Origin of the sequence: Pseudomonas sp. CFBP 13710 (assembly GCF_014842235.1) — a bacterium.
Taxonomy (GTDB): domain Bacteria; phylum Pseudomonadota; class Gammaproteobacteria; order Pseudomonadales; family Pseudomonadaceae; genus Aquipseudomonas; species Aquipseudomonas baltica.
In genome coordinates this window covers 1-114,481 of record NZ_JACYVJ010000009.1, presented here as the reverse complement: position 1 = coordinate 114,481, position 114,481 = coordinate 1, and the positions used below count along the sequence as shown (strand labels likewise).

The following is a 114,481-nucleotide window of genomic DNA, read 5'->3' as shown; positions in this document are numbered from 1 at the left end:
ACGGCACCAGCACTTCAAGACGCGCCTGGAGCAGATTGGCCAGCGCTACGGCGTGTTCAGCGAAGTCCGTGGCCTGGGCCTGCTGATCGGTTGCGCCTTGAGCGACGCCTGGAAAGGCCGCGCCAAGGACTTTTTCAATGCTGCCGAACGGCACGACCTGATGATTCTGCAGGCCGGCCCGGACGTGGTGCGTTTCGCCCCGAGCCTGGTCATCGACGAGGCCGACATCGACGAAGGCCTGGACCGCTTCGAACGCGCCGTGGCGCACCTGACCCAGGCCTGATCGGCCCGTTCGTGGCGTTGGCTCAAAGCCAGCGCCACCTCTGCAATCGACCCGCTGCAATCGACAAGGAGTGGCACCATGCTGGTAATGCGCCCTGCGCAAATGGCTGACCTGGCCGAGGTTCAGCGCCTGGCTGCCGACAGCCCCATCGGTGTCACTTCGCTGCCCGACGATGCAGGCCGGTTGAGTGACAAGATCGCCAAGTCCGAGGCGTCCTTTGCCGCCGAAGTCAGCTTCAACGGTGAGGAAAGCTATTTCTTCGTTCTTGAAGACCTGGGCACCCAGCGCCTGGTCGGCTGTTCGGCGATCGTCGCTTCCGCCGGCTACTCCGAACCCTTCTACAGCTTTCGCAACGAGACCTTCGTGCACGCCTCGCGCGAGCTGAAGATCCACAACAAGATTCACGTGCTTTCGCAGTGTCATGACCTGACCGGCAACAGCCTGTTGACCAGCTTCTACGTGGTGCCCGAACTGGTCGGCAGTATCTGGGCCGAGCTCAACTCGCGGGCACGCCTGCTGTTCATGGCCAACCACCCGGAGCGCTTTGCCGATTCGGTGGTGACCGAGATTGTCGGCTACAGCGACGAACACGGCGACTCACCTTTCTGGGACGCGATCGGACGCAACTTCTTCGATCTCAACTATGCCGAGGCCGAACGCCTGTGCGGCATCAAGAGCCGGACGTTTCTCGCCGAACTGATGCCGCACTACCCGATCTACGTGCCCTTGCTGCCCGACCAGGCGCAAGAGGCCATGGGCCAGGTACACCCGCGTGCGCAGGTGACGTTCGACATTCTGATGCGCGAAGGCTTCGAAACCGATCACTACATCGACATCTTCGACGGAGGGCCCACCCTGCATGCCCGGGTATCGGGCATTCGCTCGATCGCCCACAGCCGCGTGGTGCCGGTCAAGCTTGTCGCGGCGTCGGACGAGCGCGGCGGCCCTGGCCGTCCCTACCTGGTTTCCAACGGTCTGCTGCAGGATTACCGCGCGGTGCTGCTGGAGCTCGACTGGGTGCCCGGCAAGCCGGTCGGGCTGGACCTGGCCACCGCCGAGGCGCTGGGTGTGGGCGAGGGCGCCAGCGTGCGTCTGGTTGCAGTTTGATACCTGGTTGAACAGGCCGAGTTCTGCAGGTACCACGCGGTGCCTGCTCGAGGAGAAAGCATGATCGTTCGTCCCGTACGCAGCAGTGACCTGCCGGCGCTGATCGAGTTGGCCCGCAGCACCGGCCCCGGCCTGACCACCTTGCCAGCCAACGAAGAACGGTTGGCGCACCGGGTCGGCTGGGCCGAGAAGACCTTTCGCGGCGAAGCCGGGCGCGGCGATGCCGATTACCTGTTCGTGCTCGAAGACGATGACGGCACGGTCGTGGGCATTTCAGCCATTGCCGGTGCCGTGGGCCAGCGCGAGCCCTGGTACAACTACCGGGTGGGCCTGACCGTGAGCGCCTCGCAGGAGCTGAACATCTATCGCGAGATTCCCACGCTGTTCCTCGCCAACGACCTGACCGGCAATTCGGAACTGTGCTCGCTGTTCCTGCGCGAAGGTCACCGCAAGGGCCTGAACGGGCGCTTGCTGGCCAAGGCGCGGCTGCTGTTCATCGCTCAGTTTCCGCACCTGTTCGGGCGCAAGGTGATCGCCGAGATGCGCGGCATTTCCGATGCCGACGGCCGCTCGCCGTTCTGGGAAAGCCTGGGCCGGCATTTCTTCAAGATGGAATTCAGCCAGGCCGATTACCTGACCGGCGTCGGCAACCGCGCCTTCATCGCTGAATTGATGCCCAAGTTCCCGCTCTACAGCTGCTTCCTGTCACCGGCTGCGCGCGAGGTCATCGGCAAGGTCCACCCCGACACCGAGCCCGCCCTGGCCATGCTCAAGGCCGAAGGCTTCAGCTACCAGGGCTACGTCGACATCTTCGACGCCGGGCCGGCGGTGGAATGCGAGACCAGCAAGATTCGCGCGGTCCACGACAGCAAGAGTCTGGTTCTGGCAATCGGCACCCCCGGCGACGATGCCCCACCGTTTCTGATCTACAACCGCGAACGCGAAGAGTGCCGCATCACGGCGGCGCCGGCGCGCTTCGCTTCCGGCACGCTGGTGGTCGATCCCCTGACCGCACGCCGCCTGCAGCTGAGCGCGGGTGACCAGGTGCGCGCGGTACCCATGACTCCGCCCGTTCGGGAGGTGCTTTGATGAATACTTTGTTTATCGACGGCCAATGGCTGCCTGGTGAAGGCGAGTTGCTGACGTCGCTCAATCCAGTGGGCCAGGCTGTGGTCTGGCAGGGGCGCAGTGCCAGTGCCGACCAGGTGGCCCTGGCCGTTCAGGCCGCGCGGCATGCCTTCGTCGGCTGGGCGAGCCAGCCGTTGTCGGCGCGCATTGCCGTATTGCAGGCGTTCGCCGAGCGACTGAAGGCCTGTACCGATGAGCTGGCGCAGTGCATCGGCGAGGAAACCGGAAAGCCCTTGTGGGAAGCGGCCACGGAAGTGACCAGCATGGTCAACAAGGTGGCGATTTCGATCCAGAGCCATGCCGAACGCACCGGCGAGAAGAGCGCGCCGCTGGCCGACGCCACGGCGGCCCTGCGGCACAAACCCCATGGCGTGGTAGCGGTGTTCGGTCCCTACAACTTTCCCGGGCACCTACCCAACGGCCATATCGTGCCAGCATTGCTGGCAGGCAACTGCGTGCTGTTCAAGCCCAGCGAGCTGACGCCCAAGGTGGCTGAACTGACCACGCGCTGCTGGGCCGAAGCCGGGTTGCCGGCCGGCGTGCTCAACCTGCTGCAGGGCGGCCGCGACACTGGCATGGCGCTGGCCGCCAATGCCGGGCTCGACGGGTTGTTCTTCACCGGTTCCAGCGCTACTGGCAACCTGCTGCACCAGCAATACGGCGGCCAGCCGGGCAAGATCCTGGCGCTGGAGATGGGCGGCAACAACCCCCTGGTGGTCGAGCAGGTGCAGGACCTGGATGCTGCGGTCTATACCATCATTCAGTCAGCGTTCATTTCTGCCGGTCAACGCTGCACCTGCGCGCGGCGCCTGCTGGTACCCGTCGGCGAGTGGGGGGACCGGCTGCTCGAGCGTCTGGTGCAGGTGTGTGCCACCCTCGAGGTCGGCGAATACGACCGCACCCCAGCGCCTTTCATGGGCTCGGTGATCTCCCTGCCTGCGGCGCAGGCGCTGCTCCAGGCCCAGCAACAGCTGCTGGACAACGGTGCCGTCAGCCTGTTGAGCATGACCCAGCCCAGGGCGGATGCTGCCTTGCTCACGCCGGGCATTCTCGACGTCACCGGCGCCCACGGGCGTCGCGACGAGGAGCTGTTCGGCCCATTGCTGCAAGTGGTGCGCTACGTCGACTTCGACGCGGCCATCGCCGAGGCCAATGCCACTCAGTACGGCCTGGCTGCCGGACTGCTGTCGGACTCGGAGGCGCGTTACCGCGAATTCTGGTTGCGCAGCCGAGCCGGCATCGTCAACTGGAACAAGCAACTGACCGGCGCTGCCAGCAGTGCACCGTTCGGCGGCGTCGGCGCGTCCGGCAACCACCGCGCCAGTGCCTACTACGCCGCCGACTATTGCGCCTACCCGGTGGCCTCGCTGGAAACCCCCACACTCGGTTTGCCCGCGACCCTGAGTCCGGGCATCACGCTGTAGGCGGTCGTTGCACCCTTGCGTACAAGAACAGATCCACGGAGCCGAACCGATGAAACCCTGTGAAGTGAATTTCGATGGCCTGGTGGGGCCTACCCACAACTACGGTGGGTTGTCCTACGGCAACGTGGCGTCGCAGAGCAACAGTCAGCAAGGCTCGAATCCGCGCGAAGCGGCGCGTCAGGGCCTGGCCAAGATGAAAGCGCTGATGGAACTGGGCTTCACCCAGGGCGTTCTGGCGCCGCAGGAGCGCCCGGACGTGGCAGCATTGCGCCGCCTGGGCTTCGCCGGCAGCGATGCCGAGGTGATCGCCCAGGCCGCGCGTGATGCCATGCCGTTGCTGGTGGCCAGCTGTTCGGCCTCGAGCATGTGGGTGGCCAACGCTGCCACTGTCAGCCCCAGCGCCGACACGGCCGATGGGCGCGTGCATTTCACCGCGGCCAACCTCAACTGCAAGTTCCACCGCAGCATCGAACACCCCACCACCAGCCGGGTACTGCAGGCGATGTTTGCCGACGCCTCGCACTTCGCCCACCATGAAGCACTGCCTGCCGTCGCCCAGTTCGGCGACGAGGGCGCCGCCAACCATACCCGGCTGTGCCGGGACTATGGCGAGGCTGGCGTGCAGTTTTTCGTCTACGGCCGCAGCGCCTTCGACGCACGAGTGCCCGCGCCGCAGAAATATCCGGCGCGCCAGACTTTGGAAGCGTCCCAGGCGGTGGCTCGGCTGCATGGGTTGAGCGAGCAGGGCGTGGTTTTTGCCCAGCAGAATCCGGCGGTCATCGACCAGGGGGTGTTCCATAACGACGTGATCGCGGTCGGCAACGGCGAGCTGTTGTTCCATCATCAGGACGCCTTCCTCGACAGCGACCGCGTGCTGGCCGAACTGCAAACCAAGCTCGCCGCGCGCGGTGGTCGGCTGCAGGCGATCAGCGTGCCGCGCGCCGACGTTTCCGTGGACGACGCCGTGCGCACCTACCTGTTCAACAGCCAGTTGCTCACCCGCGCCGATGGCAGCATGCTGCTGGTGGTCCCGGAAGAGTGCCGCGCCAACCCGCGGGTCTGGAGCTACCTGGAGCAGCTGACCGGGCAGGGCACAGGCATTGCCGAGGTCAAGGTATTCGACCTCAAGCAAAGCATGCGCAACGGCGGCGGCCCGGCATGTCTGCGCCTGCGCGTGGCGCTCAAGGCCGAGGAGCTGGCGGCGGTCAACCCAGGCGTGATCCTGACGCCCGCGCTGCACGACACCCTGAACGATTGGGTCGAACGTCACTATCGCGACCGTCTGGTCGAAGCCGATATGGCCGACCCGCAACTGCTGATCGAATGCCGCGAGGCATTGGACGAGCTGACCCGGATCCTCCGGTTGGGTTCGGTCTATCCTTTCCAGCTCTGATTCAACGAGCTTTGATTTTTTCCAACTCTAAACAGCATCGAGGTACACCTATGTCCGACGCCCTGCGCTTGATTCTCGAAGACACCGACGGCACCCAGCTGGAAACCTCCTGCACGCGCTTCTGCGTGGTCTGGCAGGGCAAGGAAGTCTGGATCCAGCATGACGGCCGTGGCCAGTTGCTGATCGGTGTGGACGTCGAGGAAGGCGACGCCGAATACGCCAACCTGTTGCTGCGCCCGCTGGCGACCAACCTGGTCAGCCTGCAGCTGGAAATGGAGCCGGCCGACGCCGCTGCCGAGGACGAAGACGGCCACGTTCACGGTCCCGACTGCAACCACTAAAACCTCATCTTTCAGGGACGCCGCCCCATGCTCGCTCTTGGCAAACTGCTCGAACTGACCTTGGCCGGCCATGAGCCGACGCAGAAGATCCAGCTGACCACCGGCGGCGTCTGCCTGCGCTGGCTGGGAGAAGGCGCCCTGGAGGTGCGGCCACCTGCCGCCACCGACAGCGGCCTCGACCTGCTGCTGTCGGCCGGTGTGCACGGCAATGAAACCGCGCCCATCGAGCTGCTCGACAGCCTGCTGCAGGCCATCGCCCGGGGCCAGCTGATTCCTCGCGCGCGCATTCTGTTCCTGTTCGGCAACCCCGAAGCCATGCGCCGGGGTGCGCGCTACATCGAGCGCGACGTCAACCGGCTGTTCAACGGCCGGCATGCCGCTGCCAGTGGCAATGAAGCCTTGCGCGCCTGCGAACTGGAACGCCTGGCCACGACTTTCTTCAGCCTGCCGCAACGCACGCGCCTGCATTACGACCTGCACACGGCCATTCGTGGCTCACGGATCGAGCAGTTCGCGCTGTACCCCTGGAAGCAGGGGCGCGAGCACTCCCGCAAAGAGCTGGTACGCCTGCAGGCGGCAGGCATGCGCGCGGTGTTGCTGCAGAACAAGTCCTCCATCACGTTCAGCGCGTTCACCTACGAGCAGCTGGACGCCGAGGCGTTCACTCTGGAACTGGGCAAGGCGAGGCCGTTCGGGCAGAACGCCGAGGTCGATCTGACGCGTCTGGACGCCAGCCTGCGCGAGCTGATCGAAGGCCGCGAGGCGGACCTCGATCAACCGCTGGTGCAGCTGGAGCTGTTTTCAGTGTCGCGCGAGGTCATCAAGCACACGGACGCTTTCCGCCTGCACCTGGATGACGACATCGAGAATTTCACCGAGCTGGCGCCAGGCTATCTGCTGGCCGAAGACGGCGCCGGGCAGCGCTGGGTGGTAGAAGAGCAGGGCGCACGGATCATCTTCCCCAACCCCAAGGTTGCCAATGGCCTGCGCGCCGGCATTCTCATCGTGCCGACTCCGCAGGCCTGAGGCTCAGGCGCTTTTCTGCTGCTGCTGCAGGCGACGCAGGGCGCGTACTTTCTGCACGGTATCGGCCACGGTGCGTGCAGCTTCCGCGCCTTTGTGCAGGAAGTGATTGAAGAAGTAGGTGTGGTGCTGTTCGCCGTCATGGAAGTGATGCGGGGTCAGTACCACCGAGAATACCGGCACTTCGGTTTCCAGCTGAACCTGCATCAGCGCGCTGACCACCGTCTGGGCGACGAATTCGTGACGGTAGATACCGCCGTCTACCACCAGGGCAGCGCCGACCACGGCGGCATAGCGCCCGCTCTTGGCCAGCAGCTTGGCGTGCAGCGGAATTTCGAAGGCGCCGCCGACCTCGTAGAAATCGATGTCGGCTTCCTGATAGCCCAGCACGCGCATTTCCTCGACGAAGCCTTTGCGGCTCTGATCGACAATATCCTTGTGCCAGCAAGCCTGGACGAAAGCGATCCGTTCGTGGGTGTGGCTTTTGCTGTCAATTGCAGTGGGTTGCATCTGTTCACTCCTGTTCAAGAAAAAAACAGGGCATGTGGATCGAAGGGGATCTATGGGTACATGCGCATGGCACGGCCCTGCGTTGGCCTTTTGAAGGTGTCGCAATCCCGTTCTCTCTTCATCCGGACTATGACCGTCGGCCCCGGGATCACACCGGGTCTGCTGACCTTGCAGGCCGTTGCCGGCTTGCAAGCGCTCGCGGGCTCGGCGCATTGCGCGCCATTACCGCCGGTGGGGAGTTGCACCCCGCCCTGAGAACGTTTGCCACCCCAGTGGGTGGCGCAACTTTTGTAACATATTTGCGGGCGAGCTGAACAGCGCGCGAGCAAATGTTTCGACAAGGCTTGATTCATGGCCCTGCAATCCGCAGTAATAGAAGCTGACACGAACCCGAGGCCATCATGTCCATCATCGACCTGCGCAGCGATACCGTTACCCAGCCTACTCCCGCCATGCTGGCGGCCATGCACGCGGCGCCCACCGGCGATGATGTCTATGGCGAAGACCCGACCGTCAACCGACTCGAAGCCGAACTGGCAAAACGCCTGGGGTTCGCTGCGGGGCTGTTCGTGCCCAGTGGCACCATGAGCAACCTGCTCGGCCTGATGGCGCACTGCGAGCGTGGCGAGGAATACATCGTCGGCCAGCAGGCCCATACCTACAAGTACGAGGGCGGCGGTGCCGCCGTGCTGGGTTCGATCCAGCCACAACCGCTGGAGTTCCAGGCCGACGGCACGCTGGACCTGGATCAGGTCAGGGCGGCGATCAAGCCCGATGATTTCCACTTTGCCCGGACCCGACTGCTGGCGTTGGAAAACACCGTGCAAGGCAAGGTGCTGCCGTTGAGTTACCTGGCCCAGGCCCGCGACTTCACTCGCGAGCATGGGCTGCAACTGCACCTCGATGGCGCCCGGCTATACAACGCGGCGGTCAAGCTGGGTGTCCCGGCTGGTGAAATCACCCAGTACTTCGATTCGGTCTCGGTGTGCCTGTCCAAGGGGCTCGGCGCGCCGGTCGGTTCGGTGCTGTGCGGCAGCCTGGACTACATCGCCAGGGCACGACGATTGCGCAAGATGGTCGGCGGCGGCATGCGCCAGGCCGGAATCCTCGCCGCCGCCGGCCTGTACGCGCTGGATCATCAGGTGCAGCGCCTGGCCGAGGATCACGCCCACGCCGCGCGTCTGGCCGAGGGTCTGCTGGCGCTGGGTTACACCGTCGAGGCAGTGCAGACCAACATGGTCTATGTACACCTGGATAGCCGCGCCGGCGCGTTCAAGGACTTCGCGGCCACCCGCGGTGTCACCGTGAGTGCCGCGCCACGCCTGCGCATGGTCACCCATCTGGACGTGGATGCGGCGCAGATCGAGCAGGTCATCGACGTATTCGCCGATTTCGCCCGCACCTGAGCGTCCTGCTGTCCAATTGAGTGGGCCAATCGTATAAACACGCTGTACCCCGGCCGCAGGGCCTATATAATGCGGCCCTTTGCCGTCGCACCGCCTGCCGGGCGTGCGCACTGGCCTCTGGCCGCAGCCTGTCGTGGAAGAACCTATGAAAAGCGCAGAAATCCGTGAAGCCTTCCTTCGCTTCTTCGAGGAGCAAGGCCATACCCGAGTCGCCTCCAGCTCCCTGATCCCGGGCAACGACCCGACCCTGCTGTTCACCAACGCGGGGATGAACCAGTTCAAGGACTGCTTCCTGGGCCAGGAAAAGCGGGCCTACACCCGTGCCGTAAGCAGCCAGAAGTGCGTGCGTGCCGGTGGCAAGCACAACGACCTGGAAAACGTCGGCTACACCGCCCGCCACCACACCTTTTTCGAGATGCTCGGCAACTTCAGCTTCGGCGACTATTTCAAGCGCGACGCGATCACCTACGCCTGGACCTTCCTGACCTCCGAGCTGTGGCTGAACCTGCCCAAGGAAAAACTCTGGGTCACGGTCTACGCCAGCGATGACGAAGCCTACGATATCTGGACCAAAGAGATCGGCGTGCCGGCCGAGCGCATGGTCCGCATCGGCGACAACAAGGGCGCGCCCTATGCGTCCGACAACTTCTGGACCATGGGCGACACCGGCCCGTGCGGCCCCTGCACCGAGATCTTCTACGATCACGGTGCCGACATCTGGGGTGGCCCACCCGGCTCGCCCGAGGAAGACGGCGACCGCTACATCGAGATCTGGAACAACGTGTTCATGCAGTTCAACCGCACCGCCGACGGGGTGTTGCATCCCTTGCCGGCGCCCTCGGTGGACACCGGCATGGGCCTGGAACGGGTCAGCGCGGTGCTGCAGCATGTCAATTCCAACTATGAAATCGACCTGTTCCAGAGCCTGCTCGACGCATCGGCCAGCGCCATCGGTTGTGCCAACCAGGCCCAGGCGTCACTCAAGGTCGTGGCCGACCACATCCGCTCCTGCGGCTTCCTGATCGCCGACGGCGTACTGCCGTCCAACGAAGGCCGTGGCTACGTGCTGCGCCGCATCATTCGCCGCGCCTGCCGTCACGGCAACAAGCTGGGTGCCCAGGGCAGCTTCTTCTACCAGATCGTCGCTGCGCTGGTCGCCGAGATGGGCGATGCCTTCCCCGAACTCAAGGGCCAGCAGGCGCACATCGAACGCGTGCTCAAGGCCGAGGAAGAGCAGTTCGCCAAGACGTTGGAGCAGGGCCTGAAGATCCTCGAGCAGGATCTGGCCGAGCTCAAGGGCAGCGTCGTTCCAGGTGATGTGGTGTTCAAGCTGTACGACACCTACGGCTTCCCGATGGACCTGACCGGCGATATCGCCCGCGAGCGCGAGCTCACCCTGGACGAAGCCGGCTTCGAGCGCGAGATGAACGCCCAGCGCGAACGCGCCCGTTCCGCCAGCTCGTTCGGCATGGACTACAACAGCCTGATCAAGGTCGACGTTCCGACCGTGTTCCTGGGTTACGACGCCACCCACGGCAACGGCAAGGTGGTTGCGCTGTACAAGGACGGTGCCGCCGTCGACGTGCTCAGGGAAGGCGAGGAGGGCGTGGTGATCCTCGACCAGACTCCGTTCTACGGCGAGTCCGGTGGCCAGGTCGGTGACCGTGGCTACCTGCTGGCCGGCGGTTCGCGCTTCGATGTGCGCGACACCACCAAGACCAGCGGCGCCTTCCTGCACCATGGCGTGGCCGTATTGAGCGATCTGGCGGTCGGTGCCGAGGTCAGTGCCGTGGTCGACCAGACCCTGCAACAGGCCACCGGCCTGAACCACTCCGCCACCCACTTGCTGCACGCCGCCCTGCGCCAGGTGCTGGGCGATCACGTACAGCAGAAAGGCTCGCTGGTCGACAGTCAGCGTCTGCGCTTCGATTTCAGCCACTTCGAGTCGATCAAGTCCGAACAGATCAAGGCCCTGGAAGACATCGTCAACGCCGAGATTCGCAAGAACACCCCGGTGCAGACCGAAGAGATGCCGATCGACGAGGCGCGCAAGAAGGGCGCCATGGCCCTGTTCGGCGAGAAGTACGGCGACACCGTGCGCGTGCTGACCATGGGTGGCGACTTCTCGGTGGAGCTGTGCGGGGGCATCCATGCCAAGCGCACCGGTGACATCGGCCTGCTGAAAATCACCAGCGAAGGTGGCGTCGCCTCGGGCGTGCGCCGCATCGAAGCGGTGACCGGCGCGACCGCCTTGAACTACCTGAACCAGGCCGAAGAGCAGCTCAAGGAAGCCGCGCAACTGGTCAAGGGCAGCCGCGACAACCTCATCGACAAGCTGGCGGCCGTGATCGAACGCAACCGCGCCCTGGAAAAGCAGCTGGAACAGTTGCAGGCCAAGGCCGCCAGCGCCGCTGGCGACGACCTTTCTTCCTCGGCGGTCGAGGTCAAGGGCGTGAAGGTGCTGGCCGCGCGCATCGACGGTCAGGACGGCAAGGCGCTGCTGGCGCTGGTCGACCAGTTGAAGAACAAGCTGGGCCAGGCCGTCATCCTGCTCGGCGGCGTGCACGACGACAAGGTCGTGCTGGTGTCCGGGGTGACCAAGGAGCTGACGGCCCGGCTCAAGGCCGGCGATCTGATGAAACAGGCCGCGACGGCCGTCGGTGGCAAGGGCGGTGGTCGCCCGGACATGGCTCAGGGTGGCGGCATCGATGCCAGCGCCCTGGACGCTGCGCTGGCCCTGGCCGTGCCTTTCGTCGAACACGCGATCTGATTCAACCCTCGCAGGGCTCGTGCTGTGCACGGCGAGCCCGGTGTTGTATTTAATGGGCGCCCTTCACGGGCTGAGGCGGCTTTGAAATGGCTTTGATCGTACAGAAATTTGGCGGCACCTCGGTTGGCACTGTCGAACGTATCGAACAGGTTGCCGACAAGGTGAAGAAATTCCACGATGCCGGCGATGACCTGGTGGTCGTGCTTTCGGCCATGAGTGGCGAGACCAATCGCCTGATTTCGCTGGCCAAGCAGATCAGCGACCAGCCGGTACCTCGCGAACTGGACGTGATCGTCTCGACCGGCGAGCAGGTGACCATCGCGCTGTTGGCCATGGCGCTGATCAAGCGCGGCGTGGATGCGGTGTCATACACCGGCAACCAGGTGCGCATTCTGACCGACAGCGCGCACAACAAGGCGCGCATCCTGCAGATCGACGACCAGAAGATCCGTGCCGACCTCAAGGCCGGCCGGGTGGTAGTGGTGGCAGGTTTTCAGGGGGTCGACGAAAGCGGCAACATCACCACCCTGGGTCGTGGTGGTTCGGACACCACCGGCGTCGCCCTGGCGGCCGCGCTGAAGGCCGACGAGTGCCAGATCTACACCGACGTCGATGGTGTCTACACCACCGACCCTCGCGTGGTTGCCCAGGCCCGGCGCCTGGACAAGATCACCTTCGAGGAAATGCTCGAAATGGCCAGCCTCGGTTCCAAGGTGCTGCAGATCCGCGCGGTGGAATTCGCCGGCAAGTACAACGTCCCGCTGCGCGTCCTGCACAGCTTCCAGGAGGGTCCGGGTACCCTCATTACCATTGATGAAGAGGAATCCATGGAACAGCCGATCATTTCCGGCATCGCCTTCAACCGCGATGAGGCCAAGCTGACCATCCGTGGCGTGCCAGACACCCCCGGCGTGGCCTTCAAGATCCTCGGCCCGATCAGCGCGGCCAACATCGAAGTCGACATGATCGTGCAGAATGTTTCTCACGATAACACCACCGACTTCACCTTCACCGTGCACCGCAACGACTATCAGGCGGCCCTGGCCGTGCTGGAACAGACCGCCAGCGAGATCGGTGCGCGGCAGGTGGTCGGCGATGCCAAGATCGCCAAGGTGTCGATCGTCGGTGTCGGCATGCGCTCGCACGCCGGCGTCGCCAGCCGCATGTTCGAAGCCCTGGCCAAGGAAAGCATCAATATCCAGATGATCTCCACTTCCGAGATCAAGGTCTCTGTGGTCATCGAGGAAAAGTACCTGGAGCTGGCCGTGCGCGCGCTGCATACGGCCTTCGAGCTCGATGCCGCCCGACAGGGTGAGTAACAGGCAGTGAGAGAAGGGCGCGGCTAACCGCGCCCTTCTTTGTTTTCGGGCTATGTCCATGGCTTTCCCACCATGGGTTCGTGCCCTTGTTTGCAGACTGTGTTGTCCCTGAAATGAAAGCGTAAGGAGAAAGGTATGCTGATTCTGACTCGCCGGTGCGCGGAAAGCCTGATCATTGGCGACGGCGAAATCACCATCACGGTGCTTGGAGTGAAAGGTGGCCAGGTACGAATCGGGGTGAATGCACCCAAGGAAGTGGCCGTCCACCGCGAAGAAATCTACCTGCGGATCAAGAAAGAGAAGGACGACGAACCAAGCCATTAATTTTTATCGTTTTTTATGTTTGCAAACGGGGAAGAAGGTGGTTAATATACGCCCCGTGTTGCGGAGAGCTGGCCGAGTGGCCGAAGGCGCTCCCCTGCTAAGGGAGTACACCTCAAAAGGGTGTCGGGGGTTCGAATCCCCCGTTCTCCGCCATTATTTGCGTAGTACGTTGAACCTGGTTTTTTTCGTAAGTTGTTGAAATTACTGAAAAAAGTGCTTTACAAAAGAATTCGACGGCCTATAATGCGCGGCAACAAATGCACTCGTAGCTCAGCTGGATAGAGTACTCGGCTACGAACCGAGCGGTCACAGGTTCGAATCCTGTCGAGTGCACCAATCAAGAAGTTGTTTTCAGCAATGTCTGCAGCTTCTGTTTCAACCAGTGGTAGCCTGGTCCAACAAAATACCACCTGCACTCGTAGCTCAGCTGGATAGAGTACTCGGCTACGAACCGAGCGGTCACAGGTTCGAATCCTGTCGAGTGCACCATACAAGTGAAAAGCCCGCATTTATTGCGGGCTTTTTGCTTTCCGCGTTTTGCGTTTTTTGGACGGTGGCGTCTGCTCCCCGGCCAGATACCTGGGCTTTCGCTTTTTCTTCGAACGGCTGGCTTTTTTCGTTGCCGACTGCGACGCCGCGGCTGGCGCAGCCAGGGGCGTGCGCGTTCCGTCTTCGACGATGGTCACCGACAGAGGGCGGGGCGCAGCCTTGCGCGCCATGGGTTTTCTTCCGGACGAGGGATTCAGCGCGCGCTGATAGGCCCAGGGCTGGGTTTCGGGGCAGTTCGAGTGGGTGAACGTGATGTGGCCCTGAGGGCCTTCGCAGCGTTGCACCACGGCAGCGTTGGCCGAGTGATGGGCCGCCAAGGCCAGCAGCAAAAGAGTGGAGGAGGGTATGCGCACCGGTGTTCGTCCTTGGTTGCGGTTCATGTCGTCCTGCAGCCTAGCCACGACTGTCGTTGCACGCATTGTGCTTTGTTTACCGAATGCGTCGTCCCACCCCCGTACTGCGCGAACATCGAGCGCCGCACGCAAGCAGTTGTTTCACTCAGTTTTTTTCACTATGAATCCGTACAAGTTGTGTATGATTGCGCCCGTCAGCCCCGCCGGGGCTTTGGAAAATTTCCATGGACTTACCCAGTAGTTACTCGCTGAAGCTGTATACCAATCAAGAATCGACTGATTGATTCTCCCGGCGTGCCCACTGCTGGGAGTGGAGTTCGCCTATGTCTGAAGTAGAAGCAAAGAAAACGCAAGAAAGCCTGCAGGATCGCCTGGCCCAGGTCGTCGACCTGTTGCAGCGCCAGCGTATCGTCGAAAGTCTGGCTCACCGCCAGGAAGGCCAGCACAACGAGCTGGTCGAGAATCTGGTTCACCGGCAGAACCTGGTCGAGTTGCAGCGCAAGCTCGATGATCTTCACTCCGCCGACGTCGCCTACATACTCGAAGCCTTGCCCCTGGAGGAACGTCTGACGGTCTGGCAGTTGGTCAAGGCCGAGCGTGATGGCGATATTCTTCTGGAAGTGTCCGACTCGGTGCGCGAGACGCTGCTCGCGGACATGGATGACCACGAGATTCTCGCTGCGGCCAAGGAAATGGACGCCGACGAGCTCGCCGACCTGGCCTCCGAACTGCCGCGCGACGTGGTTCACGAGCTCATGGAAACCCTCGACGCACAGCAGCGCGAGCGCGTGCGTTCGGCCCTCAGCTACGAGGACGAACAGGTCGGCGCGCTGATGGACTTCGAGATGGTCACCATCCGCGAAGACGTCAGCCTGGAAGTGGTGCTGCGCTACCTGCGCCGTCTCAAGGAGCTGCCGGGCCACACCGACAAACTGTTCGTGGTCGACTCCGACGGCATTCTCAAGGGCGTACTTCCGATCAAACGCCTGCTGGTCAACGACCCGGACAAGCAAGTGGCCGATATCATGGCCAGCGACACCGTGAGTTTCCATCCCGATGAAGACGGCTACGAAGCGGCGCAGGCGTTCGAGCGTTACGACCTGATCTCTGCGCCGGTGGTGGACAAGCACGGCAAGCTCATCGGCCGCTTGACCATCGACGTGATGGTCGACCTGATTCGTGAAGAAAGCGAAAGCGAAGCGCTGCGCACCGCCGGTCTGCGCGAGGAAGAGGATATCTTTGCCTCGGTATGGCGTTCGCTGCGCAACCGCTGGTCATGGCTGGCGATCAACCTGATCACGGCGTTCATGGCGTCGCGGGTGATCGGCCTGTTCGAGGGCTCGATCGAGAAGCTGGTGGCCCTGGCGGCGCTGATGCCGATCGTGGCCGGTATCGGCGGCAACTCTGGCAACCAGACCATTACCATGATCGTGCGGGCCATGGCCCTCGACCAGGTCAGCCATGGCAACGGCAACACCAAGCGGCTGATGCGCAAGGAGCTAGGCGTGGCGCTGGTCAACGGTGTGGTCTGGGGCGGTGTGATCGGGGTGGTGGCGTATCTGCTGTATGGCAGCTGGTCGCTGGGCGTAGTGATGACCGCGGCGATGACCCTGAACCTGCTGCTCGCCGCGTTCATGGGGGTGTCTATTCCGATGGCCCTGGCCAGGTTCGGGCGCGATCCGGCGATGGGCGCCAGCGTGATGATCACCGCTGTCACCGACAGTGGCGGCTTCTTCATCTTCCTTGGCCTGGCCACTGTGTTCCTGATGTAGCGAGCTGCAGCGACGTGCCTCGACAGCCGGTTTTCATTCGCCGGCGAGGGCGTCGCGCAGCGGTTCATGGCAGGCGGTTCACGCCTGCAATCCCCCGAAGAGTTTCACCGCCAGCGGCTTGCCGATGGGCCCGCGCCAGATGCGCTGTGCATCGCTGCCGTGGGCCTCTTGCCAGCGCAAGCCGAGCGTGCGTTGCTCGGGGCGCTTGATGTGCGCCTTGTCGAACTGCTCGAAGGCAGCCCGCTCCCGACGATAGTGAAAGTGCGCGTACCACAGGGGCACGGGCGGCTGGACGCCGATGTCGCGGATGACGTACTCCTGCAGGAAATCAGCCTCATCCCTCGCGCTCGCGATGTCGCGGCGCGTCCCCACCTGCACGATATCGACCTGGCGCTGTTCGACCAGATAGTCCAGATAACCCTCGGTCGGCGTTTGGCTGTTCATGGCCTGACGAATCCGCAATGCCCGGCCCTTGGCTCGGAGCTCTCTGGCGCGGGCGCGCAGGCGTTGAGCAAGTTCGTGCGCCGGCGCCTGCTGTTCGATCGCGTGGGCACGCAGTTCCAGCTGCCGGCCCTGATTGACCATGAGGTCTTCCAGATTCGCGGGCGCCTCCCCTGGCAGCGCATAACGCTGCACCCGCCGTTCATGGGCGGGGGTGGCGTCGAGCCAGGCCTGGCCCTCGGCGATCAGCGCGGGCAGGGGGCGCGATGGAGTATGCGCCGAACCGTCTGACGGGGCATCTTGCAGGCGCCACTGGCCCGCCACGCGCCGATAGGTTTCGAGCCTGCCGCCCGCACCGGTCAGGGTGAAAATCTGCTCGCCGTCTGCCGCCTGGCCAGCGTCACCGATGAAGAAATCATGTTCGTGGGTTTCGAACACTCGTCGCGTGGCGCGACTCGCGGGTTTCGCCCGCTGCGCCCCACTGCTCAGTTGCGGCATCGTCCGGTCGGCATGTTCGATCAAGCGATTCAGGGACTGGATCATGCCTTCGAACGGAGCAAGCTCGAAGCGATCCGGACGGTTGCGTACCCACGTGTTCAGCTGGTTGCGGTACTCCACGTAGATCTGCCGTGAACTGCGCAGCACATTCTGCCTTTCGCGCAGCCCGGCGGCGGTTTCCAGCAGCTGGAAATGGCTTTCCAGGCCATGGTGGAAGCGGTTTCTCATGGCCTGGGTGTCGAGCAGGTGGAACATCTGCGCAATATCGCTGGCGTTGGCGGTCTTGTGCGCCAGTTGGGTCAGGTTGGAGGCCCGGGCAATCTCCAGGTCGACCTCGGCCGTGCCCTCGAGCACCTCACGCAGGGGCGCGCGTTGGCTGCGCTGGGTCACGCGTTCGGCCCAGCTGCATGCCTGCTGCAGGCGCTGTTCCATGAGGCCGAATTGCTCGTCCAGGGCCAGGCGGCTGCGGCGCTGTTCGAGCATCTGCCGTTGTGGCAGATCGAACAGTTCGCCGGCAGGACGGGTTTGATTGAGGGTGTCGGTCAGTTCGGTGATCCAGCGCCTGGCCAGGTTCGCATGGTTGATCCTGCGCCCGGCAACGATATAGGCCACCTCGCTCTGGAACTGCCGGTTGCGCTTGAGAAAGTCGCGCGACACATAGCCCTCATGCTCTTGCAGCAGTCGGTACAGCGCCTCGCCCCGGGCGATGTCACTGGCGCAGGCGGCTTCGGCACTGGCCCGTTGGCGCGGGTCGGCCGCGTGTTCCATGATCAGCGCTTCGTTGCGGTTCAGTTGCTCGCGCAGCAGCTTGTTGTGGTGGTCGATGCTGCTGGACAGTTCGAAGTGGCGACGGTACTGGCGATCCACCAGCCAGCGTGGCAGGCGTTCGCGGATGGCGGCGGGCCAGAGCGGTTGCAGGCCATCCGCCGCGCGGTGGCCCAGGTAGCCGAGCACGCCACCGCCGCCGGCCAGACCGTGCTCCACCAGTGTGCCGTACAGCGCTCCGTGGGTTTGCCAGTGCCCGGTCGGGTCCAGTGCGATGGGCTGTCGGTAGGTCTTGCCCGTGGTGCCGTGCAGCCGCCAGGTCTGGGGGCTGGCGTGCAGCGTGACCTGGTAGGGCAGGCCGTCGCGCAGGATGAAATCGCCTTTGGCGTGGCGATAGATGCCCCGGTACAGGCCATGGCTGGCGGGCTGCAAGCCACTGAGGTCCAGCGGGAGGGTGTATTGGTAGCCGGCAAATGGGTTGGGCAGGCCGGTCGGGGCGTGCTGGGTCGGGCCGGGGGCGCCTGCACGCCGCGCCAGCATCGACCAGTGGCGATTGCGCGCGAGCATGCGGCCGCCACCAGGTACCGAAACGGCGCCCGGCAGGACGTCCATGGCCGCGTCGATCAGGGCGCAGAGCAAGGCCTCCAGCTGGTTGAGCGCTTCGCCGAGCTCGCCGCCACGCAGCGCCCCGACCGCTGCATTGGCGGCCGTCCAGGCGTCGAACAAGGCCACGGCAGTGCCTACGAACGGCAGCACGCCGATGGCCATTTTCAGGTAGTTGAAGACATTGTCATGGGCCAGCGCCGCTTGCTGCAGATACAAGGCGTCGTTGCTGCGCCCGCGTCGGCGCTGGGCTTCGACCAGCCGGCCCATGTGCGCGTCGAGCAGATGGCTGGCGAGCGAAGTCGTTGCCGGCCAGGGGCGACCGATGCCGATCAAGCGGTCGAAGCCGCGCAGGCCTGCCTGTTCGATCCGCGCCTTGTGGCTGGCGGCGTTGCCGACGATGGCCCGATCGGCCAGATAGTCGGCCATCTTGCCGTCGAACGTCAGGGCGAACAGGCGCAGACGCGCTTCTTCCAGGCTTGCGAACTCGCGCAGGCAGCGCTGGTCGGGGGCGTCGGGCAAGTACAGCAGGGTCTGGCCACCCTTGCGATCATGAATGAAGATGACCCCGGACAACGTGGTGGGGGAATCGTCGGTATCGCTGCCGCCGGCCATCAGCCGAGCCGGCAGCAGTTGCACGTCACGGCCACCTGCCTGATAGGCCAGAGCGCTGCCGGCGTCGGTGGCAAGCAATGCCAGGGCGATGCCGCTGCGGCTGATACTGCCTTGATGGCGCGCGTACTCGCTTTGCATGTGCAGCATCAGCCGCACCGGTTCGAGCAGGCACTCACGTTGATGGGCCAAGGCGTACGGGGCCTGGTCCGTGCGGCCGAGAAACGCTTGGCGGATCTTGTCTTCGCACGCTTGCGCCACATTCAGGTCGGTGATCGTTCGTCGCAGGTAGTTCAGGTCGATACCTGCCGCCACTCGCACGCATTGTTCGTTATCGGCACCGGTCACCTGCACGCGCATGAAGCCCAGGCGCTGCAACATGTCGGCATCGATATTGTGCTGCGCCAGACGGCCGAGCGGCCACGGTGTGCGCTTGGCATCGGGTGTGGGCACGCTGTGCTGGGGTGTGCCGGGCGCCCCGGAGCCGGCCACCGGGTGCCTGCGATGGACTACCCGGTCAGGGATATCGATCACCACCGCGACGTCCTCGGTCAGGTTGAAATCGCTGCGCAGTCGCTGCTGCAGCAGCGCGTCGGCGTACTGGTCCAGGTCCGGCAGATCACGTTCCAATTGACGATTCGACGCGCGTGCGGCGCCGATGTACTCGCTGATCAGCGACTTGAGGCGCAGCCGATCATCGGCCTCCAGGGTTTTCAGCCAAGTGGGCAGGCCGCTTTCCAGGCGGTCACTGAAACCCTCCTGGGTCAGTTGAACATAGGCCCGGTCCCGCGCGGCGTGAGTGGGTACCAGCAGTTGCTCGCAGGTGTGTGTGGTGAGTCGTTGCAAGGCTTCCAGGCGCTGCGCCGAGTGAGTCGCGGCGGGCAGCTTTTCGATGAGCTCGCTGGCCTGCGCCTCGCAGGCGTGCAATTGACCTTGCAGGCCGTAGTCGAAGATATCGCCCGCGACCGGGGACAGCTTCAAGGTGATGGCGTCTGCGCTGCTGTCCAGGCGCAACAACGAACGCTTGAGCTGGGCCAGCGATTGGAAGGCCTGCAGCCCGCCGCCCAGCCCCGGCCAGTACAGCATTACAAAGCCTGTGCCTTCCAGGGCCTGCGGGTGCATGAATGCCGTCACGCCGTGCAGTTCATGGACATGGGTGGTGGTGCCGCTGCCCGTCACGTTCGACATGGACAGGGTCAGGGCGCAGGCAATACCGGCCTCGGCACCGCGCTTGCTGGCTTGCGGATGCGACACCATGGCGCGCATCAGTTGTACCTGAGCCGTGGTCAACAGGCCCAGCGCCTGTTGCACGGCCACTTCGGCGCGCAGACCGTCCAGACGGGCCTGGTAAAGCGTCGAATAGTGCACGTTGGGCAAGTAGCGCAGACGATAGAGGTCCTCCAGCCTTGCAGACTGGAGCAACCCTGCCGCAGCCTGGGCTGCGCGCTGCTGGGTGCCGGTGAGGGTCGTCAGCAATGCTTTCAAGCGCACCCACCCGGGACTGTCTGCGCCCGCGCGAAGCTCATCGCCGAGCAGGTCCAGCATTGACTGGTGCTGGCGCTTGACCTCGGCCCATCGCTGGCTCTGGGGAATGTCCGGACTCAGACTGCCGAAGGCTGCAAAATCATCGCTCGGCTGCGCCGGTTCGGGTGCGTCGAACGAGGCCAGGCGGGCGAATGGCGGTTCGCTGGCCGACAGCATCGCGGCTTCGCCGGGGCTTGCGCTCGAGTTCCGTTCACGGGCGGCGAGGAAGGTGCGTGCCTCTTCCACATAGCGCCTGCCGCAGTCGTCCAGCCATTGCTCGCAGGCGCTGGCCAATTGTGCTGGCGGATAGCTCAGCTCGATCGCGGCATCGGTCTGCTCCGTTGCCCGAGTCCATATCTGCGAGCGGTGTTTCAGCAGATAGGTGTGCAACGCGGGCCGATCAGCGAATGCGATCAGCGCCGGATCGCCGCAGGGCAGATAGAGCAGCTGCGCCGCAGGCCCGTCGCCGACCTGGGTCAGCAGCAGTGCACCAGGCGCTTGCAGTCTCGCGCCCTCGGCCCTGTGCAGAGCAAGGGTGTGCACATGGATCGACGCTGTTGCGGCGGTGTTGGCGCCTTCCAGCAAGGTCAGCAGTGGCAGCAGTTGCGCGTGGCTCAACTGTCCGTGGTAGTAGGCCAGGCGTGCGGCTGCCTGCAGATGGTCGAGGAAGGCCTGCTCGGCTGCAGCGCGGCGCGAGATGGCAGTATGCGCAGCGCGGCCGTTCCAGTAGTCGAGCCAGCGCTGCTGCAGCGCCTGCTCCCGCGCAGGCGCCGCGTTGGGCGTCGAGCGGGCATCGCGGGCGCGCGGGGCGCTGCGCAAGAGTGCTTGCAAGCGTGCGCGCGCGCGTTCCCAAAGCAGGGAGCCTTCCTGCAACAGGTGGTCGTGGCGCATCGGATAGATGCGGTATGCGAGCGGGCGAGTAGTGAAGGTGTGATTGGCATCGCGCATGTAACCCGGTTCCTGAGGTCGAGGTGATGACCGGTGCGGTCATCGCGCTCGACATTACGAACCTTGCGCGCCAGGCCAGGGCGCTACTTAGATAGTCCATTGAGGGGATAGTCCACTGAGGGGATGGCCCGCTGAGGGCGTTTCCAGCAGCAGGCGATCAACGTACCGCGCTGACGCCGTCCAGGGTCGAAAACGAGGTGTCCTTGGCCGTGAGGAGAAAGTCGCGCATGTACGGAGCGTCGAGCATATCGGTACGCACGGCCGCGTACAGCGTGGCGAACAGGCCTTTGTCGCCCAGGCGCTTGGCCTTCACATAGCCCCGTGAACTGTACTCGTGCAACGCCCAGTGCGGCATGCCACACACGCCTCGGCCGCTGGCCACCAACTGCATCATCATCACCGTCAGTTCCGAGGTGCGCACTTGCGCCGGCTCGATATCGGCCGGCTCCAGGAAGCGGGTGAAGATGTCCAGTCGATCGCGCTCCACCGGGTAGGTGATGAGTGTTTCACTGGCCAGGTCTTCCGGCACGATGAAGGGCTTGCCCGCCAGCGCGTGCTGGTTGGCCACCGCCAGCATGGCTTCGTAGGTGAACAGCGGCACATAGGTAATGCCGGGCAGTTCCAGCGGGTCCGAGGTGACCACCAGGTCGAGGTCGCCGCGGGCCAGGGCTGGCAGTGGCGCGAAGGCGAAGCCGGAGGCCAGGTCCAGTTCCACTTCCGGCCAGGCATCGCGGAACTGGTCGATGGTCGGCATCAGCCATTGGAAGCAGCTGTGGCATTCGATGGCCATGTGCAGCCGACCCGCCGTGCCACCGGCCAGCCGGGCGATGTCGCGCTCGGCACCCCGTAGCAGTGGCAGCGTGGCATCGGCCAATTGCAGAAGGCGCAGCCCGGCGCTGGTGAAGCGAATCGGCTTGGTCTTGCGCACGAACAGCTGCAGGCCCAGGCGCTCTTCCAGCTCCTTGAATTGATGGGAGAGTGCCGATTGGGTCAGGTGCAGACGCTCGGCGGCTTCCACCAGGCTATCGGCCTCGCGCAGGGCGTGCAGGGTTTTCAGGTGACGGATTTCGAGCACCGGGGTCTCCATGAGCAGAACTTGTGATCAACACGAAAAGATTGAGTTTGTCTCATGTTGCCCAGGTTGTCGACAATGGCGCCATCATTTACAAGGAGCTGCACCCATGGCACTGGCCCACACCCTCGGCTTTCCTCGCATCGGCGCCGACCGCGAACTGAAGAAGGCGCTCGAAGCGTATTGGAAAGGCGACATCGACCAGGCAGGGCTGCGCCTTGCAGGGCGCGAGCTGCGTGCCCGTCACTGGCAGCTGCAGGCGCAGGCCGGTGTCGAGTTGCTGCCGGTGGGCGACTTTGCCTGGTATGACCAGATGCTCGCCCATTCGCTGGCCTTCGGCGCGGTGCCCAGTCGATTCGCCAAGGCCCTGGGCAGCGACGGCCGGCCCACGCTCGATACCCTGTTCGCCATGGCCCGCGGTGCCAACACCTGCTGCAACGGCGAAGCAGGCCAGGCGCAGCACGCACTGGAGCTGACCAAGTGGTTCGATACCAATTATCACTACCTGGTGCCCGAGTTCAGCGCCGACCAGCGCTTCCTGCTCAGCTGGGAGCAATTGTTCGAGGAAGTCGACGAGGCCATCGCCCTGGGGCACAAGGTCAAGCCGGTGCTGATCGGGCCGCTCACCTACCTGTGGCTGGGCAAGACCAAGGGCCAGCCCTTCGACAAGCTCGATCTGCTCGAACGACTGCTGCCGGTGTACGGTGAAATCCTCTCGCGCCTGGCCAGGCAGGGCGTCGAGTGGGTGCAGATCGACGAACCGATCTTGTGTCTGGATCTGCCCCAGGAATGGAAGAACGCGTTCGAGCGCGCTTATCACATCCTTCAGTATTCGCCGCTCAAGAAGCTCCTGGCGACCTACTTTGGCGGCCTCGACGATAACCTTGGCCTGGCGGTGGGCCTGCCGGTGGACGGCCTGCACGTCGACCTGGTGCGTGCACCCGAACAGCTGCCTGCCGTGCTCGACCGTCTGCCGACCTACAAGGTGCTGTCGCTCGGAGTGGTCAACGGTCGCAACGTCTGGCGCTGCGATCTGGCGCAGGCACTGGTGTCGCTGCACCAGGCCCGCGAGCGCTTTGGTGCCAACCTGTGGGTCGCAAGCTCGTGCTCGCTGCTGCACAGCCCGGTCGATGTGCGCCGCGAGGACCGGCTCGATGCCGAACTCAAGGGCTGGCTGGCCTTCGCCGTGCAGAAGTGCGAGGAGATCGCCGTACTTGGCCAGGCGCTGAACACGCCCGATGCTGCGCAGGTACGCCAGGCCCTGGCACAGAGCCAGGCGGTTCAGGCCAGCCGGCTGCAGTCGCCGCGCATTCACAAGCCTGCCGTGCAAGCGCGTCTGGCTGCGGTCACGGCCGCCGACTGTCGGCGGCCGTCGGCCTTCGCCGCGCGCATCGAAGTCCAGCGCGCGCAATTGCGCCTGCCGGCGTTTCCCACCACCACCATCGGTTCCTTCCCGCAAACCGCGTCGATTCGTCTGGCCCGCCAGGCCTACAAGGCCGGCAAGCTCTCGGCCAACGACTACACCGATGCCATGCATTGCGAGATTCGTCATGCGATCCAGGTCCAGGAGCGCCTGGGCCTGGATGTGCTGGTGCACGGCGAGGCCGAGCGCAACGACATGGTGGAATACTTCGCCGAGCAACTGGACGGCTATCTGCTGACGCAATTCGGTTGGGTGCAGAGCTATGGCTCGCGCTGCGTCAAGCCTGCGGTCATCTACGGCGACATCAGCCGCGACCACGCCATGACCGTGGACTGGATCACTTACGCCCAGCGGCAGACGGCCAAGTGGGTCAAGGGCATGCTGACCGGCCCGGTGACCTTGCTGGCATGGTCGTTCGCCCGCGAAGACCTGCCCCGGGAAGTCCAGGCTCGGCAGTTGGCCCTGGCGGTTCGCGACGAAGTGCAGGACCTGGAGCGCGCGGGGGTACGCATCATCCAGATCGACGAAGCGGCATTTCGCGAGGGCCTGCCGCTGCGCCGAGCGCAGTGGCCTGCCTATCTGGAGTGGGCCGTGCAGGCGTTCCGCCTGTGCTCCAGTGGCGTGGCCGATGCCACGCAGATTCATACGCACATGTGCTACAGCGAGTTCAACGACGTGATCCAGGCCATCGCGGCCATGGATGCCGATGTGATTACCATCGAGACGTCGCGCTCGGACATGGAGCTGCTGGAGGCGTTCGAGGCCTTCGACTATCCCAACGACATGGGTCCGGGGGTATACGACATCCATTCACCGCACGTGCCTGACACCGAGCAGATGCTGCGCCTGTTGACCTTGGCCGCGGCGCGGATCCCGGCCGAACGGCTGTGGGTCAACCCTGATTGCGGGTTGAAGACCCGTGCCTGGCCCGAAACCGAAGCGGCGCTGATCAACATGGTGGCGGCGGCGCGCCAGGCCCGTCAGCGGCTGGCCTGAGATCGGGCGGAAGACCGTATGGCGGAGTTCATCAAACGGTCACAGAACTGTGGCAGCGCGCTGCATGAAAAGTCATCAGACTTGCGCCTCAATGGGGTTCTGCGTTCTGGTGTAAGTCATGCGTCTATTGGTGTTCCTGGCCGCGCTGCTGTGCGGACAGTGGGTTTTTGCAGCTGCGCGCTGCGATGTCGATGTTCCGCTTCAACACGCTCCGCTGGCTCAGGTCAGCCTGGCCTATCAAAGTATCGGACGTGCGCAGGACCCTGCGCTGTTGCTGGTGATGGGGCTGGGTGGACAGTTGATCGATTGGCCCGACGAGGTGGTCAGCGCCCTCTGTGAGCAGGGCTTTCGAGTGATTCGCTTCGATAATCGCGATGTCGGCCTGTCTACCTGGTCACAGGCGCCGCCGTCGGCCAACCTCACATTCGAGGTGCTGCGCTACAAGCTGGGCTTGGCGGTGTCGGCCCCGTACAGCCTGACCGACATGGCCGACGACGCACTGGGGCTGATGGACGCCCTGCAGGTGCAGCGTTTCCACGTGCTGGGCGCCAGCATGGGTGGAATGATCGCTCAGCGTCTGGCCGATCGTGCGCCGCAGCGGGTGCAGAGCCTGACCTTGATCATGTCCAGCTCGGGTGCGCCGGGCCTGCCCGAGCCGCGCCCGGCGTTGCTGCAATTGCTGGCCAAGCGCAGCGCGCCGAACCGTGAACTGGCACTGGAGCAGCAGGCCGATTTGCTGGCGGCGCTGGGCAGCCCGCAGGTCGCCGACGACCGCGCCGAATTGCTGCATCAGGCACAGCTGTCATACGATCGGGCGTTCAATCCGCAAGGGGTGCAGCGGCAGATCCTGGCGATTCTTGCCGAGCCCAGCCGCGTGGCGCTGCTCAATCGCCTGCGGGTGCCGACACTGGTGGTGCACGGCACGGCCGATCCGTTGTTGCCGGTGATGCACGGGGTGCATCTGGCGGCGCATATCCAAGGCAGTCAGTTACGGCTCATACCGGGGTTGGCGCATCGTTTCCAGGAAGCCTTCAAGGCGCCGCTGCTGGGTGCGGTGCTGCCTTACCTGGCGCAGCAGCGCCAGCGCGAGGGGGTGTTGGCGGGGTTGTAGCTGACTGGGTGTCGGGGAGGGCCTCTTCGCGGGCAGAGCCCGCTCCCACAGCGGCTCCGTTTAGTCCAAACCCTTGTGGGAGAGTGCAGCGCCCGCGAAGAGGCCCGCAAGCCAATCACCTATCTCAGTTCAGCCCGTATTTCTTGACCTTGTCGAACAGGGTGGTCTTGGCCATGCCCAGCTCGAGGCTGGCCTGGCTGAGATTGCCCGCCGTACGCTGCAGGGCCTCGGTCAGCAGGTTGCGCTCGAACGCTTCCACCGCTTCGGAAAAGCCCAGGCTGACCACGGTGGCTGCACCGTTCTTCTTGAAGGCCGGCAAACCCAGTGCGTAGCGCTCGGCCACGTTGCGTAGCTCGCGGACGTTGCCGGGCCAGTCATGGCTCATCAGGCGCGACAAGGTTGGTGCATCGAGCTCGGGCGGCTCGCGGTCGAAGCGCAGGGCGGCCATCTGCAGGAAATGCTCGAACAGCTCGAGAATGTCTTCACGGCGCTCGCGCAGCGGCGGTAGTTCCAGCGTCACCACGTTGAGGCGGTAATACAGGTCGCTGCGGAACTGGTTCTGTCGGCTCAACGCGTCCAGGTCGGCCTTGGTGGCGGCGATCAGGCGACAGTCGACGGCAATGCTCTGGTTCGACCCCAGGCGTTCCAGTGTGCGCTCCTGCAGTACCCGCAGCAGCTTGATCTGCAGCGGTATCGGCATGCTTTCCACTTCGTCGAGAAACAGCGTGCCCTGGTCGGCATGCTCGATCTTGCCGATGCGGCGCTTGCCGGCGCCGGTGAAGGCATTGGCTTCATGGCCGAAGATCTCGCTTTCGAACAGCTGTTCCGGCAGGCCGCCGCAATTGAGCGCCACGAATGGCTGTGGCTGGCGCCGGCTGAAATCGTGCAGGCAGCGGGCGACCAGTTCCTTGCCGGTCCCGGTTTCACCCTCGATCAACACGTTGGCCGAGGTGTCGGCGACGTTGGCGATCAGCTCGCGCAGGTTGTGCATGGCGGGCGAGCGGCCAATGATGCGGCCTTCCAGCGAACTGCGTTCGGCCAATTGACGGCGCAGCGAACTGACCTCGCGCGCCAGCCCGCGTCGCTCCAGCGCGCGGCGCACCACGTCCACCAGGCGCTCGGGCGAGAAGGGCTTCTCCATGAAGTCATAGGCGCCGCTGCGCATGGCCCCCACGGCCATGGAAATGTCGCCGTGGCCGGTGATCAGCACCACGGGCAGGCTGGGGTCACGCGCCTTCAGCTGGCTCAGCAGTTCCAGGCCGTCCATGCCGGGCAGGCGGATATCGCTGACCACGATGCCGGCGAAATCGTCGCCGATGCAGGCCAGCGCGGCCTCGGCGCTGGCCACGCCCTGGCTGGGAATGTCTTCCAGCGCCAGGGCCTGCTGGCAGCCGAGCAGTACGTGGGGGTCGTCTTCGACGATCAGGACGGTCAAGGCGTTCATGGCGACTCGCTGGGCGACGCTGCCGCAAGCGGCAGGCTGAGAATGAAAGTGGTGCCACCGTCGGCGGGGTGCTCGACGGCCAGGTTGCCACCGGCGGCCGCCGCCAGGCTGGCCGACAGGGTCAGCCCCAGCCCCAGCCCGTGCTCGCCGGGCTTGGTGGTGAAAAAGGGCTCGAACAGATGCTTGCGTGTCTCGACGTCGATGCCGTGGCCATTGTCGCGCACCTGCACGGCGTAGCGCCCACCCTCCATGCGGCCGTCCAGCCAGAGCGTGGGCTGCGGCTGGCCGGCAGTGGCATCCAGGGCGTTGCCGATCAGGTTGACCAGAATCTGTTCCAGGCGGGTCTGGTCGATCGCCAGCTGCATTTCGCTGCAGTTGCGCTGCACGTTCAGGCCACTGGCCTCGATGCGACTGGCGAGCACCTGCAGCGCACCGTCCAGCGCCTTGTCCAGGCTGGCCTGGCCCTTGTCGTCGCCGCGGCGGGCGAAAGAGCGCAGGCTGGCGGTGATGCGCCCCATGCGGTCGATCAGTTCATTCATGGTGCTCAGGTTGGTGCTGGCCGTGTCCAGCGCACCGCGTTCCAGAAAGCGCACGGTATTGCCCGACAGCGTGCGCAAGGCTGCCAGCGGTTGATTGAGTTCGTGGGCGATACTGGTGGACATCTGGCCGATGGCGGCCAGCTTGCCTGCCTGCACCAGCTCGTCCTGGGCCTTGCGCAGGGTTTCCTCGGCCTGGCGGCGTTCGCGAATCTGGCCCTTGAGGCGTTCGTTGCTGGCGCGCAGGTCCTGGGTACGTTCGGCGATGCGCCGCTCCAGATGGCTGTTGGCCTGTTCCAGCGCTTCACGGGCGGCAAGGCGGGTGGCCAGCACCTTGCGTCGCTCGTTCCAGGCAATCAGCAAGAAAGCTAGCAGGGCAAAGGCCACGGCCACGAGCACGCCCTGCACGATGGCTTCGTGCCGCAGGTCCTGCATGGAGGTCAGCAGCGTGAACCGCCAGGGCGTGTCGGCCAGGCGCCGCGACTGCGACAGGTAGGTGACGTCGATGTCCTTGCCCGGCTTGTCGGTGTGGGTGGTGAAGGTGAGCAACTCCACCCCATCGGCCAGACGCTGGCGAGCGAGCGGTTCGAGCTCGTTGAGCGGCCACCAGTAGTACTGCAGGCTGCGCGCCAGGCGCTCCTTGATTTCCGGGGTCAGCGGGCGCACCGACTTCAAGCGTCGCGCCGGATCGCTGGAAAGAATGATGATGCCGTTCTCGTCGCTGACGAAGGCCTCCAGGCGAGCCTTCTGCCAGCGCTCTTCCAGTGCTTCCAGGCGCACCTTGATCACGGCCACGCCGATCAGCTTGCCGTGCTCCTCCAGGCCGTGGGCGAGGAAGTAGCCGGGCTCGCCGGTGGTGCTGCCGATGCCGTAGAAACGCCCGGGCTGGCCGCGAATGGCGGCCTGGAAATAACCGCGGAATGACAGGTCCTCACCGAGAAAGCTGTCGGCATCGCGCCAGTTGCTGGTGGCCTGTACACGGCCGGTGGTGTCGAGCACGTAGATGGCGCGGCTGCGGCTGCGCCGATTGAGGCCTTCCAGGTAATCGTTGACCGCCTGGCGGTGCTCGCCGTCGGGCTCGTTGAGCAGGGTCGAGACACTGTCCTCGAGTTCCAGCAGGCTGGGCAGGTAGGTGTACTTGGTGATTTCGCTTTCGACGGCGCGCGCGTGCAGTTCAAGCTGCCGTTCGCCGTTTTCGCTCAGGGCGCGAATGCTGTTGTGCTCGCTGACCAGAAAACCCACGTAGCCCAAGCCCAGCGTCAACAGCAGGATCAGCGGCGGCAGGAACAATTGGCGAATCAGGCGGGGCTTCACGATCAGGTCAGGCTTTGTGGCGGGCAGGCATTTCATCACAGTCGCCTTCAAGCAGCCAGCGTCCTGCGCCCGGCAGAGCGGGCGCAGGACGGCCGGTCATCAGTGCTGCAAGATCTTGGCGAGGAACTGCTGGGCGCGATCGGACCGCGCGCTGACATCGCCGAAGAATTCTTCCTTGGGGCAGTCTTCGACGATCTGTCCCTGGTCCATGAAGATCACCCGGTTGGCCACCTTGCGGGCAAAGCCCATTTCATGGGTCACGCACATCATGGTCATGCCTTCGTGGGCCAGTTGCACCATCACGTCGAGCACTTCGTTGACCATTTCCGGGTCGAGCGCCGAAGTCGGTTCGTCGAACAGCATGACCACAGGGTCCATGGCCAGGGCGCGGGCAATCGCCACGCGCTGCTGCTGGCCGCCGGACAGCTGGCCGGGGTGCTTGTGGGCGTGGGCGGAGAGGCCGACCCGTTCGAGCAGCTGCAGGCCCTTTTTGGTGGCTTCTTCCTTGCTGCGGCCCAGCACCTTGATCTGCGCGATGGTCAGGTTTTCGGTGATGGTCAGGTGCGGAAACAGCTCGAAATGCTGGAACACCATGCCTACGCGCGAGCGCAGCTTGGGCAGGTTGGTCTTGGGATCGGCGATGGACGTGCCGTCGACCACGATGTCGCCTTTCTGGAAAGGCTCCAGCGCATTCACGCACTTGATCAGGGTCGACTTGCCCGAACCCGAGGGCCCGCACACCACGACCACTTCACCTTTCTTGACGTCGGTGCTGCAATCGGTGAGCACCTGGAAGTCGCCATACCACTTGTTGATATTCTTGATGGAGATCATACGGCTAACCTTTTTTGCAGACGCTTGACCAGAAGGGAGGCGCTGAAGCTGATGAGGAAGTACACCACGCCGGCGAAGATCAGGAATTCGTTGGCCCGGCCAATGATGTCGCCGCTGGCGCGCGCCGAGTTGAGAAAGTCCACCAGGCCCACGGTGTAGACCAGCGAAGTGTCCTGGAACAGGATGATGCTCTGCTGCAGCAGCAGCGGGGTCATCTTGCGGAACGCCTGGGGCAGGATGATCAGGCGCATGGTCTGACCGTAGTTCATGCCCAGCGCTTGCGCGGCACCCATCTGGCCCTTGGAGATGGACTGCACGCCGGCCCGCACGATTTCACAGAAGTACGCGGCCTCGAACATCATGAACGCCACGAGGCATGAGGTGAAGGCACCGACCGGGGTGTCTTCGCCGGTGATCCAGCGCAGCACGAAAGGCACCGCCAGGTAGAACCAGGTGATGACCAGCAGCAACGGAATGGAGCGGAAGTAGTTGACGTAGGCACCGGCGAAGCGCGACAGCAGCTTGTTCGAAGACAGGCGCATCAAGGCCAGCACCGTGCCCAGGGCAATGCCGCCGATGACGCCCAGCACCATCAGCTGCAAGGTCATGACCATGCCGTTCCACATGCCCGGCAGCGCCGGAATGATTCCACTGAAGTCCATCATTTACCTCCCAGGGAGATCAGCCCAGGCACGGCGAGTCTGCGCTCGAACACGCGCATCAACAGCATCAGGCTCATGTTCAGGGTGAAGTAGATCAGCGTGGCCAGGGTGAAGGCCTCGAACAGGTTGGCCGAGAACTCCGCGGTCTGCTTGGTTTGCGCCAGCAATTCCATCAGGCCGATCAACGATGCCACCGACGAGTTCTTGAACACGTTGAGGAATTCGGAGGTAAGCGGTGGAATGATGATGCGGTAGGCCTGCGGCAGCAGCACGTTCCAGTAGATCTGCGGCAGGCGGAAGCCCATTGCCCTGGCGGCCGATTCCTGACCGTGGGGCAGCGCCTGAATACCGGTACGCACCTGCTCGCAGACACGCGCCGCGGTGAACAGGCCCAGGCACACCACCACACTGAGGAATGCCGAGGTGGTCGGGTTGAGGTCCTGCTTGTACCACTCCTGCATGCCTTCGGGCAGCAGGTCGGGGACCAGGAAATACCAGATGAACAGCTGCACCAGCAACGGCACGTTGCGGAACAGTTCGACGTAGCAGGTCGCGATGCCCGAGACCCAGCGGCTCGGTACGGTGCGCATGACACCCAGCACGGAGCCCAGCAGCAGGGCGATGATCCAGGCGACCACGGCAATGGCGATGGTCCAGCCCAGGCCGGAGATGTACCAATCCAGGTAGATCTCGCTGCCGACGCCAGTGGACTTGAAGAAGACGCTCCAGTCCCAGTTGTAATTCATGGGGAATACCCCTCGGAAATTGATTCACGGGCACAGGCTTTCACTCGAACGCCGGGCGGCGCTCGAGTGAAGGCAGGGTGGTGCTTACGACTTCTTGTCGGGAGCCGGCTTGTCGTTGGGGTTGGCGATCAGCGCCTTGAGCTCGTCGCTCATGGGGAAGCCCAGGTTCAGGCCCTTTGGCGGGATCGGCTGGCTGAACCACTTGTCGTAGATGCCGTTGATGTCGCCGGAAGCGAAGGTGGCCTTGATCGCGTCGTCGACCGCTTTCTTGAACGGCTCGTCACCCTTGCGCACCATGCAGCCGTAGATTTCATAGGACTGCGGCGTGCCGGTGACTTCCCAGTCGGTGGGCTTCTTGGCCTTGGCCATTTCGCCGGCGAGCAGGGCGTCGTCCATCATGAAGGCGACGGCGCGGCCCGATTCGAGCATCTGGAAGGACTCGCCATGGTCTTTTGCCGAGACGATGTTCATGCCCATCTGCTTGTCGGCGTTCATGGACTTGAGGATACGCTCGGAGGTGGTGCCGGCGGTGGTGACGACGTTCTTGCCTTTCAGATCGTCGAAATCCTTGTAGGAGGAATCTTTCTTGCTCAGCAGACGGGTGCCGATCTCGAAAATGCCTACGGAGAAATCGACCTGCTGGGCGCGTTCGGCGTTGTTGGTGGTGGAACCGCATTCCAGGTCGATGGTGCCGTTCTGGACCAGCGGGATACGGGTCTGCGACGTCACCAGGTTGTACTTGACCTTCAGGTCGGGCATGTCGAGGTCCTTTTTCAGGGCCTCGACTACCTTGAGCTGGATGTCGTGCGAGTAGCCGACCGGCTTGCCGGACGCATCGGCGATGTACGAGAAGGGGATGGATGCGTCGCGGTGACCGAGGGTGATGGTGCCCGAATCCTTGATTTTCTTCAGAGTGCCGGTGAGTTCGGCAGCCAATGCTGGAGTACTGATCAGCGCGGCGGCAATGGCGGCGCTCAGGAGTTTTGGAACGATACGCATCAATGAATCCTCGACTTTGTTTTTTTTATCGAGCCCGCAGGCCCTCGGGGTACGGCGAAATCCGGCGGCTGGGTAGTTACCGGCTTCGTTGAAGAGTGTAGAGCATGAGTCGTGCCAAAGGCGGGGATGTGGCTCGCAGCCAAGCCGGCTGGGGAGGTTGGGCATGTAGCAGGGGATGAGGAGCGAAAGCTTCGTTCGGAAAACCGAATATCCTTGGGTGCCATAGACGGATTTCCGAGTCGCTGCAGGCATTGGCGGGCGGCGAGCCATCTACCCGCGAAGAGGCCTTCGGATCACTCCCCCAAAACTCAAAAACGTGGCTTCACGGCCTTCCAGTCCGGCTTGTACTTGGCCATCTGCCGCACATCGTCGCGAGAACGAATCCCGCAGCGCAGAAACTGCTCATGCAGCATGCCCAGCTGATCGCGATCCAGTTCCAGCCCCAGCCCCGGTGTCTTGTTGATCTTCACACACCCGTCGACGATGGGCAGCTTGCCGCCCTTGATCACTTCTTCATCCGGCTCCTGCCACGGATAGTGCGTGTCACAGGCGTAATCCAGGTTCGGCACCGACGCCGCCACATGGGCCATGGCCATCAAGCTGATGCCCAGGTGAGAGTTCGAGTGCATGGACACGCCCAGGCCCCAGGTGTGACACATGCTCGCCAGCACTTGGGTATCGCGCAGGCCCCCCCAGTAGTGATGGTCGGCAAGCACGATCTGCACACTGTTGCGCTCGACGCTGCGGCGAAACTCGGCGAAGTCGGTCACCACCATGTTGGTCGCCAGGGGCAGCCCGGTGCGCTTGTGCAACTCGGCCATGTCGTCCAGCCCGGGGCAGGGGTCCTCATAGTATTGCAGGCTGTCGCCGAGCAGTTCGGCCATGCGGATCGAGGTCTCCAGTGACCAGTTGCCGTTGGGGTCGATGCGCAGCGGGTGGTCGGGGAAGGCTTTCTTCAGGGCCAGAATGCACGCCACTTCACGCTCGGGTTCAAGGGTGCCGGCCTTGAGCTTGATGCTCTTGAAGCCATACTGCTCGATCATGCGCCTGGCCTGGGCGACGATCTGCTCCTCGTTCAAGGCCTCGCCCCAGTTGTCCGCAGGGTAGGGCGAGTCGACGTGCTCGGCATACTTGAAAAACAGGTAGGCACTGAACGGCACTTCGTCACGCACCGCGCCACCGAGCAGATCCACCAGCGGGCGGTTCAGCGAGCGCGCCTGCAGGTCGAGCAACGCCACCTCGAATGCCGAATAGGCGTTGGTCACCGCCTTGCTGGCATGGGAGCCCGGTGCCAACTCGGCGCCGCTCACGCTGGCCGGCTTGTGCCTGGCGACAGTGCTGGCGACGATCTGGCGCAGACCGTTGAGGTTGAACGGGTCCAGGCCTGGCAGTTGGTCCTTGATGGCCATCTGAATGGCCAGCGCCGGTGCGTCGCCGTAGCTTTCGCCCAGCCCCACATAGCCGTTGTCGCTCTCCACCTCGATGATCGAGCGCAAGGCATAGGGTTCGTGGATGCCGCTGGCGTTGAGCAGTGGCGGGTCGCGGAAAGCGATCGGGGTAACGGTTACGCGTTTGATTTTCACAGGCATTCTCCTCGGGATGCAGGCCCCGCCTGGCGGGGCGTTCCTTGTCAGTGCGCAGCGGCAGGTTGCAGTGGCTTGTCATCGGGCTTTTGCCCGCGGGGTCGGGTGCGGGCGAAAAACACCACGATCGCGGCCAGCACGGAGGTGGCGGCCAGGCCATACAGGCCGCCCTGGATCGACCCGGTCTTCTCTTCCAGAAAACCGAACACGGTCGGGGCGACGAAGCCGCCCAGGTTGCCCACCGAGTTGATCAGGGCCAGCACGGCGGCAGCGATGCGTGCGTCCAGATAGGCTTGCGGGATCGGCCAGAACAACGCCGAGGCGGCCTTGAAACCTACCGCTGCAAAACAGATGGCAACGAAGGCGAACACCGGGCCGCCGTAGGTCGACATGAACATGCCTGCGGCTGCGATCAGCAAGGTCGTTGCCACCCACGCCTGCTGATGCTTGAAGCGCGCAGCCAGGGCCGCGAAGCCGTACATGGCGGCAATCGAAATGATCCAGGGAATGGAGTTGAACAGGCCCACTTCGAAGTCGGACACGTTGCCCATCTTCTTGATCATGCTGGGCAGCCAGAACGTGGCGCCGTAGATGGTCAGGGCCACCGAAAAGAAGATGAAGCAGAACACCAGGATCTGGGTGTCGGCGAGCAACTTGAATATCGACGGCTTGACCACGTGCTCGGCTTCACGGGCACGTTGCTCGTCGGCGATGACGCGGCTCAGGGTCGTCTGCTCGGTAGCGGTGAGCCACTTGGCTTCGTGGATGTGCGACTGCAACCAGTAGTAGACGAACCCGCACAGCGCCACCGAAGCGCCGCCCTCGATCAGAAACATCCACTGCCAGCCATGCAGGCCCAGCCCGGTCACGCTCAACAGGGCGCCGGTGATGGGTCCGGAGATGATCGAAGCGATGGCCGAACCACTGAGGAAGATCGCCATGGCCTTGCCGCGCTCGCTGGCCGGCAGCCATTGGGTGAAGTAGTAGAGCACGCCGGGATAGAAGCCCGCTTCGGTGACACCGAGCAAAAAGCGCATGACGTAGAAGCTGGTTTCGCCCTGTACGAAGGCCATGCCCATGGCCACCAGGCCCCAGGTGAACATGATCCGCGTAAGCCAGGCGCGGGCACCGAAGCGTTGCAGGAGCATGTTGGAGGGCACTTCGAACAGTGCGTAGCCAACGAAGAACAGACCTGCACCCAGGCCATAGGCGGCGGCACCGATACCCAGATCGGTTTCCATGTGGGTGCGGACGAAACCGATGTTCACCCGGTCAATGTAATTGACGATGAACATTACGACGAACAGTGGCAGCACATGCCGCTTGACCTTGGCCACCGCGCTGGCGAGCACGCTGGGGTCGATGGCACCGGATTGAACGTTCAAGGGCGACTCCGATGGTTATTTTTTTCTTGGAGGGCTCGATCATGAACTTGGGGTATTGTTTCAGTCCAATTCAAGTTGGCACTTGATTGATACCGAGGTTGAATCAATGTTCGAACTCAGCCAGCTCCGTTGCTTCACCACCGTGGCCACGGAACTCAATTTCCGCCGCGCCGCCGAACGCCTCAACATGACCCAGCCGCCCTTGAGTCGGCAGATTCAACTGCTGGAGCATCACCTGGGCGTGGAACTGTTCACCCGCAGCACGCGCAGCGTGGCACTCACCGCGGCCGGCCGGGCTTTTTTCGTCGAGGCGCAAAACCTGCTGGAGCGAGCGCAGCAAGCGGCGGTGTCGGCCAGGCGTTTTGCCGAGGGCGATATCGGCTCGGTGAATATCGCCTTCGTCGGCAGCGCAGTGTACGAATTCCTGCCCAAGGTCATCGCCGAGGCGCGGCTCAAGCAGCCGCAAGTGAAGATCGACCTGTCGGAAATGAACACCTACCAGCAACACGAAGCCTTGCGTGCCCGGCGTATCGATCTGGGCATCGCGCGCGCACCGTTGCTCGACAGCGGCTACCTGACCGAATGCCTGGTGCGTGAGCCGTTCGTCCTGGCTACCCCGGCCGGGCACCCGCTGGCCGACGCAGGCGTGGTGCGCGTGCAGGATCTGGACGGCCAGCCGTTCCTGATGTACTCGCACTCGGCCTATCCGCCGTTCAACGAGCTGCTCACCGGAATGCTGCGTTCGGCTCAGGTGACCCCGCAATACGTGCAGTGGCTGGGTTCATCGCTGACCATTCTGGCGCTGGTCAATGCCGGCATGGGCGTTGCGCTGGTGCCACGTTGCGCCACCAGCGTGGTGTTCAAGAACGTGGTGTTTCGCGATATCGATCTGGGCGAGGGCGTGCAGAGCGAACTGCATCTCATCTGGCGCGAGAACAACGACAATCCGGCGTTCGCCATGCTGCTCGAGGCCATCAGGAGTGCGGCGCGTAATGGATGGGGCGGCGATATTCACTGATCATAAATTGATCAAGGTCGGCAAAGCCTTGCGGTACGTGGCCTGCGGCCTGTTCTCCCAAGCTTATCCACAGGCAGGTGCACGCCGAATGTGCATAAACCCTTGAAACAGCTCGTTTTTTGAGCAGGCCGTGAAAACGCTTGCGGGCCGTGGCCTGCAGGGCATTGCACCCAGGTTATGCACAGGCTCATGCATGTTTTCAGGGGATAAGCTTCGGCCTGCCGACAGAGCGTCCCAAGTGCCGGCGCACTCGGGACTTCACGCGTCTGTCAGCGGTTGCGTGCGTCCTTCGCATCCATTTCGGCGTTGCGTTCGTGCACTTTCTTGAGCTGCTCATCGGTCAATGGCAGCTTCTGGGCACTTTGCTTGAGCACCATCAAGCCACCGACGATCGAGCCGATGGCCACCAACAATATCAACCAGGCATACCAGGGCATGGGACACTCCTTGCGCGGTGCGCCGAGAATGCGCGGCGCTTGTGAAGGTTGGAGCGACAGTGGGTCGCAGTGGTTCCATCATAGCCCTTGGCGATCGCGCCGGGGCGTTGCTTCGAGCCGGTGGTGGTGGCTGTGCAGGGCGCCCGCGACCGGGCAAAATCCGCTACAATGCGCGCCGATTTCGACCTGCCTCCGAGAACCCGCCATGTCCGTCTGCCAGACTCCCATCATCGTCGCCCTGGATTACCCGACCCGCGAAGCGGCCCTGAAGCTGGCCGATCAACTGGATCCCAAGCTGTGCAGGGTCAAGGTGGGCAAGGAGCTGTTCACCAGCAGCGCCTCGGGCATCGTCGAAACCTTGAACGCCAAGGGCTTCGAGGTGTTCCTGGACTTGAAATTCCACGATATCCCGAACACCACCGCCATGGCCGTCAAGGCTGCTGCCGAAATGGGCGTGTGGATGGTCAACGTCCACTGTTCCGGTGGCCTGCGCATGATGACGGCTTGCCGCGAGGTGCTGGAACAGCGCTCTGGCGCCAAGCCATTGCTGATCGGCGTCACCGTGTTGACCAGCATGGAGCGTGAAGACCTTGCCGCCATTGGCCTGGACATCGAGCCGCAGGAGCAGGTATTGCGCCTGGCGGCGCTGGCGCAAAAAGCCGGCATGGATGGTCTGGTCTGTTCGGCGCTGGAAGCGCAGGCCTTGAAGGCAGCCCACCCGGCCCTGCAGCTGGTAACCCCAGGCATTCGCCCGGCCGGCAGTGCCCAGGATGACCAGCGGCGCATCCTCACACCCCGCCAGGCGCTGGATGCGGGTTCCGATTACCTGGTGATCGGGCGTCCGATCAGCCAGGCTGTCGATCCAGCCCAGGCGTTGGCCGATGTGGTTGCGCAGATCAACGGCTGAGCTTGCCCGCGTTGAGAATCAGCAACGTCAGTACGCCGGCAATGATCCCCCAGAACGCCGAGCCTACCGAAAACAGCGTCAGGCCCGAGGCGGTGACCATGAATGTCACCAAAGCGGCCTCGCGCTCCTTCGGCTCGCTCATGGCCTGGGTCAGGCCATTGATGATGGAGCCGAACAACGCCAGTGCGGCGATCGACAGCACCAGCTCTTTGGGCAGGGCGGCGAACAGCGCTGCCAGGGTGGCGCCGAACGTGCCGGCAATTGCATAGAACACGCCGCACCAGACCGCCGCGGTATAGCGTTTCGCAGGGTCTTCGTGGGCATGCGGGCCCGTGCAGATGGCCGCGCTGATGGCCGCCAGGTTGACCCCATGCGAGCCGAACGGCGCCATCAGCAACGAGGCGATACCTGTCACCGAAATCAGTGGCGAGGCCGCTACCTGATAACCATCGGCGCGCAGTACGGCAATACCCGGCATGTTCTGCGAGGTCATCGCCACCACGAACAGGGGAATGCCGATGCTGATGGTCGCAGCCAGGGAAAAGGACGGCGTGGTCCACTGCGGCACGGCGACCTGCAGGCTGAAATGGCTGAAATCGAGCAGGCCGAGCGCGCCGGAAACCAGCGTGCCGATGACCAGCGCCGCCAGCACCGCATAGCGCGGCGACAGCCGTTTCACCATCAGGTAGGTGAAGAACATGCACAGCACCAGGGCTGTGCGATGCTGCGCGGCGACGAATATCTCGCTGCCGATCTTGAACAGGATACCGGCCAGCAGCGCTGCGGCCAGCGAAGCTGGCAGGCGCTTGAGCAGGCGGTCGAAACTGCCGGTCAGGCCGCAGATCGTGACCAGCACCGCGCAGGTGATGAACGCGCCGATGGCTTCGGGGTAACTCACGCCGCCCAGGCTGGTGATCAGCAGGGCCGCGCCCGGTGTCGACCAGGCGACCGTGATGGGGGTACGGTAGCGCAGCGACAGACCGATGCTGCACACCGCCATGCCGATCGACAGTGCCCAGATCCACGAGGATATCTGCGCGGTGGTCAGGCCGGCGGCCTGGCCGGCCTGGAACATCAGGACCAGCGAGCTGGTGTAGCCGGTCATCATGGCGATGAAACCGGCCACCACGGCAGATGGCGCGGTATCTGCCAACGGGCGCAGCGGGGCGACGGTGGTGGGGTTGGGCATGGCGGTCCGATCCTTGTCCTGAGCAGCGTCGGTCAAGGTTAAGCCAAGGTGTACAGGCGCATGCGGTACAGCGGCGCGATCAATCGGCGATACAGCTGGGCGACAGCACTCAGGCTGCCGCGAAGCGGGTGTTCAGGTAATCGATGATCACTTTGGAATCGTACATCCAGGTGACCTTGCCGGCCTCCTCGATACGCAGGCAGGGCACCTTGATCTTGCCACCCTCGGCCAGCAGGGTATCGCGCGCCACCGGGTCGTTCTTCGCGTCGCGCAGGGGTACCGGCACATTGAGCTTGTGCAGGGTGCGGCGGGTCTTCACGCAGAACGGGCAGGCGTGGAACTGATAGAGGGTCAGCCCGCTGGCAGCGCGGTCGACCTCGGCCTGCGCTTCGGGGCTGCGCTTGCGACGCGGTGGGCGGGTGAGCAGGTCGCCCGCCACGATTACCTGGCCCAGTCCGATACGCAACGCTTTCATCAACATGTGGCAGCCCTCGAGGTTGGGGTACGGCTTACTTGATCAGGCTGAGAAATTCGCTGCGGGTCGCCGCGTTGTCGCGGAACTCGCCCAGCATCACCGACGTGATCATCGAAGAATTCTGCTTCTCGACGCCACGCATCATCATGCACATGTGCTTGGCTTCGATGACCACGGCGACACCCAGTGCACCAGTGACCTGCTGCACCGCATCGGCGATCTGCCGGCCCAGGTTTTCCTGGATCTGCAGGCGGCGAGCGTACATGTCGACGATACGCGCCACCTTGGACAGCCCGAGCACCTTGCCGCTGGGAATGTAGGCAACGTGAGCACGCCCAATGAACGGCAGCAGATGATGCTCGCACAACGAATAGAGTTCGATATCCCTGACCAGGACCATTTCGCTCGCGTCGGAGCTGAACAGCGCACCGTTGGTGACTTCATCGAGAGTCTGCTCGTAGCCGCGGCACAAGTACTTCATGGCTTTGGCGGCGCGTTTGGGCGTGTCGAGCAGGCCTTCGCGGTTAACGTCCTCGCCGAGTTGGCCAAGGATCTCGGTGTAGTTCTGTTCCAGGGACATGATCAAACCTGTGGGGAATATTTCGCAGACGCGAAGGGTACGGCTCCGCTCGCACGGGTGCAAGCGAAGCGTTATTCGTCGCGGCCTTCGAGCATGGTGCGCTTGAGCATCACGTACACCGCGCCGGCGCCGCCATGGCGTGGCTGGCAGGAGGTGAAACCCAGCACCTTCGTGTGCTGACGCAGCCAAGTGTTGACGTGGCTCTTGATCATCGGCCGCTTGCCGTCCAGGCGCACTGCCTTGCCATGGGTCACGCGCACGCAGCGGATTTCGAAACGGGTGGCTTCGGCGAGGAATGCCCAGAGCGTTTCGCGGGCTTTCTCCACCGTCATGCCGTGCAGGTCGAGGCTGCCTTCGAAGGGAATCTGGCCGACCTTGAGCTTGCGCATCTGGCTTTCCTGGACGCCGTCGCGCGCCCAGTGCAGGTCGTCCTCGGGGCCGACGTCGATGACGAACTGATCGGACAGCCCGTCGACCGTCGTGCCCTGGGTACCCACCGTGGCTGCCTGGCGCAGTGCCTGCAGCTTGAGCTTGTCGGCTTTCGGCCTGCCGGTGTCGGCGCGATCGTGCTGGATGCGCCGCACGCCGCGCATCTGGTCCTTGAACAGGGAAAATTCGTCGTCTTGCATGAAGGTCTCCACCACGGGAGCGCTAGTCTACGCGACTCAATCGTGCTTTTTCATCAGGTGCGGGGCCAGGCCGAGTTCACGGCTGCGGCGCATTCCCCGGCGGCTGCGGCGCCAGAGCCACAGGCCAAGATAAAGCACCAGCAGCCCCATGCCAGCGAGTATGGCCGCGCCGCTGGTGGTGGTGTCCAGCCCGATTATCTGCGGCGGATGCCCCAGCAGGGTGGCGACGCCGGCCATCGCCAACAACAAGCCAAGGGTCAGCAGCACGGCGCCCAGCCCCGCGCCCAGCCGATAGCGCCAGCCACCGGGAGCACGTTTCCTGAGTCTGCGCGCATTGAAACCATGGGATGACTTCATTGATTCCTCGGTGGCGATCGGGCCGGCTGGGGGTCAGAGCAAGTCGCCGGTCATGGCAACCGCGGCGAAGTTGTCACGCATGATGGCCATTTCAGCTTCCTGCACCTTGGCCGCGGCAAGCACGCCATCGCCCTGGGGCAGGTCGCGGGTCGCGCAGGCGTCGGCCACCAGGGTGCAGCGATAACCGTAGTCCTTGGATGCACGCACGGTGGTGCTGACGCTGGAGTGGCTCATGAATCCGCAGACGATCAGGTCCAGGTGGCCATAGCTCTGCAGCAGCTCGTGCAGCCCGGTGTTGTTGAAGGCATTGGGCATGCGCTTCTCGACCACGGCTTCGTCGCCCTGCGGTTCGAAACCTTCGATGAACTCGCCGCGCCGGCCCTGGGGATCGAACAGCCCGCCAACGGTGCCCAGATGGCGGATATGCACCACCGGCCGCTTGGCCGCACGTGCCGCAGCTACCAGGCTGGCGATGTTGGCCAGCGCATCGTCCATGCCGGACAGGGCCAGGTCGCCACTGAGGTATTCCTTCTGCGCATCAATGATGATCAGGCTGGCGTTGGCGATCCGGGTGGGCGGGAAACCGCGGCCACTGAGTTGGAACATCGTCTTTGGAACGGACATCTGGGGCTCCTTTGGCTAGGGCTTTTGCCGCATTGTCCTCTGCTCGAGCCGTTCTGTGAATCGGATTGAGCGAACATCGCGAAAATCACCCACGGGCCTCTGTTAATATTCCGGCTTGATTCGACCGAGGAGCTTTTGTGATCACTTCCCGCTTGCGCACCGTGCGCGACCACATCCGTTGGGCCGTCAGCCGTTTTCATGGCGAAGAGCTGTTCTTCGGCCACGGTACCGACAACGCCTGGGACGAAGCCCGTCTGTTGGTGCTGGGGGCGTTGAACCTGCCCTATGAAATTGCCGACAGCTACCTGGATTGCCGCCTGGAAGACGACGAGATCGTGCGTGTGCAGCACCTGCTCAAGCGGCGCATGGAAGAGCGCGTGCCGGCCGCCTACCTGATCGGCGAGGCCTGGTTCTGCGGCATGTCTTTCATTGTCGATGCGCGGGTGCTGGTGCCACGTTCACCGATCGGCGAGCTGATCGAGAACAGCTTCGAGCCCTGGCTGAGCCAGCCGCCAGCGCGCATCCTTGACCTGTGCACCGGTTCGGGCTGCATCGGCATCGCCTGCGCCGACGTTTTTCAGGACGCCGAAGTAGTGCTGGCCGACCTGTCGTTCGAGGCGCTCGAGGTGGCCAATCAAAACATCGAGCGGCATGGCCAGGAAGAGCGTGTCTATACGGTGCAGGGCGATGGTTTCGAAGGCCTGCCGGGGCAGCGTTTCGACTTGATCGTGTGCAACCCGCCCTATGTCGATGCCGAGGACTTCGCCGACATGCCCGCCGAGTACCAGCACGAACCCGAACTGGGCCTGGCCTGTGGCGACGACGGCCTGAACCTGGTGCGGCGCATGCTGGCCGAGGCGGCTGATCACCTCAACGACAGAGGCCTGTTGATCATCGAGGTCGGCAACAGCCAGGTGCACGTCGAGGCACTCTACCCGGAAGTGGACTTCAACTGGCTGGAGTTCCAGCGCGGCGGGCATGGCGTGTTCATGCTCAGCGCGGCACAGTGCCGTGAGCATCAGGCGTTGTTCGCTTCGCGTATCTGAAAACGCATGAACTGTAGAGCGGGTTGCGCTCGCGAACGTCTGCAGCGGTTTGGCTCGATACCGCAGTGACGCCTTCGCGGGCAGAGCCCGCTCCCACACAGTTTTTGCGAGTGCCGCTGTCAGCGGTGGGTGGCGATCCAGATCAGCAGCGCGGCCTGGAAAACGGCGAAGGCAATCAGGCAGGCGATGGTGAAACGCAGGCCGCTTTCCTCGCGCGCGAATTTCCCGATACGTTCCTGCTGCCCATGCAGCTTGAGTTCCATCTCCTGCAACTGCTGCTCGGCCATCTGCAGCATCTCGCTGGCCGCCAGCACCTCGACCACCTGCACTTTCTCCGCGTTCCAGGTGCTCAGCAACTGGCTGACGGCAATCGGGTGATACTGGCCCTTGAGGCGTTGCACATCTGCGTATTCGACGTTCAAGCCTTGGGTGCGCAGTGCGTGATCACGACGATCCAGGCCCGCCGGTTGCAGCGCCTCCTTGCTCGACAGCGCCGCGCCTTGCAGCGTGTAGTGCGGCCAATGACGCTGCAGCCAGGCGGCGGCTTGGGCCATGACGAAGCGCCCCAGGCCACGGTTGACCGGTTCCAGTTGCAGGCCTGCGTCACTGCCCAGGCTGACCTGCCGCAGCTGATGATCGACCCAGACATCCAGCCGGTTCTGCTCGCTGCGCACGCGCTGGGCAGGCAGCTGGATGTCGAGGCGCAACAGGCTCAGGGCAGGGTCGTGGCGCTCGGCCATGCCGAACTGCACGAAACGCAAGGGGCGCGGGCCGCTGGCACGGTCGGCGGGCAGGGGCGCCAGGCGCAGCATCCTGAACTGCTCGGGGGTCACCTCGGCCCACGGCCGCGGCGGCGCTGCAGGTTCTTCGACGACGGCTTCTGGCGGGGCTTGTTCGGTCATGGCGCGATCCTCTTCACGGACCTTGTATCGGCCATGCCTGCCCACTCTTGAACGCTGCCATGGGTCCCCTGGCGCGTTGCGTCAAAGCCCGTCGATGAATTTCACTACTGCCTGACCCAGTTCCGCCGCCAGCGGACGCTTGTGGTCACGATACGACTTGAGTTGCGAAGGCAGGTCCATCGGCACGATACGCAGCACGTGGTTCATGCCAGGAATCAGCGCCAGCTGCGCATCGGGCTTGGCGCGTTGCAGTGCCTGCGCATCGCCAATCCCGACCTGGATGTCGTTGCTGCCCTGCACGATGAGGGCGGGGATCTTCAAGGCGGCGAAGGCCTGCGCAGGGTCCTGGCGCAACAGCGAAATCAGGTAAGGCTGCACGCTGGGGCGAAACAATACCTGCAGGGGCTTGGGCACGTCCGGGTCATACTGCCCGGCTTCCAGCCGCTCGATCAGTTGGTAGCTGCGCGGTTGCAGTTCGGCTGGCAGGCGTTCGCCGATCTGCTCGCGCAACACTTCGCCCAGGGGACGACCGCTGCCCGACAGCGAAATCACCGCATCGGCATTGGCGCGCGGCGCTGCCAGGGTGGCGATCAGCGCACCTTCGCTGTGGCCCAGGATGATCAGCGGGCCGAAACGCGGGTCGCGCTTGAGCTGCGCGCTCCAGGCCACGGCATCGTCGACGTAGCCTGCCACGCTCAGATCACGCTCGTCGGGGGTGGCCTTGCGCCCGGTGGCCACGCCGCGTTTGTCATAGCGCACGCTGGCAATGTTGTTCTGCGCCAGTAGCAAGGCGAGCTTCTTCAGGCTGTCGTTGCGACCCGCCTCGGGATTGTTGCCGTCCCGGTCGGTCGGACCGGAGCCGGAAATCATCAGCACCACCGGCACCGGCCGATCCGCGCGGGGCACCAGCTGCGAGCCGTACAGCTTGCCCTGAGCGGTCTGCAGCTCGATCGGGCGCCTGGCAATATCAGGGGTGGCGGCCAGTGCAGCGGTGCTGCTGACGAACAGTATCAAGGCCACCAATCGGAACGTCATCTGCAACATCATCGAGCCACTATCGAGGGAAGTGCGCTTTGGACTGGGGCGTCCGGCTAAGGTTCAGGGATGAACTGGCCGTCGACCCTGCGTATACTGGCGCTCTGTCTGATTCGGTTGATTTCGCGGAGCGCCCTGCATGTCCGGCAATACCTTCGGCAAGCTGTTCACTGTCACCACCGCTGGCGAAAGCCATGGCCCGGCGCTGGTCGCCATCGTAGACGGCTGTCCGCCAGGGCTCGCAATTTCCGTGGACGACCTGCAGTGCGACCTCGATCGACGCAAGCCGGGCACCAGCCGGCACACGACCCAGCGTCAGGAGCCCGATGAAGTCGAGATTCTTTCCGGGGTGTTCGAAGGGCGTACCACCGGTACCTCCATCGGCCTGCTGATTCGCAATACCGATCAGAAATCCAAGGACTACTCGGCGATCAAGGATCTGTTTCGCCCGGCCCACGCGGACTACACCTACCATCACAAGTACGGCGAGCGCGACTACCGTGGCGGTGGCCGCAGCTCGGCGCGCGAAACGGCCATGCGCGTGGCCGCAGGCGCGATCGCCAAGAAGTACCTGGCCACCCAGGGCATCCAGGTCCGCGGCTACATGAGCCAGCTGGGCCCGATCCCGATTGCTTTCAAAAGCTGGGACGGCGTGGAAGACAACGCCTTCTTCAGCCCCGATCCGGACAAGGTCCCGGAGCTGGAGGCCTACATGGACCAGCTGCGCCGCGACCAGGATTCGGTCGGCGCCAAGATCACCGTAGTGGCCGAAGGCGTCATGCCGGGGCTGGGCGAGCCGATCTTCGATCGCCTGGACGCCGAGCTGGCCCATGCCTTGATGAGCATCAACGCCGTCAAGGGCGTGGAAATCGGCGCCGGTTTTGCCTGCGTCGCCCAGCGCGGCACCGAGCACCGCGACGAGATGACGCCCGAAGGGTTCCTCAGCAACCATGCGGGGGGTGTGCTGGGTGGTATCTCCTCGGGCCAGCCGATCGTTGCCCACCTGGCCCTCAAGCCAACGTCCAGCATCACCACGCCGGGTCGCTCGATCGACGTCCACGGCCAGCCGGCGGACGTCATCACCAAGGGCCGCCATGACCCGTGCGTGGGCATCCGCGCCACGCCCATCGCCGAAGCCATGATGGCCATCGTGTTGATGGACCACCTGCTGCGCCATCGCGGGCAGAATGCCGAGGTCAAGGTCGACACTCCGGTACTGGGCCAGCTTTGAGCGCGGTGCCGCCGCCGGCGGGGCATTCGGTCCCGTATTGGCGGCTGTCCACTTTCTACCTGTTCTACTTCGCCCTGCTCGGGTCGACGGCGCCGTTCCTGGCGCTGTACTTCCACCATCTGGGCTTCGACAGCGCGCGCATCGGCGAGCTGGTGGCGATTCCCATGCTCATGCGCTGCGTGGCGCCCAACCTGTGGGGCTGGCTGGGCGACCGCACCGGTCGACGCCTGGCCATCGTGCGCATCGGCGCGGTCTGCACCCTGGCCAGTTTTTCCCTGATCCTGGTGGACACCGGCTACGCCTGGCTGGCAATGGTCATGGCCCTGCATGCCTTCTTCTGGCACGCGGTACTGCCACAATTCGAAACCCTGACGCTGGCACACCTGCAGGGGCAAACCGCACGTTACAGCCAGGTCCGCCTGTGGGGCTCGATCGGCTTCATTCTGGCGGTGGTGGGCCTGGGCCGGGTATTCGAGAGCCTGAGCCTGGACACCTATCCCTACGCGTTGCTGTTGATCATGGCCGGTATCGTCGCGGCCAGCGCGTGGGTGCCGGATGTGCCCGCCGGCGAGGGCCCTCGCCGCACGACCGGGGAGGGCTTCATGAAACAGCTGGTGCGCCCCGGTGTATTGGCGTTCTATGGGTGTGTGGGCCTGATGCAGCTCAGCCACGGCCCGTACTACACGTTTCTTACCTTGCACCTGGAGCAGTTGGGCTACAGCCGTGCAGTGATCGGCATGCTTTGGGCCGTCGGAGTCGTGGCTGAGGTCTTGATGTTTCTGGCCATGAGCCGGATTCTGGCGCGCTTTTCCCTGCGTCATGTGCTCATCGCCAGCTTCCTTCTGGCGGCCGTGCGCTGGCTGCTGCTGGGCAGTTTCGCCGAACACCTGTGGCTGCTGGTGCTGGCGCAGCTGATGCACGCCGCCACCTTCGGCAGCTTCCACGCGGCGGCGATCCATTTCGTGCAGCGCAGTTTCGGCGCCCATCAGCAGGGTCAGGGGCAGGCCCTGTATGCCGCACTGGCCGGTGTCGGCGGGGCCCTGGGGGCGCTCTACTCCGGCTACCTGTGGCAATCCCTGGGCGCCACCGGCACCTTTGCCCTGGCCAGCCTCGCCGCGTTCGCTGCCGCGTTGATCATGCTCAGACGCACACCCCATGATCTGCCACCTGTGGCCAGTCACTGAAACCATTCGAGGAATTTGCATGAGCCGCCTGAGCGTCTATCACCACAGCACTGCGGACATCCCCAACAAGGTGCTGAGCCATGCCGAAGACATTGCGGCCACTTTGGCCGAGCTCGGTGTGCGCTTCGAGCGCGCCGGATCGACGCTGCCCGTGTCGTTCGAGGCAAGCCCCGAAGAGATCGTCGCGACCTGCCGCGCCGAGGTCGACACCTGGATGGCCCAGGGTGGCTACATGAGCGTGGACGTGCTCAGCCTTGACGATAGCAACGTGCAGCACACCTCAACGCAGGCCGAACTGCTGCGCGAGCATCGTCTTGTCGGTGAATGGGTGCTGTGCGTGCTGGCGGGCCGCGCGCTGTTGAACCTGCACGTTGGGGGTTACGTGTACGCGCTGCTGTGCGAGCGCGATGATCGCGTCGTGGTTCCAGCGGGCATGGCCCACTGGCTGGACATGGGCGAGCGGGGGCGGTTGATTGCGTTGCGTGTGTTCACCGATTCATACGGCTGGTGCCCGGAGTACGTGGTGCAGCCAGCGAACGATCTGTTTCCAGGGTTGGACGACTGATCCGGCTTTTATCGAGGCGAAAAAAAACCCGATACCAGGATGCGCCAGGTATCGGGCTTTAGAAGAAACAGAGGTCAAGCAACAGCATTCAATCAAACAGCAGGGGTCAAACGAACAGCGGTTCAGCGAATACGTGCCAAGCAACGCTTGCCAGGCAGATCAGCTCGCGCTGATCTCGCGTTGATCAGGCCGAGTGGTAGGTCGGCAGGGCGAAGCGGTTCTGGCTTTGCAGCATATTGATCGCTGGCAGCTGGCTGGCTTCGCCGGCCAGGTCGCGACGAATCGCGCTGATGACCCAGGTCAGTTGCTCAGGGGTGTGCAGCTGAGCGTAGGAAATCGAGCGTTTGATCTGTTTGCCATCGGTATCACGCAGGGTCAGCAGGACAGCACCATCCGGACGCGGCTGGGTGGTCACTTCGTACTCGGAGAAAACGGAAACGAATTTTTCGTGGAGGAAGTTCATGTGCAGCTCCTAGCAAGTTGGCAGGCATGTCTAGGTAGTTGCAGCGAGTGTGCCAAGTTTCGTTAAATATAAAATCCTTGTAAATCAACAGCTTGTGAATATCGCAAAATTCGGGCTCCGTGCAATTTGCATGAATGGTCGTCGGGCATGCTGCATTTTGCGCGGCGTGGTGGGTCTGACGGTAAGTCGCCCGAAGGGAATGACAGGCACAGCACGGATTTTTTCCCGCGTCACTACTGTCTATGACCACAAATCGCCAATAAATTCCCGCTTCCAGGGGCGATAGCCAGGCTCTGTTGCAGGCTTGAAGCCCAGCGGGAACACTGCCTACCGTGAACCATTTGCCAGGAGGTTTTGCCATGACCCAACCCGACGCTCGCCAGATGAACGACGAAGAAGCGGCCGAGTTCGCTGAACAAGTGTTCGACGTCGCTCGCAACGGTGATGCACAGATGCTCGAGCGCCTGCTGGAGAAGGGCCTGCCGCCCAATCTGCGCAACCACAATGGCGATACCTTGTTGATGCTGGCGACCTATCACGGCCACCTCGATGCGGCACGCGCGCTGCTGCAATACAAGGCCGACCCGCTGATTGCCAACGACAAGAACCAGCTGCCCATGGCTGGCGCCGCCTTCAAGGGCAACCTGCCGATGGTGCAGTTGCTGATCGAGCAGGGCGCCCCGGTCGATGGTGCATCGGCCGATGGCCGGACCGCGCTGATGATGGCCGCGATGTTCAATCGCACGGAAATGGTCGAATACCTGCTGGCGCAAGGCGCCAACCCGAACGCGGTGGACGCCCAAGGCATCGATGCGCTGGGCGCCGCGCGTGCCATGGGGGCCACGCTGACCATCGAACAGCTGCAGAAGCTGGCGGCCTGATACCCGCCTGGCTGAATTGCGGCTATCCTTGCGGCCTTTTTCCAGCGCCGCAGGGGTTGCCTCATGAAACAGTCACTTGTCGAACTCATCGGTAAAATCGGTTCGGGCTGCATGCGCGATGAAGACATCGAACGCATTGCCGATGAGGCCGCCCAGGCCTACGCCGATCCCCAGGCCTTCCTGGCCGCCAACCCCGACATCAACTACGACGACAGCTTTGCCATCCCGCTGGGCGAATGGGTGGTGGTGGGCAGCCTGCCCGACACGGTCATTTTCCAGGCCGACACCTACCCCGAGCTGCTGCAGCAGATCATCGACTCGTTCGGGCCCGATGTGACCTTCAACATCAAACCCAAGCAGCTGAGCAAGGTCGAGGCGCTGACCGCACTCAATCGTATCCAGGTGCAACTGGGAGCCATGAGCAAGGAGGAGGGCGGCTATGTGCTGTTCAACTTCAGCCAGCCGCTGGACGATGAACTGCAGATGGTGCTGGTGTACGGCAAGGATGTGGATCGGGTGATGGCGCTGGGTGCCGAATTGCACATCGTGGCGGTACCTGCCCTGGAGGCATTGCGCGTCGCACTGCACGTCTGAACGCTAGTTCCAGCTTTCGCTCGGTTGCCACGGAACCCCTGCGACACGCCGCTATCCTAGTTGATGCATGCCATCCACAAGGAGTATCACATGGGTTCCACTTTCAATAGCCTGATCGGCCTGATCATCCTCGCGCTGGACATCTGGGCGGTCATCAACGTCATCAAGAGTGGTGCCTCGACCGGGGCCAAGGTCCTGTGGGTACTGCTGATCATCCTGCTGCCGGTATTGGGCCTGATCATCTGGGCAATCGCCGGTCCACGCGGCAACGTGCGGGTCTGAATACAACAGGTCGAACCTGCAACGGGTTCGACCTGCCAGCCCTACCGACGTATCATCCTCGGCCGGACCGCCGTTTCGCGGCCGCAGCAAAGAATCTGAACGGAATTTTCACCTGTCTTCACGGACAATCCGCGCCCAGATTTCACCTTCGCGTCACGCATAGACCCTAACCGACAGACCTCAACGGACCTTTCCCACACATGGCTACTCCGGACGCCTTGAGTCAAAAGCAGGCCGCGCGCGGCACCCTGCAACCGACCGTCAAATCGCACCTGGCTTATACCCTGCTCAGCGGCCTGGCAATCATGCTGATGCTCAGCGGATTGCGCCTGGCCTTGCTGATGTACAACCGCGAGATGATCGGTGATACGCCTGCCAGCACCTTCGTCGAAGCTTTCCTCAATGGCTTGCGCTTCGACCTGCGCCTGGTGGTGTACCTGCTGATTCCACTGCTGCTGGCGGTACTCAGCGCTCGCGCCATGCGCTGGCGCGGGCTGTTCCGCGCCTGGCTGACGGTAGTGTCCAGCGTGGTGCTGCTGTGCGGCCTGATGGAGATGGACTTCTACCGCGAGTTTCACCAGCGCCTCAACGGCCTGGTGTTCCAGTACGTGAAGGAAGACCCCAAGACCGTGCTGAGCATGATCTGGTATGGCTATCCCGTGGTGCGCTATCTGCTGGCCTGGGTCTTCGTGACCTGGCTGCTGAGCCTGGTGTTCAAGGGCTTCGACCGCCTGACCCGTCCGCGCTTCGCCACGGCGGCCAGCGTCGGCAAGCCGGTGGCGCCGTGGTATGCACGCGTCGGTGTGTTCGTGGTCATCCTGCTGATTGCCGTGGTGGCCGCGCGCGGCACCTTGCGCCAAGGTCCGCCGTTGCGCTGGGGCGACGCCTACACCACCGATTCGAACTTCGCCAACCAGCTGGGCCTCAACGGCTCGCTGACATTGATCGCCGCCGCGAAAAGCCGCATGTCCGAAGACCGCGACAATATCTGGAAGGCGACCCTGCCGCAGGACGAAGCGCAGAACGCCGTCCGTGAAATGCTGCTGACGCCCCACGACACCCTGGTGGACAGCGACACCGCCGCCGTGCGCCGCAACTTCCAGCCGCCTCAGGCCAACACCCTGCCGATCAAGAACGTGGTGGTGATCCTGATGGAGAGCTTTGCCGGCCATTCGGTGGGCGCGTTGGGCGCCGAGGGCGGCATCACGCCGTACTTCGACAAGCTGGCCCAGGAAGGCCTGCTGTTCGATCGCTTCTTCTCCAGCGGTACCCATACCCATCAGGGCATGTTCGCTACCATGGGCTGTTTCCCCAACCTGCCGGGCTTCGAATACCTGATGCAGACCCCCGAGGGCAGCCACAAGCTCTCCGGCCTGCCGGAGATGCTCAGCGCCGCGCGAGGTTACGACGACGTGTATGTCTATAACGGCGACTTCGCCTGGGACAACCAGTCCGGATTCTTCAGCAACCAGGGCATGACCACGTTCATCGGCCGCAACGACTTCGTCAATCCAGTGTTCTCCGATCCGACCTGGGGCGTGTCCGACCAGGACATGTTCGACCGCGGCAACGAAGAACTGGCCAAGCGCGGCGCCGCCGGCAAGCCGTTCTACGCACTGCTGCAGACCCTGTCCAACCACGTGCCCTACGCTCTGCCGGCGAATCTGCCAGTAGACAAGGTCACCGGGCGCGGCAGCCTGGACCTGCACCTGACCGCCATGCGCTACTCGGACTGGGCCTTGGGCCAGTTCTTCGAAAAGGCGCGCAAGGAGCCGTACTTCAAGGAAACCCTGTTCATCGTACTGGGCGACCATGGCTTCGGTAACCAGAAGCAGATCACCGAGATGGATCTGGGCCGCTTCAACGTACCGCTGCTGATGGTCGGGCCGGGCATCCAGGAGAAATTCGGCAAGGTCAACCACACCGTCGGCTCGCAGCCCGATGTGGTACCGACCATCATGGGCCGCCTGGGCGGCGCCAGCCAGCACCAGTGCTGGGGACGCGACCTGCTCAACCTGCCTGCCGGCGACCCCGGCTTCGCCGTGATCAAGCCTTCGGGCAGCGAGCAGACCGTGGCGATCATCAAGGGCGACCGCATTCTGGTCGAGCCCCGTGACATGGACACGCGGCTGTATCGCTATCAGCTGGGCCGTGAATTCGACGCCCAGCTGATCCCCGATGCCGACGATGTGCCGCAATTGCGGGCCAAGCTGGACTCGTTCATCCAGACCGCGACCAAGAGCCTGCTGGACAACACCGCAGGTGCGGTGGAGAGCAAGCAGGAGTAAGTACCTGGTGTACTGTAAAAGGCCCTTCGGGGCCTTTTTTCATGGCCGTGTCGGCGCTGCGTGGCACGCCTCCGGCAATCCGCTGGCCGGAACGAATCCCCGCCGCTGCGAGTCAACGTTGTGTGAGCGTATCAAGCAGATTCCTGCCTGAATTCCGTCGAGGAGATGTACACCGATGAAAGAGTGGAAAATCAGCTTCGTCAACAAGGATGGCGTGCTGGACAGCATGGCTATCCGTGCTGACACCTGCCCGTCGATCGAAGAGGCGGCAACGCTCGTTCGCTCCAAGCTGTACCCCGTCGCAGCCGGACTGGATGAAGTCAATCTTCCCGACAACGTTGCCTCGCCGGTTGCCAAGACCCTCAAGTCGCAGCACAGCGTGGAAATCACGGCCATCACCGAAGTCGCTTGAATTTCATCTGATCCGGGCCATTGGCACGGGCCCGGCCTTCGCGCTACTCTGCGGGCAGGGTCCCCACGGATCCTGCTGCTCGTTTTCGTACCATGCTTCTTGCAACAGGCTCGATTCCAGGCGCCGCGTCCTCGACGCTGCACCGCACCCATTCCTTGTTCCGAGGAGGTTCTGGAAGTACTGAAAGTCTATCCGTCGTTATTGCTGAGGGAGACGATTCATGAGCACAACCTATCAAGAAGACATCAGCAGCAATGTATTGCGCCGCATGAAAGAGGGCGGTTTCGATTTCGCACGCATTCATCCTATCGAGTTCTATGCGGTCTTTCCCGATGAAGACCGGGCGCGGACGGCTGCCGGCAAGTTTCGCGGCGAGTCGCTCAATGCCCAGATAAGCGAGCGCGACGACGGTGCCTGGCACCTGGAGTTGAGCAAGCTGATGTACGCGACCTACGGCGGCATCGGTGAATTCGAGCAGGATTTCGAAGCCGTGGTCGAGCCTCTGGGAGGTGAAATCGAGGGGTGGGGCGTGAAGCACGAGGTCCAACGCCCGCAGGCCTGAAACCAGGTGAACCACGGCAGCGCCGTGGTTCACCTGTTCAGCGAATCACAGGCAAAAAAAAGCCGCTCACAAGGTGGCGGCGAAAGGGAATTCGGTGACTCGCAATGGGGCGCCAAGCTTTTGCCGGTGCCGATGAATTAAATATGCACTAACGCTGCAAGCTATTGAATTCAACTCTGTCTATGCTGGTCATAGCCTCAAGCCGCTTGAAATATCCGCTTCGCAATGAAGCGTATGTCAGCGGCGTTCGGACGTTGCCGCACAATAACGGTGCACGGTTCCCGGCTGGGAATTCCAAGCGCTTGATTTAATGGCACATATGCCGATGGCACGGGCCTTGCGAAGGCTCTTGGGTCCGGGTGACAAGGAGTACGGCATGAGCCGCACCTATTATGATGAGATGTACGATGCCGATGGCCAAGTTCGCCCGCATTACCGGGAGTTCGCCCGTTGGTTGGCCGATACGCCGCAGGAACTGCTTGCCCAGCGTCGACGCGAGGCCGATTTGTTGTTTCATCGAGCCGGCATCACCTTCACCTTGTACGGCGACGAGCAGGGCACCGAACGGCTGATTCCCTTCGACACCATTCCACGCAGCATTCCTGCCAGCGAATGGCGCATCGTGGAGCGTGGCTGTATCCAGCGCGTCAAGGCGCTGAACATGTTCCTCGCCGACCTGTATCACGACCAGCGCATCATCAAGGCCGGGATCATCCCTGCCGAGCAGGTGCTGGCCAACGAGCAGTATCAGCTGGCGATGCAAGGACTGGACTTGCACCGCGATATCTATTCGCACATTTCCGGGGTCGACCTGGTGCGCGACGGTGACGGCTCCTACTACGTCCTGGAAGACAACCTGCGCACGCCCAGTGGCGTGAGCTACATGCTCGAAGACCGCAAGATGATGATGCGGCTGTTTCCCGAGTTGTTCGCCGCGCAGCGCATCGCTCCCGTGGATCACTACCCCAATCTGCTGCTCGATACCCTGAAAAGCTCCAGCGCGATCGACAATCCCAGCGTGGTGGTGCTGACGCCGGGGCGGTTCAACAGTGCGTTCTTCGAGCACGCCTTCCTAGCGCGCGAAATGGGCGTAGAGCTGGTGGAAGGTGCTGACCTGTTCGTGCGTGACGACAAGGTGTTCATGCGCACCACCGACGGACCCAAGCCGGTGGACGTGATCTATCGACGCCTGGACGACGCCTTCCTCGACCCATTGGCCTTCAACCCCGACTCCATGCTTGGCGTTCCCGGCCTGCTGGCCGCGTATCGCTCCGGAAATGTGGTATTGGCCAATGCCATCGGCACCGGCGTGGCCGACGACAAGTCGGTCTACCCCTTCGTCACCGACATGATCCGCTTTTACCTGGATGAAGAACCCATCCTCAAGAACGTGCCGACCTGGCAGTGCCGCAAGCCTTCGGAGCTGTCCCATGTGCTGGCCAACCTGCCCGATCTGGTGGTCAAGGAAACCCAGGGCTCGGGTGGCTACGGCATGCTGGTAGGCCCTTGCGCGAGTGCCGCCGAAATCGAAAACTTCCGGGCGCGCCTCAAGGCCCGACCCCATGCCTACATCGCCCAACCCACGTTGTCGCTGTCGACCTGCCCGACGTTCGTCGAGAACGGCATCGCACCGCGCCACATCGACCTTCGCCCCTTCGTTCTGGCCGGCCGTGAAACCCGCGTGGTGCCAGGCGGCCTGACCCGTGTGGCGTTGCGTGAAGGCTCGCTGGTGGTGAATTCGTCGCAGGGCGGCGGGACCAAAGACACCTGGGTGGTCGAGGATTAAGGATGCCTGCCAATGCTAAGTAGAACTGCCTCTGATCTGTATTGGATGTCGCGCTATCTGGAGCGCGTCGAAAACCTCGCGCGCATGCTCGATGTCAGCTATTCGCTGTCGTTGATGCCGCAGGATGGCCGCGGTGACGGCCTCGACGAAATCGCCATGCCGCTGTTGATCACCGGCACCCTGGAAGACTACCTGGAACGTCACGGCCAGCTGCATGCCGAGCGCCTGCTGCATTTCTTTGCTTTGGATCCGGCCAATCCGGCCAGCATCTACAGCTGCCTGGGGGCGGCACGGGCCAGTGCCCATGCGGTACGCGGGCGGATCACCGCCGACATGTGGGAGAACATCAACTCCACCTGGCTGGAGATCCGCGGGATTGCCGAGCAGGGCGTGGGTCGCTATGGCATGAGTCGGTTCTGCGACTGGGTCAAGGAGCGCGCCCACCTGTTTCGTGGAGCGACCTATGGCACGCTGATGCGCAACGATGCGTTTCGCTTCATTCGCCTGGGCACCTTCATCGAGCGCGCCGACAACACCCTGCGCTTGCTCGATGCGCGTTACGAAATGCTCGGCGACGATGCCTATTCGGTCGACGACAGCTCGGCCCGTGGTTACTACCAGTGGAGTGCGCTGCTGCGCGCGCTGTCGAGCTTCGAGGCCTACACCGAAATCTATCGCGATGCACCGGCCGCCAAGCCGGTGGCCGAACTGTTGCTGCTGCGCGCCGACGTGCCCCGTTCGCTGCGCGCGTGTACCGAGGAGATCAACCAGATTCTCGCCGACCTGCCCGGCGCCAATGGTCGCCCGGCGCAGCGCCTGGCCGCCGAACTGGATGCACGCCTGCGCTACACCGGTATCGACGAGATCCTCGACGAAGGCCTGCACGAGTGGTTGAACGAACAGATCCCGCTGGTGCGCCAGTTGGGCAATGCGATCCACAGTGCCTATCTGGAGGCTGTATGAGGCTTAACATCAGTCACGAAACCGCCTATCACTACGATGACGAGGTGCGCGCCAGCATCCAGTACCTGCGCCTTACGCCGCACGACAGCGAACGCCAGCGCATTCTCAGCTGGCAGCTTGACCTGCCGCGCCCGGTGCGCGCCCAACTCGACCCGTTCGGCAACATCCTGCATGTGCTGACCCTGGACGAGCCGCACGACGCGATCATCATCGGCGCGCGTGGCCAGGTCGAGATCGACGAAACCCGCGAGGCCGAACACGAGACACAGTCACCGCTGCCGTTCCTGCGGTTCACCCGGTTGACCGAGGCCGACGACGCCTTGCGTGCCTTTGCCGCCGAACAGTGCCACACGCGGCGCGACCGCAATGGCCTGATCGACCTGATGCAGGGCCTGCACCAGCACATCACCTATACCAGCGGTGCGACGGCCGTGGACACCTGTGCCGCGCAAGCCTTCGCCAGCGGCGCCGGGGTCTGTCAGGACCACACCCATGCCTTTCTTGCCTGTGCCCGCAGCCTGGGCGTCCCGGCGCGCTACGTCTCCGGCTACCTGTTTACCGAGGACACCGAGCACATGGCCAGCCATGCCTGGGCCGAAGCCTGGCTCGACGATGCCTGGTACAGCTTCGATGTGACCAACCAATTGGCGCGTCCGGAACGCCACTTGAAACTGGCGATAGGCCTGGACTACCTGGATGCGTGCCCGGTGCGCGGCATGCGTCGCGGTGGCGGTTTCGAGCAGATGCACGCCAAGGTACTGGTCGCGCCGAGCGCACCTGTGGTCAGCGTGGCCACTGCGCCGCAGTCCCAGAGTCAGACTCAAGGCTAGATTTCGGACGTGCGCCTGCACAGGCGCCGGTGCGGCGGGAGCGCCCTGAGGTTTGACCGCGAAACGTCAGCTGAACAGCCTGCCCAGATTGGGCAGGATCAGCACCAGCGTCATGGTGAACACGATGAGTCCGGCCTGGCGGATCTTTGGATGTTTGAACATGGCAGACTGCCTATGAGTTATGTTCTTCCTGGCGCCAACCCATGCTGCAACCTTGGTTGAGCTTGGCGAAAAGGTGCACCCCCCACGACTCGATGTGCCCATACGGCCGCATCAATAGTCATGCTTTTACCTTAGAACCCTTGATTGACGGGGCTTAGAACGCTTTGCCACGGTAGGCAGGGTCGTTTCGATCAAACTCGACTAAGGAACTCTTTTGCCGATTTTGAACATGCCGTGCTAGACGCCCAAGAAGGCGAATGCAAGCTCGGGGGTGTGAATTACCGTTCATCGGGCAAATCCGGCGCAGCTTCACTTGCCAGCCAGCGCCGATAACGGGCAGGCTTGCTACCTGCGTTCCCTCTCCATCGAGTGACCTATGACCCTCAACATCTGCATCCTGGAAACCGACGTGCTGCGGCCCGAACTGGTCGAGCAATACCATGGCTACGGCCGCATGTTCGAAACGTTGTTCGCCAGCCAGCCCATTCCTGCCAAGTTCACCGTGTTCAACGTAATGAACGGCGAATACCCACCGGCCGATGCCCACTACGATGCGTATCTGGTCACCGGTAGCAAGGCTGACTCCTTTGCCACCGACCCGTGGATCGAAACGCTCAAGACGTTTCTGCTGGAGCGCTACCAGCGCGGCGACAAGCTGCTCGGCATCTGCTTTGGCCATCAGTTGCTGGCGCTGCTGCTGGGCGGCAAGGCAGAGCGCGCGACCCAAGGCTGGGGCGTGGGCACCCATGAATACAGCCTGGCCAACCGTGCGTCCTGGATGAGTCCGGAAGTCGAAACGTTGACCCTGCTGATCAGCCATCAAGACCAGGTGACGTCGCTGCCGCAGAACGCATCGGTCGTGGCGTCGAGCGAGTTCTGCCCATTCGCGGCCTATCGGATCGGTGATCAGGTCCTGTGTTTCCAGGGGCATCCGGAATTCATCCATGACTATTCCAGAGCGCTGCTCGACATTCGTCAGCAGCATCTGGGCGAGCCGGTGTATCAGAAAGCCATTGCCAGCCTGGACCGTGATCACCACGGCATCACCGTGGCTGAATGGATGATGCGTTTCGTCGCACAGGGCACCCCGCCCGCGGCGTGACGCTCGTGCCCTGTGGCAGGGTCGGACAGCGCGCGGCTACAGCCAGCCGGCGCGCTTGAAGCCGGCGAACAAGCCACTGCAGCCCGACGCGATGACCCCCAGCACGATGTAGTAGCCGTAGTGCCAGGTCAGCTCCGGCATGTTTTCGAAGTTCATCCCGTAGATACCGGCGACGGCCGTGGGAAACGCCAGGATCGCTGCCCACGCGGCAAACTTGCGCTGGGTCAGGCTTTGCCGCGACGACTCCAGCAGCAGGCCGATCTCGATGGTCTGCGTGGCGATGTCACTCATGGTCGCCAGGTCTTCCATCTGCCGATTCACATGAATCTGCACGTCGCGGAAATAGGGGCGCATGTTCTTGTCGATGAAGGGGAAATCCAGCCGCTGCAGCTCTTCGCTGATCTCGACCATGGGCGCCACGTAGCGGCGCATGCGCAGCAGTTCGCGACGCAGCCCATGCAGGTGCTGGATATCGGCTTCATTGAGCGAGCCACCGAGCACGCGGCGCTCCAGCGATTCGATTTCACAGTGGATGGTCTCACTGACCGGCTGGTAATTCTCGGTGACGAAATCGAGCAGTGCGTAGAGCACGAAATCTTCGCCGTGATCCAGCAGCAATGGCCGCGCTTCGCAACGCTTGCGCACCGAGGCGTAGGAAGCCGAGTGACCGTTGCGGCAAGTGATGATGTAGCCGCGCCCGGCGAAGATATGGGTCTCGACGAACTCGACTTTGCCGTCTCGGCGGATCGGCGAATAGGTCACGATGAACAGCGCATCGCCGAAGGTTTCGAGCTTGGGTCGGCTGTGCACCTCGAGAGCATCTTCGATGGCCAGCTCATGCAGGTCGAACTGTTTCTGCAGTTGACTCATCTGTTCGGCGTCGGGCTGTTCCAGGCCGATCCATACGAAATGCCCCGGACGCCGCGCCCATTGCGCGCCTTCGTCGAGGCTGATGTCGGTAATCTTCTTGCCCGCGCTGTATACCGCGGCGGCGACCACTCGGCCCATGATGCTCACTTCTTCGATTGGCAGGGACACCCGGTATGGGCCTGCTGTGGATAGGAGTGTTCCGGCGCGGCGCAGTTCGCGGTTCAGTTCATTGATCGCGCAGTGCACTGCGCAGCGGCCTGTTCACGCCCGCCACAGTGAAGGCCCAACGTGTGGGCAAGGGTCCCTACCGCTCGTACTGACGCGCCTTAGAAGCCTTGCTCCTGGTCAATCCGGATGGCTTCGTCCAAGGTCTCCAGGAACGCTTTGCGTGCCTTGAGCTTGGTCCTGGCGTGGGCTTTCATGTTGAGCTTCTGCAAGCGTTGCGCCGCATCGAGGGCAGCGGCCTGCAACTGCTCGGGCGGCACCACCTCATCGAGAAAACCGGCCTGCAACGCCCCGGCAGGATCGAACATTTCCGCACCGATCACCGAGCGCTGGAAGGCTGAACGGCGCAGGCGATCCCTGGCCAGCTCGATGCCGGCGTGGTGCATGGTCATGCCGATCTGCACCTCGTTCAAACCGATATGGAACGGGCCTTCCACGCCGATCCGGTAATCGGCCGACAGCAGCAGGAACGCACCCTTGGCCACGGCGTGTCCCGGGCAGGCCACGATGACAGGGAACGGATGGCTCAACAGCCGGCGGGCGAGGGTAGAGCCCTGGGTGACCAGACTGATCGCATTCTCCGGGCTCGAGGTCATGACCTTGAGGTCGTAACCTGCGGAAAGGATGCCGGGTTGACCGGTGATGACCACCACGGCGCGCGCCTCTACGGCCCGATCCAGAGCCTCGTTGAGCGCCGCGATGACGGCAGGCGAGATGGCGTTCACCTTGCCGTTGTTCAGGGTCAGGGTGACGATGCCGCCCTCGAGTTGGTAATCGATCAGCTCACTCATGCCGGTATTCCTTGTCGTGTTGTGGCGCCGACGTTACCCAGCCTTGCCGGCCGGGTAAAGCGCCGTGACTGACTGGCCGGTCACGCTGACAGGCCCGAGGGAATTCGGCGCTGGGCTTAAGCGCATGAAAAACTTGCAGAAAAGCTTTGCCATCACGAACGCTATCGACTACATTAGCGCGCCTCGACACACCGAACAGGTGCGCCGAGAAACGGTGAAGTGTCCGAGTGGCTGAAGGAGCACGCCTGGAAAGTGTGTATACAGGAAACTGTATCAAGGGTTCGAATCCCTTCTTCACCGCCATATTCGATACGTCAAAAACCCCCGGAGCGTCCAGCGCTTCGGGGGTTTTTGGTTTCTGGGCAAGTGATCACCCGTTGGGCCGTACACTGCTTTCGATCAAATTCAGGATTCGTTGGTTGGCAACGGTACGTCGTGGTCCGCTCATCCAACACCTCTAGGTAGCGATCATTTTCGCCTGAAAAGGTGGCCGGGGTTGGTAGACCGTTGCACGGGGCTGCATTCCCAAGACGCTTACAGGTGGTACGGCACACGCACGTCCAGCTCGGTCTCGGGGAAATCCTTGGTGTTGCGTGTCACCAGGACTGCGCCTGCCAGACGCGCGCTTGCCCAAATGATCGCGTCGGGCAATTTGATGCGGCGCTGCTGGCGTAGCAAGACAGCCTCATGGGCGATATCGAGCGACACCGGTACCACTTCGAATTGCTGTCCCATCCAATGGCGCAGGGTGTCGGCCTCCTTGGCATCACCTGCACCCACCAGTACCTCCATGTACGTGATCAAGCTGATCATGGGTCTGTGTGCAGCGTGGATAACCTGCTCGGCCAGGGGTCTGCCAGATAGGTGGTCGATCAGAATATTGGTATCAAACAGAGACCTCACCATTCGTTGCGCAGCTCCTGCTCATAAGCCAGGCCGTCCACGGCGCGATCCCTCCACAGCCCGAAAACGTCCGGGGCGGGGTGCTTCAACTCCTCATTCTTGACCGCAACGAAGGTGGCCACCGCTTCCCGGATCAGGGCTGCGCGCGACGTGTCCAAGGCCGATGCCAGTTGGTTAAGGTCTTCAAGTTGCTTGGGGGTGAGGTCGGCAAGAATCCGGCTCATTGGGTAATCTCCCGTGGTTGATATCAGTAGTTTATATCAGCCACGGGAAAGCGGTTGGCTCCGCTGGTCACTTTGCCGAGGGTGGTGCTACACATCCACCGGTGGGGGCCATTGATCCCGGACACTGTGTTGCGTCTTCCCTCAGCAGCGCAAGACGCTAAGGTCTTATTGAATTGATGCGGTCTCCGCCATGCGTACCGTTCCTTCAGTATGGTATTTCGCGCATCCTGCTCGGTGCCGCTGAAGCGGGTTTCTTTCCAGGCGTCCTGCTTTACCTCACTACCTGGTTCCCCAAAGCGTACATGGCACGAATCGTAGCCGTGTTCATGGTCGCAGTACCGCTGTCCAATTTCATCGGATCGCCGCTGTCGGTTCTGTTGCTGAAAATGGATGGCATCTGGGACTACCGTGGGTGGCAGTGGTTACTCATGCTCGAAGCGCTGCCTGCTGTGATCATGGGTATTGCCACGCTGTTTTTTCTCCCCAGCAAACCGTCTGAAGCTCGCTGGCTCACCGATGACGAAAAAAACTGGCTGTCAGGCCGTCTTGAAGATGAGCAAAAAGAGCGCGAGCAAAGCGAGAACAACAAGCCACACAAACACGGTGCGAGCAAGATTTGGGCAGCCACGAGCAACAAGTGGGTGCTGCTGCTCGCCGTGATCTATATGAGCATCTCGGCCACCAGCAATACCCTGTCGCTCTGGATGCCTCAGATTCTCAATGTTCTACATCGGTAGCCAGAACGCAAAGTCCCAGAAGCTTGCCCAAGCCTCTAGATAAAAAGCATGCGCAAAAAAAGCCCGGGTGCTGTGCTCAGCTACCCGGGCTTTTTGCTGCGTGGCAGTGGTATTCACCCACGAGCTTTTTGATGCTCTCGCGGATGAACCGCTAACGTCTAAACCGCCAGAGCGCGCTCACGCAGCTCGTAGTTCAGGATGCGGTCGTTATCGCTGTAGTCGATGGGGCAATCGATCACGTGCACGCCTGGGGTCTTGATGCAGTGCTCCAGAAGCGGCAGAAAACCTGCGGCGCTTTCCACACGATGACCATTGGCCCCGTAAGCCTCGGCATATTTGACGAAGTCCGGGTTGCCGTAGTCCAGGCCATAGTCGGCGAAGCCCATGTTGGCCTGCTTCCAGCGGATCATGCCGTAACCATCGTCACGCAGGATCACCACAGTGATGTGCATGCCCAGACGGACTGCGGTTTCCAGCTCCTGGCTGTTCATCATGAAGCCACCATCACCACATACCGAGACCACCGAACGGTCCGGGTGTACCAGGTGTGCAGCCATGGCCGAGGGCAGGCCCGCTCCCATGGTCGCCAAGGCGTTGTCGAGCAGAACAGTGTTGGGCTTGTGCGCCTTGTAGTTGCGCGCGAACCAGATCTTGTAGATCCCGTTATCGAGCGCAACGATGCCTTCGGAGGGCAGGGCGCGACGAACGTCTGCCACCAGACGTTGTGGGTAGACCGGGAAGCGGTCGTCGTCGGCACCCTCGACGATCTGCGCTTCATTGGCTTCGCGTATGGCCAGCAGGCGGGTGAAGTCCCAGTGGCTGACGTCGGTCAGGGCTTCGCCGATCTGCCAGACGGCATTGGCGATATCGCCAATGACTTCGATCTGCGGGAAGTACACAGCGTCGACTTCGGCGGAGCGGAAGTTGATGTGAATCACTTCGGTGCCGCCTCGGACCATGAAGAACGGCGGCTTCTCGATGACGTCGTGGCCGATGTTGATGATCAGGTCGGCAGCCTCGACGGCGCGGTGCACGAAGTCGCCGGACGACAGTGCAGCATTGCCGAGGAAGCGTGGGTGACGCTCGTCGACAACGCCTTTGCCCATTTGCGTGGTGATGAACGGAATACCCGTCTGGTCGATCAGCTGCTTGAGAACCTTGGCGGTCATTTTGCGATTCGCGCCGGCGCCTATCACCAAGATCGGGCTGCGCGCGCTATTGAGCTTCGCGACTGCAGCTTCGACGGCCTTGTGCTCGGCCAATGGGCGACGTGCGAGGCTCGGCGGGATAGGCAGGCTGTCGGTCTGCTCAGCCGCGATGTCTTCCGGCAGTTCCAGATGCACGGCACCAGGCTTCTCTTCTTCGGCAAGGCGGAAAGCCTCACGCATGCGCGCCGGAACGTTGTCCGCCGAGGCAAATTGGTGAGTGTATTTGGTGATAGGGCTCATCATTTGGCAGACATCGATTATCTGGAACCGACCTTGCTTGGACTTCTTGATCGGCTTTTGGCCTGTGATCATGAGCATTGGCATGCCGCCCAGATAAGCGTAGGCGCCGGCGGTCACGAGGTTGGTTGCACCTGGTCCAAGGGTAGAGAGGCTAACCCCGGTCTTGCCTGTCAGGCGGCCATAGGTCGCCGCCATGAAACCGGCAGACTGTTCGTGGCGGGTCAATATCAACTTGATGGGCGATTTGCGCAGGGATTCGAGGAGGTCCAGGTTTTCTTCGCCGGGAATACCGAAAACGTATTCAACGCCTTCGTTCTCCAGACATTGCACGACGACATCTGCGGCCTTGGCCATTGGGTTTGAACCTCTTTTGGGGGGGGAGTAGAGAGAAACACCTGTCGCAGCCAGTCAGCCCTGCCCAGTGGAGCCTGCCAGCTCCATTACAAGCGCCGGGTTGATTATGGGCTACCGATTGCCGTTATGGCGATGCAGAGCTACGGCGCTGTGGAACACAGCGGCTTGCTTTGTCAGGGAACAGTGACGCCAGTAATGGAATGACGTGAAAGTGCCTGATGGATAAAGCCTTCGGCAATCAGGCCCCTGATGAAATCGTCGAGCCAAATGGATGCTTGCTGCCCTCGCGCCTTGGGCACGCCCATGGCTTGCCGGATCTGCATGAAAGGCTCTTCTATCAGCCTGAGACCAGGATTCGTACTGCGGTCGGCCTCCAATTGCTGGCGAACGCCAGCAGCAATCTCTAGATTCTGCTCAATGAAGGTGTTGACCACAGCCGGTGAAGACGGGGCGCGAACCAGCGTCGCATGCTGTATTTCACGAGTCAGGAACAGGTCATACGCACTACCTTCACCCACTGCGATGCGATTGCCAGCCACATCGATATCGCCCAGTGCGTATGCCGGGAAGTGCTCGCGCACCAAGTAGCAGCCTTCAATGATGACGTAGGGAGAGGTGAATGCGATCTGAGCACCTCTCACAGGATCAATGGCGAAAAAGCCAACGTCAGCCTCGCCGTTCTCGACGGCCTTGACTGCGAACCCTGCGGTGTCGACCGTTACCAAACGCAGACGCAGGTTCAAGGCCTGAGCCAGGCGCCGAGCGATATCGACAGAAACCCCCTGGGCCTCATCGCCCGATACCGGACGATTAGCCAGAATAGGGTTTCCATAGTTGATCACCACCCGTAGCTCTTCCGTGACGGCAAAGGCCTGACGCAACTCGGAGCTGATCGCTTTCATATCGATAAGGTGTCCGAGGGAACCAGAACACTGCCTTCCATGAGACGGCGTGCAGAACGGCTCATGACCGCCTTTAAAACTACCCACGTGCCTTCGGTCTGCCTCGCTTCTGCCCCCACGGCCAGGCTTCCGGATGGATGCCCGAAGCGAATCTGGCGGCCCGCGGAATCTGGCACCAGACGATTGATGACCGTGCCAGGAATGACGGCCGCAACAGCGATTGCAACAGCGCCGGTTCCAGTCATCGCGTGATGCAGCTTGCCCATGGAAAAAATTCGCGCATTGAGATCGAGCGTTGCCGGATCGACAACCTTGCCATCAGACGCCGTGTAACCTTCTGGTGCTGCAACGAAAGCCAATTTCGGGGTGTGAGGGCGTAACTGTGTCGCTTGCTCGGGGGACTCTGCCAAGCCCATTTTCACAGCTGCGTGAGCGCGGATCGCCTCGGCTTTGGCCAGCAATTCGGGGTTGCTGTTGAGGTCTTTCTGCAGCTCGTTGCCTTTTAGGCCCAGAACATCCGCATGTACGAAAATGGCTGGGTTCCCGGCATTGATCATGGTGAGCTCGACGTTACCGACACCCGGTGCAGAGAGAGTGTCCAACGCATTTCCTGTAGGAAACATGCCACTAGCGCCTTCTTCGTCGGCATCGCCACTGGGGTCGAGGAATTCGATTTTTATCTCCGCTGCCGGAAAGGTCACGCCATCCAGTTCGAAGTTACCTTCTTCGACGACCTGTCCGTCACGCATCGGGACGTAGGCAACGATCTTCGCATTGATATTGGCTTGCCAGATTCGGACGACCGCGATGCCATTTGCCGGCGCGTCCACAAGACCTTGTGCGATCGCGAAGGGGCCTACGGCAGACGTCAGGTTACCGCAGTTGCCGGACCAGTCGACCATCGGCCGATCTATCGCGACCTGACCAAAGCGATAGTCCACGTCACAGTCAGGCTCTTTGGATTTACTGACGAGTACGACTTTGCTGGTACTGGAGGTCGCTCCGCCCATGCCATCGATCTGTTGGCCATAAGGGTCCGGGCTGCCAATCACGCGCAGTAAAATGCGATCTCGGATCCCTGGATCGTCTGGCAACCAATCCGTGCGGAAGAAGACCCCCTTGCTGGTGCCGCCTCGCATGTAAACGGCTTTGAAGGACTGTTGCGGCATGAGCACCTCAGGGAACTGTAATAGGTTTATGCGTTTATTCGACAACAAACGCAAAAATACCGCAAGTGGAAATTTTCCCAGCAGTTGCGCTTTGTCCCCGAATCGCTCTGCGGCGTGTATATTCGGCGCTCCGCCAGGCCTATTAAGCTCATAAGACATGACCCAGGATCTGACCAAAAGCCAGCGCAAGGCGTTGCGCGAGATCATCAGCTACGTTCGACGAGAGCGCTTGCCCAAGGGCACGCATCTACCTGAGTGGACGTTAGCCAAACTGATAGGGACGTCTCGCTCACCCGTCAAGGTGGCATTGGAGTGTCTGGTGAGCGCCGGACTGATGCGGTTCGACAAAAACCGGGGCTATCACGTGCATGGGGACGTCGACACGCTGCCACCAGAGTTGCAGGTTCATTTTCAGGAAATCGACGATCCGCTTTACCTGCGTTTGGCAGACGCGCGTTTTGATCGTTTGGTAGCTGACTCTGTAACGGAGGCTGATCTCACCCGCCTGCTGAACGTGTCGAGAAGCGAGATTGGCAAAGTGCTTTCGCGAGCACAAAGCGAAGGTTGGGTTGAAAAGGAAGTCGGTTACGGCTGGCGTTTTCTTCCGATGATTGACTCGCTGGAAGCCTATGAGGACATGTACTCGCTGCGACTGGCAATTGAGCCAGCCGGCATTTTGAATAGCAAGTTCAGGCCTGATTTGGCGCAGTTGCGCCTGCTGCGCGAAGAGCAGCAGGCGATTCTGGACGGCGGCTACCTGACCATGACCGCCATCGAGCGATTCGAGTCCAATGCCCGCTTTCATGAAACGATAGCCGAATGGTCAGGCAACCGATTCGCGCTCCAGACGCTTCGTCGGCTCGACCAGGTGCGCCGCTTGGCCGAATACCGCCAGACCCAGCTGGATCTGCCGCGCCAGGCGCTCGCTGTAGAGCATCTACAGATTCTGGATGCCATCGAAGCGGGTGATAACCTCGGCGCCGCCAGCTACATGCGGCAGCATATCGAAGGTGCTTGGCGCAAGAAGGCGGTTTCCGCCGTATTCCAATCCACTGCAAAGGTGCAATCGGTGCCGGACACGGTCTGACCCTGGCCAACTATCGTACGTCCAGCAAAGCCACCGCATAGGTGGCTTTTTTATGGGGCAGGGTTTTTATTGCGTTTATTAATTGACAAGCGCAATTCAGCGGATCTAGTCTGACTGTACATTCGGCAGACAATAAACAATGTCCAGTTTTCATGGACTCGACGCTGCCGGACGAATGACTCCAGTTCCAACCGTGTACCTGATGAGTTGCCTAGAGAGAACCACATGACCGACGCCAACAAGCTTTCAACAACAAGTCTGCGGTCGTTCAAGACGTCCGATGGCCGTGAACACCACTATTATTCACTGCCTGCGCTGCAGGCGACGGCCTATCCGAACTTGAGCCGTCTTCCTGTCGTGATTCGGATCCTGTTGGAGTCGGTACTGCGCAACTGCGATGGCAGCAAGGTGCTCCAGTCTCACGTCGAGGATCTCGCAGGCTGGCAGCCCCAAGGCAGTCGGGAGCGTGAAATCCCGTTTGTAGTGGGTCGTGTCCTTCTTCAGGACTTCACCGGTATCCCGTTATTGACCGACCTGGCTGCCATGCGCAGCCAGGCGAAAAAGCGGGGTGGTGACCCCAAAGCTATTGAGTCACTGGTACCCGTTCACCTCGTTGTCGATCACTCGGTGCAGACAGAGTTTTCCAATGTGCCCGGCGCGCTTCGCAAGAACATGGAGGTCGAATTCCAGCGTAACCGTGAACGCTATGAACTGATGAAGTGGGGCATGCAAGCGTTCGAAACATTCAAGGTCATTCCTCCAGGCATCGGTATCTGTCACCAGATCAATTTGGAGTATCTGGCTCAAGGTGTCATCGAGAAGAACTCGCTCGTGTATCCCGACACGCTTGTGGGCACTGATAGCCATACGACGATGATCAATGGCATTGGCGTGCTGGGCTGGGGCGTGGGGGGTATCGAGGCCGAAGCTGGCATGCTGGGGCAGCCTGTGTACATGTTGATGCCGGATGTGGTCGGGGTTGAACTCAGCGGCAGCCTGCGTCCTGGAGTCACCGCCACAGATGCTGTGCTGCAGATAACTCAGACGCTGCGTGCTGCCAAGGTGGTAGGCAAGCTGGTCGAGTTCTTTGGTGAGGGGGCAAGCTCCCTCAGCGCGACCGACCGCGCAACGATTGCCAACATGGCGCCCGAATACGGCGCAACGACGGGGTTTTTTCCGGTCGACGACAAGACACTCGACTACTACAGCCAGACTGGGCGTAGTGCCAAGCAGATCGAGCTGATTCGCAAGTACTTCGAAGCCCAGGACATGTTCGGTACACCTGCTGTTGGCAGTGTTGATTACTCGACAGTGATCACGATCGATCTCGACCAGATCGTTCCGTGCGTATCTGGCCCCAAGCGTCCCCAGGATCGCGTTGACCTTACGGGCCTCGGGCGTCGGTTCGATGAAGTCATGGTTCAGGATGCCAAGAGCGGTGGCTATGCCAAGAGCAAGGACCAGCTTGAGCAGCTGTACCCAGTCACTGCCCAGCCTGCCGGCGCGGTTGGTCCGCAACAGACTTACGAAGTAGGGCACGGTCATGTGCTGGTCGCAGCGATCACCTCGTGTACCAACACCTCGAATCCCGAGCTCTTGATCGCCGCTGGCTTGCTGGCCAAAAAAGCCGTCGAGAAGGGCCTGGTCGCCAAGCCGTGGGTGAAGACGCTTTTCACACCGGGTTCGCGCGTCGTGACCGCGTACCTGCAGGATGCCGGCCTGACCCAGCCCCTGAGCCAGCTTGGCTTCGACATCGCAGCGTATGGCTGCGGCGCCTGTGTCGGCAATATCGGCCCGCTTGATCCTGCCTTGGAAAAGGTAGTGGTTGGCGAGGACTTGGTATGCAGCGCAGTGCTGTCGGGCAATCGAAATTTCGAAGCCCGTATTCACGGCAACCTGCGGGCAAACTTCCTTGCCAGTCCACCTTTGGTGGTTGCATTTGCGTTGGCGGGCTCCACGCGCTGTGACCTGACCACTGAACCATTGGGCTATGATCGCGATGGGAAGCCCGTACTGCTGGCCGATCTCTGGCCAAGCAATGATGAAATCAAAGCGCTGAGCGTGAAGGCTGCAAACGCTGAACTGTACAAGAACCTCTATGCCGATTTGACCAAGGATCACGACCTGTGGAACTCAATCAAGACCAGCGAGGGGGAGGTGTACGATTGGCCTCAATCAACCTACGCCGCCGAGCCCGATTTCTTCGACACCACTCAAGCGGCTCGTCCCATCCTTGGCGCGCGTGCGCTGGCCATCCTGGGCGACTCCATCACCACAGACCACATCAGCCCGGCCGGCTCGATCACTCCTGATTCGAGTGCTGGAAAATGGCTCGCCGAACACGGTGTAGAGCGCAAGGATTTCAACACCTATGGTGCTCGCCGTGGTCACTTCGAGGTCATGGTACGTGGCACGTTTGCCAACGTTCGCCTGAAGAACCTGATGCTTGCGACGAAGGCAGATGGATCGGCAGACGAAGGTCCCTACACGTTACTTCAGCCTTCAGGTATTCGGACAACCTTGTTCGATGCGTCGCGCAGCTACATCGCTGCTCAAACGCCAACATTGATCTTTGCCGGCGAGGAGTACGGGTCGGGCTCCAGTAGAGACTGGGCGGCGAAGGGTACACGCTTGCTGGGCGTACGGGCTGTCATTGCCAAAAGCTTCGAGCGTATTCACCGCAGTAACCTGGCTGGACTTGGCGTACTTCCATTGCAATTCAAAGGCGCTGACGATGTGAGGTCCCTCGCGCTGGATGGCACGGAAACCTTCGACCTTCTCGGTGTGGAAAGCGGCGTAACGCCTACTCAAGATGTCACGCTTCGGATCACCCGCCAGAACGGCAGCCAGCAAGACGTGACTCTATTGGCCCGTATCGATACCTCGATCGAAGCGACCTACTTCGCCAATGGAGGCATTCTGCCTTTCGTATTGGCGGGCCTGCTGTCCTCCGCGAACGGGCAGTTGGTTGAAAAGACAACCGCAACGCAAGCTTGATCGCCTTCGGGCGTCGATTGGCTCGGCATTGATTTTTGTTCCGTACGTTTGAACCACAAAACAGTGCGAGCCTGATGGAGGTCGGGTTCGTCGCATAAGTAATGAGTCTTGGCGGTCAATACGCTATCGACAGCCTCCAATGATAAAAACAATGAATGAGGAAGTTTCAATGATTGCTATCAAACGATGCAAGTCGTCCGGTCATGGGTGTTGGAAAGAAATCTTATTTTAATGGGTCGCAACTTAGTCAGCTCGCGACTAAATGCCGGTGCGCCGTGCGCCTGAGCAATTCACATTAAAGATAGGGTATCGCCATGCTCGCTATTCTCGGCTTTTCGATGGTTTGTTGCTTCATGTATTTGATCATGACCAAGCGCATGACTGCCCTTATTGCACTCTTGTTGGTGCCTATTGTATTTGCGGCGATCGGCGGTTTCTGGACAGGGCTGGGCGCAATGATGTTGGATGGCATCAAGGCGCTTGCCCCGACAGGCGTGATGTTGACGTTTTCCATTCTGTATTTCGGCATCATGATCGATGCAGGCCTTTTCGACCCGCTGGTTCGTTTCATACTGCGGCTGGTCAAGGGTGATCCACTCAAGGTCGTCGTCGGTACAGCGGTGTTGACGCTGTTCGTTTCCCTGGACGGTGACAGCTCCACCACCTACATGATCGCCATCGCTGCCTTCCTGCCTCTTTACCAACGGCTGGGCATGAGTGTTCTAGGGTTGACGTGCGTGGTCAACATTGCGAGCGGGATCATGAACATCTCGCCGTGGGGAGGCCCTACTGCGCGGGCAGCTGCAGCGCTGCACGTCGATGCCCTGGATATTTTCCTGCCCATGATTCCAGCCATGCTGATGGCTTGCGCTGTGCTGATGCTCACCGCAGTCATCATCGGTCGCCGCGAACGGGCCCGGCTTGGCATCGTCGATGTCGAGGACTTTGCCAATGGTGAACTTGCGCTGGGTAACGGCGATGCAGAGGAATGCGCGAGGAATCGGCGTCCGAAAATGTTCTGGCCAAACCTGATACTGACCATTGGATTGCTGACCTGTCTGGTGCTGGGCCTCATGCCCATTCAAGTACTGTTCATGGTCGCTTTCGGTATTGGCGTGACATTGAACTACCCCCATTTGCAGCAGCAGAAGGAGCGCATCGCTTCACACTCCGCAAACGTGTTGGCCGTAACGTCGGTGATTTTCGCTGCAGGTATTTTTACCGGCATTCTTTCAGGCACCGGCATGGTCGATGCCATGGCGCAGAGCTTGCTGCATGTCATTCCAGACAGCTTCGGCCCGTACCTTGCGGTATTCACAGCCGTGGTCAGCTTGCCTTTCACGTTCTTCATGTCGAACGACGCATTCTATTTTGGCATCCTGCCAGTGCTGGCCCAAACGGCTACCACTTACGGGTTCACGACGCTGGAAATCGCGCGGGCATCCATCGTCGGTCAGCCGGTGCACCTGCTGAGCCCTCTGGTGCCATCGCTTTACCTGTTGGTCGCGCTTGCCAAGGTCGATCTCGGTGACCACCAGAAATTTGCCCTGAAGTGGGCAGTGCTTGCGAGCCTGGCGCTGTTGGTGGGAGGGGTGTTGTTCGGAGGGTTTCCGTTCCACCGCGCGCAATGATGCCGGCCAGCATCGTTTGCAAAGCTTACTGAATTGCATCTGGAGGACGTCACGGTGTCCAGACATGGAAAAGTCATATCTGGACACCTGGGGTAGGGATTCTGAGCGGGTGACTGGCCTCACTGCCGTGGTGCCTTCACGCTGATAGTCCCGACTTGGGAGACAGCGTGCTCGGTCAAATGCGGCCAGTGACAATACCAGGATGATGTACACCGCTGCCCGGCATCGAGCCGGGCATTACATCTCACTTCAATGTGATGGTCGTATTGACCCCCTCGCTGACGCTTTTGTCATCAAACCAGCGGCTTGTGATGGTTTTGGTTTGCGTATAGAACTGAATGACCTGCTTGCCATAGGGGCCAAGGTCACCAAGTTTCGAACCACGCGAACCGGTAAAGCTGAACGATGGTACGGGTACCGGGATCGGAATATTGATACCCACCTGACCGACGTCGATCTCGCTTTGGAATTTGCGGGCTGCGGCGCCGCTTTGGGTAAACAATCCCACACCGTTGCCGAAGGGATTGGCATTCACCAGGGCAATGGCATCGTCCAAGGTGTCGGCTTCGAGGACGACGAGAACCGGACCGAAGATCTCTTGGGTGTAGATATCCATGTCGGTGGTGACGCCTGAGAACAGGGTCGGCCCGATGAAATTGCCGTTTTCGAAACCCGGGACATTGATATTTCGGCCATCGAGTTCCAACTTCGCGCCCTGACGTACACCGCTTTCAATCAGATCCAGGATCCTTTGTTTGGCACGCTTTGAAATGACTGGACCGATGTCGGTACCCGGTTCAGAGCCGGCGTTGACTTTCAGTTTCAGAGCCAGTTCCTTGATATCGGGCAGCCAAGTGCGGGCTTCGCCTACCAAGACGATCACCGAGGTCGCCATGCAGCGCTGACCGGCTGCGCCGAAACCTGCGCCAACCAGTGCATTCAATGTGTGTTCGCGGTTCGCATCAGGCAGCACCACGGCGTGGTTCTTGGCGCCCATCATCGATTGAACACGCTTGCCGTGCTGGCTGCCCAGGTTGTAGACGTGGGTACCCACGTGCGTGGAACCTACGAACGAGATAGCCTTGATGTCTGGGTTGGTGCAGAGGGCATCGACGACTTCTTTACCACCGTGCACCACATTAAGGACTCCGGCCGGAATACCAGCCTGCAGTCCCAGTTCGACCAGCATCATGGTGGACAGCGGATCCTGTTCCGATGGTTTGAGTACGAAGGTATTACCCGTAACGATCGCCATCGGAAACATCCACAGTGGAATCATGGCGGGGAAGTTGAAGGGCGTTATACCGGCACATACACCAATGGGCTGCCGCAGGGTATAAGTGTCCACACCCCCTGCAACGTTTTCGGCAAACTCGCCCATTTGCAGGCTGCCAATTGAACACGCGTGCTCCACGACTTCCAGGCCTCGGAAGATATCACCTTCAGCATCCGCGATGGTCTTGCCTTGTTCGGCGCTCAATACCTCAGCGATGCGCTTGGAGTTATCACGGATGAGCGCTTGAAGCTTGAGCATGATGCGCATGCGTGCGCCAAGCGGTGTTTTTTTCCAGCTGTGAAACGCATGCTCGGCGGCGTCGATGGCAGCTTTGACTTCCTCCTGAGTCGCCATCGGCACTTTCGCCAATACGGCTTGGGAGGCCGGGTTCACCACATCGAGCCACTCTTTCGTCTTGGAGTCGACCCATTCTCCGTTGATCAGCAACTTGACCTGAGCCACTGTAGTATTGTTCTTGTTCAATGAAGCATTCATGATGTCTCCTTGTTTACAGTTCTAAAGTCAATGCTTACTTCGAAGTTTCTACGGCATCGAGATCAACGTTTTTGGTCTCTCTGAGTGCAATGACGCCAATGACGAGACTGACGCCTGTGATGAGGACGGGGTACCAGAGGCCGTAGTAGATATCTCCTGTGTAAACCACAAGTGCGAAAGAGATGGTGGGCAGCAGTCCCCCGAACCAACCGTTACCGATGTGATAAGGCAAGGACATCGAGGTGTAACGTATACGCGTCGGAAACAATTCCACCATCGTAGCTGCCAATGGACCGTAGGTCATGCAGGCGATCAGAATCAGAGCGACGATGATCGCGACTACCATGGGTTGGTTGACCTGCGCCGGATCAGCGCTGGATGGGTAACCCGCCGCCACGGTCACGTTCTTGATGGCTACAGCATCAAAACCCTTGAGCACCGTGCTGCCGACGGCAATCTCGATCTCGCTGCCAGCCGGGCTGGCAATGGTTTCATAAGGAATACCCATCTTGGCCAGGTAAGCCTTTGTCTTGTCGCAGGGGCTATCAAACTTGGCTTTGCCAACCGGGTCGAATTGGAAGGTGCACGATGCAGGGTCTGCAGTCACCGTGACGGGTGCCGTCATGCTGGCTTGCGAGATCTGCGGGTTTGCATAATGGCTCAGGGCTTTGAACAACGGGAAGTACAGAACGGTAGCCAGTAGCAATCCCGTCATCAGAATGGGCTTGCGGCCAACTTTATCGGACAGCGATCCGAATATGACGAAGAACGGGGCGCCGATGACAACGCTGATGATCAGCAGTGTGTTGGCCTGTGCGGGGTCCATCTTCAAAAACTGAGTCATGAAGAACAGGACATAGAATTGCGAGGTGTAGAAAGTCACTGCTTGACCGGCATTGATCCCAAACAGCGCAATCAGTACAACCTTCAAGTTCTCCCACGAACCGAACGAATCCCGGATAGGCGATTTACTCGTGGTGCCTTCTTCCTTCATTTTCTTGAAAGAGGGCGACTCGTGCATGCTCATGCGAATCCAGGCGGAGATACCTACCATGATCAGAGACAAGAGGAATGGGATCCGCCAGCCCCACACTTCGAATTGGTCACCGGTGAGTTTGCGACAGATCAAGATGACCAGCAGTGAAAGCAATAATCCAAAGGTCGCTGTTGACTGAATCCAGCCAGTAAACATTCCACGTTTGTTTCTTGGTGCATGCTCTGCGACATAGGTCGCGGCTCCGCCATACTCTCCGCCGAGCGCCAGGCCTTGAAGCATGCGCAGAACGACGAGAAGGATCGGAGCAGCTATACCCCAAGACGCATAAGTGGGAAGGATACCTACGAGGAAAGTTGATACACCCATGAGGACGATCGTCACCATGAATGTATATTTCCTGCCGATCATGTCGCCCAAACGACCAAACACAAGTGCGCCGAAGGGCCTTACCAGGAAGCCGGCAGAGAACGTCATCAGAGCGAAAATAAAGGCAGTAGTGTCGTTGACGCCGGAGAAGAAGTGCTTGCCGATAATGACCGCCATGGCGCCATACAGGAAGAAATCGTACCACTCGAATATAGTCCCGAGGGACGAGGCGAAAATAACTTTTCTGTCTTGGCGTCCTATTTCGGACGCGCCGACGCTTTCGGTGTGCGCAATATCACTCATTTGCAGTTCCTCGGCCCGGTGGGCTCATTTTGTTTTTGTTCTTGACTGCCGGCCAATTGGATAGGCCGCCATCGTTGGATCATTGGAGTTCAGCCTCCAACAATTTAACTTTCAACCGATGGTTCATGCTTCTTACAACGGATGATTTGTCTTCAAGCGCCAGCAGTAATGAGGCCGAGTCTATGAGCGCCTTATAGCGTGGCACAGAGCAGAATGTGCTCAACGGATGTGCAAAAAAGGCGGGATGGCCGGCATGTGACCCTCTATCCCTCGCACAGCCCAATGCAACGCGGCAGCGTCGTTATGGGCCCTGTGATCTCGCATACGGAGCAGCTACGTGAGACACAAAATAGGTGCGCGTTGCTCGAGGTACCCAAGCCTGGTGAGGAAGGGCGGTGTGCAGTTCCAATGCGGCTGGATCATGGCGCAGACTCCGGCCGCTACCTAGCCAAGCTTGCACCTGCGTACACTCGCGCGACCACAGACGTATTCATGAACCACACATTGCTCCGGCTTTCAGCAGGGAGTTGATGGCAGGAACCTCAAGAGGTTCGCACCAAGACCAGGAGCCGAGTGATGGCAAAGAAACAAAAAAAAGAGAACTGGGATGATTTTCGGTATTTTCTAGCCGTTGCCCGAGCCGGAACCTTGTCGGGCGCTGCCGAAACGCTGGGAACGGAACACACTACCGTTGCAAGGCACGTTTCTGCGCTCGAGGATGGGTTGAACATCAGACTTTTTCACAAAAGCAATTCGGGCTACGAACTCACCCCTGAGGGGGAACGTGTGCTGAATGCGGTTGAAAGTATGGAAAGCATTCTGCTGTCCTACAAAAGTGACGAGAGTGACCTGGGGCAAATCTCCGGTCTGGTCAGAATCGGTGCCCCGGATGGTTTCGGCAGCGTATTCCTCGCCCCGCGCATGGCCGAACTGACACGGAGACACCCCAATCTTGAGGTCGAGATCTATGCCGCCGCTCGCGTGTTCAGTCTTTCCAAACGCGAAGCTGATATCGGCATCAGCCTGGCGACAGCGGAACACATGCGTGTAGCTTCTCGCAGGCTCACGGATTATCGCCTGCAGATCTACGCCACTCGTGAATACCTCGATAAGGCTGCTCCAATACGGACGCAGGAGGATCTGCAGCAGCACTCGTTCGTGGGGTACGTTGAAGAACTGTTGTTCGCACCTCAGCTCAATTTTTCGAGCGGTCTGAAGGTTGATCTGGTGTCGCGCCTGCGCAGTACCAATTTGTTGACTCAGTTGCACACGGTGCTGGGAGGGACGGTCCTGGGCATCCTGCCTGCCTACATCGCAAACTCCTTCCCCAAGTTGATTCCCGTGCTGGCTGACGAGGTCAACATCAAGCGCTCGTTCTACATGCATGTGCATGAGGACCATCGCAAAGCTGCGCACATACGCGAAGTCGCCAGGTTCATCGCGGACGAGGTCGGTGCCAACCAGCAGCTCTTCCTGTAGTAGCACGGGTAGGCACCTTTGGACGTCAGTGATTTTTTGCACGCCGGATGTGTATTTATTGTGTTGTGAAGGCACAACCGGCGGGCGTAACGTCATTCCATCGAGCAGGATACTTCCTCGGAAGTCTGGCTTCGTTGGAACGTCTAAAAACAATAATAGGTGCAGCATGCTCTACGTCATCTACTGCAGAGATAATCCATCTACACCCACCTTGCGTGATGAGTTCTACGACGCGCATCGTGCTTACCTTAAAAGTGCATCGATCAAGATTCTGGTCGCCGGGCCCTACACGTCCACCGACAGCGAAAAGAAGATTGGGAGCATGCTGGTGGTGGAAGCAGAATCTCTCGAGCAAGCTACAAATTTTCAGAAAAATGATCCGTTTGCTCTAAACAATGTTTGGAGTGAAGTCAGCATCAACCCCTATATCAAAGCAATCGATCAGCGTTAATCCAAGCGTGCAGCGTAAACGCCTGTACTTGGACAACCTACGATAATCGCGCCTGACTGTTTGGCATAACCCTTGTAAAGCAATGGAGAACAAAAATGAAAACTATCGCTTGGATCGGTCTTGGTTTCATGGGCATCCCTATGTCCAAACATATGTTGAATGCCGGCTACACCGTGAGGGGTGTGGATATTGACGCTGCTGCCCGTGAAGCGGCTGTAAAAAACGGCGTCGAAGTTTGTGCGACGGTGGCTGAAGCCTGTAAGGGTGTCGATGCCGTATTCACCATGTTGCCTACAGGTACCGAGGTCAAGGAAGTCCTGACCGGTCCGAACGGTGTATTTGCCAGCATTGATCCAAGCACCGTGGTCATCGACTGCTCCACCATTGGCATTGAAAACGCCCGTGCTGTACATGCGTCTGCCAGGAAAGCCGGTCGAATCTTTGCCGAGGCGCCCGTCTCCGGTGGTACCGAGGGGGCCATAGATGGCAGTCTGACCTTCATGATTGGTTGTGAAGACCCGCACGTGGCCCGCGTCAAGGAGCTGCTGGGCCCGATGGGTGGTTACATCGCCCATGCCGGTGGTCCGGAGGCTGGCCAGGCAGCAAAGGTCGTCAACAACCTGATCATGGGGGGTTGCGTCGCGGTCAACTGCGAAGCCACTGCATTGGCCGAGCGCCTGGGTCTGAACCTGAAAGAGTTTTTCGAAATTGCCATTCGATCCACTGCCGATAACTGGACGTTCCGCGTCTGGAATCCTGGTGTGGGTGTAGTTCCAACTGCCCCCGCATCGAAGGGCTATAAAGCAGGCTTCAAGACCTGGCTGCTGGCCAAGGATCTCAGCCTTGCCATGGAGGCAGGCCGCGAAGTGGGTGCCACGATCGCCACAGCCGAAGCTGCCCACGCCATCTTGAAAAAACACATGGATAACGGCGGCGCAGACATGGATGCTACTTCCTTGGTGCTTAGCCTGAAAGACGCCGCTGAAAAAGCCGTACCACAGAAAGCTATCGCTTGATCGCAAGCGCTGTCCTGGAACATTGCGACATCCGGCCCGGAGTCTCAGCTTCGGGCCATTTCTGATTCACCTGTCATATGCAAATTTAAATAACCATCGCTGGTGTCCCTAAGTAACTGCGGTCTCATGAGGGCTGGCGCTTGGCGTTCGGCTGCGGCCTCGGTTTGCCGCATGAAGTCGCCCATAATAATAAGTGAGGTCGATATGACGATAACCTCTGCCGGTCAGCGCTTCCGTCAAGCGGTAGCGCAGGAAAGTCCGTTACAGATTGTAGGCGCGATCAATGCGAACCACGCGCTACTGGCGAAACGCGCTGGCTTCCGCGCCATTTACCTTTCTGGAGGAGGGGTAGCAGCTGGATCTTTGGGCATACCCGATCTCGGAATCAGCAGTCTGGATGATGTTCTGACCGACGTTCGCCGTATCACCGATGTGTGTGATCTTCCATTATTGGTCGACGTCGATACCGGCTTTGGTTCGTCGGCGTTCAATATTGCGCGAACGGTAAAGTCGATGATCAAGTTCGGCGCCGGTGCAATCCATATCGAGGATCAGGTCGGTGCCAAACGTTGCGGCCATCGCCCCAACAAAGAACTCGTCAGCCAGCGGGAAATGGTCGATCGAATCAAGGCTGCTGTCGATGCTCGAACAGACGAGGATTTCGTCATCATGGCCCGCACCGATGCGCTGGCGATCGAAGGAGTAGCGTCGGCTCTGGACCGTGCAGCTGCGTACGTCGAAGCGGGGGCGGACATGATCTTTCCCGAAGCAGTGACCGAACTTGCCATGTATGAGCAATTCGCTGAACGGGCGCGGGCGCCCATCTTGGCCAACATCACGGAATTCGGCTCAACCCCACTCTATACAACTGACGAGCTGGCTTCGGTCAATGTGGCAATGGTGCTGTACCCGCTCTCGGCCTTTCGAGCGATGAACAAGGCGGCGGAAAACGTCTATCGAATTCTTCGTAGAACGGGCACCCAGCGAGGCGCTGTGGAAACCATGCAAACCCGAATGGAGCTGTATGAGTCAATCGGCTACCACGAGTACGAGCAAAAGCTCGACGCGCTTTTTGCGCGGAGTCGGGCGTAACGACCCGCTTTGTCGGTGGGCGTCGATGAATCCTGCGGGTCAGAGTCGACCACTCGCTGGCTGTGGAATGCGGGGGATACGACCCCGACGCTTTCATCAAAAACCGTGCGATTGAAGATCGCCGCAATGAAGACCGGTTTCACTTCATCGAGTGGACAAAGAAAGCGTTCAAAAATGTGGAGATCATACCCCCCGGCAACGGGATCATGCATCAGATCAATCTGGAGAAAATGTCCCCGGTGGTTCAAGTGAAGGATGGGGTGGCTTTTCCCGATACCTTGGTAGGTACCGATAGCCATACTCCCCATGTCGATGCGCTTGGCGTCATCGCGGTGGGTGTAGGTGGTTTGGAGGCTGAGAACGTCATGCTGGGTCGGGCCTCGTGGATGCGGCTGAACCTCCCTTGAGGTGCCTGTCACCTGTCGTCTGGATACGGCCGAGGAGGTTTCGATCTATGAGGCCGGTGGGGTGTTGCAGCGCTTTGCAGAAGACTTCTTTGAAAATGCACCGGCATAAGACGGGAGTAGCGTCATGAGTCATCCGGCACAGTTGCGAATCCCCGCTACCTACATGCGAGGCGGAGCCAGCAAGGGCGTTTTTTTCTCACTCGACGATCTACCCAGAGAGGCCCAACGACCCGGTGTCGAGAGAGATGCCCTGGTTCTTCGAATCATCGGAAGTCCCGACCCCTATGGCAAACAGATCGATGGAATGGGAGGAGCCACTTCCAGCACCAGCAAGGTGGTGATCGTCAGCCGCAGCCAAGTCCCTGATCATGATGTCGATTATCTGTTTGGACAGGTGTCGATCGATGACGCCCTCGTCGACTGGTCTGGAAGCTGCGCAGATCTATCGGCTGCGGTGGGCCCATTTGCAATCAGCAACGCATTGCTACCGTTCGCACGCGTTCCCCTCGACGGTATCGCTACCGTTCGCATATGGCAGAAGAATATCGGCAGGACCGTGCTGGCGAAGGTTCCCATCAGGGATGCCGAAGTGCAGGAGTTGGGTGATTTCGAGCTGGAGGGTGTGACGTTTCCAGCAGGAGAGATTGTCCTCGAGTTCTTCGACTCCGCTTCCGGCGCAGATGGCGATGGCAAATCGATGTCTCCCACCGAAACCTTGCAAGTGGACCCGAGCGTTGAGCGTCACCATGAGGTGGGGCACATCGATCGCATGGTGACGAGTCGCAGTGCCCGAGTGCTCATGAACGGCTTTGTTCGCGTACCTAAAACCTGGTAGCGGTGAACTGAGTGTCCGATTTTCAGGGCTGATGCCAACGGCATTGCCTACAGCTGGTCGATGTCCCACGGCCCCAGATCAGGAATGACAACGTGCTAGAGAAATACTTCGATCATGTACGTGAACGAGCGGCGCTCGGTTTGCCCCCGTTGGCTCTGAACCCGGAACAAACGTTGGCGCTGGTGGAGCTTTTGAAGTCGCCACCCATTGAGCATGAGCAACTGCTCTTGGAGTTGATCACACACCGTGTGCCGCCTGGGGTCGATGAGGCCGCGTATATAAAAGCGGGCTTCCTGTCGGCCATTGCACACGGCACCGGGCACTCTCCTTTGATAAGCCCACTGCAGGCCGTTGAACTGCTTGGCACCATGCAGGGCGGCTATAACGTCTCAACCTTGGTCGAATTATTGGATAGCCCCACTCTGGCTGCAGAAGCAGCGGCGCAGCTCAAGCACACACTGCTCATGTTCGATGCGTTTCGTGATGTGGCGGACAAAGCCAGAGCGGGAAATCACTATGCCCAGAAAGTGCTGCAATCATGGGCCGAGGGTGAATGGTTTTCCAGCAGACCGGCTATTGCAGATAAATACACGCTGACCGTCTTCAAGGTAGCGGGGGAGACGAACACGGACGATCTTTCTCCAGCGCCAGATGCTTGGTCGCGTCCGGACATTCCACTGCATGCCAGGGCCATGCTCAAAATGACCCGTGACGGTATCGAGCCGGAATGCCCCGGTGAAATTGGTCCGCTCAAGCAGATCGAAGACATACGTGCCAAAGGCTATCCCGTTGCCTTTGTGGGCGATGTGATTGGGACCGGCTCGTCGCGCAAGTCGGCTACCAACTCGGTGCTGTGGTTCTTTGGAAATGACATACCTCACGTACCGAACAAGCGTGCGGAAGGATTCTGCTTCGCAAACAAGATCGCCCCCATTTTCTACAACACAATGGAAGATGCCGGTGCGCTTCCGATTGAGTTCGATGTCTCGGCTTTGAGCATGGGGGATGTCACCGATGTGTACCCCCTGGCAGGGAAGGTCTGTAAGCACGACTCGGACGAAGTCGTAGCAAGGTTTAGTCTGAAGACCCCTGTTCTACTCGACGAACTACGAGCCGGCGGTCGAATCCCTCTGATCATCGGTCGTGGATTGACAGAAAGAGCTCGGGTCGAACTGGGGCTCGAAGCCTCTGTGCTCTTCCATAAGCCAGAGCAGCCAGCGGATTCTGGAAAAGGCTTCACCCTTGCGCAAAAGATAGTGGGCCAGGCCTGTGGCGTTGCAGGCATTCGGCCAGGAACGTACTGCGAACCGAAGATGACCACGGTGGGCTCGCAAGACACGACAGGGCCCATGACGCGAGACGAACTCAAGGATCTGGCATGCCTGGGCTTTTCCGCAGACCTGGTAATGCAGTCCTTCTGCCATACCGCCGCGTATCCCAAACCTGTAGACGTTATGACTCATCACACCCTTCCGGACTTCATGAGGAACCGAGGAGGCATATCACTGCAGCCAGGCGACGGGATCATCCACAGCTGGCTCAATCGAATGCTTCTGCCTGACACGGTCGGCACCGGCGGTGACTCCCATACGCGTTTCCCGCTGGGCATTTCGTTTCCGGCCGGCTCAGGTCTGGTGGCCTTCGCGGCAGCGACGGGTGTGATGCCTCTGGATATGCCTGAATCGGTTCTGGTTCGGTTCAGAGGGACATTGCAGCCAGGCATCACCCTACGGGATCTTGTGCATGCCATTCCGTACTACGCGATCAAAGCAGGGTTGCTGACGGTCGAGAAGAAAGGCAAGAAGAATGTCTTCTCCGGCCGGATTCTTGAAATTGAAGGTCTCGATCACTTGACCGTCGAGCAGGCATTCGAGCTGTCCGATGCCTCGGCCGAACGCTCTGCAGCAGGTTGCACGATCAAGCTCCCAGAGAAAGCTGTCGCTGAATATCTGAACTCGAATGTCACGCTGCTGCGCTGGATGATATCCGAGGGCTACGGTGATGCCCGTTCACTCGAGCGGCGTGCAGCCGCGATGGAGGACTGGTTGAGTACCCCGTCGCTGATGTCCGCCGATCCCGACGCCGACTATGCGGCCGTGCTCGAGATCGATCTGAGCGACATTATCGAGCCGATCGTTTGTGTACCTAACGATCCTGATGAAGCGCAGCTTCTTTCACACGTGAGTGGTAGCAAAGTCGATGAGGTTTTCGTCGGTTCGTGCATGACCAACATTGGCCATTTCCGAGCCGTCGGCACACTTTTGAATCGGCAGGTCGGTTCGATTCCGACCAGACTTTGGTTATGTCCACCCACCAGAATGGACGAGCACCAGCTGAGAACGGAAGGGTTCTACGATGTGTTCAAGCGTATTGGTGCTCGAACCGAGATTCCCGGGTGTTCGTTGTGCATGGGCAACCAGGCTCGCGTCGCGCCAGACTCGACCGTTGTTTCGACCTCGACGCGCAACTTTCCAAACCGTCTGGGAGACGGGGCCAATGTTTACCTGGCGTCTGCAGAGCTTGCCGCCGTGGCTGCGATCCTTGGCAAGCTTCCCAGCCTGGATGAGTACATGCAGCACGCAGAAGTGATCGCGAAAATGTCCTCTGACATTTACAGATACTTGAGCTTTGATCAGATTGCGAGCTTCAAGAATGCAGCGCAGAACGCCCGGATAGCTGTCGCGTCAGCTTAGACCCGGCAGCAATAGGAAAGGCGTACAGGCAAATGGCGTGCTGCGCACTACTTGGTTAACACGGCGATGGGCGAGCAGGGAGATGAGCCATTTTACTTCTCATGAAGCCCATCTTGCGCAGAGACCGGTAGCGCCCAGCCAGTACGCAAGACCTCCTGCAAGGCCTGACGCGTATCGATGGCCCCGCCAGTATTGGCGCCTGCCCAGGCAATGGCCAACGCCGCAAGAAAGATGTCGCGTCCGGTCAGCGAAGGTCGCGCATCACCATTGCGCTGCGCAGCTTCAAGAAATACGGCGGAAGCATCGACGAGTGATTGACAGGTGGGGCGGAGAACAGAACTCGGCTGGGACCAGGCCGCACGCAAAGGTTCCGGTAGCCCTTCGTATGCATTCATCCAGGTTCCCAAGGCTTCGATCCAACGGTCCAGCGCAATTCCAGGATCTGGCTCATCGGCTTGGATGGCCATGCGTGCTTGATCGAGATACGCATAGTGCACCTCCATCAGAGCAGCCAGCAGGGCGTCGCGCGTCGGAAAATGGCGGTACAAAGTCCCGGGGCCGACCCCTGCACGTTTGGCGATACTGTCCATGGAGACGTCGACGCCCTCATCGGCAAAGGCGAGGCCTGCGACTTCCAGAATATGGTTTCGGTTGCGCAATGCATCGGCCCGTGGGGGCCGTATCGAGGGTTGTGTAGGCATGGCTGTGATTTGGCTCTTGATATCCGGAGTGCATCTCCATATATTAGCTCAAGACAAGCGGAGGAGCTTTCCGTTTTTATGCAATGGCTAATACTGGAGCGTTAGGACGGCATGATAGATCCCTATCTGTGGCATTCGCCATACCAAGGTGTCCGGGTGGACACAGTCAGGCTCACCGGCACTGCCTATCTCAAGACCGGTGGCCGCAAGGCGGGAAGGTTATGAGCATGATGATCATCGGCCTGCATCTGGGTAACGGTTACGGTTCACAACCCGGCGCATGGCGCATGCCGTGGGTCGATCCTACAAATTACGTGAGCTTCGATGCGCGAGTACGTCAGGCGCGAGCGGCAGAGCGTGGAAAATTTCAGTTCATTTTCCTGCCCGATGGCCCTGGCGCGGTGGCTGATATTGAAAACGAGGCGCCTCATTTCAACCTTGATGTGATGATGACACTGGCAGCCGTGGCGCGTGGTACCGAGCGCATAGGCTTGGTAGCCACTGGATCCACGACGTTCAATGAAGCATTCAACCTCGCGCGGCAATTCAAGGCGCTCGACATCATGAGCCATGGTCGCGCGGGTTGGAACGCCGTCACCTCAAGCGGCAATGACGTGGCCGCAAACTATGGCCAGCGAATCCCGTCCAGTGCAGATCGTTATGCGCGTGCCAACGAGTTTGTACAACTGGTGCAGTCTTTGTGGGGGAGTTGGGGCAAAAACGCGTGGGTTCACGACCAAGTCAGCGGGCAATTCGCAAAGGCGGATCAGATCGCACCCATAGCGTTTCAGGGCCAGTACGTAGGCTCTCGCGGACCTCTTTACATCCCTCCTTCCGAGCAAGGACAGCCAGTCGTTTTTCATGCGGGCGGCGGCCGCAATGCCTTTGAGTTTGCCGGTCGGTATGCAACTGCGGTGATCGGTGCGTGCTTCACAGTGGAAGATGCCCAGGCGCAAAGGCAGGCTTTTCGCAACGCAGCTGTAAACGCTGGTCGGCACCCGGATGAAATCAAATTCCTTCCCGGTTTGATGACGACTATTGCGAACACCCGTCGCGAGGCGCTGGATCGTCGGACGATGCTCAACGAGCGCTATTTTGCCCAGCAGGCTGCTTACCTGGGGCAGATGTTAGGCCTGAGTTTCGATCTCGCGCTGATTGACCGACCGCTGTCGCCAATGCAGCTGGCGACAGCGCACCCATCGCCATTCGACCCGCGCGCGCTGCACGCGTTGGAGATTGCCCGCGAGGGTTGGAGTGTGAAAGACATATTGGCCCACGGAGTGATCGATTATCACCCGGCCATCGTCGGCCCACCCGTTGAAGCGGCAGACCATATGCAGAAATGGTTTGAGGCCGGGGCAGCTGACGGCTTCTGGATTTCACCCGACATCAACGACGACGGTATCGACGCATTTGTCGACGGCGTTGTCCCGATTCTTCAAGAACGTGGTCTTTTTCATCGAGATTATGAAGGTGCCACCCTGCGCGATCATCTGGACGCAACGGCCCAGTATGGCACCGATCCGCGCATTGCCACCTGACTCAACATCTACCCTAAACCCATGAGGACAGTATATGAAAATAGGTATTATCGGCGCAGGCAACATCGGCGGAACCCTCGCACGTAAACTCGTCGCCGCAGGCCATAAAGTCAAGTTGGCAGGATCCAAGGGGCCGACTGACATCCAGCAGTTTGCCGATCGAATAGGTGCCATCGCAGTCGCTTCGCATGAAGCCACACAAGATGTAGAAGTGATCATCTTGTCGATCCCGTTTGCAAGCATCCCGCAGGTTGCTGGGATCGTTGCCAGCGCTTCCCCAGAGGCCATTGTGATCGACACCTCGAACTATTATCCGCAGTTCGGTACACGTGTTGCGGAAGTCGATGCAGGCACGCCTGAAAGTGTGTGGTCGAGCGAGCAACTGGGGCGACCTGTCATCAAGACGTTCAACGCTGCACTGGCTAAAACATTGGCCGACGGCGGCAAGCCCAAAGGGACCATAGATAGGATCGCCATGCCTGTGTCCGGTGACTCCCAGGCTGGAAAGGCAGTGGCATTTCAGCTGATCGAAGACGCCGGATTCGAGCCATTTGATGCAGGAAGCCTTGCGCTGTCATGGCGTCAGCAACCAGGCACGCCTGCCTACTGCACCGAACTGACGCTGCCAGAGCTCAAGTGGGCAGTGGCTCACGCCGTGAAAAAAATCGCTCATCATCATCGTGACAGCCTGATGGCCGAGTTTGCAGCAAGCACAACGTCGCTCGACCACGACACTGTCATCAAGCGAAATCGAGAAGTTACGGCTCCCCACTGATGGCATGTCCCAAACACATGCAGATCTTCAGTGTGAGCGTCCAGTTATGCAACTCAAACAAAGCTTTACTTCATCTAAGGACACCCTCATGAAAATTGGCATTCTAGGAACCGGAAACATCGGCAAAACACTGGTTGTGCGTCTGAGCGAAGCAGGACATGACGTCAAGGTAGCCAATTCTCGAGGTCCTGACTCCATCGCTCCAGAACTGCTGGCGTCGGGTGCTCGAGCGGTAACGACCGAAGACGCACTGGTCGATGTTGAGGTCGTCATCCTGTCCATCCCTCTCAACCGCCTGCCTGGGATCGCCCCGCTTATCGCTAGTCTTCCGGCAGAGACGGTCGTGATCGACACCTCGAATTATTATCCTTTCCGCGACCAGAAGATCGATGCCATTCAGCGCGGCCAGGTAGAGAGTCTGTGGGTCACAGAGCAACTAGGCCGCCCGATAGCCAAAGCGTGGAATGCAATCGGATCGGCCTCGCTGGCCAAAAAAGGAAAGCCTGCCGGAGCAGCCGATCGGATCGCCATTCCGGTATCAGCCGATCGCGATCGTGATCGCGATGTGACCATGTCATTGGTCAATGATACGGGGCTGGACGCCGTTTACGCCGGTCCGCTGGCGGACTCCTGGCGCCAGCAGCCAGGGGCGCCTGTCTATTGCACGGATCTTTCGAACGCAGAAATCGAGCCTGCCCTGAAAGCCGCTGAGCGCGAGAGATTGCCAAAGCGCCGTGATCTGGGCGTAGCGGTTATGCAAGAACGGCTAGGAGATGGGACAACCAACCCCGACGAGGACTGGGGCGTGCGGCTGGTTCGGGCCATCAATATGTAAGCCTGGTTTCTGCGCCGGGTCGGGTACTCAATGCTGCAAGATCTTCGACAGAAAGCTGCGAGCACGATCGGAGCGGGGCGCGCTGAAGAACTCTTCGGATTTCACGTCCTCGATGATTTCGCCGCCGTCCATGAACACGATGCGGTCGGCGACCTTACGGGCGAACCCCATCTCGTGGGTGACGCACATCATGGTCATGCCTTCGCCTGCCAGCTCTACCATCACATCCAGCACTTCGTTGACCATTTCCGGGTCCAGCGCCGAGGTGGGTTCATCGAACAACATGGCGATGGGGTCCATGGCCAGGGCGCGGGCAATGGCGACTCGTTGCTGTTGGCCACCGGACAGCTGAATGGGGTACTTGTGCGCATGGGCCTTGAGGCCCACGCGCTCCAGGAGTGCCGTGCTCTTGTTGGTGGCGGTGGTGACATCGCGCTTGAGCACCTTGATCTGCGCCAGGTTGAGGTTCTCCACGATAGTCAGGTGCGGGAACAGCTCGAAATGCTGGAAGACCATGCCCACTCGGGCACGCAGTTTCGGCAGGTCGACACCGCGGCCGGTGACGGGTTGGCCGTCAATCGAGATCTGTCCTTCCTGCACCGGCTCCAAACCGTTCACGCACTTGATCAGGGTGCTCTTGCCCGAGCCGGACGGCCCGCACACGACCATCACCTCACCGCGCGACAGCTGGGTCGTGCAGTCTTTCAGGACCTGGAAATCGCCGTACCACTTGCTCAGGTTTTTCATCTGGATCATGCGGTTCTCTCCGTGCTTCTTTTCAGGCGTTTACTGAGCCGCGACAGCAGGTAGCAGATCACCAGGTACACCAGGGCCACGAACAGGTACAGCTCCACCAGGCGTCCGTCGCGCTGGGCGAATTTGCTGGCTGCGCCGGTGAAGTCCGCGATCGACAGCACGTACACCAGCGAGGTGTCCTGAAACAGGATGATGGTCTGGGTCAGCAGCAACGGCAGCATGCGCCGCAGCGCCTGCGGCAGGATTACGTAAAGCATCGCTTGCGACGGGCGCAGGCCCAGGGCCTGGGCTGCCTGCTTCTGGCCGCCGGAAATACTCTGGATGCCGCCGCGGATGATTTCGCTGTAGTACGCCGCTTCGAACATGCAGAACGTCACGAAGGCAGTCATCACCGGGCCGATCTGCACGGGGCGTTCGGTGTGGAACGTCATCTGCAGCAGCAGCGGCATCAGAAAGTAGAACCAGAAGATCACCAAGACCAGCGGAATGCTGCGCATGACCGTGACGTAGCCCAGGGCGAAGCCGCGCATCACGCGGTTGCCGGATAAGCGCATCAGTGCCAGCAGGGTGCCGACCACGATGCCCACCGACATCGCCACAAGCGTCAGCAACAAGGTGAACTTCAGGCCGTTCCACAGTGCGGGCATGGCTCGCACGATGACACTGGGGTCTAGATCGAACATGACTTACCTCGTCGCGCCGCGAACGGCCAGGGAGCTTTCGATACGACCCATGACGAACGTCATCAGCAGTGAAATGGCCACGTAGATCACCGTTGCCGCGGTAAAGGCTTCAAAGGTATTGAACGAGTATTCGCTGACGTTGCGTGCTTGCGCGGTCAGCTCCATCAAGCCAATGGTCAACGCCACCGAAGAGTTTTTCAGGGTGTTGAGTGCCTCGGACGTCAGCGGCGGGAACACCACGCGGATCGCCTGCGGCAGCAGTACGTTCAGGTACATCTGGGTGGGCCGCAAGCCGAGGGCGAGCGCCGCGCCGCGCTGGCCGTAGGCGACCGACTCGATGCCCGCCTTGAACAGCTCGGAAAGCTTGGCCGAGGTGAACAGGGTCAGGGCCACGACGGCACTGAAGAAAGACGGGTAGGGCAGGTCTTGCTTGAGGTAGTCGCCCCAGGAGAGGGGTAGCAGTTCGGGGACCACGAAGAAGCAGATGAACATCTGCACCAGCAGTGGGATATTGCGGAACACCTCGGTATACAGGTTGCCCAGCCATACCAGCGGGCGCACCGTACTGGTACGCAACGTACCCACCAAGCCGCCAATCAGAAACGCCAGGGTGAACGCGAGGAGGGTGGTCGCCAGGGTCCAGCTCGTGCCGGTGACCAACCAATGCAAATACGAGGCGGATTCTCCGGGAGCAAAATCCCAGAACACGCTCCAGTTCCAGTTGTAATCCATGCCAACACCAACGTTCAGGGAGAAGCACTGCATGCAGCCAGGCGCGCAGCGGCGCGGCGCATGTGCGCCGCGTCACTGCCTGGCGTGAAGGGGGCGGGTCAGACGCCGGTGTCGTTCGGGTTGGCGATGGCTTGCTTCAATGCATCGCTCATCGGCAGGTTGATCGTGGCGTTTTTCGGCGGGATCGGCTGCTGGAACCAGGTCGGGTACAGCGTATCGATCACACCGGTGCTGTACAGGTTGCGCAGCACATCGTCGGCGAAGGTCTTGAATTGAGGATCGTTCTTGCGGATGCCGATGGCGTAGGGTTCGGCCGACATCGGCTCAGGCAGCAAGGCGTAGGCGTCCGGGCTGCGGCTTTGCGCGATGGTTGCCATCAGTTGCACGTCGTCGTTGATATAGGCCACGGCGCGGCCGGTTTCCAGCATCAGGAAGGCTTCGCCGCCGTCCTTGGCGTTGAGGATTTTCAAGCCCAGCTGTTTTTCGCGGTCCAGGTTCTTGGTGATCCACTCGCCGCTGCCACCGGTGATCACGACTACCGACTTACCTTTCAGATCGGCCACGCTGTTGATGCCAGCGGTTTTCTTCACGGCGTATTTGGCGCTGGCGATGTAGCTGGTCAGCAGGAAACCGATCTGCTTCTGACGCTCGACGGTGTTGGTGGTAACGCCGCACTCCATGTCGATGGTGCCATTGATCAGCAGCGGGGTACGGGTGGCGGCAACGACCGATACGTACTCGGTCTTGAGGTTGGGCTCACCGACCTTGACCTTGATCTGGTCGACGATTTTCTTGCACAGCTCGATGCTGTAGCCGATAGGCTGCTGGGCGTCGTTGAGATAGGAGAAAGGCAGCGACGCATCGCGGTAGCCCAGCGTGACAGTGCCCACTTCCTTGATCTTTTTCAGTGTACCGGTCAGTTCTTCAGCCTGCGCAGCGCTGGCGCCCAGGCAAACCGCGACAACCAGGGCAAGCAGCTGTTTCTTTTGATCGAGCATGTAGATCTCCGATGTTGTTATGGCAGCTTTGGCACAACGAAAAGCGATAGCGTCAGCGCAGGGCCGAAAGCGCTTCGCGAATGGCAACGACAGCTTTGGTTATCTGTTCGCGTGAAGTGGCAAATGACAGTCGGAAGTACCCTGGCATGCCGAACGCCGCGCCCGGCACGACCGCGACACCGGCGTGATCGAGCAGGTAGGCCGACAGTGCTACGTCGTCCTCGAGCACCTGGCCTTGCGCCGTGATGCGGCCGAACAACTGGCTGCATTCCGGAAAAGCGTAGAACGCACCGGCCGGCGCGCTCAGGCGCAGGCCCGGGCATTGGCTCAGGCCGTCTACCAGCAGCTTGCCGCGCTGGGCGTATTCCCTGGCGCAACGGCTGACGAAATCCTGCGGGCCTTCGAGCGCTGCGCGGGATGCTTCCTGGCTGATGGCGCTCGCGCCAGACGTGCTCTGTGACTGGATCTTGCTGATGGCGGCGATCAGACCTTTGGGGCCTGCGCCGTAGCCGATACGCCAGCCCGTCATGGCGTAGGCCTTGGCCACACCGTTGATCAGCAGGGTGCGTTCGCGCAGGTGCGGGCAGGCGCGGGCAAATGACACGAAAGGCTGGTCGGCGAGCAGCACGTGCTCGTAGATTTCATCGGACATCACCAGCACATTGGGGAAGTCCTCCAGCACCTTGCCCAGTGCCTGCAACTCGGCTTCAGAGTAGATCGCCCCGCAGGGGTTGGACGGCGAGTTGAGAATCAGCCAGCGACTCTTGTCGTTCAACGCGCTTTGCAGGGCCTGCGGCGTAAGCTTGAAGCCTGCATCGATGCCACAGGGAATGATCCGTACCACGCCGCCGTTCAAGGTGACGATGTCGGAGTACGACACCCAATAGGGCGCGGGTATGACCACTTCGTCGCCGGGCTCGAGCGTTGCAACGAAGGTGTTGTAGATCACCTGCTTGGCGCCATTGCCGACGGTGATTTCGTCAACGCTATAAGTCAGGCCGTTGTCGCGCTGAAACTTGGCGACGATGGCCTTGCGCAAGGGCAGGGTGCCCTGCGGTGCGGTATAGCGAGTGTGCCCGTCGAGCATCGCCTGATGCGCGGCCTCGATGATATGAGCAGGGGTGTCGAAGTCGGGTTCGCCCAGGCTCATGTCGACGATGTCGCGACCCTCACTGGACAGCTGCTTGGCACGCATGGAGATGACCATGCTGGGGGACGAGGAGATTTGGCGGACGCGTTCGCTTTCAAAATTCATGAAAAACAGCCTTCCTTTGGTCGTGCGCCAGGGCCTTTGAGACATCCTGTCGTTCTAGTTGTAGGACGTAGTATGACACGGGCGACGCCCTCTGCAATCGCTCAAATGCCTAAAAGTTCAGTGCGTTGAAAAGGGCGCTGCGAACGTCACGCGAAGCTCTCAAACGTTTAATTTGCGCGGTCTATTCATCAGTGTGCTCGATTCTTCTCGCCGCTCATTTGACCAACGCGTGCTCCGCGCGCACCGAGTTCATGAACGCCTGCATCGCTGAGGATTGGATGCGATGGCGTCGGGTGATGAGCCCGAACGGTGGCAGGCGTGCTTCGAACTTGATTGGCAACACCGCCAGCAGATGTCGTCCGGGATAGTCCTCGACCACCGACACCGGGGTGACGCCGAGCATGTCGGTCTGCTGTACCAAGGACAGCAAGGTCATGATCGAGGTGGTTTCGACGATGCTGCTGGGGATGTCCACGCGCGCGTTGTGAAACACCTGATTGATGATCGAGCGCATCGGGCTGGGGTGTTGTTGCAACACCCAGGTCATGTTCTGCAACTCGGCCCAACTCAGCTGTTTCTCCTTGGACAAAGGATGTTGTGCGCCGGCGATCACGCACAGGGCTTCCTCACCCAGGCTGTCGAACAACAGTTCTTCGGCCCTGGCGCCGGCCGGAATCCGCCCCAGCACGATGTCCAGTTGATCCTGCAACAGCGCCTGCACCAGCACGTCGCTGGTGTCGACCTGAATGCTCATCGACAGGCGAGGGTGGCTTTGTTTCAAGGTGGCGATGGTGCGGGTCAACAAGCCCGAGGCCAGTGCCGGAATCGCACCGACGGCGACCCGGCCGAGGTTGCCCGATTCCAGCGCCACCAGTTCCTCGCGCATGCCGCTCAATTCAGCGAAGACCATGCGCGCGTAGTAAGTGACGGTTTCGCCGAACGGCGTAGGGCGCATGCCGCGTGGCAGGCGCTCGAAGAGTTCGACACCGAGCAGATCCTCGGCCTCGTGCAGCATCTTGGTCGCGGCGGGTTGAGTCATGCCGATGTGATCGGCGGCGCGGCGCAATGAACCGAATTCCTGCAGCGTCAGCATCAGCCGCAGTTGGCGCAGGCGCAGGCGGCCGTGGATCACGTTGGCATCAGGAATTCGGGTCATGGGCCGGGCTCGCGAAAATGAACTGCGGCAAGCCTGACAACAAATGCCAGGCGTTGCCAGCACGGCGTGTCACAGCACCGATTTTGCCTTCGGCAATTGGGATTTGCGCAGGCCCAGCACGGTTTGCAGCGCTTTGGAGATCAGCGGCCAGAACAGCATCAGCAGAGCCGCCGTGGTCAAGCCGCCCACCAACGGGTTGGACCAGAAGATGCCGATGTGACCGTCCGAGAACAGCATCGACTGCCGGAACGCATCTTCCGCCTTGTCGCCCAACACCGCTGCCAGCACCAGCGGCGCAATCGGGTAGCCCAGCTTCTTGAACAGGTAACCCAGGGCGCCGAAGCCCAGCATCAACACCACGTCGAAGAACGAGTTGTGCACCGAGTACGCGCCGATGGCGCAGACCATGATGATGATCGGCGCGATGATCGAGAACGGAATGCGCAGGATCGAAGCGAACAGCGGCACGGTGGCCAGCACCACGATCAGACTCACCACGTTGCCCAGGTACATACTCGCAATCAGCCCCCAGACAAAGTCATGCTGCTCGACGAACAGCGTCGGCCCGGGGTGAAGGCCCCAGATCATCAGGCCACCGAGCATCACTGCCGCGGTTGCCGAGCCGGGAATGCCCAGGGTCAGCATCGGCAGCAGCGCGCTGGTGCCTGCCGCGTGGTCGGCGGTTTCCGGGGCGATCACGCCTTCGAGTTCACCCTTGCCGAAGTTTTCGCGGTTTTTCGAGAAGCGCCGCGCCAGGCTGTAGCTCATGAACGAGGCGGCCGTCGGCCCGCCCGGGGTGATGCCCATCCAGCAACCCACCAGGGTGCTGCGCACGATCGTCCACCAGTATCGCGGCAACTTGGCCCAGGTGCGCAGGATGACCATCGGTGTGATACGCGCATGTTCGCCGCGAAACACCAGGCCTTCCTCGACAGTGCAGAGAATCTCGCCGATGCCGAACAGGCCGATCACCGCCACTTCGAAGCTGATCCCGGTCATCAGGATCGGTTGGTCGAACGTCAGGCGCAGGTTGCCGGACACCGTGTCCATGCCGACGGCAGCCATGGCGAAGCCGATCATCATGGCGACCACGGTTTTCAGGGGTGGATTCTTGCTCATGCCGATGAACGTGCAGAACGCCAGCAGATACACCGCAAAGAACTCCGGCGAACTGAAGGACATGGCGAACTCGGCGATGCGTGTCGACAGGAACGTCAGCAGCAGGACACCGGCAAGGGCACCGATGAGCGCCGAGCTGAAGGCGGCGGTCAATGCTTCTGCCGCGCGGCCTTCGCGGGCCATCGGGTAGCCGTCGAAGGTGGTCGCCACCGATGACGGCTCGCCGGGTATGTTGAACAGAATCGAGGTGATCGAGCCGCCGAACAGCGCACCCCAGTACATGCACGACAGCAGAATGATCGCCGACACCGGCGACATGGTGAATGTCAGCGGCAACAACAACGCCACGCCGTTGGGCGCGCCGAGACCGGGTAACACCCCCACCAGAATACCCAGCAGCACCCCGATCACCATCAGGCCGATGTGGCCCGGGGTCAGGATCAGGTTCATGCCCTGCAACAAGGAATCGAATTCGCTCATTTGAAATATCTCACGGTCTGGGCAATCCATTCGCCCAACGGACCGCCATCCAGCGGGACCTTGAACCACAGCGCAAAGATCAGGTAGCTGGCAAGCACTGCACCGAGGGAGATGCCTGCGATCTTCCATTTGCTGTAGGGCGTGGCGCGTGCCTTGTCACTCCACATGAACCAGGCAATGAAGCAGGCCGATGACACGTAGATGCCCACCAGCGGCATCGCGCCGACGAACAGGGCAATCGGGATGAACACCGACAACACCTGGCCAAAGGCGCTACGGCTGACGAACGCAACACTCAGGGCTTTCCAGCGCACCAGGGTCAACACCCCGTTGCCCAGGCTGGCGGCGCTGAGCAGCAGGCCAATGTAGAAAGGAAAGTAACCCGGCTCGGGGCCGGAGTCGCCCCAGCCGATACCCTGTTCGACGCTGCCGAACATCACCACCACGCCTATCAGCGTGGTGAAGAGAGTCAGGCCAAGTTCGACCCAGCGGGTGCCGACCAGCGCCGGTGAATCCGAAGAATGGGACATGAAACACCTCCAGCAGATGACGGCCGTACGTAGGCGGACGGCCGCAGGCGACTCAGTTTTTCAGCCAGCCGGCTTCCTTGAACACCGGTGTCACGCGGGCGGTGTCTTTTTCGATGTAGGCGGTCAGCGGCTCGCCTTCGAGGAAGGTCGGTACCAATGCGTTCTGCTTGACGTAGGCCTTGAACTCCGGCGTCTCGGTGACCTTGCGCATCAGTTCGACATAGAACGCGCGCTGTTCGGCAGTGACGTCGCCTGGCATGAACACGGTGCGCGGGAAGCGATATTGATCGATGCCCAGGCCTTGTTCGTAACAGGTCGGCACGTCGGCCCAGGATTTGTCGCCGGCCACTTTGTCGGTGTAGGTCATGCGTTCTTTACTGAACACGCACAGCGGCTCGATCTGATCGCCGCGCCATTGGCTGATGCTTTCGCTGGGGTTGTTGACGTTGGCGGCGATGTGCTTGCCGGCCAGTTGGGTCGCGGCTTCGCTGCCACTCTTGAACGGGATGTAGACCAGCTTGCTGTTGTTGGTCTGGTTGAGCAGCAAGGTCAATGTCTGGTCGACATCCTTGGATTGACTGCCGCCCATGCGCATTTTCGCAGGGTCGGCCTGGGCCGCCTGGTAGAAGCCTTTCGCGTCTTTCCATGGCGCGTCCTTGTAGCTCCACAGAATGAAGTCATCCTCGGCGACGGCCGCCACGGGCGTCAGTTCCTGCCATTGGTAACCGAGCTTGGCCACCAGTGGCAGCAGGTAGATGTTGTTGGTGCCGATCACCAGTTTTTCCGGATCGCCCTTGTTCATCTTCAGGTCGAGAAACGCTTCGGCGCCATTGCCGCCGCCCTTGTTGAGGACGATGGTGTTGACGTCGAGCAGCTTGTGCGTGGAGATGATCGACTGAATCAGGCGCCCCAACTGGTCGGTGCCGCCACCAGGGCCCCCCGCGACGACGATTTCGACATTCTTGTCCGGTTGCCAGGCCGCCGTGGCGAGCGCTGGAAGAGCGCCGGCAGCGGCCAGGGAGCAGCCGAGCATGAGAAGGGATGTGCGACGGACGAATGCATTTCGCATGGAAAGAGCCTCGTTTTCTTGTAGTTGTTATAAGTGACTTGTCTGAGCGGTCGAACCGCAAGCCTGGAGTGAGTGTGGGAAGGTGCAAGCTCCGCGTCTAGTCAAAACAATACATACACCGATAACCAGGGGTTATAGCTAGCCCCGCACTAAGCTGCGCAGCAGGGTGTAAGTGCCGGTCCAGAGCCATTTCATAAGAAAGTCCGGTTCGCCGCAACCCATCTGCAGACCTGCAAAAACCCCGTTGAGATAACTCCAGGCTATCGCTCTATTCCAAGTTTTGATTGGACGGTTATCGGGGAGCCTTCGATAGTGCACACCAACGCCGTGTTTTGCGGTGGATTGCACCCAGAAGAACGATCAATCAAAAGAACAATAAATCACCAATGAGGTGCGCCATGGCCGAGCTGTGGAACGGTCCGATCATCGATGCCCATCATCATTTCTGGGATCCTGCGATCAACTCCCATCCGTGGCTGGCAGCCGATGCCAGTGTCGCGTTCCGCTATGGCGATTACAGCGCGATCAAACGCAGCTACCTGCCCGACGATTACCTCGCCGATACCGGTACTCACCAGGTCGTGCAGACGGTGTACATCGAATCGGAATGGGACCCGCAGGACCCGGTGGGCGAAACCCGCTTCGTCGAACAACTCGCCCGCCGCTACGGTTTGCCCAATGCAATCGTCGCGCAAGCCTGGCTGGATCATCCCGAGGCCGCCGCCGTACTGGCCGAGCAAGCCTCCTACAAATGCGTGCGCAGCGTGCGCCACAAGCCTGGAGGCCCGACCACAAGGACGCAGGTCGGGCACGTCCGCAGCCTGATGAGCGACGAGCGCTGGCGGCGCAGTTATGCCGTGCTGCAAGGGCTGGGCTTGCATTTCGACCTGCAGACACCGTGGTGGAATCTGCATGAGGCGGAATGGCTGGCGCGGGATTTTCCGGGCACCACGCTGATTCTCAACCATGCCGGCTTGCCCAATGACCGCAGCGCCGAAGGCCTGGCCGCCTGGCGCCTGGCCATGGCGCGGCTGGCCCAGTGGCCGAACGTGCAGGTGAAGGTGTCAGGCCTCGGCCAGCTGCGCCAGGCGTGGCGGGCCAAGGACAACGCCTGGATCGTGCGCGAGGTGATCGCGATGTTCGGCACCCACCGCGTGATGTTCGCCAGCAATTTTCCGATGGACAGCCTCTGTGGCTCGTTCGATGTCATCTACAACGGTTTCAAATCCATCGTTGCCGATCTGCCACTGGCCGATCAGGAGCGTTTGTTCTACAGCAATGCGCAGCGCGTCTATCGCTGCGAGCCGGGCACCCTTGACCGGACACGGCCTGAACCCTTGAGGAGTGAAGCATGAACAAGACATCCATCGCCATGGTCCTTGGCGACCCGGCGGGCATCGGCCCGGAACTGATCGCACGGCTGCTCGCCGAGCCCTCGGTGCGCAGCCAGGCCAACGTGATCCTGATCGCCGACGAAGCGGAAATGCAGCGCGGCATGCGCATTGCCGGAATGGAATTTCCCTACCGCCGCGTGGAGTCGCTCGAACAGTTGTCGTTCGTCGATGACACGCCGCTGTTGTATGACTTCCGCGGCGACACGCTCGGCGAGTTCGCCCGCAGTGAAGCCAGTGTCATCGGCGGTCGCTACAGCCTCGACACCCTTGAACAGGCGTTGCGCTTGACCGAAGCCGGCACTACCAACGCCGTGCTGTTCGGCCCGTTGAACAAGACCTCGCTGCACATGGCCGGCATGGCCCACAGCGATGAGCTGCACTGGTTCGCCGAGTTGCTGGGCTTCGATGGGCCGTTCTGCGAATTCAACGTGCTCGACAACCTGTGGACCTCGCGCGTGACCTCGCACGTTGCCCTGGCCGACGTGCCGGGCCTGCTCTCGCAGACCAGGGTGATCGAAGCGATTCAGCTGATCGACACCGCGCTCAAGCGCAGCGGCCTGGCAAAGCCGCGCATCGGCGTCTGTGGGCTGAACCCGCACAACGGCGACAACGGCTCGTTCGGTCGCGAAGAGCTGGACATCATCGGCCCGGCAGTGCGTTCGGCGCAGGCCATGGGCATCGCCGCGGAAGGCCCGTATCCGGGCGATACGATTTTCCTCAAGGTCCAGGGCGATGCCAGTGCCTTCGACGCGGTGGTCACGATGTACCACGACCAAGGACAGATCGCGATCAAACTGATGGGCTTCTCCCGCGGCGTAACGGTGCAGGGCGGCTTGCCGATCCCGATCACCACCCCGGCCCACGGCACCGCGTTCGATATTGCCGGGCAGGGCAAAGCCAATGTCGGCGCCATTCGCCAAGCGTTCGAAATTGCCTGCCGGATGGGCGGGCAACAGCTACTGAACACGACTCGACAATTACAAGAAACCGGCAGCGCAAGGAACCTGAATCCATGAAAATCAAAGCCATCCGTACCCGCGTTTTCGAGTGGAAAGGCAAAGTCGTTCCGCCCCAGGCGCACTTCTGCACCAACGCCAGTGACATTCTGTTCGAGCGCGGCGACGCCATGGGCTCGTTCCGTTTCCACGGCTGGCTGGTGGTGGAAGTGGAGACCGACACCGGTCTGGTCGGCATCGGTAACTGCGCCTTGGCGCCACGTGTGGCCAAGGAAATCATCGACACCTATCTGGCGCCGATCGCCATAGGTGAAGACCCGTTCGACAACGAGTACATCTGGCAGAAAATGTACCGCCAGAGCCACGCCTGGGGCCGCAAGGGCATCGGCATGGCGGCGATCTCGGCAATCGACATCGCGATCTGGGACATCATGGGCAAGGCGGTCAACAAACCGGTGTTCAAACTGCTGGGTGGCCGTACCAAGGAAAAGATCTGGACCTACGCCTCCAAGCTCTATGCCAATGACAACCTCGACCTGTTTCTCGAAGAGGCTCAGGGCTATTTGAACCAGGGCTTCACCGCGCTGAAAATGCGTTTCGGCTATGGCCCGAAAGACGGCCCGGCCGGCATGCGCAAGAACATCGAACAAGTGCGCGCCCTGCGTGAACTGGCCGGCCCCGACGTCGATATCATGCTCGAGTGCTACATGGGCTGGACCCTGGAATACGCCCGACGCATGCTGCCCAGGCTCGCCGAGTTCGAACCGCGCTGGCTCGAAGAGCCGGTCATTGCCGACGACATCGAAGGCTACATCGAGCTGAAGAAGATGGGCATCATGCCGATCTCCGGCGGTGAGCACGAATTCACTTCCTACGGTTTCAAGGACTTGCTCGAACGCCGTGCGATCGACGTGATCCAGTACGACACCAACCGTGTCGGTGGCATCACCGCTGCCCGCAAGATCAACGCCATGGCCGAAGCCTGGTCGGTGCCCGTCATCCCGCACGCCGGGCAAATGCACAACTATCACCTGACCATGTCGACCACGGCGTCGCCGATGGCCGAGTTCTTCCCGGTGTTCGATGTCGAGGTCGGCAATGAACTCTTCTATTACGTGTTCAAGGGCGAGCCACAACCGGTCAACGGCTACATTCAGCTCGACGACAATACCCCGGGTCTGGGCCTGGAAATCTCCGATGAATACCTGAGCGACTTCAACATCATCGAGTGACCCTTTGGCGCCGCTTGCGGGCGGCGCCAACCATGACGTTCCGGAGGCCACACATGCGTCTGATTCAATTCGAAAACACCGACGGGGGACGCCAGGTTGGCGTTGTCGAGGGCGCCCACGTCCAGGTGGTCAATGATACCCGCACGACCCGAGAGCTCGCTCTGGCGGCCATTCGCGGTCACCACGGCCTGGCCGATGAAGTGGCCGCCCGTGGCACGCGACCGGGTCCGGACTATGCGCAGTTGTTGCAAGAGCGCCGCGTATTGCCGCCGCTCGATCACGAAGACCCTGCGCATTGCCTGATCAGCGGCACCGGCCTGACTCACCTGGGCAGCGCTTCGGCGCGCGACAAGATGCACCAGCAAGAAGGCGCCGTCGAAGCCGGCATGACCGACACCATGCGCATCTTCAAATGGGGCCTGGAAGGCGGCAAACCGGCAGAAGGCCAAGCCGGCGCGCAACCGGAATGGTTCTACAAGGGTGACGGCAGCATCGTCGTGCGGCCGGGGGCCGATTTCCCTGTTCCACCCTTCGCCGAAGATGCCGGCGAAGAACCGGAACTTACCGGGCTGTATGTGATTGGTGAGGATGGCCAGCCGTACCGCGTCGGCTATGCCCTGGGCAACGAGTTCTCCGACCATGTCATGGAGCGGCGCAACTACCTCTACCTTGCCCATTCCAAATTACGCTTCTGCGCCTACGGTCCGGAACTGCGCGTGGGTGCATTGCCAGCGCATCTTGCCGGCACCAGCCGCATCATTCGCAATGGCCAAACGCTCTGGGAAAAGGAGTTTCTCAGCGGCGAAGACAACATGTGCCACAGCCTCGCCAACCTTGAATTCCATCACTTCAAATACGCGCAGTTCCTGCGTCCGGGCGATGTCCACGTGCATTACTTCGGCACCGCGACACTGTCGTTTGCCGACGGCGTGAAAACCCAGCCGGGTGATCGCTTCCAGATCAGCCTTGATGCGTTTGGCGCACCTCTGGAAAACGGCATCGGCGAAAGCGCCGAGCCTTTGGCGATCGGTCAGGTGAACGCGCTCTGATCGCACTATATAAGCAAGCCGTGCACGCTCCTGATGAACCGAGATGTTCACGTTTTATCAGGGCTTGCACTCATGCGACAAAGTTCCGCGCCGATAAGGTTATACAAGATCAATAACTCCACACCTTGCGGATGCGCCCCTCATGCTGCACACCATTCAAACTCGCTATACCGCTACTTTCGTAGGCTTCGTTCTGCTCGTCGCGGTGCTGACGGCGATAGGGGTCAATTACTTCATCACGCCCAGCCTTACAAGCACCGATGAACGCAAGTTGGTCACTGAGGCAGGGGAAATCAGTGCCGTCATCAAGCGCGAGTTGGCCCGGGTGCAGGCGCAGCAGCGGGTGATTACCGAGACGGTTGCGCAACTGGACAGCGACAGTATCGACCGCCTGCTGCCCAGCATGGTCAACCAGTATGGCGAGTCGAAGGTATTCGGCGGAGGTATCTGGCCGCTTCCCGATAAACGTACCGTGGGCCGGGCCAAGCACAGTACGTTCTATCACCGCGATGCCAGCGGCAAGTTGATAGTCAACACGCACTGGAACTCGCCTGAATCTAAAAACTACTTTGAGCAGTCCTGGTACCTCGGTGGGCTCAAGGCCCCTGCGGGGCAGTGCAACTGGGCCTCGGCCTACCAGGACGATGCCAGCCCGGAGCCGCGCACCAACTGCGCGATGGCCATTACCAAGGACGGCGCCGCCTATGGCGTTGCGACCATCGATGTGACGCTGGGCTTCTTCAATGAGCTGATCGCGCAGAAAGAGCGTGAGATCAACGCGCAACTGATGATCGTCGAGAGCGACGGCAAAGTCCTGAGCAACCAGCCGGAGATTCCAGGCAACAACGTACTGAAGAATCTCGGCGACCTGGCTGGCCAATACCCCTTTGCTGCAGCATTGCAGGGTCTGCTGAAAACTCCCGGTGCCACGCGTTCGACGTTCATCGGCAGCGAGGGCAAGGAATACACCTTGTTCCTGATGCCCGTCGAAGGCACGCCGTGGCAGATGGCGGTAGCCCAACCCAATGAAGTGCTGACGGCGCAAAGCAGCCATGTGCTCAAGACCCTGGCGATGCTGCAGATCCCGATGGTGGTGATCATGCTGCTGGTGATCGTGTTCGCCCTCAGGCAACTGATGAACCGTTTGGCGGTGCTCAAGACCAACATCGATACGTTGTCGGCCGGTGATGCCGACCTGACCAAGCGCATCGTCATTCGCGCCGAGGACGAAGTTGGCGCAGTGGGCCACTCGATCAACCGCTTCATCGTCTATTTGCAGAAAATGATCAGTGAAGTGTCCGACTCGTCTTCTTTGATTGCCGAGGGTATCGAGCAGCTACGCGGACAGTCGCGCGGCACCAACAGCATTCTGACTCGCCATGCCAATGAAACCGATCAAGCGGTGACGGCCATCACCGAGATGAGCTCTACCGCCGATGACGTCGCCCGCAATGCCGCTCAAACCGCGAGCATGACCCAGGTGGCGAGCGAGAAGGCCCGGCATTCAAAAGTGGTGGTCGAAGATGCCTCGAGCAGTGTCCGCGAACTGATCTCGGAAGTGGAAGACGCCACTACCAAGGTCAGGGCCATGGAACACGATGCCCAGCGTATCAATTCTGTACTGGGCGTGATTGGTGACATTGCCGGGCAGACCAATCTGCTCGCGCTCAACGCTGCGATCGAGGCGGCGCGCGCAGGTGAACAAGGCCGCGGTTTTGCAGTGGTTGCCGATGAAGTGAGGGCCTTGGCAGGGCGTACCCAATCCAGCACCTCGGAAATCAATGAAATGCTCACCCGTCTGCAGCAGGGTGTCAGTGCTGCCGTGGTGGCGATGGAGAGCACCAAGGCGCGCTGTCAGGCCACGGTCGACAAGACATCCAGGGTCAACGAAGGCTTGGATGCGATGACCGAATCGGTCGTATGCATCAACGACCTCAGCACGCAGATAGCCACTGCGGCTGAGGAGCAGAGCGCCGTCAGCGAAGAGGTCAACCGCAACATGGTAGCGGTGCGGCAGATAGTCGAGGACCTGGTGGCAGGAGGCGCGCAGACCGAGAAGAGCACGTCTGCGCTCGCCGCATCCAATGCCAATCTGATCGCTGTGGTGCGACGCTTCAAGGTGTGAGGACGGGCAGGGGCTGCGGTGACGGACAGCAGCCCTCGCCTGGGATAATCCAGGGCAGATGCCCTAAGTCACCAGGCTGCTAGAGTATGAACCGGTTGCTTGCGCACCAAGCAGCTCGTTCGCCTCGACACGGTTCCGGCCTCGGTTTTTGGCGCGATACAGAAGCCTGTCCGCCTCCTTCAGGGCTGCGGTATAGGCGTCATGTTTGGGTGCGTTGATTGCCACCACGCCCAGGCTGACAGTGACGTTACCCAACGCACTGGCTGAATGCTCGATGCCGGCATTGAAAATGGACAGCCTGACCTTTTCGGCAACGCTGAGCGCACCGGCAAGATCCGTTTCCGGTAGCAGAATCACGAACTCCTCGCCGCCATAACGCGCCGCCAGATCCCCGGCTCGGTGCACCGCACTGCCTATGAGGTTGGCGACTTCCATGAGGCAGTCATCGCCTCGGACATGCCCGTACTGGTCGTTGTATTGCTTGAACCAATCGATGTCCAACAGGATGATCGCCAGCGTCGAGCGATTGCGGCTGGCTCGTGCCCATTCCTGGCGCACGGCAAAGTCGAAGCGACGTCGGTTGGGCAACTGCGTCAGGCTGTCGGTTTGCGCAATAGTTTCCAGTTCGTTCTGGGCGCCTTGCAGCTCGCTTTCCGCCGTTATCAGTTGCTGGATTTGCTTGTACAGCAAAACGCTCAGCCCTATCAGGGCAAGGCAGATCAGGGCAATCAGCCCGGCCGACCGATAGGCATACGCCCACCAGGGGGCGAATACGTGTTGGGATGAGACACCCGCAGCCGCGACGATCGGCAGGCCGGTGACCCGGCGGTAGGCATAGATCCTTTCCACACCGTCCACCAAAGACCTGGTCACGGCAATACCGCTGTCACTCTCGGGCAGATAGCGCGAGAAAATATCGCCCTTGGCAAGGTTGGTGGTCATCAGCGCCGTCAAGGTAGGGCGCCGGGCCAGCAGGTCACCGTTGTTCAGGGCCAGGAAAATAACGCCTTGGTCGTCTACATCCATTCGCTCGAAGAAGGTCTGGAAATAGGCAACGGGCACCGTGGCCAATGCCACACCGGCAAAAGTACCGTCAGCGCCATTGATACGTCGGCTGATCGGAATGACCATATCCCCGGTGATGCGACTTTTCACGATGGAGCCGATTCGCGTGGATGTATCACTGTGATCACGGTGATAGATGAAATAAGGACGATCACCGTTATCGTGGGTCTGGATCTCGGAGAACGAGTTGACTATCCAGTTGCCCTGGGCGTCGAAGATGAACAGCCCCTGGATAGCCTCGACGTTCGACACGTTTGCCGCCATCAGCTTCGCCAAGCGCGCTCGCGCGTCGATCGCAAGCCCGTCGTGCTCTACGCGTTCTACAAGATCACGCAAGGTATTGTCAGCTTGTCGCACCGTATCTTGAGCTTGCTGTTCGGCGGCACGGACGATATTGGAAACTGCAACTTTGGCGGCTGCCAGACGTTCTTCCCGGGACAGGCTCATTTGCCAGGCGGTCGCCAGAACCAAGGACAGGCACACCAATGCAATGAAGCCTATCAGGGCTTTGCTCAGCAACGACGGCGATAGTCTGGCTGGGGTAAAGTCGCTTGGTTTCATAAAAGGCGTCATTGGCTTGGCGGCAAAGCGAGATCAATGCAGTTTCCGTACCGCACTGGAAGCTCGTATTCATTCTATGTCTTCATACGGCAACCCGACGTAGTTCTCGGCAATGGTCTGGCGGCCGGCAGGCGAACCCACGAAGTAGTCCAGTTCGGTCTGCTGCATACGCTGACCGAAGGCATCGGTGTCGGGAAAACGGTGCAACATCGAGGTCATCCACCAAGAGAATCGTTCGGCCTTCCAGACGCGGCGCAGGCAGATGTGCGAGTACTTTTGCAGCAGGTCGGTACGCCCTTCGCGATAGACCTTGAGCAGGATGCGATACAGGGTGCTGACATCGCTGGCCGCCAGGTTGAGGCCTTTGGCCCCCGTGGGCGGGACGATGTGCGCGGCGTCGCCGAGTAGAAACAAACGGCCGTATTGCATCGGCTCCACCACGAAACTGCGTAACGGCGCGATGCTCTTTTCAATGGACGGGCCGGTCACCAGCCGCTCTGCGACAGGCGCGGGCAGGCGACGCTTCAGTTCATCCCAGAAGCGCTGATCGGACCAGTCCTCGACCTGTTCCTCTGCACCCACCTGCAGATAGTAACGGGTACGCGTTGCCGAACGCATGCTGCACAAGGCGAAGCCACGCTCATGGTTGGCGTAGATCAATTCGTGGTTGACCGGCGGTGTGTCGGCCAGAATACCTAGCCATCCGAAGGGGTAGGTGCGTTCGAAGACGCTCAGGGCCTCTGCCGGGATCGCTTGCCGCGACACGCCATGAAAGCCATCGCAGCCGGCGATGTAGTCGCAGTCCAGGCGAACCGTCTCGCCGTTGTGCTGGAAGGTCAGGTACGGGCTGTCACTGTTCATGTCATGGGGCTGAACCTGGTCGGCCTCGTAGACCGTCAGCGCGCCGGCGGCGGCCCGGGCCTGCATCAGGTCGCGGGTGACTTCGGTCTGGCCGTAGACCATCACCGTTTTGCCGGCGGTCAGTGCGCTGAGGTCGATGCGTTCACTGCGTCCATCGAACGCCAGTTCGAACCCATCGTGCACCAGACCCTCGGCGTCCATACGCGCGCTGACCGAAGCTTCGCGCAGCAGGTCGACGGTGCCTTGCTCGAGCACGCCGGCACGAATCCGCGAGAGGATGTAGTCGGGGTCTTTGCGTTCGACGATGACGTTGTCGATACCCGCACGATGCAACAGTTGGCCGAGCAGAAGGCCGGACGGACCGGCACCGATAATAGCGACTTGAGTTTTCATGTGAGCAGCCTTGTGAGGTGCGACTGCGGGCGTGACCCCTTGCAGTGCATTTTTATTGTTGTCCCCTGTATTTTTGATGAGCAGACTTGAGATAAGAAGGCAATATCCGGCATATTTCATGGACTTTCGGCGGATCGTTGCAGTGGGGAAGACACAATGTCGAAATCGCTCGCCGCGCCCGTTCCGGTGTTCAAACTGTACGGCGAAACCGGGGCCTGGCCGACGCCAGACCTGATCCATTGCGAGTCGATTCCCGAGCGGAGCAAGCTGCATGGCTGGGAAATAAAACCCCATCGGCACAGCGATCTGGTGCAACTGTTGTACGTGCAGGCAGGGCAGGCCACGTTGAAGGTCGAGGACGAGGTCAATCTCGTCGATTCTCCTTCGCTGCAGGTCGTTCCAGCGCTGAGCGTGCACACCTTCAAGTTTTCCGCCGACACCCAGGGCCACGTGCTCAGCCTGGCGCTGCCCTTGGCCCATCAACTCGGCGCCTTGCTCGGCAGCCCGGTGCTGACCACGGCTGTGTGTTATCCGGTCGGTGCCGAGCGTGCATATCTGGACACGCTGTTTTCAGCCCTTGCCCAGGAGTACAACCAACAGCGATCGGGCCGCGATGCAATGCTGCAATCCTTGATCACGATACTGTCGATCTGGCTCAGTCGGCGCAAACAGGCACTGTCCTCGTCGGACACCTTGCAAGTGGATCGTGGGCGCGATTATCTGCAGGTCTTCATCAAGACACTGGAACTAAGGTTTCGTGAGCACCTGCCTATCGATCACTATGCCGCGACGCTCGGCATCGGCAATGCCCATCTCAACGCGCTGTGTCGGCGCCTTGCGGGGCAATCTGCATTGCAGATGATCAACCAGCGATTGCTGCTGGAGGCCAAGCGCGATCTGGTCTACACCAGCATGACCATCGCCGAAGTGTCCGACAACCTCGGGTTCTCCGACCCGGCGTACTTCTCGCGCTTTTTCAAACGCTGTACGGGGCAATCACCGAAACAGTTTCGCGTGCAGCGGTAGTGGGTGTCGGGCCCTGAAGGCTACTGACGGGGGGCAGGGGCCCGTAAGCCCGATAGGCCTCGATCAGCGTATCGAACAGCGAGATGTCCGAGCGGCTTCTGGCAACCAGTTGAGCGCCGGCCACTGCCGAAAAGATAGCCCGCGCACGTACCTCGCTTGCAGCCGGTTCGCACACCTGCGCCTCGACCAGCAGCCGGCTCAACCAGGCAATGTTCACCTGCGCGAAGGCCTGGATTTCCTCGGCCATGGCCGGGGGAAGGTTATCGGTTTCAGCGCCCACGAAGCTGCCCAGGCAAAGCCGGTTGTCAGCCTCCAGCGAGCGCCGAAAGATCTCGGGGAAGCGCTGCAGCGCTTCGACTGGGTTGGGGGTCTGCTCGGAAATGGTTTCCAGCGCAGCCGCACCGTCTTCCCAATAGCGCCGTGCAACGGCAACGCCGAGGTCGGCCTTACTCGGAAAGTGGTAGTAGATACTGGCCGGCTTGATCCCGACTTCATTCGCCAGGTCACGAAAATTCAGCCCGTTGTAGCCTTGTGACTGGGCAATGTTTCGGGCAGCCAGGAGTATGGCCTCGCGGGCGTTGCTGCTCATTTGGGTGCCTTTCGTACGTCGAACGAGTTCTCGGGGAAGCGCGGCATCTTAAAGCAAAAGGGCTCGGCATGACGCGTACCGAGACCGCCAGGGGATGGCGGCCTCGGCCATTGCTACCCGTTGCCACCAATCACGCGGTAGGCGAATCCAGCTCTGGTATGCCGCTGCTGCGGTCAGCGTAGGCCGCCTGGAAGGCTGGCCGTTGCTGCCAGCGCTGCCAGTAGCTGTCCAGATGCTCGAAACGCTCGTCCAGCGGGGTGGCGTTGACCGGGAACTTGGAGAAGGCGATGGCGGTTGCCAAAGTGATGTCGGCAAACGTCGGCTCGGCACCGCCGAGCAGCCATTCACGGCCGTCAGCCAGATGGCGATTGACCAGGGCAGCATGCATCAGCGCCTCCTTGCGGCAGTGCTCACCCCACGCTTCGTTCTTGGTCAGTTCAAGCTTGAAGCCCAGGCCGGTGTGCAGCACGTGGAACGCGGTGACGATGCGATAGAGGATATGCACCCAGATGCGGTTGTCCCACATGGTGTCCAGGCCCTGTTCCAGCGCGCTTTCGCCCATGATCTTGCGGCCCGGATAGGACTGGTCGAGGTAACGCGCGATGGCCGCCGTTTCCGCCAGGTAGCTGCCATCGGCCAACTGCAAGGTGGGCGTTTCACCCCACGGATTCATGTTCAGATGGCGCCAACCGCGCTGCTGCCCACCCGGCGCCATGTCGTAGATGACTTCATCGAACTGATCGGCAATGCCCTTTTCGTGCATGAACAACCGCAGGCGCTGCGGGTTGGGGAAAGCCGAGGGGGAGGTGAAGAGCTGCAGTTTGGCGGTCATGGGTGGGTCCTGTTGGAGAGAGGTCTACCTAACACTTGTTAGGTAGACTGACCATAGGCTGCCAACGAGCATTCGTCAATGGTTTGCCTAACGGTTGTTAGGCTAATGTATTCATTCTGTCTGGAATCGATATAGGCTCTTTGAAGACCGATCCGCAATGCGGGTTCGCCGCCAGTGCCGGGCTCCATTTCCAGCCTTGCAAAATAACCTGGCAGACACGAAAATGAGATTGATTATCATATGTGTCTTTCCAGGTTTGAGCCATGCCGCCTCTCGACCACCTGCATCAACAAACCGTGCACACCCTTTACGCCGATCACCATCGCTGGCTGTGTGGCTGGCTGCGCAAACGCCTGGGCTGTGTCGATCATGCGGCAGATATGGCTCAAGACACTTTCATGCGGGTACTGACCCAACGAAAGGCGCTTGAACTGCGCGAGCCGCGTGCCTACTTGAGCACCATCGCGCGTAGCCTGATGATCGACATGTTCCGGCGCCGGGCGGTGGAGCAGGCGTATCTGGAAACCTTGGCATCGCGACCCGAAGCGCTCGACATCTCGCCGGAAACACGCTTTCTGATCATTGAAACCCTGCTGGAAATCGACCGAATCCTGAATGGCCTTGGTGCTCGTACGCGACAGATTTTCCTGATGGCCCAGCTGGATGGCCTGAGCTATGTGGAAATAGGCAAACAACTGCACGTGTCGGTCAACACCGTCAAGAAACACGCAGTACGGGCCTTGATGCACTGCCTGCTGGCCACCGAGGAGTAGGCCATGGCACTGGATCACGCAACCCTGGAAGCCGCCGCGCGCTGGTACGTCGACTTGCGCTGTGACAGCGCCGATGAAACCACTCGCCACGCGCATCGGCGCTGGCTCGAAGGTGCGCCTGAACATCGTCAGGCTTGGGAACGGCTGATCCAGCTGCAGGAACGCTTTGATCGGGTCGGGCCCGGTATTGCTTCGCCGACGCTCAGCAGCGCACGGCTCAAGCGCCGTGAAGTGCTCAAGGTGCTGTCGCTGTTGATCGTCTCCGGCGGTGCAGGCACCTTGGCATGGCGCACCACTGCGCTGCCGTCGCTGGTGGCAGACCAACGTACCGTCACGGGCGAAAGCAAAAGCCTGCGCCTGGAAGATGGCAGTCAGGTACGCCTCAATACCGCTACGGCGATGAACATCCACTACAGCACAAGCCTTCGTGAGCTGCAGCTGCTCAGCGGCGAAATCCTTGTAGAAACCGCGCACGATGCCCAGGCCCGGCCCTTTGTGGTGCACACCCGCGAAGGCAGTATCCGTGCATTGGGTACGCGCTTTATCGTGCGCCGCGAAGACGATCTGACTCGGGTCTGCGTGCTTGAACACGCCGTCCAGGTGTGCAGCGCACTTCGCACCTCGACAGTGCAAGTGGCTGCAGGCCAACAGGTATGGTTCAGCCAGGGCCAGGTGGGCAGCGTGCAGCCTGCAAGCCCCGACGCCGATGCATGGACCCACGGCATGCTGGTGGTCAACGACTGGCGCCTGGAAGATCTGATTCGTGAACTTCAACGCTACCGCCTTGGGCATCTGGGCTGCCAGGCACAGGTCGCAGCGTTGCGAATCTCCGGCGCGTTTCATTTGAACAATATCGATAAGGTTCTGGAAAACCTGTCTTCGACCTTGCCTGTGCGCATCCGCCAGCTCAGTCGCTATTGGACCCGTGTGGAGGCGGTCTGAACCCGCGTCGGAAAATAAATCACACCTGGGTGTTGTTGATTCGGTTTCTCATTCGACTTGGTAGATAGAGGCGTATCAGACGCCGCTCTCACTCTATTGCCACTGGGCGAAAGGAAACGGTATGTCCGTACGCAAGCCAACCACGCAACGACCCCAATCACTGGCCCACATCGCGCGTCGAACGCTGCTGGGCATGGCCTTGGGCGCGCCACTCACCGGCCTCATGATCGCCGGGCCAGCCTGGGCGCAGACTGCCGGACCCCGCCAGTTCGACATACCCTCCGGCGCGGTCAATACCGCCCTGGCGCAGTTTGCAGCCGCCACCGGGGTCAACATTTCGTTCGATCCCGCCCAGGCGCAAAGGCAGCGCTCGCCTGGCTTGCACGGCGCCTACACGGTGGATTCAGGTCTGCGTCAACTGCTCGCGGGCAGCACGTTGCAGGCCGTACTACTGAGCAACGGCAGCTACTCGCTGATCCCTGTCACCGACGCAACGCTGCAATTGGACCCCACGAGCATCAACGGCCAATCCGTTGAGGCAGCGGCCGGCCCGGTGGAGGGCTACGTTGCCACCCGCAGCAGCGCAGGCACCAAGACCGATACACCCATCATCGAGATTCCGCAGTCGATTTCGGTGATCACCCGCCAGCAAATGCAGGCCCAGGGCGCGCAGACCGTTACCGATGCATTGCGTTACGTACCCGGCGTCAAGGTGGAAGCCTATGGCCTGGACCCCAAGGGCTTCGACTGGTTGTACATTCGCGGCTTCAACGGTCAGGCCAGCAGCGATTACCTCAATGGACTTCGTCAGCAGAACAACAGCTATGCGTTTTTCCGCAGCGAGCCCTACTCGCTGGACCGTATAGACGTAGTACGTGGCCCGGCGTCCAGCCTGTTCGGCCAAGGCGATGCGGGCGGCGTCGTCAACCGGGTCAGCAAAAAACCGGAGGCCGATCACGTCAACGAAGTGCAATTGACTGGCGGTAATCATGATCGCCTGCAAGGCCAGTTCGATATCGGCGGTACGCTGAGTGACGATCAACACCTGCTCTACCGCGTGGTAGGCCTGGCCCGTGAAGCCGATACCCAAGTGGACTACGCAGACGGCCACGCGCTGGAAGACGACCGCCTGTACATCGCGCCGTCCTTCACCTGGGCGCCGAATGAAGACACCAGCCTGACCCTGCTCAGTGATTTCCTGCGTGATTCGAACGGTGGTTCGCTGTTCGCCTACAGCACGCCGAACGGCCACACCACCAACACGCTGATGGGCGATCACAGCTTCAATCATCTGGACCAGGAACAGTTCAGCTTGGGCTACGAGTTTCGCCACCGGCTGAACGACACCTGGGAGTTCCGCCAGAACGCGCGCTACGGGCAAGTGGACCTGATCTTCCAGAATCTGCTGCCCGCTGCCGTCGACACCACCACCGGCAACGTGACGCGGATCGCCGACCGCTTCGATCAGCACATGGATACGTTCAACCTAGACAACCAGCTGCAGGCCGACTTCGTCACCGGCCCGCTAAGCCACACACTGTTGATGGGCGTCGACTACACCTGGCAAGACGCCGATATCTCGCGCTGGCGCACGCGAGCACCCGACCTGAACCTTGGCGCGCCGCAGTATGGCCTGGCGATTGCTCGTCCCAATGCGGCCAACAGCCTGAGTTCGATCGATTACGACCAGAGCATCGAACAGGTCGGCGGATATATCCAAGACCAGATCAAGTTCGACGACCACTGGGTGATTACCGCCGGTGGGCGCTATGACCATGTTCGCAACGACCTGGACAACCACGTCGGTGCCTCTTCAAACCAGAAGGACAATGCCTTCACCGGCCGCCTGGGCGTGACCTATCTCACAGGGTTCGGCCTGGCGCCCTACGTCAGCTACGCCGAGTCGTTCACCCCCAACACGGGCACGGACCGCAACGCCAGCGCGTTCGACCCGAGCATGGCGCATCAATGGGAAGTGGGGGTGAAATACCAGCCTACCGACGCCATCCTGATGACCCTGGCCGCATACGACCTGACCAAGACCAATGTGCTGACGACGGAAATCGTCGGTGGCGTGAACACCGGTTTCACGGTTGCATCGGGTGAACAACAATCGCGCGGCATTGAAGCCGAGATCAAGGCGCGCCTGGATGATCACTGGGATCTGATCGCGTCTTACACCTACACCCGCGCCGAAATCACCAAAAGCAATCGTGGCGACGAAGGCAACCGCCCGGCCAACGTGCCCAAGCACATGGCGTCGACCTGGTTGAACTATACCTTCGACGACAGCCCGCTCAAAGGCTTGAGCCTGGGCGGCGGTGCTCGTTACACCGGCGTGCTGTATGGCGACAACGGCAATACCTACCACATCGACAACTACACGCTGTTCGATGCAGGCGCCAGCTACCCGATCAACAAACACGTCACCGTCTCGGTCAACGCGCAAAATCTGTTGGACACCGAGTATGTGGCCACTTGTGACGATTCTTATGAGTGCTATCCGGGTATGCGCCGTACGCTGCTGACCAGCGTCAAGTACACGTGGTAATTCGTCTGTCAGAACCGGCCGCACGCCCAATGCGCAAGCTTGCGATCTGCAGTTTTGCCGGTCCTGGTTTGAGGTTAATCTCTGAACGGTAGAAACCAGGCAGAGAAGGCATCGAATGACGGCCATGATTCGTATCACCAGGGCGCTGCTGGTTGCCGCGCTGGCAACTGGCGCCCTGGCCAGTGTCGTGCAGACCCAGCTCAATCTCGGCGAGCTCGTCAGCCTTGGCGCACCGGTTACCTTGTCCCTCCGGGCCTGGACCACGCTCGAAGACCTCGCGCGGTTTGCTCCGGTCATGGCCGGCATAGCCTTTTTGGCGCTGTCTTTCGCGGTGTTGGCAGGCCATTGGGTGCTGCGTTTCACCCCAGCTTCCTGGCGCAGGCTCGTTTTCATCACGGCCAGCGTATGTGGGCTGGGTTTCGTCTTCTGGCTGATGCGCTCGGTGATTCCGATGCCGGCATTGCCGGGCACCCGCACGGCGGTTGGCCATGTGCTGATGTCGCTGACGGGAATCGTCGGCGGGTGGCTGTATGCGCGTCTGAGCGCGCCTTCCGTCATGACTGCTCATTCGTCGAGCCGGGGCGGGCAGTGGCGTCAGGCGGGTGTGGTGGCGGTTCTCATCGCTGCGCCCGCCATGTTGTTTTTCGCCATGGCCCCTGGCACCGGCGATACGCCAGCGAGGGTAGATTCCGCCAGCTACAAGGTTCAGACCGTCGCGACGGGCCTGAATCGCCCATGGTCGGTGGCGTTTCTTCCAGACGGCCGCGTCCTGGTCACAGAGATGGAAGGGCGACTCCTCGCCATCGCTGCCGATGGCGCGTCTTCGCAGATCAAGCTCGACGGGCTGCCGCCCATCTTCCAGCAGGGCGGTACCGCGGGATTGATGGAGGTCGCGCTGGATCCGCAGTTCGAACATAACGGTTGGCTTTACCTGACCATGGCTTATGGCGAAGCCGGTGCGAACGGCACGCGCCTTGTGCGTGCCACGTTGGCGAATGATCGGATCGACGACGTCCGCGTACTGTTCAGCTCCACGCTCAAGCCTCGCGCCGGCAACAACGGCGGGCGCATTGCCTTTCTTCGCGACCAGACCCTGGTGCTCGCGCTCGGCGACGGCAGCGAGCGGCGGGAAGAAGCGCAGAATCCTGCGAACGATCTGGGCACCCTGGTCAGAATCGACCGCGAGGGCCGCCCGCCGGCGGATAACCCTTTCATCGGCCAAGCTGGCGTCGCCCCGGAAATCTACAGCCTTGGCCACCGCAATGTGCAGGGCATCGCCGTCGACCCGACAACGGGCGATTTGCTGATCACCGAGCATGGCGCGCGCGGCGGCGACGAGGTCAACCGCATCGTGCCGGGCGCCAACTACGGCTGGCCCATCGTCACGGGCGGTATCGACTACCCGTTTGCGAAAATAACGCCATTCACCCGTTTGCCTGGCTACCAGAACGCACTCCTGGAGTGGACACCGTCGATTGCACCCGCTGGCTTGGCCATTTACGACGGTCCGCTGTTTCCCCAATGGCAAGGCGACTTGCTGGTCCCGGCACTCAAGGAGCGTGCCGTGCGCCGCGTTGTGCGTAACGGCCAGCAGATCGTCGGTCAGCAACTGCTGCTGGGCGAACTGGACGAGCGCATACGCGACGTCAAGGTAGCTCCCGATGGGTCGATCTATGTGCTGACCGATGGGGTCGATGCGAAGCTGTTGCGGGTGACGCCATAGCGAGACTTTTGGCTACCGCGCACCGAGACCAGAACCCCCAGGGCGTGCCTGCGTTTGAACCGCTTGTGGATTGTGTGTCGGCAGCAGTTGCGCGATGGCAAAAGCCACTTCGAAAACCGTGAAGCCCAGAATCAGAAAACTGGCGCCGTGAGCTACTGCAAACAGCTGCCAGGCAGCGAACAGCACTCTCGCCAGTGCGTCATACATACCAATGCTGCGGCTGGGTTGCACCAGCCGCCATATCGACCAGATCACCACGATGCTGCCCAGCAGGTTGGCGAACAGCATTGCGGTAGTGTCCAGCGTGGGGACCGCTCGGTCCAATGCCAGCACAGCGGACAGCGCTGCGAATCCTTCAAAAACCAGCAATGCCGTCCAAGGCGTCATGAAGCCCGCAGTGACCACAAGATCGTAAACAGCACTGGCCCGAACGATCTGCAGATTTCTATTTACGCTGATCATATTCACCCCTCACAGTTGGAGCCCGCAGGCTAAAGCCTGGAGTTAGGTCCAGAGTCAAAGGGAGAATTGACGGGTGAAGATCGGAGAAGTGGCAGCGAAGGCGGGCGTGTCAGTCGATACCCTGAGGTTCTACGAAGAGAAAGGCTTGATCAAGCCGGGTCGTGCTGCCAACGGCTATCGGTTTTACGCCGAGCAGACGCTGCAACTGGTTGGGTATATCAAGCTGGCGCAGCACTTGGGATTTTCGTTGAGGGAGATCGGCGAAAATCTGCCGTTGCTGTGGACTGGCGAAGAAGCTTCCACCGATCTGCTGGCTCAGTTATTTGCAGAGAAAATCGCCTTGTTGGACGAGCGCATCGGACAAATGCGCGCTCTGCGCAACCTATTGGCTGAGCGAGCCGTGCAGGTCTGTCCGCTGATGGGGGCTGGTCGGATTGCTGTGTCTTGAATGACGTTTTGCTGGTGCCGGGGTTCAAGGAGGATGGCGTGGGGCGGGTTGTGTGGAACGGTCAGCAGGTCTTCGATCAGCAACATCCAGGTGTATCCAGAACCCCTGGTCGAGTGTTCGGTGCAGCGTTTCGGGAATGCGTTCGATAACAGCCGCAGGTCCCGCTTTAAGAGCTTTGAAGATGTCGATCCAGTTGATAGCCTTATCCGCATGGGGTAGGTATTTGCTTCGAGAGTGGTCTTCTTGCGGCGTGCGGCGGATGTTTGAGGTGAGAAATCTCTGAGGGTAGCAGCTGTCGCTTGGAACAAGGCTGCGAATGGTGTAAATCATTGGCGGTCGATGACTACGTGCGGAAAGGGCTGCTTTCGGCCAGAAGCGGACAGTGATAGAAAAATCAATCTGTCCCCTTTCAATATTTA

The 114,481-nt window shown here is 61.0% G+C and carries 99 protein-coding genes, 4 tRNA genes, 4 pseudogenes and 1 riboswitch (1 of these 108 cut by a window edge); of the genes and pseudogenes, 60 read left to right on the top strand and 47 right to left on the bottom strand.

The features are described 5' to 3' along the window. The 7 genes from IFT44_RS17630 to astE form a co-directional block, all read left to right on the top strand. Positions 1-283, top strand: partial view of an aspartate aminotransferase family protein gene (locus tag IFT44_RS17630; protein ID WP_122476379.1) — the end only. 938 nt of this gene lie to the left of the window's left edge; only the last 283 of its 1,221 coding nucleotides appear in the window; the start codon falls outside the window, past its left edge; its stop codon occupies positions 281-283. A gap of 78 nt (positions 284-361) precedes the next feature. Continuing rightward, on the top strand, positions 362-1,390 hold the full coding sequence (aruF, locus tag IFT44_RS17625) for an arginine/ornithine succinyltransferase subunit alpha (RefSeq protein WP_122476377.1): 1,029 nt from the start codon (positions 362-364) through the stop codon (positions 1,388-1,390). Positions 1,391-1,450: 60 nt separating this feature from the next. Then, positions 1,451-2,479, top strand: a complete 1,029-nt coding sequence (gene astA, locus IFT44_RS17620) for an arginine N-succinyltransferase (RefSeq protein ID WP_122476375.1) — start codon at positions 1,451-1,453, stop codon at positions 2,477-2,479. Next, positions 2,476-3,942: a succinylglutamate-semialdehyde dehydrogenase gene (astD, locus tag IFT44_RS17615; RefSeq protein WP_192176314.1), complete on the top strand. Its 1,467-nt coding sequence runs from the start codon at positions 2,476-2,478 to the stop codon at positions 3,940-3,942. The genes astA and astD overlap by 4 nt, the downstream gene beginning before the upstream one ends. Positions 3,943-3,991: 49 nt before the next feature. Beyond that, on the top strand, positions 3,992-5,335 hold the full coding sequence (gene astB / locus IFT44_RS17610) for an N-succinylarginine dihydrolase (protein WP_192176313.1): 1,344 nt from the start codon (positions 3,992-3,994) through the stop codon (positions 5,333-5,335). A gap of 50 nt (positions 5,336-5,385) precedes the next feature. Further along, the gene (locus IFT44_RS17605) at positions 5,386-5,676 is read left to right on the top strand and encodes a topoisomerase II (protein WP_192138067.1); all 291 of its coding nucleotides are present in this window, start codon (positions 5,386-5,388) and stop codon (positions 5,674-5,676) included. Between the two features lie 27 nt (positions 5,677-5,703). Beyond that, positions 5,704-6,702 (top strand): succinylglutamate desuccinylase, encoded by a 999-nt coding sequence (gene astE, locus IFT44_RS17600; RefSeq protein WP_122476367.1) that lies wholly within the window; start codon positions 5,704-5,706, stop codon positions 6,700-6,702. A 3-nt stretch (positions 6,703-6,705) separates the two neighbouring features. On the opposite strand, the gene IFT44_RS17595 is transcribed toward astE, so the two are convergent. Then, positions 6,706-7,209 carry a 6,7-dimethyl-8-ribityllumazine synthase gene (locus IFT44_RS17595; protein ID WP_122476365.1) on the bottom strand — a complete coding sequence of 168 codons (504 nt, stop codon included), beginning with the start codon at positions 7,207-7,209 and terminating at the stop codon, positions 6,706-6,708. A 105-nt stretch (positions 7,210-7,314) separates the two neighbouring features. Continuing rightward, a riboswitch (FMN riboswitch) is annotated at positions 7,315-7,472 on the bottom strand. 138 nt (positions 7,473-7,610) lie between these two features. Between IFT44_RS17595 and ltaE the strand changes: the two genes are divergently transcribed. From ltaE to IFT44_RS17560, 7 genes are all read left to right on the top strand, one after another. Beyond that, complete coding sequence (ltaE, locus tag IFT44_RS17590; RefSeq protein ID WP_192176312.1) at positions 7,611-8,615, top strand: low-specificity L-threonine aldolase; 1,005 nt, start codon at positions 7,611-7,613, stop codon at positions 8,613-8,615. Between the two features lie 145 nt (positions 8,616-8,760). Further along, positions 8,761-11,385 (top strand): alanine--tRNA ligase, encoded by a 2,625-nt coding sequence (alaS, locus tag IFT44_RS17585; RefSeq protein ID WP_192176311.1) that lies wholly within the window; start codon positions 8,761-8,763, stop codon positions 11,383-11,385. An 86-nt stretch (positions 11,386-11,471) separates the two neighbouring features. Next, positions 11,472-12,704 (top strand): aspartate kinase, encoded by a 1,233-nt coding sequence (locus IFT44_RS17580; RefSeq protein WP_122476359.1) that lies wholly within the window; start codon positions 11,472-11,474, stop codon positions 12,702-12,704. Between the two features lie 135 nt (positions 12,705-12,839). Then, the gene (gene csrA, locus IFT44_RS17575) at positions 12,840-13,028 is read left to right on the top strand and encodes a carbon storage regulator CsrA (RefSeq protein WP_122476357.1); all 189 of its coding nucleotides are present in this window, start codon (positions 12,840-12,842) and stop codon (positions 13,026-13,028) included. 62 nt (positions 13,029-13,090) lie between these two features. Beyond that, positions 13,091-13,181, top strand: a tRNA-Ser gene (locus IFT44_RS17570). A 106-nt stretch (positions 13,182-13,287) separates the two neighbouring features. Further along, positions 13,288-13,364: transfer RNA gene (locus IFT44_RS17565), tRNA-Arg, on the top strand. A gap of 76 nt (positions 13,365-13,440) precedes the next feature. After that, positions 13,441-13,517 (top strand) — tRNA-Arg (locus tag IFT44_RS17560). 20 nt (positions 13,518-13,537) lie between these two features. On the opposite strand, the gene IFT44_RS17555 is transcribed toward IFT44_RS17560, so the two are convergent. Beyond that, the gene (locus IFT44_RS17555; RefSeq protein WP_192176310.1) at positions 13,538-13,957 is read right to left on the bottom strand and encodes a hypothetical protein; all 420 of its coding nucleotides are present in this window, start codon (positions 13,955-13,957) and stop codon (positions 13,538-13,540) included. A gap of 296 nt (positions 13,958-14,253) precedes the next feature. Between IFT44_RS17555 and mgtE the strand changes: the two genes are divergently transcribed. Continuing rightward, positions 14,254-15,702, top strand: coding sequence for a magnesium transporter (gene mgtE, locus IFT44_RS17550; protein ID WP_122476355.1), 1,449 nt, complete (start codon positions 14,254-14,256; stop codon positions 15,700-15,702). Positions 15,703-15,780: 78 nt separating this feature from the next. Here mgtE and IFT44_RS17545 read toward each other — a convergent pair whose 3' ends face one another. Together IFT44_RS17545 and metR are read right to left on the bottom strand one after the other, a co-directional pair. Further along, on the bottom strand, positions 15,781-21,093 hold the full coding sequence (locus tag IFT44_RS17545; RefSeq protein ID WP_192176309.1) for a dermonecrotic toxin domain-containing protein: 5,313 nt from the start codon (positions 21,091-21,093) through the stop codon (positions 15,781-15,783). A gap of 157 nt (positions 21,094-21,250) precedes the next feature. Then, entirely contained in the window at positions 21,251-22,168 is a 918-nt protein-coding gene (gene metR, locus IFT44_RS17540) for a transcriptional regulator MetR (protein ID WP_043193202.1), read from the bottom strand. Between the two features lie 106 nt (positions 22,169-22,274). Between metR and metE the strand changes: the two genes are divergently transcribed. Further along, complete coding sequence (gene metE, locus IFT44_RS17535) at positions 22,275-24,584, top strand: 5-methyltetrahydropteroyltriglutamate--homocysteine S-methyltransferase (RefSeq protein ID WP_192176308.1); 2,310 nt, start codon at positions 22,275-22,277, stop codon at positions 24,582-24,584. A 118-nt stretch (positions 24,585-24,702) separates the two neighbouring features. Further along, the gene (locus IFT44_RS17530; RefSeq protein WP_122476350.1) at positions 24,703-25,695 is read left to right on the top strand and encodes an alpha/beta fold hydrolase; all 993 of its coding nucleotides are present in this window, start codon (positions 24,703-24,705) and stop codon (positions 25,693-25,695) included. A gap of 124 nt (positions 25,696-25,819) precedes the next feature. On the opposite strand, the gene IFT44_RS17525 is transcribed toward IFT44_RS17530, so the two are convergent. From IFT44_RS17525 to IFT44_RS17490, 8 genes are all read right to left on the bottom strand, one after another. Beyond that, positions 25,820-27,139 (bottom strand): sigma-54-dependent transcriptional regulator, encoded by a 1,320-nt coding sequence (locus IFT44_RS17525; protein ID WP_122476348.1) that lies wholly within the window; start codon positions 27,137-27,139, stop codon positions 25,820-25,822. Beyond that, a complete protein-coding gene (locus tag IFT44_RS17520; RefSeq protein WP_122476346.1) occupies positions 27,136-29,025 on the bottom strand; it encodes a sensor histidine kinase in 1,890 nt (629 codons plus the stop codon). Before IFT44_RS17520 ends, IFT44_RS17525 begins: the two co-directional genes overlap by 4 nt. A gap of 63 nt (positions 29,026-29,088) precedes the next feature. Continuing rightward, positions 29,089-29,823 carry an amino acid ABC transporter ATP-binding protein gene (locus tag IFT44_RS17515; protein ID WP_122476344.1) on the bottom strand — a complete coding sequence of 245 codons (735 nt, stop codon included), beginning with the start codon at positions 29,821-29,823 and terminating at the stop codon, positions 29,089-29,091. After that, on the bottom strand, positions 29,820-30,488 hold the full coding sequence (locus tag IFT44_RS17510; RefSeq protein ID WP_163007425.1) for an amino acid ABC transporter permease: 669 nt from the start codon (positions 30,486-30,488) through the stop codon (positions 29,820-29,822). The genes IFT44_RS17515 and IFT44_RS17510 overlap by 4 nt, the downstream gene beginning before the upstream one ends. Then, on the bottom strand, positions 30,485-31,231 hold the full coding sequence (locus IFT44_RS17505; RefSeq protein WP_122476340.1) for an amino acid ABC transporter permease: 747 nt from the start codon (positions 31,229-31,231) through the stop codon (positions 30,485-30,487). The genes IFT44_RS17510 and IFT44_RS17505 overlap by 4 nt, the downstream gene beginning before the upstream one ends. 84 nt (positions 31,232-31,315) lie before the next feature. Beyond that, the gene (locus IFT44_RS17500) at positions 31,316-32,230 is read right to left on the bottom strand and encodes a glutamate/aspartate ABC transporter substrate-binding protein (protein WP_122476338.1); all 915 of its coding nucleotides are present in this window, start codon (positions 32,228-32,230) and stop codon (positions 31,316-31,318) included. A gap of 308 nt (positions 32,231-32,538) precedes the next feature. Further along, positions 32,539-33,813 (bottom strand): enolase C-terminal domain-like protein, encoded by a 1,275-nt coding sequence (locus IFT44_RS17495; RefSeq protein WP_185794339.1) that lies wholly within the window; start codon positions 33,811-33,813, stop codon positions 32,539-32,541. Positions 33,814-33,860: 47 nt separating this feature from the next. Beyond that, positions 33,861-35,165: an MFS transporter gene (locus IFT44_RS17490; RefSeq protein WP_122476774.1), complete on the bottom strand. Its 1,305-nt coding sequence runs from the start codon at positions 35,163-35,165 to the stop codon at positions 33,861-33,863. A 139-nt stretch (positions 35,166-35,304) separates the two neighbouring features. Between IFT44_RS17490 and IFT44_RS17485 the strand changes: the two genes are divergently transcribed. Beyond that, the gene (locus IFT44_RS17485) at positions 35,305-36,216 is read left to right on the top strand and encodes a LysR substrate-binding domain-containing protein (protein ID WP_122476336.1); all 912 of its coding nucleotides are present in this window, start codon (positions 35,305-35,307) and stop codon (positions 36,214-36,216) included. A 269-nt stretch (positions 36,217-36,485) separates the two neighbouring features. On the opposite strand, the gene IFT44_RS17480 is transcribed toward IFT44_RS17485, so the two are convergent. After that, positions 36,486-36,653 carry a DUF2897 family protein gene (locus IFT44_RS17480; RefSeq protein WP_084139696.1) on the bottom strand — a complete coding sequence of 56 codons (168 nt, stop codon included), beginning with the start codon at positions 36,651-36,653 and terminating at the stop codon, positions 36,486-36,488. Positions 36,654-36,858: 205 nt separating this feature from the next. On the opposite strand from IFT44_RS17480, the gene pyrF reads away from it, so the two are divergent. Beyond that, a complete protein-coding gene (pyrF, locus tag IFT44_RS17475) occupies positions 36,859-37,560 on the top strand; it encodes an orotidine-5'-phosphate decarboxylase (protein ID WP_192138059.1) in 702 nt (233 codons plus the stop codon). On the opposite strand, the gene IFT44_RS17470 is transcribed toward pyrF, so the two are convergent. From IFT44_RS17470 to IFT44_RS17445, 6 genes are all read right to left on the bottom strand, one after another. Then, on the bottom strand, positions 37,550-38,749 hold the full coding sequence (locus IFT44_RS17470; protein ID WP_192057908.1) for a benzoate/H(+) symporter BenE family transporter: 1,200 nt from the start codon (positions 38,747-38,749) through the stop codon (positions 37,550-37,552). The two genes, pyrF and IFT44_RS17470, sit on opposite strands and share 11 nt — an antisense overlap. 109 nt (positions 38,750-38,858) lie before the next feature. Next, on the bottom strand, positions 38,859-39,230 hold the full coding sequence (locus tag IFT44_RS17465; RefSeq protein ID WP_122476330.1) for a glutaredoxin family protein: 372 nt from the start codon (positions 39,228-39,230) through the stop codon (positions 38,859-38,861). Positions 39,231-39,258: 28 nt separating this feature from the next. Continuing rightward, entirely contained in the window at positions 39,259-39,804 is a 546-nt protein-coding gene (gene folE, locus IFT44_RS17460; RefSeq protein ID WP_122476328.1) for a GTP cyclohydrolase I FolE, read from the bottom strand. Between the two features lie 71 nt (positions 39,805-39,875). Beyond that, on the bottom strand, positions 39,876-40,433 hold the full coding sequence (locus IFT44_RS17455) for a Smr/MutS family protein (protein WP_192176307.1): 558 nt from the start codon (positions 40,431-40,433) through the stop codon (positions 39,876-39,878). Positions 40,434-40,469: 36 nt separating this feature from the next. Then, positions 40,470-40,790 (bottom strand): hypothetical protein, encoded by a 321-nt coding sequence (locus IFT44_RS17450; RefSeq protein WP_122476324.1) that lies wholly within the window; start codon positions 40,788-40,790, stop codon positions 40,470-40,472. Positions 40,791-40,823: 33 nt separating this feature from the next. Next, on the bottom strand, positions 40,824-41,414 hold the full coding sequence (locus tag IFT44_RS17445; protein WP_122476322.1) for a cysteine hydrolase family protein: 591 nt from the start codon (positions 41,412-41,414) through the stop codon (positions 40,824-40,826). Positions 41,415-41,551: 137 nt separating this feature from the next. On the opposite strand from IFT44_RS17445, the gene prmB reads away from it, so the two are divergent. Then, on the top strand, positions 41,552-42,460 hold the full coding sequence (prmB, locus tag IFT44_RS17440) for a 50S ribosomal protein L3 N(5)-glutamine methyltransferase (RefSeq protein ID WP_122476320.1): 909 nt from the start codon (positions 41,552-41,554) through the stop codon (positions 42,458-42,460). A gap of 119 nt (positions 42,461-42,579) precedes the next feature. Here the strand turns inward: prmB and IFT44_RS17435 are convergent, their stop codons facing one another. Both IFT44_RS17435 and IFT44_RS17430 read right to left on the bottom strand, forming a co-directional pair. Continuing rightward, positions 42,580-43,362, bottom strand: coding sequence for a hypothetical protein (locus IFT44_RS17435; protein ID WP_192057910.1), 783 nt, complete (start codon positions 43,360-43,362; stop codon positions 42,580-42,582). 81 nt (positions 43,363-43,443) lie between these two features. Beyond that, positions 43,444-44,397, bottom strand: coding sequence for an alpha/beta hydrolase (locus IFT44_RS17430; RefSeq protein ID WP_244647019.1), 954 nt, complete (start codon positions 44,395-44,397; stop codon positions 43,444-43,446). A gap of 139 nt (positions 44,398-44,536) precedes the next feature. Here IFT44_RS17430 and aroC point away from each other — a divergent pair, with 139 nt between their 5' ends. The 3 genes from aroC to IFT44_RS17415 are packed head-to-tail and all read left to right on the top strand — an operon-like array spanning position 44,537 to position 47,377. Next, positions 44,537-45,628, top strand: coding sequence for a chorismate synthase (gene aroC, locus IFT44_RS17425; RefSeq protein WP_192176306.1), 1,092 nt, complete (start codon positions 44,537-44,539; stop codon positions 45,626-45,628). 5 nt (positions 45,629-45,633) lie between these two features. Next, the gene (locus IFT44_RS17420; protein WP_192053417.1) at positions 45,634-46,812 is read left to right on the top strand and encodes an MFS transporter; all 1,179 of its coding nucleotides are present in this window, start codon (positions 45,634-45,636) and stop codon (positions 46,810-46,812) included. Between the two features lie 19 nt (positions 46,813-46,831). Further along, entirely contained in the window at positions 46,832-47,377 is a 546-nt protein-coding gene (locus IFT44_RS17415) for an acireductone dioxygenase (RefSeq protein WP_192102439.1), read from the top strand. A gap of 184 nt (positions 47,378-47,561) precedes the next feature. Here the strand turns inward: IFT44_RS17415 and IFT44_RS17410 are convergent, their stop codons facing one another. After that, positions 47,562-47,840, bottom strand: a complete 279-nt coding sequence (locus IFT44_RS17410) for a DUF3509 domain-containing protein (RefSeq protein WP_043185483.1) — start codon at positions 47,838-47,840, stop codon at positions 47,562-47,564. A 359-nt stretch (positions 47,841-48,199) separates the two neighbouring features. Here IFT44_RS17410 and IFT44_RS17405 point away from each other — a divergent pair, with 359 nt between their 5' ends. The 10 genes from IFT44_RS17405 (at position 48,200) to IFT44_RS17360 (ending at position 57,702) form a co-directional block, all read left to right on the top strand. Next, positions 48,200-48,721: an ankyrin repeat domain-containing protein gene (locus IFT44_RS17405; protein ID WP_122476308.1), complete on the top strand. Its 522-nt coding sequence runs from the start codon at positions 48,200-48,202 to the stop codon at positions 48,719-48,721. 63 nt (positions 48,722-48,784) lie between these two features. Next, positions 48,785-49,315 carry a hypothetical protein gene (locus IFT44_RS17400; protein ID WP_122476306.1) on the top strand — a complete coding sequence of 177 codons (531 nt, stop codon included), beginning with the start codon at positions 48,785-48,787 and terminating at the stop codon, positions 49,313-49,315. Positions 49,316-49,405: 90 nt separating this feature from the next. Then, the gene (locus tag IFT44_RS17395) at positions 49,406-49,597 is read left to right on the top strand and encodes a PLDc N-terminal domain-containing protein (protein ID WP_043185491.1); all 192 of its coding nucleotides are present in this window, start codon (positions 49,406-49,408) and stop codon (positions 49,595-49,597) included. A 200-nt stretch (positions 49,598-49,797) separates the two neighbouring features. Continuing rightward, positions 49,798-51,885, top strand: coding sequence for an LTA synthase family protein (locus tag IFT44_RS17390; RefSeq protein ID WP_192176305.1), 2,088 nt, complete (start codon positions 49,798-49,800; stop codon positions 51,883-51,885). 175 nt (positions 51,886-52,060) lie between these two features. Next, positions 52,061-52,297 (top strand): hypothetical protein, encoded by a 237-nt coding sequence (locus tag IFT44_RS17385; RefSeq protein ID WP_122476302.1) that lies wholly within the window; start codon positions 52,061-52,063, stop codon positions 52,295-52,297. A gap of 220 nt (positions 52,298-52,517) precedes the next feature. After that, on the top strand, positions 52,518-52,859 hold the full coding sequence (locus tag IFT44_RS17380; protein WP_122476300.1) for a ribonuclease E inhibitor RraB: 342 nt from the start codon (positions 52,518-52,520) through the stop codon (positions 52,857-52,859). A gap of 376 nt (positions 52,860-53,235) precedes the next feature. After that, positions 53,236-54,645 (top strand): circularly permuted type 2 ATP-grasp protein, encoded by a 1,410-nt coding sequence (locus tag IFT44_RS17375; RefSeq protein WP_122476298.1) that lies wholly within the window; start codon positions 53,236-53,238, stop codon positions 54,643-54,645. Positions 54,646-54,657: 12 nt separating this feature from the next. Beyond that, complete coding sequence (locus tag IFT44_RS17370; protein ID WP_122476296.1) at positions 54,658-55,608, top strand: alpha-E domain-containing protein; 951 nt, start codon at positions 54,658-54,660, stop codon at positions 55,606-55,608. Continuing rightward, positions 55,605-56,438 carry a transglutaminase family protein gene (locus tag IFT44_RS17365; RefSeq protein ID WP_122476294.1) on the top strand — a complete coding sequence of 278 codons (834 nt, stop codon included), beginning with the start codon at positions 55,605-55,607 and terminating at the stop codon, positions 56,436-56,438. Before IFT44_RS17370 ends, IFT44_RS17365 begins: the two co-directional genes overlap by 4 nt. 538 nt (positions 56,439-56,976) lie before the next feature. Then, positions 56,977-57,702 carry an amidotransferase gene (locus IFT44_RS17360; RefSeq protein WP_192176304.1) on the top strand — a complete coding sequence of 242 codons (726 nt, stop codon included), beginning with the start codon at positions 56,977-56,979 and terminating at the stop codon, positions 57,700-57,702. Between the two features lie 36 nt (positions 57,703-57,738). Here IFT44_RS17360 and IFT44_RS17355 read toward each other — a convergent pair whose 3' ends face one another. Next, positions 57,739-58,710: a magnesium and cobalt transport protein CorA gene (locus tag IFT44_RS17355; RefSeq protein ID WP_122795187.1), complete on the bottom strand. Its 972-nt coding sequence runs from the start codon at positions 58,708-58,710 to the stop codon at positions 57,739-57,741. 188 nt (positions 58,711-58,898) lie between these two features. Beyond that, positions 58,899-59,588 carry a crotonase/enoyl-CoA hydratase family protein gene (locus IFT44_RS17350; protein WP_192176303.1) on the bottom strand — a complete coding sequence of 230 codons (690 nt, stop codon included), beginning with the start codon at positions 59,586-59,588 and terminating at the stop codon, positions 58,899-58,901. Between the two features lie 213 nt (positions 59,589-59,801). Between IFT44_RS17350 and IFT44_RS17345 the strand changes: the two genes are divergently transcribed. Beyond that, a tRNA-Ser gene (locus IFT44_RS17345) sits at positions 59,802-59,891 on the top strand. A 231-nt stretch (positions 59,892-60,122) separates the two neighbouring features. On the opposite strand, the gene IFT44_RS17340 is transcribed toward IFT44_RS17345, so the two are convergent. Both IFT44_RS17340 and IFT44_RS17335 read right to left on the bottom strand, forming a co-directional pair. After that, complete coding sequence (locus IFT44_RS17340) at positions 60,123-60,494, bottom strand: type II toxin-antitoxin system VapC family toxin (RefSeq protein ID WP_122801091.1); 372 nt, start codon at positions 60,492-60,494, stop codon at positions 60,123-60,125. Beyond that, a complete protein-coding gene (locus IFT44_RS17335) occupies positions 60,488-60,715 on the bottom strand; it encodes a ribbon-helix-helix protein, CopG family (protein ID WP_192138019.1) in 228 nt (75 codons plus the stop codon). Before IFT44_RS17335 ends, IFT44_RS17340 begins: the two co-directional genes overlap by 7 nt. Positions 60,716-60,891: 176 nt before the next feature. On the opposite strand from IFT44_RS17335, the gene IFT44_RS17330 reads away from it, so the two are divergent. Continuing rightward, a complete protein-coding gene (locus tag IFT44_RS17330) occupies positions 60,892-61,452 on the top strand; it encodes an MFS transporter (RefSeq protein ID WP_192176324.1) in 561 nt (186 codons plus the stop codon). 158 nt (positions 61,453-61,610) lie between these two features. Here the strand turns inward: IFT44_RS17330 and IFT44_RS17325 are convergent, their stop codons facing one another. The 3 genes from IFT44_RS17325 to prpF form a co-directional block, all read right to left on the bottom strand. After that, positions 61,611-63,254, bottom strand: a complete 1,644-nt coding sequence (locus IFT44_RS17325; protein WP_192102409.1) for an acetolactate synthase large subunit — start codon at positions 63,252-63,254, stop codon at positions 61,611-61,613. Between the two features lie 173 nt (positions 63,255-63,427). Beyond that, positions 63,428-64,156: a transporter substrate-binding domain-containing protein gene (locus tag IFT44_RS17320; RefSeq protein ID WP_192176302.1), complete on the bottom strand. Its 729-nt coding sequence runs from the start codon at positions 64,154-64,156 to the stop codon at positions 63,428-63,430. Beyond that, positions 64,153-65,325 (bottom strand): 2-methylaconitate cis-trans isomerase PrpF, encoded by a 1,173-nt coding sequence (gene prpF, locus IFT44_RS17315; RefSeq protein ID WP_192176323.1) that lies wholly within the window; start codon positions 65,323-65,325, stop codon positions 64,153-64,155. The genes IFT44_RS17320 and prpF overlap by 4 nt, the downstream gene beginning before the upstream one ends. A 157-nt stretch (positions 65,326-65,482) precedes the next feature. On the opposite strand from prpF, the gene IFT44_RS17310 reads away from it, so the two are divergent. The 3 genes from IFT44_RS17310 to IFT44_RS17300 all read left to right on the top strand — a co-directional run bounded on the left by IFT44_RS17310 (position 65,483) and on the right by IFT44_RS17300 (position 71,040). Continuing rightward, positions 65,483-66,412, top strand: coding sequence for a GntR family transcriptional regulator (locus IFT44_RS17310; protein WP_192176301.1), 930 nt, complete (start codon positions 65,483-65,485; stop codon positions 66,410-66,412). A gap of 225 nt (positions 66,413-66,637) precedes the next feature. Continuing rightward, entirely contained in the window at positions 66,638-69,409 is a 2,772-nt protein-coding gene (gene acnA / locus IFT44_RS17305; protein WP_192176300.1) for an aconitate hydratase AcnA, read from the top strand. Between the two features lie 314 nt (positions 69,410-69,723). Further along, a complete protein-coding gene (locus IFT44_RS17300; RefSeq protein WP_192176299.1) occupies positions 69,724-71,040 on the top strand; it encodes a CitMHS family transporter in 1,317 nt (438 codons plus the stop codon). Positions 71,041-71,284: 244 nt separating this feature from the next. Here IFT44_RS17300 and IFT44_RS17295 read toward each other — a convergent pair whose 3' ends face one another. After that, on the bottom strand, positions 71,285-72,811 hold the full coding sequence (locus tag IFT44_RS17295) for a CoA-acylating methylmalonate-semialdehyde dehydrogenase (protein WP_192176298.1): 1,527 nt from the start codon (positions 72,809-72,811) through the stop codon (positions 71,285-71,287). Positions 72,812-72,845: 34 nt separating this feature from the next. Next, positions 72,846-74,477, bottom strand: coding sequence for an MFS transporter (locus IFT44_RS17290; protein ID WP_192176297.1), 1,632 nt, complete (start codon positions 74,475-74,477; stop codon positions 72,846-72,848). A 576-nt stretch (positions 74,478-75,053) separates the two neighbouring features. On the opposite strand from IFT44_RS17290, the gene IFT44_RS17285 reads away from it, so the two are divergent. The 7 genes and pseudogenes from IFT44_RS17285 (at position 75,054) to acnB (ending at position 82,450) form a co-directional block, all read left to right on the top strand. Further along, complete coding sequence (locus tag IFT44_RS17285) at positions 75,054-75,956, top strand: LysR family transcriptional regulator (protein WP_192102405.1); 903 nt, start codon at positions 75,054-75,056, stop codon at positions 75,954-75,956. Positions 75,957-76,122: 166 nt separating this feature from the next. After that, the gene (locus IFT44_RS17280; protein ID WP_192057971.1) at positions 76,123-76,407 is read left to right on the top strand and encodes a YciI family protein; all 285 of its coding nucleotides are present in this window, start codon (positions 76,123-76,125) and stop codon (positions 76,405-76,407) included. A 95-nt stretch (positions 76,408-76,502) separates the two neighbouring features. Next, a complete protein-coding gene (locus IFT44_RS17275) occupies positions 76,503-77,423 on the top strand; it encodes an NAD(P)-dependent oxidoreductase (RefSeq protein ID WP_192176296.1) in 921 nt (306 codons plus the stop codon). A 204-nt stretch (positions 77,424-77,627) separates the two neighbouring features. Continuing rightward, positions 77,628-78,515 carry a methylisocitrate lyase gene (gene prpB / locus IFT44_RS17270; protein WP_192057975.1) on the top strand — a complete coding sequence of 296 codons (888 nt, stop codon included), beginning with the start codon at positions 77,628-77,630 and terminating at the stop codon, positions 78,513-78,515. 44 nt (positions 78,516-78,559) lie between these two features. Beyond that, positions 78,560-78,910: pseudogene (locus IFT44_RS17265) on the top strand (aconitase family protein); the annotation flags it as partial. A gap of 136 nt (positions 78,911-79,046) precedes the next feature. Then, positions 79,047-79,658, top strand: a pseudogene (locus IFT44_RS17260) (PrpF domain-containing protein); the annotation flags it as partial. A gap of 191 nt (positions 79,659-79,849) precedes the next feature. Then, positions 79,850-82,450: a bifunctional aconitate hydratase 2/2-methylisocitrate dehydratase gene (gene acnB / locus IFT44_RS17255; protein ID WP_192176294.1), complete on the top strand. Its 2,601-nt coding sequence runs from the start codon at positions 79,850-79,852 to the stop codon at positions 82,448-82,450. Between the two features lie 92 nt (positions 82,451-82,542). Here the strand turns inward: acnB and IFT44_RS17250 are convergent, their stop codons facing one another. Further along, a complete protein-coding gene (locus IFT44_RS17250) occupies positions 82,543-83,151 on the bottom strand; it encodes a TetR/AcrR family transcriptional regulator (protein ID WP_192176293.1) in 609 nt (202 codons plus the stop codon). Positions 83,152-83,378: 227 nt separating this feature from the next. Here IFT44_RS17250 and IFT44_RS17245 point away from each other — a divergent pair, with 227 nt between their 5' ends. The 3 genes from IFT44_RS17245 to IFT44_RS17235 are packed head-to-tail and all read left to right on the top strand — an operon-like array spanning position 83,379 to position 86,302. After that, positions 83,379-84,692: an NtaA/DmoA family FMN-dependent monooxygenase gene (locus IFT44_RS17245; RefSeq protein ID WP_192176292.1), complete on the top strand. Its 1,314-nt coding sequence runs from the start codon at positions 83,379-83,381 to the stop codon at positions 84,690-84,692. 34 nt (positions 84,693-84,726) lie between these two features. Beyond that, a complete protein-coding gene (locus IFT44_RS17240; protein WP_192176291.1) occupies positions 84,727-85,467 on the top strand; it encodes an NADPH-dependent F420 reductase in 741 nt (246 codons plus the stop codon). Between the two features lie 4 nt (positions 85,468-85,471). Beyond that, positions 85,472-86,302 carry an NADPH-dependent F420 reductase gene (locus tag IFT44_RS17235; protein WP_342214296.1) on the top strand — a complete coding sequence of 277 codons (831 nt, stop codon included), beginning with the start codon at positions 85,472-85,474 and terminating at the stop codon, positions 86,300-86,302. 27 nt (positions 86,303-86,329) lie between these two features. Here the strand turns inward: IFT44_RS17235 and IFT44_RS17230 are convergent, their stop codons facing one another. The 9 genes from IFT44_RS17230 to IFT44_RS17190 all read right to left on the bottom strand — a co-directional run bounded on the left by IFT44_RS17230 (position 86,330) and on the right by IFT44_RS17190 (position 95,080). After that, positions 86,330-87,058 carry an amino acid ABC transporter ATP-binding protein gene (locus IFT44_RS17230; RefSeq protein WP_192176289.1) on the bottom strand — a complete coding sequence of 243 codons (729 nt, stop codon included), beginning with the start codon at positions 87,056-87,058 and terminating at the stop codon, positions 86,330-86,332. Further along, positions 87,055-87,741 carry an amino acid ABC transporter permease gene (locus tag IFT44_RS17225; protein WP_122713884.1) on the bottom strand — a complete coding sequence of 229 codons (687 nt, stop codon included), beginning with the start codon at positions 87,739-87,741 and terminating at the stop codon, positions 87,055-87,057. The genes IFT44_RS17230 and IFT44_RS17225 overlap by 4 nt, the downstream gene beginning before the upstream one ends. Before the next feature lie 3 nt (positions 87,742-87,744). Next, positions 87,745-88,473, bottom strand: coding sequence for an amino acid ABC transporter permease (locus IFT44_RS17220; RefSeq protein ID WP_122794977.1), 729 nt, complete (start codon positions 88,471-88,473; stop codon positions 87,745-87,747). 98 nt (positions 88,474-88,571) lie between these two features. Further along, entirely contained in the window at positions 88,572-89,471 is a 900-nt protein-coding gene (locus IFT44_RS17215; protein WP_185794370.1) for a transporter substrate-binding domain-containing protein, read from the bottom strand. A gap of 52 nt (positions 89,472-89,523) precedes the next feature. Continuing rightward, positions 89,524-90,726 (bottom strand): pyridoxal phosphate-dependent aminotransferase, encoded by a 1,203-nt coding sequence (locus IFT44_RS17210; protein WP_192176288.1) that lies wholly within the window; start codon positions 90,724-90,726, stop codon positions 89,524-89,526. Positions 90,727-90,940: 214 nt separating this feature from the next. Next, on the bottom strand, positions 90,941-91,882 hold the full coding sequence (locus tag IFT44_RS17205) for a LysR family transcriptional regulator (protein ID WP_122476272.1): 942 nt from the start codon (positions 91,880-91,882) through the stop codon (positions 90,941-90,943). Positions 91,883-91,951: 69 nt separating this feature from the next. Continuing rightward, positions 91,952-93,481, bottom strand: a complete 1,530-nt coding sequence (locus IFT44_RS17200; protein ID WP_122476270.1) for a tripartite tricarboxylate transporter permease — start codon at positions 93,479-93,481, stop codon at positions 91,952-91,954. Then, positions 93,478-94,011 carry a tripartite tricarboxylate transporter TctB family protein gene (locus IFT44_RS17195; RefSeq protein WP_192102397.1) on the bottom strand — a complete coding sequence of 178 codons (534 nt, stop codon included), beginning with the start codon at positions 94,009-94,011 and terminating at the stop codon, positions 93,478-93,480. Before IFT44_RS17195 ends, IFT44_RS17200 begins: the two co-directional genes overlap by 4 nt. A gap of 52 nt (positions 94,012-94,063) precedes the next feature. Beyond that, complete coding sequence (locus IFT44_RS17190; RefSeq protein ID WP_192152391.1) at positions 94,064-95,080, bottom strand: tripartite tricarboxylate transporter substrate binding protein; 1,017 nt, start codon at positions 95,078-95,080, stop codon at positions 94,064-94,066. A gap of 398 nt (positions 95,081-95,478) precedes the next feature. Between IFT44_RS17190 and IFT44_RS17185 the strand changes: the two genes are divergently transcribed. The 6 genes and pseudogenes from IFT44_RS17185 (at position 95,479) to IFT44_RS21415 (ending at position 101,836) form a co-directional block, all read left to right on the top strand. After that, on the top strand, positions 95,479-96,435 hold the full coding sequence (locus tag IFT44_RS17185; RefSeq protein ID WP_192176287.1) for an amidohydrolase family protein: 957 nt from the start codon (positions 95,479-95,481) through the stop codon (positions 96,433-96,435). Further along, complete coding sequence (locus IFT44_RS17180; RefSeq protein WP_192176286.1) at positions 96,432-97,490, top strand: 4-hydroxythreonine-4-phosphate dehydrogenase PdxA; 1,059 nt, start codon at positions 96,432-96,434, stop codon at positions 97,488-97,490. The genes IFT44_RS17185 and IFT44_RS17180 overlap by 4 nt, the downstream gene beginning before the upstream one ends. Next, complete coding sequence (locus IFT44_RS17175) at positions 97,487-98,662, top strand: L-rhamnonate dehydratase (RefSeq protein WP_192176285.1); 1,176 nt, start codon at positions 97,487-97,489, stop codon at positions 98,660-98,662. Before IFT44_RS17180 ends, IFT44_RS17175 begins: the two co-directional genes overlap by 4 nt. A gap of 53 nt (positions 98,663-98,715) precedes the next feature. Further along, entirely contained in the window at positions 98,716-99,711 is a 996-nt protein-coding gene (araD1, locus tag IFT44_RS17170; RefSeq protein ID WP_192058000.1) for an AraD1 family protein, read from the top strand. Positions 99,712-99,853: 142 nt separating this feature from the next. Further along, positions 99,854-100,978, top strand: a pseudogene (locus IFT44_RS21420) (HAMP domain-containing protein); the annotation flags it as partial. A 15-nt stretch (positions 100,979-100,993) separates the two neighbouring features. Further along, positions 100,994-101,836: a methyl-accepting chemotaxis protein gene (locus IFT44_RS21415; RefSeq protein ID WP_446730962.1), complete on the top strand. Its 843-nt coding sequence runs from the start codon at positions 100,994-100,996 to the stop codon at positions 101,834-101,836. 63 nt (positions 101,837-101,899) lie between these two features. Here the strand turns inward: IFT44_RS21415 and IFT44_RS17160 are convergent, their stop codons facing one another. Both IFT44_RS17160 and pobA read right to left on the bottom strand, forming a co-directional pair. After that, the gene (locus tag IFT44_RS17160) at positions 101,900-103,462 is read right to left on the bottom strand and encodes a sensor domain-containing diguanylate cyclase (protein ID WP_244652183.1); all 1,563 of its coding nucleotides are present in this window, start codon (positions 103,460-103,462) and stop codon (positions 101,900-101,902) included. Between the two features lie 69 nt (positions 103,463-103,531). Further along, on the bottom strand, positions 103,532-104,716 hold the full coding sequence (gene pobA, locus IFT44_RS17155; protein WP_192176282.1) for a 4-hydroxybenzoate 3-monooxygenase: 1,185 nt from the start codon (positions 104,714-104,716) through the stop codon (positions 103,532-103,534). Between the two features lie 156 nt (positions 104,717-104,872). Here pobA and IFT44_RS17150 point away from each other — a divergent pair, with 156 nt between their 5' ends. After that, positions 104,873-105,742, top strand: coding sequence for a helix-turn-helix domain-containing protein (locus tag IFT44_RS17150; RefSeq protein WP_192102390.1), 870 nt, complete (start codon positions 104,873-104,875; stop codon positions 105,740-105,742). On the opposite strand, the gene IFT44_RS17145 is transcribed toward IFT44_RS17150, so the two are convergent. Continuing rightward, a complete protein-coding gene (locus tag IFT44_RS17145; protein WP_240998685.1) occupies positions 105,693-106,331 on the bottom strand; it encodes a TetR/AcrR family transcriptional regulator in 639 nt (212 codons plus the stop codon). The two genes, IFT44_RS17150 and IFT44_RS17145, sit on opposite strands and share 50 nt — an antisense overlap. Before the next feature lie 130 nt (positions 106,332-106,461). Further along, positions 106,462-107,163, bottom strand: coding sequence for a glutathione S-transferase family protein (locus IFT44_RS17140; RefSeq protein ID WP_192102389.1), 702 nt, complete (start codon positions 107,161-107,163; stop codon positions 106,462-106,464). A gap of 263 nt (positions 107,164-107,426) precedes the next feature. On the opposite strand from IFT44_RS17140, the gene IFT44_RS17135 reads away from it, so the two are divergent. From IFT44_RS17135 to IFT44_RS17120, 4 genes are all read left to right on the top strand, one after another. Beyond that, positions 107,427-107,936 carry a sigma-70 family RNA polymerase sigma factor gene (locus IFT44_RS17135; RefSeq protein ID WP_122713868.1) on the top strand — a complete coding sequence of 170 codons (510 nt, stop codon included), beginning with the start codon at positions 107,427-107,429 and terminating at the stop codon, positions 107,934-107,936. Positions 107,937-107,939: 3 nt separating this feature from the next. Beyond that, entirely contained in the window at positions 107,940-108,878 is a 939-nt protein-coding gene (locus IFT44_RS17130) for a FecR domain-containing protein (RefSeq protein ID WP_122713867.1), read from the top strand. 121 nt (positions 108,879-108,999) lie between these two features. Next, positions 109,000-111,429 carry a TonB-dependent siderophore receptor gene (locus IFT44_RS17125; protein ID WP_192176281.1) on the top strand — a complete coding sequence of 810 codons (2,430 nt, stop codon included), beginning with the start codon at positions 109,000-109,002 and terminating at the stop codon, positions 111,427-111,429. A 187-nt stretch (positions 111,430-111,616) separates the two neighbouring features. Beyond that, positions 111,617-113,152: a PQQ-dependent sugar dehydrogenase gene (locus IFT44_RS17120; protein ID WP_342214295.1), complete on the top strand. Its 1,536-nt coding sequence runs from the start codon at positions 111,617-111,619 to the stop codon at positions 113,150-113,152. A 12-nt stretch (positions 113,153-113,164) separates the two neighbouring features. On the opposite strand, the gene IFT44_RS17115 is transcribed toward IFT44_RS17120, so the two are convergent. Beyond that, a complete protein-coding gene (locus IFT44_RS17115; protein WP_192176279.1) occupies positions 113,165-113,614 on the bottom strand; it encodes a hypothetical protein in 450 nt (149 codons plus the stop codon). 73 nt (positions 113,615-113,687) lie between these two features. Here IFT44_RS17115 and IFT44_RS17110 point away from each other — a divergent pair, with 73 nt between their 5' ends. Continuing rightward, positions 113,688-114,062 (top strand): MerR family transcriptional regulator, encoded by a 375-nt coding sequence (locus tag IFT44_RS17110; protein ID WP_192176278.1) that lies wholly within the window; start codon positions 113,688-113,690, stop codon positions 114,060-114,062. Positions 114,063-114,086: 24 nt separating this feature from the next. On the opposite strand, the pseudogene IFT44_RS17105 reads toward IFT44_RS17110, so the two are convergent. Further along, a pseudogene (locus tag IFT44_RS17105) lies at positions 114,087-114,481 on the bottom strand (hypothetical protein); the annotation flags it as partial.

What these genes read in the sequence shown, in the direction of transcription:
- IFT44_RS17580 (WP_122476359.1), top strand. Translation starts at nt 11,472, where the DNA reads ATGGCTTTGATCGTACAGAAATTTGGCGGCACCTCGGTTGGCACTGTC.
- astE (WP_122476367.1), top strand. Translation starts at nt 5,704, where the DNA reads ATGCTCGCTCTTGGCAAACTGCTCGAACTGACCTTGGCCGGCCATGAG.
- IFT44_RS17285 (WP_192102405.1), top strand. Translation starts at nt 75,054, where the DNA reads ATGGCAAAGAAACAAAAAAAAGAGAACTGGGATGATTTTCGGTATTTT.
- IFT44_RS17505 (WP_122476340.1), bottom strand. Translation starts at nt 31,231, where the DNA reads ATGAATTACAACTGGGACTGGAGCGTCTTCTTCAAGTCCACTGGCGTC.
- IFT44_RS17360 (WP_192176304.1), top strand. Translation starts at nt 56,977, where the DNA reads ATGACCCTCAACATCTGCATCCTGGAAACCGACGTGCTGCGGCCCGAA.
- mgtE (WP_122476355.1), top strand. Translation starts at nt 14,254, where the DNA reads ATGTCTGAAGTAGAAGCAAAGAAAACGCAAGAAAGCCTGCAGGATCGC.
- IFT44_RS17195 (WP_192102397.1), bottom strand. Translation starts at nt 94,011, where the DNA reads ATGTCCCATTCTTCGGATTCACCGGCGCTGGTCGGCACCCGCTGGGTC.
- metE (WP_192176308.1), top strand. Translation starts at nt 22,275, where the DNA reads ATGGCACTGGCCCACACCCTCGGCTTTCCTCGCATCGGCGCCGACCGC.
- IFT44_RS17510 (WP_163007425.1), bottom strand. Translation starts at nt 30,488, where the DNA reads ATGATGGACTTCAGTGGAATCATTCCGGCGCTGCCGGGCATGTGGAAC.
- IFT44_RS17225 (WP_122713884.1), bottom strand. Translation starts at nt 87,741, where the DNA reads ATGTTCGATCTAGACCCCAGTGTCATCGTGCGAGCCATGCCCGCACTG.
- IFT44_RS17115 (WP_192176279.1), bottom strand. Translation starts at nt 113,614, where the DNA reads ATGATCAGCGTAAATAGAAATCTGCAGATCGTTCGGGCCAGTGCTGTT.
- IFT44_RS17400 (WP_122476306.1), top strand. Translation starts at nt 48,785, where the DNA reads ATGAAACAGTCACTTGTCGAACTCATCGGTAAAATCGGTTCGGGCTGC.
- IFT44_RS17500 (WP_122476338.1), bottom strand. Translation starts at nt 32,230, where the DNA reads ATGCGTATCGTTCCAAAACTCCTGAGCGCCGCCATTGCCGCCGCGCTG.
- IFT44_RS17430 (WP_244647019.1), bottom strand. Translation starts at nt 44,397, where the DNA reads ATGACGTTCCGATTGGTGGCCTTGATACTGTTCGTCAGCAGCACCGCT.
- IFT44_RS17555 (WP_192176310.1), bottom strand. Translation starts at nt 13,957, where the DNA reads ATGAACCGCAACCAAGGACGAACACCGGTGCGCATACCCTCCTCCACT.
- IFT44_RS17525 (WP_122476348.1), bottom strand. Translation starts at nt 27,139, where the DNA reads ATGAACGCCTTGACCGTCCTGATCGTCGAAGACGACCCCCACGTACTG.
- IFT44_RS17175 (WP_192176285.1), top strand. Translation starts at nt 97,487, where the DNA reads ATGAAAATCAAAGCCATCCGTACCCGCGTTTTCGAGTGGAAAGGCAAA.
- IFT44_RS17520 (WP_122476346.1), bottom strand. Translation starts at nt 29,025, where the DNA reads ATGAAATGCCTGCCCGCCACAAAGCCTGACCTGATCGTGAAGCCCCGC.
- IFT44_RS17150 (WP_192102390.1), top strand. Translation starts at nt 104,873, where the DNA reads ATGTCGAAATCGCTCGCCGCGCCCGTTCCGGTGTTCAAACTGTACGGC.
- IFT44_RS17295 (WP_192176298.1), bottom strand. Translation starts at nt 72,811, where the DNA reads ATGAATGCTTCATTGAACAAGAACAATACTACAGTGGCTCAGGTCAAG.
- IFT44_RS17310 (WP_192176301.1), top strand. Translation starts at nt 65,483, where the DNA reads ATGACCCAGGATCTGACCAAAAGCCAGCGCAAGGCGTTGCGCGAGATC.
- IFT44_RS17200 (WP_122476270.1), bottom strand. Translation starts at nt 93,481, where the DNA reads ATGAGCGAATTCGATTCCTTGTTGCAGGGCATGAACCTGATCCTGACC.
- IFT44_RS17385 (WP_122476302.1), top strand. Translation starts at nt 52,061, where the DNA reads ATGAAAGAGTGGAAAATCAGCTTCGTCAACAAGGATGGCGTGCTGGAC.
- IFT44_RS17220 (WP_122794977.1), bottom strand. Translation starts at nt 88,473, where the DNA reads ATGGATTACAACTGGAACTGGAGCGTGTTCTGGGATTTTGCTCCCGGA.
- IFT44_RS17340 (WP_122801091.1), bottom strand. Translation starts at nt 60,494, where the DNA reads ATGGTGAGGTCTCTGTTTGATACCAATATTCTGATCGACCACCTATCT.
- IFT44_RS17335 (WP_192138019.1), bottom strand. Translation starts at nt 60,715, where the DNA reads ATGAGCCGGATTCTTGCCGACCTCACCCCCAAGCAACTTGAAGACCTT.
- IFT44_RS17210 (WP_192176288.1), bottom strand. Translation starts at nt 90,726, where the DNA reads ATGAATTTTGAAAGCGAACGCGTCCGCCAAATCTCCTCGTCCCCCAGC.
- folE (WP_122476328.1), bottom strand. Translation starts at nt 39,804, where the DNA reads ATGTCCCTGGAACAGAACTACACCGAGATCCTTGGCCAACTCGGCGAG.
- IFT44_RS17325 (WP_192102409.1), bottom strand. Translation starts at nt 63,254, where the DNA reads ATGGCCAAGGCCGCAGATGTCGTCGTGCAATGTCTGGAGAACGAAGGC.
- IFT44_RS17320 (WP_192176302.1), bottom strand. Translation starts at nt 64,156, where the DNA reads ATGAAAGCGATCAGCTCCGAGTTGCGTCAGGCCTTTGCCGTCACGGAA.
- IFT44_RS17245 (WP_192176292.1), top strand. Translation starts at nt 83,379, where the DNA reads ATGATGATCATCGGCCTGCATCTGGGTAACGGTTACGGTTCACAACCC.
- IFT44_RS17405 (WP_122476308.1), top strand. Translation starts at nt 48,200, where the DNA reads ATGACCCAACCCGACGCTCGCCAGATGAACGACGAAGAAGCGGCCGAG.
- IFT44_RS17130 (WP_122713867.1), top strand. Translation starts at nt 107,940, where the DNA reads ATGGCACTGGATCACGCAACCCTGGAAGCCGCCGCGCGCTGGTACGTC.
- astB (WP_192176313.1), top strand. Translation starts at nt 3,992, where the DNA reads ATGAAACCCTGTGAAGTGAATTTCGATGGCCTGGTGGGGCCTACCCAC.
- IFT44_RS17390 (WP_192176305.1), top strand. Translation starts at nt 49,798, where the DNA reads ATGGCTACTCCGGACGCCTTGAGTCAAAAGCAGGCCGCGCGCGGCACC.
- IFT44_RS17545 (WP_192176309.1), bottom strand. Translation starts at nt 21,093, where the DNA reads ATGCGCGATGCCAATCACACCTTCACTACTCGCCCGCTCGCATACCGC.
- IFT44_RS17470 (WP_192057908.1), bottom strand. Translation starts at nt 38,749, where the DNA reads ATGCCCAACCCCACCACCGTCGCCCCGCTGCGCCCGTTGGCAGATACC.
- IFT44_RS17190 (WP_192152391.1), bottom strand. Translation starts at nt 95,080, where the DNA reads ATGCGAAATGCATTCGTCCGTCGCACATCCCTTCTCATGCTCGGCTGC.
- araD1 (WP_192058000.1), top strand. Translation starts at nt 98,716, where the DNA reads ATGCGTCTGATTCAATTCGAAAACACCGACGGGGGACGCCAGGTTGGC.
- IFT44_RS17185 (WP_192176287.1), top strand. Translation starts at nt 95,479, where the DNA reads ATGGCCGAGCTGTGGAACGGTCCGATCATCGATGCCCATCATCATTTC.
- IFT44_RS17205 (WP_122476272.1), bottom strand. Translation starts at nt 91,882, where the DNA reads ATGACCCGAATTCCTGATGCCAACGTGATCCACGGCCGCCTGCGCCTG.
- IFT44_RS17240 (WP_192176291.1), top strand. Translation starts at nt 84,727, where the DNA reads ATGAAAATAGGTATTATCGGCGCAGGCAACATCGGCGGAACCCTCGCA.
- pyrF (WP_192138059.1), top strand. Translation starts at nt 36,859, where the DNA reads ATGTCCGTCTGCCAGACTCCCATCATCGTCGCCCTGGATTACCCGACC.
- IFT44_RS17140 (WP_192102389.1), bottom strand. Translation starts at nt 107,163, where the DNA reads ATGACCGCCAAACTGCAGCTCTTCACCTCCCCCTCGGCTTTCCCCAAC.
- IFT44_RS17515 (WP_122476344.1), bottom strand. Translation starts at nt 29,823, where the DNA reads ATGATCTCCATCAAGAATATCAACAAGTGGTATGGCGACTTCCAGGTG.
- IFT44_RS17465 (WP_122476330.1), bottom strand. Translation starts at nt 39,230, where the DNA reads ATGTTGATGAAAGCGTTGCGTATCGGACTGGGCCAGGTAATCGTGGCG.
- IFT44_RS17290 (WP_192176297.1), bottom strand. Translation starts at nt 74,477, where the DNA reads ATGAGTGATATTGCGCACACCGAAAGCGTCGGCGCGTCCGAAATAGGA.
- astA (WP_122476375.1), top strand. Translation starts at nt 1,451, where the DNA reads ATGATCGTTCGTCCCGTACGCAGCAGTGACCTGCCGGCGCTGATCGAG.
- IFT44_RS17415 (WP_192102439.1), top strand. Translation starts at nt 46,832, where the DNA reads ATGAGCCGCCTGAGCGTCTATCACCACAGCACTGCGGACATCCCCAAC.
- IFT44_RS17330 (WP_192176324.1), top strand. Translation starts at nt 60,892, where the DNA reads ATGCGGTCTCCGCCATGCGTACCGTTCCTTCAGTATGGTATTTCGCGC.
- alaS (WP_192176311.1), top strand. Translation starts at nt 8,761, where the DNA reads ATGAAAAGCGCAGAAATCCGTGAAGCCTTCCTTCGCTTCTTCGAGGAG.
- prpB (WP_192057975.1), top strand. Translation starts at nt 77,628, where the DNA reads ATGACGATAACCTCTGCCGGTCAGCGCTTCCGTCAAGCGGTAGCGCAG.
- acnA (WP_192176300.1), top strand. Translation starts at nt 66,638, where the DNA reads ATGACCGACGCCAACAAGCTTTCAACAACAAGTCTGCGGTCGTTCAAG.
- IFT44_RS17145 (WP_240998685.1), bottom strand. Translation starts at nt 106,331, where the DNA reads ATGAGCAGCAACGCCCGCGAGGCCATACTCCTGGCTGCCCGAAACATT.
- IFT44_RS17250 (WP_192176293.1), bottom strand. Translation starts at nt 83,151, where the DNA reads ATGCCTACACAACCCTCGATACGGCCCCCACGGGCCGATGCATTGCGC.
- IFT44_RS17275 (WP_192176296.1), top strand. Translation starts at nt 76,503, where the DNA reads ATGAAAACTATCGCTTGGATCGGTCTTGGTTTCATGGGCATCCCTATG.
- IFT44_RS17410 (WP_043185483.1), bottom strand. Translation starts at nt 47,840, where the DNA reads ATGAACTTCCTCCACGAAAAATTCGTTTCCGTTTTCTCCGAGTACGAA.
- IFT44_RS17230 (WP_192176289.1), bottom strand. Translation starts at nt 87,058, where the DNA reads ATGATCCAGATGAAAAACCTGAGCAAGTGGTACGGCGATTTCCAGGTC.
- aruF (WP_122476377.1), top strand. Translation starts at nt 362, where the DNA reads ATGCTGGTAATGCGCCCTGCGCAAATGGCTGACCTGGCCGAGGTTCAG.
- pobA (WP_192176282.1), bottom strand. Translation starts at nt 104,716, where the DNA reads ATGAAAACTCAAGTCGCTATTATCGGTGCCGGTCCGTCCGGCCTTCTG.
- IFT44_RS17215 (WP_185794370.1), bottom strand. Translation starts at nt 89,471, where the DNA reads ATGCTCGATCAAAAGAAACAGCTGCTTGCCCTGGTTGTCGCGGTTTGC.
- IFT44_RS17435 (WP_192057910.1), bottom strand. Translation starts at nt 43,362, where the DNA reads ATGACCGAACAAGCCCCGCCAGAAGCCGTCGTCGAAGAACCTGCAGCG.
- IFT44_RS17485 (WP_122476336.1), top strand. Translation starts at nt 35,305, where the DNA reads ATGTTCGAACTCAGCCAGCTCCGTTGCTTCACCACCGTGGCCACGGAA.
- IFT44_RS17455 (WP_192176307.1), bottom strand. Translation starts at nt 40,433, where the DNA reads ATGCAAGACGACGAATTTTCCCTGTTCAAGGACCAGATGCGCGGCGTG.
- IFT44_RS17375 (WP_122476298.1), top strand. Translation starts at nt 53,236, where the DNA reads ATGAGCCGCACCTATTATGATGAGATGTACGATGCCGATGGCCAAGTT.
- IFT44_RS17135 (WP_122713868.1), top strand. Translation starts at nt 107,427, where the DNA reads ATGCCGCCTCTCGACCACCTGCATCAACAAACCGTGCACACCCTTTAC.
- IFT44_RS17355 (WP_122795187.1), bottom strand. Translation starts at nt 58,710, where the DNA reads ATGGGCCGAGTGGTCGCCGCCGCGGTATACAGCGCGGGCAAGAAGATT.
- IFT44_RS17530 (WP_122476350.1), top strand. Translation starts at nt 24,703, where the DNA reads ATGCGTCTATTGGTGTTCCTGGCCGCGCTGCTGTGCGGACAGTGGGTT.
- IFT44_RS17125 (WP_192176281.1), top strand. Translation starts at nt 109,000, where the DNA reads ATGTCCGTACGCAAGCCAACCACGCAACGACCCCAATCACTGGCCCAC.
- IFT44_RS17180 (WP_192176286.1), top strand. Translation starts at nt 96,432, where the DNA reads ATGAACAAGACATCCATCGCCATGGTCCTTGGCGACCCGGCGGGCATC.
- IFT44_RS21415 (WP_446730962.1), top strand. Translation starts at nt 100,994, where the DNA reads ATGATCAGTGAAGTGTCCGACTCGTCTTCTTTGATTGCCGAGGGTATC.
- IFT44_RS17370 (WP_122476296.1), top strand. Translation starts at nt 54,658, where the DNA reads ATGCTAAGTAGAACTGCCTCTGATCTGTATTGGATGTCGCGCTATCTG.
- IFT44_RS17350 (WP_192176303.1), bottom strand. Translation starts at nt 59,588, where the DNA reads ATGAGTGAGCTGATCGATTACCAACTCGAGGGCGGCATCGTCACCCTG.
- IFT44_RS17365 (WP_122476294.1), top strand. Translation starts at nt 55,605, where the DNA reads ATGAGGCTTAACATCAGTCACGAAACCGCCTATCACTACGATGACGAG.
- IFT44_RS17605 (WP_192138067.1), top strand. Translation starts at nt 5,386, where the DNA reads ATGTCCGACGCCCTGCGCTTGATTCTCGAAGACACCGACGGCACCCAG.
- ltaE (WP_192176312.1), top strand. Translation starts at nt 7,611, where the DNA reads ATGTCCATCATCGACCTGCGCAGCGATACCGTTACCCAGCCTACTCCC.
- csrA (WP_122476357.1), top strand. Translation starts at nt 12,840, where the DNA reads ATGCTGATTCTGACTCGCCGGTGCGCGGAAAGCCTGATCATTGGCGAC.
- IFT44_RS17480 (WP_084139696.1), bottom strand. Translation starts at nt 36,653, where the DNA reads ATGCCCTGGTATGCCTGGTTGATATTGTTGGTGGCCATCGGCTCGATC.
- IFT44_RS17160 (WP_244652183.1), bottom strand. Translation starts at nt 103,462, where the DNA reads ATGAAACCAAGCGACTTTACCCCAGCCAGACTATCGCCGTCGTTGCTG.
- IFT44_RS17380 (WP_122476300.1), top strand. Translation starts at nt 52,518, where the DNA reads ATGAGCACAACCTATCAAGAAGACATCAGCAGCAATGTATTGCGCCGC.
- prpF (WP_192176323.1), bottom strand. Translation starts at nt 65,325, where the DNA reads ATGCCGCAACAGTCCTTCAAAGCCGTTTACATGCGAGGCGGCACCAGC.
- IFT44_RS17450 (WP_122476324.1), bottom strand. Translation starts at nt 40,790, where the DNA reads ATGAAGTCATCCCATGGTTTCAATGCGCGCAGACTCAGGAAACGTGCT.
- IFT44_RS17300 (WP_192176299.1), top strand. Translation starts at nt 69,724, where the DNA reads ATGCTCGCTATTCTCGGCTTTTCGATGGTTTGTTGCTTCATGTATTTG.
- IFT44_RS17595 (WP_122476365.1), bottom strand. Translation starts at nt 7,209, where the DNA reads ATGCAACCCACTGCAATTGACAGCAAAAGCCACACCCACGAACGGATC.
- IFT44_RS17235 (WP_342214296.1), top strand. Translation starts at nt 85,472, where the DNA reads ATGTCCCAAACACATGCAGATCTTCAGTGTGAGCGTCCAGTTATGCAA.
- IFT44_RS17445 (WP_122476322.1), bottom strand. Translation starts at nt 41,414, where the DNA reads ATGTCCGTTCCAAAGACGATGTTCCAACTCAGTGGCCGCGGTTTCCCG.
- aroC (WP_192176306.1), top strand. Translation starts at nt 44,537, where the DNA reads ATGTCCGGCAATACCTTCGGCAAGCTGTTCACTGTCACCACCGCTGGC.
- IFT44_RS17280 (WP_192057971.1), top strand. Translation starts at nt 76,123, where the DNA reads ATGCTCTACGTCATCTACTGCAGAGATAATCCATCTACACCCACCTTG.
- IFT44_RS17395 (WP_043185491.1), top strand. Translation starts at nt 49,406, where the DNA reads ATGGGTTCCACTTTCAATAGCCTGATCGGCCTGATCATCCTCGCGCTG.